This is a genomic window from Streptomyces sp. NPDC027663 (genome assembly GCF_055566415.1).
Map to the genome: position 1 here is coordinate 597,842 of NZ_JBVHSK010000002.1, position 113,309 is coordinate 711,150.

Below are 113,309 nucleotides of genomic sequence, written 5' to 3' on the forward strand. Positions count from 1 at the left end.
TCACCAGGCTGGAGGTCAGCCCCAGCGGCGCCGAGGTGCTGGAGCCGACCGCGATCGTCGCCGGCAAGGTGAACAAGGACCAGGCCACCGACCTCTATGTGATCGGCCAGGGCTACAAGAACGGCAAGATGACGCAGGCCGCCTGGTTCGTGCAGGGCGGCTCCACCGTCAAGCGCGGCAAGTACACGACGTACAACTCCTCGCAGCCGGACTTCTCCTCCACCGGGGTGATCGCCGACTTCGACAAGAACGGTTACGGGGACCTGGCCGTCAGCGACAAGCCGTACAACAAGGGCGCCGGGTCCGTGCTGGTGCTGCGCGGCGGTGCGAGCGGCCCGGCCACCTCCTACCGCATCTCCCAGTCCACCTCCGGCGTGGCAACCGCGGCCACCGCGAACGACTGGTTCGGCTACTCCCTCTCCGCCGGCGACACCAACCGCGACGGCTACCCGGACCTCGCGGTCGGCGTGCCCGAGGAGGAGTCCGGCTCGGTCCACAACGCGGGCGGCGTGCACGTCCTGCGGGGCGGCAGGAGCGGCCTGACCGGTACCGGCTCCCAGTGGTTCACCCGGGCCTCGGCGGGCGTGCCGGGCAGCGCCACGGAGGACGAGCGGGTCGGTCTGTTCGTCCGGCTGCGCGACTTCGACCGGGACGGCGACGCGGACCTGCTGACGTCCGGCGACCTCTACCGCGCCGGCCTGCTGCTGCGCGCGACCGCCTCCGGCATCACCACCAGCGGCGCGTCGCAGCCCGACCTGGACCCGAACTTCCCGCAGTAGACACTGCTGCCGGGTCCACCGCAGAGCCCCACCGGAGTCGCTCCGGTGGGGCTCCTCGCATCCGGGCACAAGGACTCTTAATCTGACGACATGTCAGACGAAGAGTCGTACGAACTGCTCGGCTTCGACAACGTGCTGCTCCCCGTCGGCGACCTCGGCGAGGCGGTCGCCTTCTACGAGCGGGCCGGGTTCACCGTGGCGTTCCGGTTCGACGAGGCCGGGATCGCACTGCTGAAGGTCGGCGGGGAGACGCCGGGCATCCTGCTGCGCACCGAGGAGGAGTTGCGGCACCGGCCGCCCGCCTGGCCGTCGCCGCGCATCTGGGTGGAGGTGCCGGACGCGCGGGCGGCGGCGCGGAAGCTGGCCGCCGCGGGCATCGAGCCCCTGGACGAGGTGTTCCAGGCCGCCACCGGCTGGACCGTGGAGGCCGCCGACCCCTGGGGCAACATCCTGGGCTTCACCGACTACACCAAGCGCCCGGAACTGGGCCGCAGGGACTGAGCCCCGAGCCGCCGGGACTGCGCCTGCTCCTCAGCCGGAGCCCGCCCCTCGGCTTTGAGTTGAACACGTTCAAATATAGGTCTACAGTCATCCCTGTCAGCGTTTTGAACGCGTTCAAGAAGGGGTGGGGCATGGACCGCACCGTCATCGCCTACGTCATCTACCTGGTCGTCAGCATCGCGCTGACCATCTGGGTGGCCCGTACGCTCAGCCGCAACGGCCGGATCTTCCTCGCCGACGTCCTGCACGGCAACGAGAAGCTCGCGGACGCCGTCAACCACCTCCTGGTGGTCGGGTTCTACCTCGTCAACCTCGGCTTCGTGGCCCTCTACCTGAGCGACGACAAGACGATCGAGGACACCCGCGGCATCTTCGAGGCCCTGTCGACCAAGCTGGGGGTGGTCCTGCTGGTGCTCGGCGTGATGCACCTGGGCAACGTGTACGTGCTCAACAAGATCCGCCGGCGCGGGGTGATGGAGCGGGAGCAGCGGCCCCCGGTCACCCCGCAGCAGTGGATCGCCCCGACGGCCGGCGCGTGACCGCGATGACCGCCGCGACCGGCACACAGGACCGGGACGCCGCGGGCGCCCCGGTCCGGGGGCTGACCGTCCTGTACGACGCCGAGTGCGCCCTGTGCACCCATCTGCGCGACTGGCTGTCCCGGCAGCCGCAGCTGGTGCCGCTGGAACTGGTTCCTGCGGGCTCCGCCGGGGCCCGCGCCCGCTTCCCGGGGCTCGACCACTCCGCCACCCTCGACGAGGTCACCGTCGTCGGCGACGCCGGGCAGGTCTACCGGGGTCCGCGCGCCTGGATCGTCGTCCTCTGGGCGCTGCGCGAGCACCGGCCGCTCGCCCACAAGCTCGCCACCCCGGCCGGCGCCAGGCTGGCCCGGGGGGCCGTGCTCGCCGCCGCCAAGTGGCGCGAGACGCGGTGGCGGGGCACGCAGTGGGGCGGCCAGGCGTACCGGCGGCCCGACGGCTGGTCCTACCACCCGGGCACCGGCTGGACGTTCGAGCCGCCGTCCTGTTCCGGGCCCGCCTGCACCACTGGTTAGGCTCTTCTACCGTGCCCGCGAAGAACGACGGCCCCGAGGCCGGCCCCCAGAGCAGCAAGTCCGAGCAGACCCGTGCGCTGATCCTGGAGACCGCGATGCGGTTGTTCCAGGAGCGGGGGTACGACAAGACGACCATGCGGGCCATCGCCAAGGAGGCCGGGGTCTCCGTCGGCAACGCCTACTACTACTTCGAGGGCAAGGAACACCTGATCCAGGGCTTCTACGACCGGATCGCCGCCGAGCACCAGGCGGCGGTCCGGACGGTCCTGGACCGGGAGACCGAGCTGGAGGCGCGGCTCGCGGGCGTACTGACCGCATGGCTGGACATCGCCCGGCCGTACCACGAGTTCGCGGTCCAGTTCTTCAAGAACGCCGCCGACCCCGACAGCCCGCTCAGCCCCTTCTCGCCGGAGAGCGAGCACGCGCGCGAGCAGGCGATCAGCGTCCACCGGGAGGTCCTGGCCGGCTCCAAGTCCAAGGTGGCCCCCGAACTGCGGGACATCCTGCCCGAGCTGATGTGGCTCTCCCAGATGGGCCTGGTCCTGTACTGGGTCTTCGACCGCACGGAGAACCGTGAGCGCAGCTACCGGCTGGCCAAGCGCGGAGCCCGGCTCACCGCCCGGGGCGTCTCCCTGGCCCGCTTCCGGGTCCTGCGCCCGCTGGTCATGGAGGTCCACGAACTGTTCACGGACTTCCTGCCGGGGATGACGAAGGCGCTGCCCGATCCGGGACGGGGGCGGGGCGAGTGATCAGATCCAGTTCAGCCGCCACAGCCGGAACACGCCCGTGCCGTCCGTCAGGTACTGGCCGCCGCCCACGTCCTCGGAGCTGACCACGTACTCCTTGCGCTGCCACAGCGGGAGCAGCGGGACGTCCCGGGCCACGGTGGTCTCGATGTCGCGGAAGTCGTTCGCGGCCCGGCTGCGGTCGGCGAACTGCCGGCTGTCCAGGATGAGGTGGTCGACCAGCTTGTTGCTGTACCCGGTGCTCATCGTGGAGCCGGTGCCGACGAGCGGGGCGCCGAAGGTGTCCGGGTCGGGATAGTCGGCCACCCAGCCGACCGCCCACGCGTCCATCTTCCCGGCGGCCCAGCGCTTTTGGAAGTCGGTCCACTCGTAGCCCTTGACGTCCACCTTGAACAGGCCGCTCGCCTCCAGCTGCCTCTTCAGCTCCGCAGCCTCCTCCGCGCCCGCGCCCCGGCCGATGCCGTAGCCGAAGGTGAAGCGCACCGGCAGGCTCACCCCGGCATCCGTGAGCAGCGCGCGCGCCTTCCCGGCGCTCGGCGCCGGGTAGGTGTCGAAGAACGACGTGGTGTGCCCGGTGATGCCGGTCGGGATCAGCGAGTAGAGCGGGTCGACGGTGCCCTCGTAGACCGTCGCGGCCAGCCGCTCGCGATCGACCAGCCAGGCCATCGCGCGGCGCACCCGTGCATCGTGCAGCGGGGAGCCGGAACGGGTGTCGAAGTACAGGTTGCGGGTCTCGGAGCTGTCGGACTCGGTGACCCGCTGCCCGGGATCGCTCGGGTTCAGCGCGGACAGCACCTTCGGCGGCAGCGTACGGGTGGCGACGTCGACCTGCCGGCCCTTCCAGGCGCGGTCCAGCTTCCCGGAGTCGGCGTAGTAGCGCAGCTCGACCGGGCGGCCGGTGCCGCTCAGACAGCCCTTGTAGTTCTCGTTCGGCGCGAGGTCGGCCTTCCGGTCCTTGGTGTACGCCGTCAGCGTGTACGGCCCGGTGCCGTCGACCGCGGCGTCCTCGCGCAGGCTGCGGGCCGGGTACTTGTCCTTGTCCACGATCGAGCCGGCGCCGGTGGCGACCTTCAGCGGGAAGGTGGCGTCCGAGGACGACAGATGGAAGGTGACGGTGTGCTCGTCGTCGGCGGACACCGCGGCGAGCGTGCCGAACAGGGACGCCGGGCCGACATCGGAGTCGATCTTCTTGACGCGCTCGTAGGAGTACTTCACGTCCTCGGCCGTCATCTCGCGCCCGCTCGGGAAGGTGATCCCGGAACGCAGCGTGCACCGGTACGTCTTCAGGCCGCTGCCCTCGAACGCGCAGCCCTGCGCCGCGTCCGGGACCGGCTCGGTGCCGCCCGGCTCGAACGTCAGCAGCGACTGGAACACGTTGCTGAACAGCGCCCAGGAACCGGCGTCGTAGGCGCCCGCCGGGTCGAGTGCGGTGACGGCGTCCGTCGTACCGACGGTGATGGTCTTGTCCCCGTTGCCCTGCGACGACAGCAGCTGCCGGCCGCCGATCCCCACAACGGCGAGCACGAGCAACGTCACGAGAATCCGCATGCGAACAGATCGCATGGTGATGCCCTCCCCAGGCCCGTCAAGGCCCTACCCCTGGCCCAGCACGAATCGGCCACTCCCCTAAAGTGACGCGGCTCACCCAATCACACCGCTTTCACCCGGGGGAAGGGCTTTCTGACCTGTTGGGGAAGAACTCACCGAGACGTTGCTTCCGGTCGGTTTTCACAGCTCCTTCACAGCCGTGGGACCGGTCCCGTCACGCGCGCGTGGCGGCCAGTTCGATCACCGTCACGTCCGACGGCGCGCCCACGCGCGTGGGCGGGCCCCAGGCTCCGGCGCCCCGGCTGACGTACAACTGCGTGTCGCCGTAGCGTTCCAGGCCGGCGACCGTCGGGTTGGCCGCGGCGGCGAGGAGGCTGCCGGGCCAGAGCTGGCCGCCGTGGGTGTGGCCGGAGAGCTGGAGGTCGACGCCGTGCCGGACGGCCTCGTGGATCTGCACCGGCTGGTGGGCGAGCAGTACGCACGCGCGTGCCGGGTCCCGGTCGCCGAGCGCCCTGCCGAAGTCCGGGCCCTGCCCCTCGCTCTCGCCCTGCAGGTCGTTCACGCCGGCCAGGTCGAAGGACGGCAGTTCGGTGCGGGCGTTCAGGAGCGGGTGCAGGCCGAGACCGCGGACTTCTTCGACCCACTGTTCGGCACCGGAGAAGTACTCGTGGTTGCCGGTGACGAAGTACGCGCCGTGCCGGGCCCGGAGGCCGGCGAGGGGTTCGGCGGCGGGGCCCAGGTCCTTGACGCTGCCGTCGACCAGGTCGCCGACGACCGCGATCAGGTCGGGCTGGGTGGCGTTGACCGTGTCGACGACCTGCTGGGCGAAGCCACGGCCCAGGATCGGGCCCAGATGGATGTCGCTGACGACCGCGATACGGAAGCCGTGTGCGGCGCGGGGGAGTTTGGCCAGCGGGACGGTGAGGCGTTTCACGCGGGGGCCACGGAGGACTGCGTGGGTGCCGTAGCCGACGGTGGCTGCGGCGGCGGTCACTGCGGCGCCGGCGGCGAGGCGGGCGACGAAGAGGCGGCGGGTGGGGTCCTGGGCGGCCGGTGCCGCCGCTGACGTACCAGGGGGCTCCGCCCCCTGGACCCCCGTCCCTCGCCCACCCACCACCCGACCCTGTCGGCCGAGAGGTGAACCCACGGGGTTCCCGCTCGGTGCGTGGAGAGGCGAACCCACGGGGTTTCCGCTCGATGGGGCGAGAGGGGAACTGGTGGGCTTCCCGCCCGATGGGGCGAGAGGCGAACCGGCGGGCTTCCCGCCCGATGGGGCGAGAGGCGAACCCACGGGGTTCCCGCTCGGTGTGTCGAGAGGTGAATCGGCGGGGGGCTCGCCCGGTCGGGCGGGAGGTGGGGTCGTGGGGTTCTCGCCCGGTGGGGCGAGGGGTGGGACGGCTGGGCTCCGCAGGGCCCGGTGCAGCACGGGGCGTAGCACCTCTGTCGCGAGGACCGCCAGGAGGAGGTACAGGGAGAGGGCCAGCCACAGGAAGCCGGGCCAGGCCAGGGCGCGCTGGAGCCAGAAGGGGGCGCCGGTGCGTTCCGCGACGAGGGCCCCGACGGCCAGGAGCGGGCCCGCTGCGAACACCGCGGTGCCGGCGCGGCGGGCCGGGCCCGGGCCGCGCGTGGTGTCGCGGACCAGGCGCCGCCACACGTACCAGTGCAGGCCCACCACTGCGGCCAGGACGGCCAGGGCGACGAGCGCGAAGACGATGACCACCCCGACCGGTCCCCGCTATGACGTCCGGCGCAGTGCACGCAGTCCGCGCAACCCGATGACCCCGATGACCGTCCCCAATACGAAGGAGACGACCGCCAGCAGCAGGTGCACCCAGAAGTACGCGGTCGGGTGACCGTCGTCGAAGGCGAGCCCGCTGCTGTCCTTGACGAGGTTCTTGACGAAAGTGACCCAGATGACCCAGCTCCACACCCCGAAGGCGAGCAGGAACCAGGAGACCGGGCGGCTGAGTTTCACAGCGACGGACCTTTCCGAACAGCACCGGGCACCCGCAGGCGGCCGGGGGTCCCGGGGTTGCCCCCCGGGCGGGCACGGCATGGCACCAGTATCGCCGTCCCGTCCTCCGTTCCGTGTCGGGGGTGGGGCGGTGAGCGGGAGTGCACGGGCCGCTGCAGGTACGTTCTCGACCGTGCCCGCACCGAAGAAGACCGGCCGGCGATCCTTGCTGGTGACCTCCGCCACTCTGCTCTCCCTGTCCGTCACCGCGCCCGCCGCCCTCGCCGAGCCGACCCCTTCGACGAGCCCGTCGGCCACTCCCCCGGCCCGGATGTCGACCGTGGGCGGTGCCCGGCTCGGGCAGCCGGGCACGCAGGTCAATCTCGCCCCCGGTGTCCCGGTGCTGCCCAAGGACCTCACCGCGCGTTCCTGGATCGTCTCCGACGCCGAGTCCGGCGAGGTGCTCGCCGCGCACAACGCGCACTGGCGGTTGCCCCCGGCGAGCACGCTGAAGATGCTGTTCGCCGACACCGTGCTGCCACGTTTCCCCAAGAGCACCACGCACAAGGTGGTGCCGTCCGACCTCGCGGGCATGGGCGCCGGCTCCAGCGTGGTCGGGACGAAGGAGGGCAGCACCTACTCCGTCCACGATCTGTGGCTGGGGGTCTTCCTGCGCTCGGGCAACGACGCCGTGCACGTGCTGGCCGCGATGAACGGCGGTGTCGAGCAGACCGTCGAGGACATGCAGGACCACGCCGAGGAGCTGCAGGCCCTGGACACGCACGTGGTCTCGCCCGACGGCTACGACGCGCCGGGGCAGGTGTCGTCGGCGTACGACCTGACACTGTTCGCCCGCTCCGGGCTGCAGAAGAAGGACTTCCGCGAGTACTGCTCGACCGTGCGGGCCAAGTTCGGGTCGGCGGAGATCCAGAACACCAACCGGCTGCTGAGCGGCGACCACGACGTCCCGGTCTACCAGGGCATCGCGGGCGTGAAGAACGGCAACACCACGCACGCGGGCGCCACCTTCACCGGGGTCGCCGAGCGGGGCGGCAAGGTGCTGCTGGTCACGGTGATGAATCCGGAGAAGCGCGAGCACAACGAGGTCTACAAGGAGACCGCCAAGCTGTTCGACTGGGGCTTCCAGGCGGTCGGCAAGGTCAACGCCGTGGGCGAGCTGGTGCCGCCGAAGAGTGCCGCGCCGGCCACCGGCCGGCCGGACCCCGGCGTGTCCGCCGAGCAGGCGGCCGGGACCGGGGCCGGTGCCAAGCCGGTGGCGGGCGCCACCGCCGAGTCCGGATCCAGCGGTGCGGGGATCGCCCTGGCCGTCGCGGGCGGACTGCTGGTGCTGCTCGGGGGCGGTGCGTTCCTGGTCAACCGCCGTTGGCCGCTACCGGATCTGATGCGCCGTCGGACGCGTCCGTGACCTCGGCCTCCTTGCTCGGCGTCGCCGTCCAGGAGGCGCAGAACAGGACCAGTTTGGCGGTGAAATTGATCCACAGCAGCAGCGCCACGGGGACACCGAACGCGCCGTACACGCTCTTCGCGGCGACGCCCTGGATGTAGCCGCTGAGCAGCAGCTTCAGCAGTTCGAAGCCGATCGCGCCGAGCAGCGCGGCCACCAGCAGGCGGCGGCGCTGCGGCTCGACGCCGGGCAGCAGGGTCAGGACGTAGAGCAGGACCAGGAAGTCGGCGAGGACGGCGACGGCGAACGCGGCGATCTGCAGCAGCAGGCTGCCCCAGCTCTGCTCGTCCAGGCCGATGTGCCGGGACAGCCAGCCGATGGCGGCCGAGGCGAGGGTGGACGCGGCGAGCGTGACCAGCAGGGCGCCGCCCAGGCCCAGCAGGATGCCGGCGTCCTTGGCCTTGTCGAGAACCGGGTTCTCCTCGTGGTCCGGCAGCTCCCACACCGCGCGCAGGCAGTCCCGCATCTGACCGACCCAGCCGATGCCCGTGAGCAGCAGCACGGCGCCCGCGATGACGCCGACGGTACCCGCGTTCTGCACCAGGGAGGTCAGGTCCAGCTGTTCGGAGAGGCCCGGGAACTGGTCGGCGATCCGGCGCTCGACGATCTTCTGGCGGGCGGGGCTGAGTGTGGCCGCGGTGATCGCGGCGGCCACGGTCAGCAGCGGGAACAGGGCCACGAAGCTGACGAACGTCATGGCGGCGGCCAGCCGGGTCCACTTCACCCGGTCCAGGCGCTCGTAACTCCGCCACGCGTGCGTGGCCGTCAACAAGGTGACGATCGGCCCGATGCCGGGAAGCCTCTTCAGCCAGTCCATGATCCGACTGTGCCCGCTGTGCGGGAGCGCCAACACCGCGTTTCTTCGCCAGAACGGTCATATGCGGGCGATACGGTCAGCTGTCATGAAGGATCCCACCGCACCGCCCACCGCACCGCCCCGGTCCCTGCTCGTCCTCGGCGGCACGTCCGAGATCGCGCTGGCCACCGCGCGCCGGCTGATCGCCCGCCGCGCCCGCACTGTGTGGCTGGCGGGCCGTCCCTCCCCCGCGCTGGAACAGGCCGCCGACGGCCTGCGCAGACTGGGCGCGGACGTGCGCACCGTCGCCTTCGACGCGCTCGCCCCCGAGTCCCACGAGACCGTACTCGGCAAGGTCTTCGCCGAGGGCACCATCGACCTGGTGCTGCTCGCCTTCGGCATCCTCGGCGACCAGGCCCACGACGAACGCGACCCGGTCCGCGCCGTGCAGGTCGCCCGGACCAACTACACCGGGGCCGTCTCGGCGGGCCTGGTCGCGGGCCGCGCGCTGCAGACCCAGGGCCACGGCTCCCTCGTCGTACTCTCCTCGACCGCGGCCGAACGCGCCCGCCGCACCGACTTCATCTACGGCTCCAGCAAGGCCGGCCTCGACACCTTCGCCCAGGGCCTCGGCGACGCCCTCCACGGCACCGGCGTCCATGTCATGGTCGTACGCCCCGGGTTCGTCCGGACGAGAAGGACGGCCGGTCGTGCCCGGCCACCGCTCGCCACGACCCCGGAGGCGGTGGCCACGGCGATCGAACTGGGCCTGCGCCGGCGCTCGGAGACTGTCTGGGTGCCGGGCGGACTACGGCTGCTCATGTCGGTACTGCGACACGCACCACGGCCACTGTTCAGGCGGCTTCCGCTGTAGTGCCCCGAAGGGGCGCGGGGAACGGCGCGAACAGCCACCACGGCGCCGCAGCCGAACCACGACCCGTTACGGCACGACCCGTTACGGCAAGACCCGTTACGGCACGACGCGTTACGGCACGACGCGTTACGGCACGACGCGCGGAGCGTACAGGTCCGCGGGGCCGGCCTGGGGCGGCACCACGGATCCCCCGAACGGGTACTCCCGCAGCTTGCGCCACACCCCGTCGGCACCCTGCTCGTACAGCGCGAAGCCGGTGCACGGCCACTCCGCGTCGAAGCCTGCCAGTTCCTCGAAGGCCCGGTCCATCGCCGCGTCGTCGATGCCGTGGGCGACGGTGACGTGCGGGTGGTACGGGAACTGCAGCTCGCGCGCCATCGGCCCGGAGGCGTCCCGGACCCGCTGCTGCAGCCAGGAGCAGGCCTCGGCGCCCTGGACCACGCGGACGTAGACCACCGGCGACAGGGGCCGGAACGTGCCGGTGCCGGAGAGCCGCATCGGGAACGGCCGGCCGGCCGCGGCGACCTCGCCGAGGTGCGCGTCGACGGCCGGCAGGTCGGCCTCGGCCACCTCGGTCGGCGGCAACAGCGTGACGTGCGTGGGAATACCGTGAGCCGCGGCGTCGCCGAAGCCCGCGCGCCGCTCCTGGAGCAGGCTGCCGTGAGGCTCCGGGACCGCGATCGACACGCCGATCGTTACGGTCCCCACGTCTTCTCCTGTCGTCACGTCTGTCGTCTTCTCGGCCGTCTCGTCCCGGCCGTCGGCTATCGACTGTACGGCCCCGGATGTCCTGTCGGCAGGCGCAGCGGAAGTGATGTGCAGCGCTCTGCCCGCCCGGGGCCGCGTGCGGTGGTGCGCCTCAGTGCTTGGCCGGCAGGAAACCCACGCGGTCGTACGCCTGGGAGAGCGTCTCCGCGGCGACGGCGCGCGCCTTCTCCGCGCCCTTGGCCAGGATCGAGTCGAGCGTCTCGGGGTCGTCCAGGTACTGCTGGGTGCGCTCGCGGAACGGGGTCACGAACTCGACCATCACCTCGGCGAGGTCCGTCTTGAGGGCGCCGTACATCTTGCCCTCGTAGTCCCGCTCCAGCTCGGCGACCGACGTGCCGGTGAGGGTGGAGTAGATGGTGAGGAGGTTCGAGACGCCCGGCTTGTTCTCGGCGTCGAAGCGGATCACGGTGTCGGTGTCGGTGACCGCGCTCTTGACCTTCTTGGCCGTGGCCTTCGGGTCGTCGAGCAGGTTGATGAGGCCCTTCGGTGTGGAGGCCGACTTGCTCATCTTGACCGTCGGGTCCTGGAGGTCGTAGATCTTCGCCGTCTCCTTGAGGATGTACGGCGCCGGGACGGTGAAGGTCTGGCCGAACCGGCCGTTGAAGCGCTCGGCGAGGTCGCGGGTCAGCTCGATGTGCTGGCGCTGGTCCTCACCGACGGGCACCTGGTTGGCCTGGTACAGCAGGATGTCGGCGACCTGGAGGACCGGGTACGTGAACAGGCCGACGGATGCGCGGTCGGCGCCCTGCTTGGCGGACTTGTCCTTGAACTGGGTCATGCGGCTGGCCTCGCCGAAGCCGGTGAGGCAGTTCATGACCCAGGCGAGCTGGGCGTGCTCGGGGACGTGGCTCTGCACGAAGAGGGTGCAGCGGTCCGGGTCCAGGCCGGCGGCCAGCAGCTGGGCGGCGGCCAGCCGGGTGTTGGCCCGCAGTTCCTCCGGGTCCTGCGGGACCGTGATCGCGTGCAGGTCGACGACCATGTAGAAGGCGTCGTGGGACTCCTGCAGGGCCACCCACTGGCGGACGGCGCCGAGGTAGTTGCCCAGGTGGAACGAGCCTGCCGTGGGCTGGATACCGGAGAGCACGCGAGGTCGGTCTGAAGCCATACCCCTCATTGTCGCAGAGTGACGGGTGGGTTCGGTGCGTGGGGAACGGCGGGCACGTTGTTGCCGAGCGCGCCCACGCGGCGGAGCCGCATCATCGGATACGGCCCCGCCGCCCCTGACGGGGTGCTTCAGCCCAGGTCGACTTCCGGGTACAGCGGGAAGCCCGCCACCAGGTCCGTGGCCCGCTGGGCGATCTCCTGCGCGACCTTCTCGTCCAGGACGTGGGCCGCCTTGGACGGTGCGCCGGACTTCGTGGTGCCCGGCTCGGTGGTGGTGAGGACGCGGTCGATCAGGCCCGCCACCTCGTCCATCTCGGCCGTTCCCAGGCCACGCGTGGTCAGGGCGGGGGTGCCGACGCGGATGCCGGAGGTGTACCAGGCGCCGTTCGGGTCGGCGGGAATGGCGTTGCGGTTGGTGACGATGCCGGAGTCCAGCAGGGCCGTCTCGGCCTGCCGGCCGGTGAGGCCGTAGGAGGTGGCGACGTCGATCAGGTTGAGGTGGTTGTCGGTGCCGCCGGTGACGAGGGTGGCGCCGCGGCGCATCAGGCCCTCGGCCAGCGCCCGGGAGTTGTCGACGATGCGCTGGGCGTAGTCCTGGAAGGCCGGCTGCCGGGCCTCGGCGAGGGCGACGGCCTTGGCGGCCATGACGTGCGGGAGCGGGCCGCCGAGGACCATGGGGCAGCCACGGTCGACCTGGTCCTTGAGGGAGTCGTCGCACAGGACCATGCCGCCGCGGGGGCCGCGCAGGGACTTGTGGGTGGTGGTGGTGACGATCTGGGCGTGCGGGACCGGGTCGAAGTCGCCGGTGAGGACCTTGCCCGCGACCAGGCCGGCGAAGTGCGCCATGTCGACCATGAGGGTCGCGCCGACCTCGTCGGCGATCTCGCGCATGATCCGGAAGTTCACCAGACGGGGGTACGCGGAGTAGCCGGCGACGATGATCAGCGGCTTGAACTCGCGGGCCTGGGCGCGCAGGGCCTCGTAGTCGATGAGGCCGGTGGCCGGGTCGGTGCCGTAGGAGCGCTGGTCGAACATCTTGCCGGAGATGTTCGGGCGGAAGCCGTGGGTGAGGTGGCCGCCGGCGTCCAGGGACATGCCGAGCATGCGCTGGTTGCCGAAGGCCTGGCGCAGCTCGGCCCAGTCGGCCTCGGACAGGTCGTTGACCTGGCGGGCGCCGGTCTTCTCCAGGAACGGGGCCTCGACGCGGTCGGCGAGCACGGCCCAGAAGGCGACGAGGTTGGCGTCGATGCCGGAGTGCGGCTGGACGTAGGCGTGCCGGGCGCCGAAGAGCGCCTTGGCGTGCTCGGCGGCCAGGGACTCCACCGTGTCGACGTTGCGGCAGCCGGCGTAGAAGCGGCGGCCGATGGTGCCCTCGGCGTACTTGTCGCTGAACCAGTTGCCCATGGCGAGCAGGGTGGCCGGGGAGGCGTAGTTCTCGGAGGCGATCAGCTTGAGCATCTCGCGCTGATCGGCGACCTCCTGGCCGATGGCGTCGGCGACGCCCGGCTCGACGGCACGGATGACGTCGAGGGCGGCGCGGAAGGCCGTGGACTCGGTGGAGAGGGGGGCGGAACTCTCGGGCATCGGGGACCTCCGGACGGTGTGCGTACAGCGTTCACGTTCGGCCCAGGCGCACGGCACTCTTTCCGGCTCGGGCCGCTCCCTGATGGTCCGTCCCATCCCTAGCGCGCCAGTCACGGCCCGCTCGTCAGCCTACCGGGCGCGCCGGACGGGGAAGATCCCGCGTCCACCATGCGAGCGAGGATAGGAAAGGGATCACCGTCGTGTCCGGGAGAGTCACCGTCGTATCCGGGAGAGGCCGTGACCACTGCTGAAGACCTCATCGCCATCGCCGACGCGCACTGCGCGCCCACCTACGATCCGCTGCCGGTCGTGATCGCCGCGGGTGAGGGGGCGTGGCTGACGGATGTGGACGGGCGGCGGTACCTGGATCTGCTGGCCGGCTACTCGGCGCTGAACTTCGGGCACACCCACCCCCGGCTGGTCGCGGCGGCCAGGGCCCAGCTGGAGCGGGTGACGCTGACCTCCCGCGCCTTCCACCACGACCGGTTCGCGGCCTTCTGCGCCGAGCTGGCGGACCTGTGCGGGATGGAGATGGTGCTGCCGATGAACACGGGCGCGGAGGCGGTGGAGAGCGCGGTCAAGACGGCCCGGAAGTGGGGGTACCGGGTGAAGGGCGTGCCCGGGGAGATGGCGAAGGTCGTGGTCGCGGGCGGCAACTTCCACGGCCGTACGACGACGGTGATCAGCTTCTCGACGGATCCCGAGGCGCGGGCGGACTTCGGGCCGTACACCCCGGGGTTCGAGATCGTGCCGTACGGCGACCTGACCGCGATGCGGGCGGCGCTGACGGAGAACACCGTGGCCGTGCTGCTGGAGCCGATCCAGGGCGAGTCCGGGGTGATCGTGCCGCCCGCCGGCTATCTGCCGGGGGTGCGGGAGCTGACGCGCGAGCGGAACGTGCTGTTCGTCGCCGACGAGGTGCAGTCGGGGCTCGGCCGGACCGGGCGGACCTTCGCGTGCGAGCACGAGGGGGTGGTGCCGGACATGTACGTGCTGGGGAAGGCGCTGGGCGGCGGGATCGTGCCGGTGTCGGCGGTGGTGTCGAGCGCGGCGGTGCTCGGGGTGTTCCGGCCGGGCGAGCACGGGTCGACGTTCGGCGGCAACCCGCTGGCCTGCGCGGTGGCGCTGGAGGTGATCGCGATGCTGCGGACCGGCGAGTACCAGGCGCGGGCTGCCGAGCTGGGCGAGCGGCTGCACCGGCTGCTGGGCGAGCTGCGCGGCACGGGCCGGGTGACGGCGGTGCGGGGGCGCGGGCTGTGGGCCGGCGTGGACGTGGCGCGGCCGGCCGGCACCGGGCGGGAGGTCTCCGAGAAGCTGCTGGCCCGTGGGGTCCTGGTCAAGGACACCCACGGGTCGACCATCCGGCTCGCACCCCCGCTGGTGATCGGCGAGGAGGAGCTGGAGTGGGGGGTGGAACAGCTGTGCGAGGTGCTGTCCGGGGCGTGATCAGCGCAGCGGGATGTCGGTGCCGTGCAGAGCGGCGGGCCGGGGGCCGAAGATGCGCCGGTCGGCTTCGCCGATGGGCACGTCGTTGATGCTCGCCTCGCGGCGGCGCATCAGGCCCTGCTCGTCGAACTCCCACAGTTCGTTGCCGTAGGAGCGCCACCACTGGCCGTCGGCGTCGTGGCACTCGTACTGGAAGCGGACGGCGATGCGGTTGCCGTGGAAGTCCCAGAGGCTCTTGCGCAGGGCGTAGTCCTGTTCGCGCTGCCATTTCTCGGTCAGGAAGGCGACGATCTCCTCCCGGCCGGTGACGAAGCGGTCGCGGTTGCGCCAGACGGAGTCCGGTGTGTAGGCGAGGGCCACCCGGTGGGGGTCGCGCGTGTTCCAGGCGTCCTCGGCCGCCTGGACTTTCTGACGGGCGGTTTCCTCGGTGAACGGCGGGCAGGGCGGGCGTCCTTCGGGCACGGCGGTCTCCTCAGGTCATCGAGAACGTACGTTCTCCATCAATGGGGCTAAGGTAGAGAACGCACGTTCTCAGCGTCAAGGAGACCCGCATGCCGGCCCCGATCACCGAGGAACGAAACCGCCTGGACCGCGAAGCGCTCCTGGACGCGGCGGAGGCGCTCTTCTACGCGCACGGCATCCAGGCGGTCGGGATGGACCGGGTCCGCGAGGCGTCGGGTCTGCCCCTGAAGCGGATCTACCGGCTCTTCGCGACCAAGGAGGACCTCGTGGTCGCCGTGCTCCGGCGCCGCGACCGGCGCTGGCGCGGCCACCTGGCCGACCGCGTGGAGAGCGTGCAGGACCCGCGTGAACGGGTGCTCGCGGTCTTCGACTGGCTCGGCGAGTGGTTCGCTCAGCCCGGCTTCCGCGGTTGCGCCTGGATCAACGCCCACGGCGAGCTGGGCTCGTCCTCCGAGCCGGTCCTGGCCGAGGTCCGGTCCCACAAGCAGGCCTTCCACGACCAGCTCGCGGCATGGGTACGGGCCACCGGGGCCCCGTTGGCCGAACCGGTGTTCCTGCTGGCCGAGGGAGCCATCGTCACCGCGGGCATCACCGGGGATCCGGCCGCTGCGGCGCAGGCACGGGTGGCGGTGGAAAGGCTGCTGGGCGGCTAGGGACTCTCACCACACGAGACCACCGTCCGGACGCGGCCGGTTGCGCACCCGGCCCTGGCGGAGCGGGCTCGGAACGTGCGCTGCGTGGAGCGCTGCACGGCGACGCGGGCCGCTCGAGAGCCCCGCGGGATGCTTCGGCCGGCCCCTCAGAGGATCACATGCGGCAGAAAGCGGGCGTACTCGTCCGTGATCAGGCCCGTGGACTCGCGGATCCCGAGGCCGGCGGACTCGTCGCGGACGACCCAGGCACCGAGGACGACGTGGTTGCCGTCGAAGGCGGGGAGCGGGGCCAGTTGCTGGTAGCAGCAGGGCTCGTCGCGCAGGACGGCCGGTGCGCCCGGCCGGTGCACGGTGACGCCCTCGCCCTCCCGGCCGAGCAGGGGCTTGGCGACGTAGCCGGTCGACCCGGCCAGTTCGCGGGGGCCGTCCAGGTAGGCCGGGAGGAGGTTGGGGTGGCCCGGGTACAGCTCCCAGAGGACGGGCAGCAGGGCCTTGTTGCTCAGCAGCATCTTCCACGCGGGCTCGATCCACAGGGTGCTGCCGGTGCCGCCGCCGTTGTCCAGGGTGTCCAGGACGTGCCCGCCGAAGGCGTCGGTGGTGAGCCACTCCCAGGGGTAGAGCTTGAAGATGCTGCGGATGAAACGCAGCTGGTTGTCGACGAAGCGGCCGGAGAGGCTGTCCCAGCCGATCTCCTCCATGGCGAGCCAGCCGGTGGTGAGGCCGGCCTGCTCGGCGGTCTCCTTCAGGTAGGCGACCGTCATCAGGTCCTCGCCGAGTTCGTCGGCCGCGGAGTGCGCGAAGTGCAGCGGGCTGCCCGGTGGCAGCAGGGCGGCCTGCGAGCGCCAGGCGTCGACCAGGCGCTCGTGCAGGGAGTTCCACTGGTCGGCGCCGGGGAAGCGCTCCTCCATCCAGAACCACTGCGGGGAGGCGGCCTCGACCAGGGAGGTGGGCGTGTCGGCGTTGTACTCCAGGAGCTTCGCCGGTCCCGTGCCGTCGTAGCGGAGGTCGAACCTGCCGTACAGGGACGGCAGTTCCGCCCGGCGGTGCCAGGCCTCGGTGACCGCCGCGGCCACCCGCGGGTCGGTGATGCCGAGGTCGGCGAGCCGGTCCTCGGCCACGATGTACCCGGCCGCCGCGAGACACATGGCGTGCAGTTCCTCGACGGTCTCCTCCAGCGCCTCGACCTCGTCCAGGGAGAAGACGTAGTAGGCGCTCTCGTCCCAGTAGGGGCGCAGCGACCCGTCGGGCTGGCGGGTGAGCGGGTAGATGAGCCCCTGCTCCTCGACGGTCTGCTGCCAGCCGGGGCGTGGGGTGATCGTACGGCGTTCCACGGTCGGGTTCCGTTCAGCCGCCGGAGCTGCCGTGACCGCCGCCGAAGCCGCCGCGGTGCACTCCGCCGCCGCTGTGGTGGTCGTCATCGTCGTCGTACGAGGAGCCGCTGCCCGAGCCGCCGCCGGACTTGGTGAAGGAACCGCCGTCGACCCAGCCGTCCCTCTCCTTGCCGTCGTAGTACCAGGCGGCGTCGACCCGCCGCTTGGCGCCCTTCTTGGCGGGCTTCTTCCTGCCGGTCGTGTCCGTGGCCGCGCCGCCGGTCTTGCAGCTCTTGTCGGAGACGACCTTGTAGCCCCGGTCCAGGTCGTAGCTGTCACGGTCGACGCAGCGCTTGTCCGGTTCGGACGAGCAGGCGGTGAGCGCGGCGGCCAGCAGGCCCATACCGCCGAGGACGACCGCGCCGGAGCGGAGCTGCCTTCGTGTCTGCGCCATGGTGGTGTCTCCCCCGTCAGATGTCGTGTCCGGCGGTCAGCCTAGAGACCGCTGCGAGCGGCCCTGCACCGGCCCCCGCGATCTCCCGCCCCCTAGAGTCACTTCGTGCTGTTTGGAATGGTGTGCGCTCTCGGCGCGGCGGTCTGCTTCGGTACGGCGACGGTGCTTCAGGCGGTGGCCGCACAGGCGGCGGGCGCCGAAGGGGGAGGCGGAGGGGACGCGGCACTGCTGCTGCGGGCGCTGCGCCAGTGGCGCTACCTCGCCGGTCTCGCCCTGGACGGGCTGGGTTTCCTGCTGCAGATCGCGGCCCTGCGGTCCGTGCCGATCTACGCGGTGGGCGCGGCGCTGGCGGCGAGCCTCGCGGTGACCGCGGTGGTGGCGGCGCGGCTGCTGCACGTCCGGCTGAGCGGTCTCGAGTGGTCCGCCGTCGGGGTGGTGTGCGCGGGGCTGGCCATGCTGGGGCTCGCCTCGGGCACGGAGGGCGAGCGGAGCGGGCCGGACTGGCTGAAGTACGCGATGGTGGCGGCGGCCGTCGGCGTGCTGCTGCTCGGCGCGGTCGGCGGGCGACTGTCCGGACGGCCCCGGGCGCTGCTGCTGGGGCTCGGCGCGGGGTTCGGGTTCGGGGTGGTGGAGGTGGCGGTACGGCTGATCGACTCGCTTCGCCCTGCCGGTCTGCTGGCCAATCCGGCGGCGTACGCCCTGCTGCTCGGCGGTGGTGCCGCGTTCCTGCTGCTCACCTCGGCCCTGCAGCGGGGCTCGGTGACCACGGCGACGGCCGGCCTGGTGATCGGCGAGACGATCGGCCCGGCCGTGGTGGGCGTGGTCTGGCTCGGCGACCGCACCCGGGAGGGGCTGGCCTGGCCGGCGGTGCTGGGGTTCGCGGTGGCGGTGGCGGGTGCGCTTGCGCTGGCGCGGTTCGGGGAGGCGCCGGTGGCGGAAGAAGCCTGAGGCCGCACCTGGCTGGGTCAGGGGTCGCTCCGTACATGGTCCCAGTTCCGGAGTGCACAGGTGTCCCACGAGAAGCGGCGTGATGGTGCCTGCCCGACGTGGAGGGCGGTGTCGGCGCGGTCACCGCACCGGCAAGCCCGCCCCCGCCGGGCGGCCGAACGGCTCGGAGACGCGATCAAGGGTGTCACCGCAGCACGTTCGGCCTCCGGCCTCCGTGCCATCAGTCCCAGGCCGGGTCGCCCGAGCCCGCCGCCAGCATCCGGACGCACTCCTCCAGCGCCGCGTGCAACGGCCGTACGAAGGCGGCGAGTTCGACGTCCGACGCCTCACCCGCCTCCAGTACGGCCCCGATGACCGCCACCAGGACGGCGGCGGTCTCCAGGGCGCGCGCGTCGGCCAGCGCCTCCAGGAGACCGCCGGGGCGTACGACCGCGAACGCCTCCTTGCCGGTGGCAGGGTCCACACCGAGGCTGCGGGGACGGCCGCTCATACGGCGGCCTCCCAGGGGGCGTAGTAGTGCCGCTCCCGTTCGTCCCGCTCGCGTTCCCAGGCGACGACGTAGGGCCGGACCAGCGGCATGCCGTCGGCACAGATGACGTCCACCGAATACGACGCCCGGATCCGACGGGCGGGGGCGGGCCGGGGTACGGAAGCCGACGGGCAGGCGATGAGTGGGGGTGGCGGGTGCGCTTCGCAAGAACGCCGGAAGAGGCTCAGGATCGCGGCCAGTAGGCTGCGCATAGGTCGACTCCTGTTCAGTCGGCTGAGGCCCCGATGAGGAAGTTGCCGCTTCCCGTCGGGGCCGTTCAGTGCACTGAATCAACATAGCGCAGATAACCGTGGATAACCACGGATGCGTAGAAAGCCATGGTCACCCACGCTGAGCCTCATGGAGCTTGACCGCACGCGCCCGCTCTGGCGTCAGATCGCGGCGGAGATCATCCGGCGCATCCAGGACGGCACGTACCCGCCGGGAAGCCGTGTGCCGTCCACGCTCGAAATCGCCCAGGAATTCGACGTGGTGAACGCGACGGCCGCGAAGGCCATGCGTCATGTACGGGAAGAGGGCTGGACGCGGGGCGAAGTCGGACTGGGGACCTTCGTGGTCGACACGCTGCCGCCCTCCCCCGCCTGACCGGAGCCGCTCTCACGGCAGCACCCGGCACAGTGCCTCCAGCGCTCCCGCCCATGCGCTGTCCGGCGGTGTGCCGTAGCCGACGACCAGGGCGTCCAGTGGCTCGGCGACGGCCTGCGGGTGCCGGTGGAAGGCCAGGCCGTGCAGGGCCAGGCCCTGCCAGGACGCGGCCTGGATCACCGACTGCTCGGTGCCTGGCGGCAGTCGCAGCATCGCATGCAGCCCGGCGGCGATCCCGGTGACCCGGACGCCGGGCGCGCGTTCGGCGACGGCGGCGGCGAGGGCGTCACGGCGGCGCCGGTAGCGCAGCCGGGCGGAGCGCACGTGGCGGTCGTAGGCGCCGGAGGTGAGGAACTCGGCCAGGGTCAGCTGGTCCAGCACCCCGCAGGTGTCGCTGCTGCCCTTCGCCGCGGCCGCCTCCTCCACCAGGAACGGCGGCAGCACCATCCAGCCCAGCCGCAGTCCGGGGGCCAGGGACTTGCTGGCGGTGCCGAGGTAGATCACGCGGTCGGGGTCCAGGCCCTGCAGGGCGCCGATCGGCTGGCGGTCGTAGCGGAACTCGCCGTCGTAGTCGTCCTCCAGGACCAGCCCGCCGGTGCGCCGCGCCCACTCCACGACGGCGGCGCGCCGGTCGCGGTGCAGGGGTGTGCCCATCGGGAACTGGTGGGCGGGCGTGAGCAGGACCGCGCCCTCGTTCCGCAACACCCCCGGGTCGGTGCCCAGTTCGTCGTACGGCAGCGCGGGTGTCGTGAGCCCGGCGTCACGCAGCAGCCGCCAGTGGACGTCCAGCCCGTACGACTCCACCGCCACCGTCCGCGCCCCGCGGGCCCGCAGCACCGGGCCGAGGACGCGCAGGGCGTGCGAGAAGCCCGCGGTGATCAGGATCGTGCCGGGGTCGGTGCGGACGCCGCGGGCGCGGGCGAGGTAGCCGGCGAGGGCGGCGCGGAGTTCGGGGCGGCCGCGCGGGTCGCCGTAGCCGAGGGCGTCGAAGGGGGCGGTGGCCAGGGCGCGGCGGGCGGCCTTGAGCCATTCGGTGCGCGGGAACGCGGCGAGGTCGGGGGTGCCGGGGATCAGGTCGTAGGCGGGACGGCCGGATTCGCGGCGCCGGGGTGCCGTGCTCCCGGGCGGGGTGACGGCCCGGTCGGCGACCCGGGTGCCGGAACCCTGGCGGGCGGTGAGCCAGCCCTCGGCGACCAGGTCGGCGTAGGCCTCGGCGACGGTGTTGCGGGCGATGCCGAGGTCGGCGGCGAGGGAGCGGGAGGAGGGCAGCCGGGTGCCGGGGGCGAGCCGGCCGGTGCGCACCGCGTCCCGCAGCGCGTCGGTCAGACCGCGGCGCAGGCCGCCCGCGCCGGCCGGTTCGAGGTGCAGGTCGACGCCCAAAGTGGCCCAGGATTCTGCCATGGAAATGGACCATACTCCTGGGCTGCCCCGCTCCTAGGGTCGAGTGCATGAGTACTGCACAGGACACCGCACAGGAAACCGTCGAGTACGCCCCCGAGCAGCCGTCGCGACTGCGCTGGGCCGAGCACGCGCCCGAGGTCTACAAGGCGATGATCCGTCTGGACGCCGCCGCCAGGCGGGGGCTGGACCCCAAGCTGTACGAGCTGGTGAAGATCCGCGCCTCGCAGATCAACCACTGCGCGTTCTGCCTCGACATGCACACCAAGGACGCCCTCGCGGCCGGCGAGAGCGTGGAGCGGATCGTGCAGCTCAGCGCGTGGGAGGAGTCGCGGCACTTCTACACCGCGAAGGAGCTGGCGGCGTTCGAGCTGACCGAGGCGATCACCGTGCTCACCGAGGGCTTCGTGCCGGACGAGGTGTACGAGAAGGCGGCCAAGCTGTTCGATGAGGCCGAACTGACCCATCTGATCGCCGCGATCACGGTGATCAACGCGTGGAACCGGTTCGGCGTGACCGCACGGATGACCCCGGGCCACTACCGGCCGGGGCAGCACAAGTGAGCGGCACACGACTGCCGTACCGAAACGGCTGGAACCTCCTGATGGCCGGCCGTCGCGTCCCACCAGGAGGTCTGCGGCCATGAGCAAGGTGGACGAGTTCCGCGCGCTGCACCGGGGACGCGTCCAGGGCGACCCGCTGGTCCTGCCCGGCCCCTGGGACGCGGCCGGTGCGCGGGCGTTCGTGGCGGCCGGATTCCCGGCGCTCGCCACACCGAGTGCGGGGGTGGCCGCCTCGCTCGGGTACGAGGACGGGGCCACCCCGGCCGACGAGATGTTCGCGGCGGTCGCCCGGATCACGCGGGCGGTGGACGTGCCGGTGTCGGCGGACGTCGAGGGCGGCTACGGGCTCGCGCCCGGGGAACTGGTCGAGCGGCTGCTGGAGGCGGGCGCCGTCGGCTGCAACCTGGAGGACTCCGAGGGCGGTGTCCTCAAGGACCCGCACGCGCAGGCCGAGTTCCTCGCCGAGGTACGGGCGGCTGCCGCCGACGGGCTGTTCGTCAACGCCCGCGTCGATGTCTTCGTCCACGGCGACGGAGATCCCGAACGGGTCATCGAGCGGGCCGCGTTGTACCGGGCGGCCGGAGCCGACTGCGTGTACCCGATCCTCGCCCCCACGGCCGTGCTGCCGCTGCTGCGGGCCGGGATCGAGGGCCCGCTGAACGCCCTGGCGCTGCTGGACGGGGACGGCCCCTCGCCCGCCGCGCTCGGCGAACTCGGGGCCACCCGGGTCACGTTCGGGCCGGGGCTCCAGCGGCGGGCCACGGCCGCGCTGCGGGAGTTCGCAGCCGGCCTGCTGCCGTGAGGCCGGTCAGGACAGCCACTTCTTCCACACGTCGGGGTGGCTGTCCGCCCACTTCTTCGCCGCTTCCTGCGGGCTCAGCTTCTGCTCGGCGATCATCAGGGAGACCTCGTTCTGGTCCTCCGTCGTCCACCTGAACTTCTTCAGGAAGGCCGCCGCCTTGCCGCCGGACTTCGCGAAGTCGGCGTTGAGGTACTTCTGCAGCGGGGTGTGCGGGTAGGCGCAGGCGACCTTCGCCGTGTCCGCGTCACAGCCGTCCTTGTACGGCGGCAGCTTCACCTCGGTCATGGGGACCTTCTTGAACAGCCACTGCGGCGAGTACCAGTACGTCAGGAACGGCTTCTTCTCCTTGGCGAACTGCTTGATCTGGGTGATCTGCGCCGCCTCGGAACCGGCGAAGACGACCTGGTAGTCCAGCTTCAGGTTCTTCACCAGGGCCTTGTCGTTGGTGACGTAGGACGGGGAGCCGTCCATCAGCTGGCCCTTGCCGCCGCTCTCCGGGGTGCGGAAGAGCGAGGCGTACTTGTTCAGGTTCTTCCAGTCCGTGATGTCCGGGTGCTGCTTGACCAGGTACGTCGGCACGAACCAGCCGATGTGGCCGGTCACCCCGAGGTCGCCGGCGCGGGCGATCGTCTTCTTGTCGTCGACGTACCGCTTCTCCTGGTCCGGGTGGCCCCAGTCCTCCAGGAGGGCGTCGACCCGGCCCTGGCTGAGCGCGTCCCAGGCGGGCACCTCGTCGACCTGGACGGTGTCGACGCGGTAGCCGAGCTTGTGCTCCAGGATGTACTGGGCGACGGCCACGTTGGACTGCGCGCCCACCCAGGACTGCACGGACAGGGTGACCGTCCTCGAGCCCTGGGCGTTCGCGAACGGGCTGGCCTGCTTGGTCATGTCGGCGGCGCCGCAGCCGGTCAGCAGGGCGAGCGCGGATGCACCGGCGGCCACCGTGAGGGTCGTCGTACGGATGCGCATGTCACGCTCCCTTCTTCGCGTGGCGTTCGGCCGGCTGGGTCACCCGGTCCAGCATCAGGCCCAGGCAGACGATCGCGGCACCGGCGACCAGGCCGGTCGCCAGGTCGCCCTGGGCCAGGCCGAAGGCGACGTCGTAGCCGAGGGCACCGCCGCCGACCAGGCCGCCGATGATGACGACGGCCAGGACGAGGACCACGCCCTGGTTGAGGGCGAGCAGCAGTGAGCGCCGGGCCAGCGGGAGCTGGACCTGCCACAGCTGCTGGCGGCCGGTCGCGCCGAGCGAGCGCGCGGACTCCAGCGCGGCCTGGTCGACCTGGCGCAGGCCCTGCGTGGTGATCCGGACCACGGCCGGGAGGGCGTAGACGACGGCCGCGGCGACCGCGGGGGCACGGCCGACGCCGAACAGGGCGACGACCGGGATCAGGTACACGAACTGCGGCATGGTCTGGAAGACGTCCAGGACCGGGCGCAGCGCGCGTTCGACACGGTCGCTGCGGGCCGCGGCGATGCCGGTGGCGAAGCCCAGCACGAGGGTGACGGCGACGGCCGCGAGCACCTGGGAGAGGGTGTCGAGCGCCGGCTCCCAGACGCCGAGCACGCCGATCGCTGCCATGGCGAGCACGGCGGTGAGCGCGGTCCGCCAGGTGCCGATCAGCCAGGCCAGCGCGGCGACGGTGAACAGCACCGACCACCAGGGCAGCCACTGCAGGCCGTCGCGTACGGGGTCAAGGACCCAGGTGGTGAAGTGGCCCGCCCAGTCGGCGGTGCCGCCGACGACGGGAACGCCGGAGTACAGGTGGGCCGTCATCCAGTCGACGGCGCGGTTGACCGGCTCGGCGATGTGCAGCGTCCAGCCGGAGGGCCAGTCGAGCGCGCCGAGGAGACGGGTGGCGAGCGCGACGGCCACGGTCACGGCCAGGGCGTACGGCCAGCCGATGGTGCGCGCGTGCGTGGTTCCGTCGCCGGCGGCTGCGGTGACCCGGTCCAGGACCACCGCGAGCAGCACGATCGGGATGCCGGCCGCGAGGGCCGCGCCGACGTCGACCGAGGCGAGGGCCTGGTAGACGCGGTCACCGAGGCCGCCGGCGCCGATGAGCGACGCGATGACGGCCATGGACAGCGCCATCATGATCGTCTGGTTGAGGCCGAGCAGCAGTTCCTTACGGGCCAGCGGGATACGGGCGGTCAGCAGCCGCTGCCGCGAGGTGGCGCCGAGGGACTCCACGGCCTCCAGGACTTCGGGGTCGGCACCGCGCAGGCCGAGGGCGGTGAGGCGGGCCATCGGCGGGGCGGCGTAGACGACGGTGGCGAGGACGGCCGCGGGGACGCCGATGCCGAAGACCAGGACGACGGGGAGGAGGTAGGAGAAGGCCGGGAGTACCTGCATGGTGTCCAGGACCGGGCGCAGGGCGCGGTCGAGCCGGTCGGAGAGGCCGGCGGCGAGACCGAGGAGCGCGCCGACGGCCACGGAGGCGAGTACGGCGACCACCATCAGGGCGAGGGTCTGCATGGTCGGGACCCACATGCCGAGGGCTCCGCAGGTCAGGAACGCGACGGCCGTACCGGCGGCCAGGCGGGGGCCGGCCACGCGCCAGGCGAGCAGGGCGCCGAGGGCCGTGACGCCCGTCCAGCCCGCGGCGAGCAGGGTGAGGTAGACGGCTCGCACGGAGATGACGACGGCGTTGCTGATGTAGCCGAAGAAGTACAGGAACAGCGGGTGGCTGTCCCGGTTGTCGATCACCCAGTCACTGGCCGACGCGAGGGGCTTGTCCAGGCTGACGGTCAGGTCGTGGGGCCAGGCTCCGTTGCCCCAGCGGGTGAGGAACGGGGCCAGTACGGCGGCGAAGAGCGCGAGCAGGAGGAGTTTGGCCGCGGCCCGGCTCCTGAGGACGCGGGGTTTTTCCGTGCGGGAGGTGGGGACGGTGAGCGTTGCCATCAGACGGCCTCCGGGCTGGTGCGGGGGCCCTCCGGGCTGGTGCGCGGAGCGGGTGGGGTCGTTCGCCGGCGCTTGCCGGTCGCGGCCTGCTTCGAGGCCGCCACCGCCTCGGCGGCACGGTCACCCGCAGCCGCGGTGGGGGCGGCGTCCGCGGCGTCGTCGGCCAGGCCGGCCGCGGATGCGTGGGCAGTGGCGGCCGCGGGTGCGTGGGCAGCGCCGGCCGCGGGCGCCTGGGCAGTGGCGGCCGCGGGCGCCTGGGCAGTGGCGGCCGCGGGTGCGTGGGCAGTGGCGGCCGCGGGTGTGTCGGTGCCTGTGCCCGCGATCACGTTCAGCAGGCGCTCGTGGTCGATCACGCCGAGGCAACGGCCGTCCTCCACCACGCAGGCAGGGGCGCCGAGACCGGCCACCGTCTTGACCGCCTCGGCCACCACGGCGTCCGGGGCCAGCGCGCCGGGATGCTCCTGACCGCCGCAGTCGCCCGGCTTCATCGCCGTGCGTACCGTCATCACCTGCTCGCGCGGGACCTCGCGCACGAACTCGCGCACGTAGTCGTCGGCGGGGGCGCCGACGATCTCCTCGGGGGTGCCCAGCTGGACCACGCGGCCGTCGCGCATCAGGGCGATGCGGTCGCCGAGCTTGAGCGCCTCGCTCAGGTCGTGCGTGATGAAGACCATCGTGCGGCCCTCCTCGCGGTGCAGGCGGACCACCTCGTCCTGCATGTCGCGGCGGATGAGGGGGTCAAGGGCGCTGAACGGTTCGTCGAAGAGGAGGACCTCGGGGTCCACGGCCAGGGCACGGGCCAGGCCGACCCGCTGGCGCTGGCCGCCGGAGAGCTGTTCGGGCCGGCGCTTCTCCATGCCTTCCAGGCCGACCTTGGCGACGAACTCGGCGGCGCGTTCGCGGCGTTCGGACTTGCCGACGCCCTGGATCTCCAGGCCGTAGGCGACGTTGTCGAGGACCGTGCGGTGCGGGAGCAGACCGAAGTGCTGGAAGACCATCGCGGCGCGGTGCCGGCGCAGTTCGCGCAGGCGGGAACCGTCCATCGCGCGGACGTCCTCGCCGTCGATGGAGATCGTGCCCGCCGTCGGCTCGATCAGCCGGGTCAGGCAGCGGACGAGGGTGGACTTGCCGGAGCCGGACAGGCCCATCACGACGAAGACCTCGCCCTTGCGGACGTCGAAGGAGACGTCCCGGACGGCGGCCGTGCAGCCGGTGCGGGCGCGCAGCCCGGCCGGGTCGAGCGCGCTGAGTTCCGGGTCGGCCGGGATGCGCTCGGGCTTGGGGCCGAAGACCTTCCACAGGCCGGACACCGAGAAGACGGACTCGGTCGTGGTGGGGGGCTTGCGGGTGGGGACGGGGAGAGTCATCGAAGGTCACCTCCGATAAGGTCGACGGCCTTCTCCCCGACCATGAGGACCCCGATCATCGGGTTCACGGCGGTCATGGTCGGGAAGACGGACGCGTCGGCGATGCGGATGCCGTCGAGACCGCGGATCTTCAGCTCCGGGTCGACCACGGCGAGTTCGTCGTCGGCGGCGCCCATCTTGCAGGTGCCGGCCGGGTGGTAGACGGTGTGCGCGACCTTGCGGGCGTACTCGCTCAGCTCGGCGTCACCGAGTACCTCGGGTCCGGGGCACACCTCGCGCTTGAGCCAGCCGGCCAGCGGCTCGGACTTCGCGATCTCGCGGGCGATGCGGATGCCGTCGACCAGGGTCCGGGCGTCGTAGTCGTCCTCGTCGGTGAAGTACCGGAAGTCCAGCGCGGGCTTCACGGACGGGTCGGCGCTGGTGAGGTAGAGGCGGCCGCGCGACTTCGGCTTGGGGATGTTGGGGGTCATCGAGACGCCGTACTGCGGGCGTTCGTAGCCGAGCCGCTCCGGGTTGTCCGTGAACGGGATCTGGTAGAAGTGGAACATCAGGTCCGGGCCCGCGTGGCCGGGGTCGCGGCGCACGAACAGGCCGGCGTCGGAGTCCATGGCGGAGTTCTCCGGGATCGGGCCGTTCGTCTCCCAGACGATGACCGACTCGGGGTGGTCGAGCAGGTTCTCGCCGACGCCCGGCAGGTCGTGGACGACGGGGATGCCGAGTTCCTCGAGGTCCTCGCGGGGGCCGATGCCCGAGTGCAGCAGCAGCCGCGGGGAGTCGACGGCGCCGGCGCACAGGACGACCTCGTTGCGGGCCCGTATCAGCAGTTCCTCGCCGCCCTTGGTGCGCACGTGGACGCCCTCGGCGCGGGTGCCGTCCAGCTCCAGCCGGTACGCCCAGGTCTCCAGCAGGATGTGGAGGTTGGGGCGCTCGTCCATGACCGGGTGCAGGTAGGCCACGGAGGCGGAGGAGCGCTTGTTGTTCTCGGGGTGGTAGGCGAGGTCGAAGAAGCCGACGCCTTCGGTGAACGGCTTGCGGTTGAAGCCCTCGACCCGGGGTACCCCGAGTGCCGACTGGGCGGCGTCGACGAAGTCGCGGGCGATGGCGTTCCGGTCCTTCTCGTCGACGGAGACGATGTTGTTCTTCAGACGGGCGAAGTAGGCCTCCATGGGGACGGCGCCCCAGCCCTTGGCGCCGGCCTCCTCCCACTCGTCCCAGTCGGAGGGCAGGGGCTTGAAGGAGATGAGGGTGTTGTGGGAGGAGCAGCCGCCGAGGACGCGGGCGCGGCTGTGCCGGATGTGGGAGTTGCCGCGGGGCTGCTCCACCGTGGGGTAGTCGTAGTCGAGTTCGCCGCCGAGGAGGCCCATCCAGCGGCGCAGGGTGAGGACGTCGTCGCGGTCGACGTCGCTCGGGCCGCCCTCGATGACGGCGACGGTGACGTCGGGGTTCTCGGTGAGGCGGGAGGCGATGACGGAGCCGGCCGTGCCTCCGCCGATCACGACGTAGTCGTAGAGGTGGGGGGTGGTCTCGGACATGGGGGTACTACTCCAGGGGTGTGGGAAGACGCGGGGCTCAGCCGGCGAACCAGCGGACCGGGCGCGGCGCGAGGTTCTGGTAGACGTGCTTGGTCTCGCGGTACTCGGCGAGCCCGGCGGGGCCCAGCTCGCGGCCGGTGCCGCTGCGGCCGAAGCCGCCCCACTCCGCCTGCGGGAGGTAGGGGTGGAAGTCGTTGATCCAGACGGTGCCGTGGCGCAGGCGGGCCGCGACCCTGCGGGCCCGTGCGGTGTCCGCGCTCCAGACGGCGCCCGCGAGCCCGTACTCGGTGTCGTTGGCGAGGAACACCGCCTCGTCCTCGGTGCGGAAGGTCTCGACGGTGAGGACCGGTCCGAAGACCTCCTCTCGGACGACCTTCATCTCGCGGTGGCAGGCGTCGAGGACGGTCGGCTCGTAGAAGTAACCCGTCTCCGGTCGGGCCGGCGACGGTGCGGGGCGCTTGCCGCCGCAGCGCAGCACCGCGCCCTCCTCCAGCGCGGAGGCGACGTACGCCTCGACCTTGGCGCGCTGCTGCTCGGAGACGAGCGGGCCGCACTCGACACCGTCCTCGGTGCCGCGGCCGAGGCGGATCAGGCTTGCGCGGCGGGCGAGTTCGGCGACGAAGCGCTCGCTGACGGACTCCTCCACGATGAGCCGGCCGCCCGCGGAGCAGACCTGGCCACTGTGGATGAAGGCCGCGTTGAGGGCCTGGTCGACGGCGGTGTCGAAGCCCTCCTCGGTGGCGCAGGCGTCGGCGAAGACGACGTTGGGGTTCTTGCCGCCGAGTTCGAGGGCGACCTTCTTCACGGTGGGTGCGGCGGCCTGGGCGACCTTGGTGCCGCTGGCCAGGCCGCCGGTGAAGGAGACCAGGTCGACGTCGGAGTGCTCGGCGAGCCGGGCGCCGACGGTGTGGCCGGGCCCGGTGACGAGGTTGGCGACACCGGCGGGCAGTCCGGCCTCCGCCAGCAGCTCGAGCAGCGCGACGGTGGTCATCGGGGTGATCTCGCTGGGCTTGATCACGAAGGTGTTGCCGGCGGCGAGCGCGGGGGCGATCTTCCAGCTGGCCTGGAGCAGCGGGTAGTTCCAGGGGGTGATCAGCGCGCAGACGCCGACCGGCTCGTGCACGACCACGCTGTGGATGTCGGGCGAGCCCGCGTCGACCACCCGGCCCGGGGCCTCGGCGGCGACCAGGTCGGCGAAGTAGCGGAAGGCGTCGGCGACGCAGTCGATGTCGACGCGGCCCTCCTCGGCGGTCTTGCCCGCGTCCCGGCTCTCCAGCAGGCCGAGCGTCTCACGGTCGCGTACGAGGAGGTCGGCGACGCGGCGCAGCAGGGCGGCGCGGCCGGCGGCCGGGGTGCGCGGCCAGGGGCCGTGGTCGAAGGCGTGCCGGGCGGCGGCCACCGCACGGTCGGCGTCCCTCTCGTCACCCTCCGCGACCACGGCGAAGGGGCGGGCGTCCGCGGGGTCGAGGATCTCCCGGGTCGCACCGGAGACCGATTCCAGCCACTCGCCGCCGGCGTGGATGGTCGCCCGCGTATGTCGTTCCGTTCTGTCCGCCATGATCGGTGTTGCCTTCCGTTCCTGTTCCATGCCCCTGTGTCACAAGCAGGTCACGCTCGGGGACCGCGGACGCCTGCCCCGAGCCCCTGCGTCGCATGCGCAATCGATGGCCGAAAGTGCGCCGCGTCACTGAAAATGCGGCCGAAAACGGACAAAACTACGCTGTAAGGGGGTGCTTGGGGCGATCACGGAGGTGCGGGACGGCCGGAAGGTCGCTGATCTGTACGGCGGCGAGCGCGGCGCTGCTGCTCTCGTCGGCCCTGTCCACGGCGGCCACGCGGACGACGGCGATGATCCGGACGCCCAGGCACTCGCCCGTGAGGCCCAGCAGAATGCTCAGGACGCCGACTCGCTCCGCCTGGGCTGACGGACCGGACCACGGTCGACGACGTGGCCGTGATCCCGGTACGGGGTGAGGTGGACGGCGTCGCCACCACCGTGTACATCACGGCGGACGCCCCGCACCTGGCGGTCGAGTCCGTCGAGAAGGGCGACGGAACGGACCAGACGTCGCACTCTCGGACTACGACGAGCCCGTACCGTCCGCCACCCCCGGCCCCGACGAGTCGGTGGACATCTCGGATCTGGACCGGGAACAGCAGAACCGGTGATCCGGCCTAGCCGCCGGCCGGCCCCTGGAGCATCAGTTCCCGCACGCAGTCGCGCAGCCAGGCGTGGGCCGGGTCGGCGTCGTGTCGCGGATGCCAGGCGAACCCCACCCGCACCGCGGGGAGCCGGAGCGGGATCTCGAAGGCGACCAGGCCGAGCGTCTCGGCCAGCGCCCGGCTCCACTGGCTGATCAGTCCGACCAGGTCGGTCTCGCGCAGCACGAAGAGCGAGGCGGGATAGGTTCCGACGCTGCCCACCACCCGGCGTTCCAGACCGAGTGCGGCGAGGGCGTCGTCGATCGGCCCCCGCAGCCTGCCGCGCCGCGAGACGATGAGGTGACCCGCCTCCCCGGCGAACCGCTCGGCCGTCAACTCCCCTGCGAGAAGCGGATGTCCGGCCCGGACGACGCCCAGCATGCGGTCCTCGTACACCGTCTCCAGGTGCACCTCGGGCGAGGTCGTGTCGATCACACCGACCTCCAGATCGGCGGTGCCCTGGCGCAGGAACGGGGCGTCCACATGGCTCTCGGACAGGAAGCGCAGCCGGATGCCGGGCGCCTCGCAGGCGGCGCGGGCGAAGAGCGCCGCGGCGTGTGTGGCGGCCATCGCGTCGTGGCCGAGGACCGTGAAGGTGCGGGTGACCGTGCGCAGGTCGGTGTCCCGGCCCGGCGCGAACAGGGCGCGGGCCCGCTCCACCACCGCACCGACCTCGGCGCGCACGGCCAGGGCGTGCGGGGTCGGCACCATCCGGCGCCCGGCCCGCACCAGCACCGGATCGCCGAGCGCCTTGCGGATGCGGCCGAGGGTGCGGCTCATGGCCGGCTCGGACAGATGCAGCCGCTGGGCGGCGCCCTGCACGCTCTGCTCCTCCAGCAGCACGTCCAGGGCGACCAGGAGATTGAGATCCAGGCCGCTGGATTGCGTCATGTGCAGGTATCCCTTGCAAAGGTTGCACTGGAGTCAAGGTACCGGTCGAGCCTACGGTGAGAACGCATCCCACACCACCACCAGCTCCCGGGAGGAGCCGTGCCCGCGCACGCCCTGAAACGCCCGACCCTGCTGACCCTGTGCGCCTGCGTCCTGGTCGCGCAGAGCATGGTCGCCGCCATCAACCTGCTGATCCCCCAGCTGAGTTCGTCCACTCTGCACCCCTCGCACACGCAGCTGCTGTGGACGGTCGACGCGTACGTCATCGTCTTCGCGGGCCTGCTGATCCCGGCCGGGGCGCTCGGCGACCGGCTCGGCCGCAAGGGCGCGTTGCTCGCCGGACTGGCGCTGTTCGCCGCGGGCGCCGCGACCAGCGCGCTGGCCTCCGGCCCGGCCCCGCTGATCGCGGGCCGCGGCCTGTCCGGCGCCGGGGCGGCGCTGATCACCCCGGCGACGATGTCGATCCTCGTACACCTGGCCGGCCCCGAGCGGCGCGCCCAGGCACTGGCGTCCTGGACGCTGGCCATCGGACTGGGCGGCCTGGCGGGCAACCTCGGTGGCGGTCTGGCCGCGCAGTTCCTGTCCTGGCGGGCGCTGTTCGCCGTGATGGTGCCGCTGGCGGCCGTACTCGCCGCCGCGGTGGCCGTGACCACCCCGCGCACGGACCGCTCCGCGCCGGCCAGCCCGGACCCGGTCGGCACGCTGCTGCTCACGGCGGGATTGGTCGCCGTGCTGTTCGGCATCATCGAGGGGCCCGGCCACGGCTGGACCTCCATGCGCATCCTGAGCGCGTTCGGGGCGGGCGCTCTGCTGATGGCCGCCTTCACGGCACACGCCCTGCGTTCCCGCGCCCCGCTGTTCGATCCGCGCCTCTTCCGCGCCGCCTCACTGCGCGCGACGACGCTGGGACTCGCGACAGCGTTCTTCGGCCTGTTCGCGCTGTTCTTCGTCAACTCGCAGTACCTGCAGGAGGTGAAGGGCTTCGAGCCGGCGGTCACGGGCGTCGCGATCGTGCCGCTGATCGTCGGCATGGCCCTGGTCCCGAAGTTCGCGGCCCGCTGGTCGGCACGTCCGCGCCCGGTCGTCGGCACCGGGCTCGCCCTGATCGGCGTGGGCCTGCTGGCCGCGTCCACGGCGGACGCGCACACGCCGTACCCGCTGTACGCCTGCTGGCTGCTGGTCATCTCGACGGGCGCCGGCCTGTCCATGCCGGCGCTCACCCTGGGCGTGGTCCTGTCCCTGCCCCCGCAGCAGGCGGGGCTGGGCTCGGGACTGGGCACCTCGGCCCGGGAGATCGGCGCGGCCCTCGGGGTCGCCGTCGCCGGCACGGCCCTGGCCGGGCACAGCGACTTCGCCGGCGGGATGGGGCCGGCGCTGCGGGTGGTCGGGGTGACGGTGCTGGTGGCGACGGCCGTGGTCGTCTTGGGCTACGGGGGCTCCGGCCGCTCGTCCCGGGCGACTTCGGGTACGGCGACGGCGGCCGAGGAGCGGGCGGCGGCCGAGGAGCCGGTGGCCTGAAGGCTCGGACAAGACCCCTGATACGACGAGGTCCCCTCCCGCACACTGCGGGAGAGGACCTCGTTCATGGAGCGCCGGGCAGGCCTTGCACCTGCATTTCCCCGCAGGAAGCGGGGCGTCTTTCCTTGGACCACCAACGCATCACCTGGTGCCGGGGTTTCCCGGCGGCCGGTGCGTGATCAACTATAGCGCACCGGCGCCGGGTCACACCACGTCAGATCAGATGAGGCCGAGGCCGCGCACCGCCTCGCGCTCCTCCTCGAGCTCCTTGACGGAGGCGTCGATGCGGGCGCGCGAGAACTCGTTGATGTCCAGGCCCTGGACGATCTCGTACTTGCCGTCCTTGCAGGTGACCGGGAAGGAGGAGATCAGGCCCTCCGGGACGCCGTAGGAGCCGTCCGACGGGATGCCCATGGACGCCCAGTCACCCTCGGCGGTGCCGTTGACCCAGGTGTGGACGTGGTCGATGGCGGCGTTGGCGGCGGAGGCGGCCGACGAGGCGCCACGGGCCTCGATGATCGCGGCACCGCGCTTGGCGACGGTCGGGATGAAGTCCTCGGCCAGCCACTTCTCGTCGCCCACGGCCTCGGCGGCGTTCTTGCCGGCGACCGTGGCGTGGAAGATGTCCGGGTACTGGGTGGCGGAGTGGTTGCCCCAGATGGTCAGGCGCTTGATGTCGGCGACCGTGGAGCCGGTCTTCTTCGCGAGCTGGGTCAGCGCGCGGTTGTGGTCCAGGCGGGTCATCGCGGTGAAGCGCTCGGCCGGGACGTCCGGCGCGGCGGCCTGCGCGATGAGCGCGTTGGTGTTGGCCGGGTTGCCGACGACGAGGACCTTGATGTCGTCCGCGGCGTGGTCGTTGATGGCCTTGCCCTGCGGCTTGAAGATGCCGCCGTTGGCCTCCAGCAGGTCACCGCGCTCCATGCCCTTGGTGCGCGGGCGGGCACCGACGAGGAGGGCCACGTTGGCACCGTCGAAGGCGACGTTCGGGTCGTCGCTGATGTCGATGCCCTGGAGCAGCGGGAAGGCGCAGTCGTCCAGCTCCATGGCCGTGCCCTCGGCGGCCTTGAGCGCCGGGGTGATCTCCAGCAGGCGCAGCTTGACCGGCACGTCCGCGCCGAGCAGCTGGCCGGAGGCGATGCGGAAGAGCAGGGCGTAACCGATCTGGCCGGCCGCGCCGGTGACGGTGACGTTCACGGGAGTGCGGGTCATGGCGTTCTCCGTATGACAGCTGGCGGTGGGGCGTCCCTGCCCCGGGCGGATGATCGATCTCTTGGCGTCAAGAGAGATCCAGCGGTCAGGCTATCGCGCATCCGGCATGCGAGACGTGCGGGGCCCTGTGGCTCACCCCACAAGGGGGATCAACCGGGCGCGCCGGGGACGACCGACGGACGAACGCACCAGGAAGGCCGGTGGATGAACCCGCCAGGGGCGGCAGGGGCGGCAAGGGCGGCAAGGACGAACGCGCCCGGGAGCGGCCGGCGGACGAACCCGCCGGTGGCTGCTCGCGGACGAACGCGCCGGGAGCGGCGGCGGACGAACGCGCCAGGGGCGGTCGGCGGACGAAAAGGCGGCCGTCCGTCCGGGAGAGGATGGACGGGGACGGCCGCCGGTGGGGGGACCGGCGTACCGGACTCCCGTGGGGGTACGGTGCGCCTGCCCAGGATCCGGCGGGCCATGCGTCCCCGGCCGGAATTTCCCCTTCCTGTCTCCGCGCTAGCTCGTGCACCCCGTCCGCCCCGAGGCGAGCGTGGCGCAGGCCCTGGCAGCGGCCGGGTTCTTCACGGCGACCATCGGGGTGTAGCCGATGGTGTCCCCGGCCATGGTGATGTCGCCGGACCGGCGAACCCTGCCCGCGGTGAGCTGCACGGTGTCCCCGGGAGCGCCACCGGTGATCCGGCCCCAGACCGTGCCGCAGGTTCTGCTGTAGCGGACCTCCAGGACGGTGGTGCCGAGGGTGACGGACTTGGCGGTGGTCACCAGGTCGCCGCTGCATCCCATGGCCTCGGCGTCCTTGCCGGTGCAGGCGGAGCCCGCGCACTTGACGCCCGGGGGCAGGCTCGCCCGGCTGCGGGCCGACGGGGAGGGCGACTTGGCGGCGCCCTCGCTGTGGCGGCCGTCGCCGTTGCGGTGGGTGAAGAAGAAGACGCCGGCGATGAGGACGAGCACGCCGAACAGGCCCGCGAAGAACATGGTCACCTGCTGCCGGCGTGCGGACCACTGGGCCGCCGGAGCCTGCTGCGGGGCCGCGGGGTGCGCGCCGTGGGGGCTCGGGGTGTGGGGCCCGGACGGGGTGCCGGATCCGGACCCGTACGGAGTACCTGGGCCGGACGGGGTGTCGGCGCGCCCGGAAGGGGTGTCGACGTGGCCGGACGGGGTGTCGACGTGGCCGGACGGGGCGCCTGGGCCGGACGGGGTGCCCGCAGGCCCGGTCGTGGCGCCCGCAGGCCCCGTGGGGGTGACGGCGGGATTGGCCATGGTGCTTCCGGGGCCGGCCACGGTACTGCCGGGATCGGCCACCGCGCGGCCGCGATCGGCCATCGCACCGCCAGAGTTGACCACCGCCCCGCCAGGGTTGACCACCGCCCCGCCGGGGCCGGGCACGGGGCCTGCGGGGCCGCCCGGGCGGGCCGGGGTGCGGGTGCCCGGGCGGGCGCTCGCCTTGGACGGGCCCCGGTACCCGGCGAGCCCCCAGGAGTTCTTTACCGCCGCGGCGTCCTCGCCGTCCCCCGGATCGCCGGCGGCGTCCTCGCGTGCAGCGTCCTCGCGGGCCTCGGCGTCCTGCGGTGCCGGCTGCGCGGGGATCGTCGGCGAGACACCGGCGGGACCGGCGATCCCCGGCACCGCGGCGCCACCCGTCCCCCTCCCGGCACCCTTCCCGGCATCCCTGCGGCCGGACGCACCGCCTGCCGACCCGGCGGACCGTCCCCCGGCCCCTCCACCGGCCGACCCGGCGGACCGTCCCCCGGCCCCCGACCGTCCCCCGGCCCCTCCACCGGCCGTTCCCGCGGACCTTGCCCCGGCCGGCCCTCCGGAGGCGCCGCCGGACGCACCCGCGGCCGCTCCCCCAGCGGGTTCCGTCGTCGTTCCGAGGTCTCCGAGCGCCGCGCGTGCCTCGGCGATGCGGATCGCCTCCATGGTGCTGTCGTGCCGCATCTCCGCCCGGCTCCAGGCGCGTTCGGCCAACTCCCACAAGGTGACCAGGTGGACGGAGTGGTTGCCGGTGGCCTCGGCGAGCGCGATGACCGCTCCCTTGGGCGCGAGCAGCCGGCCGTCGAGGTAACGGTCCCAGGACGTCTTGCTGTAGCCGGTACGGTCGGCCAGGGCCGCGACACTCAGGCCGCTGCGGTCCACCAGCCGCCGCAGCCGGCCGGTGAACTCCTTGATCTGCGGGTCCAGATCCTCCGGCAAGGCTTTCCAACGAGGCATGCCTTCCCCCACTTCCCACCGGTCGTGCTGTCGATCTCGCGCTCGGCCCCCCGGTCCGGCGTTCCGGTACCCGTCCTGGCCACCCTCAGGGATGCGCTGACCAAGGATCCCAGTTCCCGGAGTGGAACGCACGCGAGCATCCACGCCGCACCGGCGCCGGGGCGGTCAGCCGCCCCGGGGCACCAGTCCGTCCCGTACGCCGGCACGACCGCCTGGGCGAGGTGGGCGAGGGCCACGAAAGCGTGGCCGCGGGGGGGCGAGTTCCGGCAGCCCCGGGAGCGCGACCGCGGCCCGGGCCGGACTCGACCCGGGAAGCGGAGGCGGTGCGTGACCGGCGGCCATGGCGTCGGTGCCCCCGGGCGGGGGGACGGCGTTGGTCCGCGTCCCCGGGCGGGGTATGGCGTTGGCCCGCATCCCCGTGGGGGGGACGGCGTTGGCCCGCATCCTCGTGGTGGGGACGGCGTTGGCCCGCATCCCCGTCAGGGGGTACAGCGTTGGCCCGCATCCCCGGGGAGGCGCGGGCCACCTGCCCCGATCGGTGCGCTACTTGGCGAGCGTGAAGTGCAGGAAGTCCTTCAGGAACGGGATCCGCAGCCACGGATCGGGCTGGACCATCATCGCCAGCAGGGCGATCGCCAGTCCGAGGATGCCGTAGGTGGCGATGTCCGTGAAGCGGGAGCGGACCGCGAGCATGCCGACGCTCGGCAGTGCCCAGCGTATGACCGCGCCGGCCAGCAGGGCGGCGCCGACCAGCAGCGTGCCGATGCGGAACGCGTCCAGCGCGGTCAGCAGCAGGCCGAGCGCGACGGTCGACAGCACGACGAGCAGGGGCCACTGGCGGGCGGGTGCCGGGGCGTCGCCGGGCGCGGCCCGGCCGCCGCCCTCGGGGCGCGCGGTGTCCTTGGTGAACAGCGGGAAGCGGCGGGTGACGCGGCGCGGGCGCCCCTGCTCGTCGGGCGCGCTGATCGCGTCGCGCACGCTGGGTTCCGCCTGCCCTCGGGTGTGGTCAGCCGGCACTGCGCTCCGCCGCCTCGACCACGTTGACCAGCAGCTGGGCCCGGGTCATCGGGCCGACACCGCCGGGGTTCGGGGAGATCCAGCCGGCCACCTCGGTCACGTCCGGGTGGACGTCACCGACGATCTTGCCTTCCGCGTTGCGGGAGACACCGACGTCCAGCACGGCCGCGCCCGGCTTGATGTCCTCGGCGCTGATCAGGTGCGGGGAACCGGCCGCGGCGATGACGATGTCGGCCCGCTTCAGGTGCGCGGAGAGGTCGCGGGTGCCGGTGTGGCACTGGGTGACGGTGGCGTTCTCGCTGCGCCGGGTGAGCAGCAGAGGCATCGGGCGGCCGATGGTGACACCGCGGCCGACGACCACGACCTCGGCGCCCTTGATCTCCACACCGTGGGCGCGCAGCAGGCTGATGATGCCGTTGGGGGTGCAGGGCAGCGGGGCCGGCTCGTTCAGCACCAGGCGGCCGAGGTTCATCGGGTGCAGGCCGTCGGCGTCCTTGGCCGGGTCCATCAGCTCCAGGATGCGGTTCTCGTCGATGCCCTTGGGCAGCGGCAGCTGGACGATGTAGCCGGTGCAGGCCGGGTCCTCGTTCAGCTCGCGGACGACCGCCTCGATCTCCTCCTGGGTGGCCGTGGCCGGCAGCTCACGCTGGATGGAGGCGATGCCCACCTGGGCGCAGTCGCGGTGCTTGCCGGCGACGTACTTCTGGCTGCCGGGGTCCTCCCCGACCAGGATCGTGCCGAGGCCGGGCGTGACGCCCTTCTCCTTCAGCGCCGCCACGCGGGCGGTCAGATCGGACTTGATCGCGGCTGCGGTGGCCTTGCCATCGAGAATCTGGGCGGTCATGGGTCCATCCTCGCGGATGACCGGGCCCCGGTTCCAATCCGGGTGTCACCGCATGATCATCGATGTTGCACTTGCACAACACCTTGGGATTCCGGCTGGACAAGTAACAGCGTGTTAAAGAACGATGAGCACTACAGTGCCGCGGGCAGTGCCGGGGGGACGGACCGCATCTGTAGAACTCTCCTCCGAACCGTGCCGCGCGTCGTCCCCGCACTTGAGCAAACGACGGAGGAAGACCGCCATGAGCTTTGGCGACCCGAACAACCCCTACGGCGCACCGCCGCAGCAGCCGCCCGCCGCGCCGCAGTACGGCTACCCGCAGCAGACCCCTCCCGGCGTCCCGCCGCAGGCTCCGGGCTACCCCCAGCAGCCGGCGTACCCCGGTTACCCGAGCGCCAACATGCTGCCTCAGTCGATGCCCGGTCTGGTGACCACCTCGCGGGTCCTGCTCTACATCGTCGCGGGCGCCCAGGTCCTCATCGGCATTTTCGCCATGCTCGGCGCCGCGACGCTCAACGACGCGTCCAACGCGAGCGAGGACACATTCGGCAGCAACGGCTTCGCCGACATCGGGCATGACGGCGCAGGCATCGTCTTCGTCATCGCGCTGCTCTTCCTCGGCCTCGCCGCTTTGTCGATCACCCTGGGCGTGAAGTTCTCCAAGGGCGGCCAGGGCATCCGCATCACCACGATGATCTACGGCCTCCTGGGCGCCCTCTTCGGCGTCCTGATCCTCATCGGCGCAGCCGACGCCGGCTCCAGCGCCGCGCTGGTGTGGGCCCTGCTGTGGATCGGCTTCGGCGGCGTGATGGCGGCAGCCATGATCGCGCCGTCCGGCGCGGCATGGTTCAACCGGCCGCGCTACTGAAAACGGCAGCGAGCGCACTACCGGGCTGTGCCCCTCTCATGGCAGAGGGGCACAGCCCGGTTCGCTTTTTCGTCGCCGACGCGTCACTCGTATCAGCGGTGCTGAGCCCTTCCTCCGGGCGTGTCGGATCCTCTGCGGCCTGCTCCGCGCCGTCCGAGCGCTGAACAGCGGCACCCAGAACCGGACCGGAGCACCCGGGCAGTCCGTCTCGGCGGGCGCACCCCCCGCTCACTGGCCCAGATAGGCCAGCACCGCCAGCACGCGGCGGTTGTCGCCGTCTGTCGGGAGGAGGCCGAGCTTGGTGAAGATGTTGCCGATGTGCTTGGCCACGGCCTTCTCGGTGACGAACAGGGCCTGGGCGATGCCCGCGTTGGAGCGGCCCTGGGCGACGAGTTCGAGGACCTCGCGTTCCCGTGCGGAGAGGCTGCCGACGGAGGCGTCGCGCTCCTTGCGGGTGAGCAGCTGGGAGACGACCTCGGGGTCCATGGCGGTGCCGCCCGCGGCCACCCGTTGGATGGAGTCCAGGAACTGGGCGCCGTTGGTGACGCGGTCCTTGAGCATGTAGCCGACGCCCCGCCCACCGCTGGTGAGCAACTCGCGGGCGTAGAGGGGTTCGACGTACTGGGAGAGCAGGAGCACCGGCAGGTCCGGGTTCCGCCGGCGCGCGGCCAGGACGGCGCGCAGGCCCTCGTCGGTGAAGTCCGGCGGCAGCCGGACGTCGACGACGGCGACGTCCGGCTGTTCGCGGCCCAGCGCTTCGAGCAGTTCGGCGCCGTTGTCCACGGCGGCCACCACCTCGTGGCCGTAGGCCTGGAGCAGCCGGATCAGCCCGTCCCTCAACAGGAAGTGGTCTTCGGCGAGGACAACACGCACGGGATCTCCATCGTCACCATCGTCGGTCCGCCCACCGGGCTGCTCACCGCCAGCACGCCGTCGAAGGTGGCGAGCCGCCGCTCGATGCCCCGCAGACCGGTGCCGCGGGAGGCGTCGGCGCCGCCGTCACCGTCGTCGGTCACGCTGATCCGGAGGGTCCCGTGATCGTAACGAAGGTCGATCCAGGCCCGGTCGGCCCCCGCGTGCTTGGCGACGTTGGTGAGGATCTCCGACACGGCGAAGTAGGCGGCGGACTCGACGGGCATCTCGGGCCGGCCGGGCAGCTCGGTCCTGACCTCGGTGGGTACCGGGCTGACCAGGGCCAACGCCCGTACGGCGTCGCTGAGTCCGCGGTCGGCGAGGACGGGCGGGTGGATGCCGCGGACCAGGTCGCGCAGTTCCTCCAGCGCCGCCGAGGACGACTGCCGGGCCTCGGCCAGCAGGCCGCGCACGGCCTCGGGGTCGGTCTCCAGCAGGCGTTCGGCCGCGTCCAGGGTCATGCCCATGGCCACGAGCCGGGCCTGGGCGCCGTCGTGCAGATCGCGTTCGATCCGGCGGATCTCCGCCATCTGAGTGTCCACGGCCGCGGAGCGGGTGGCGGCCAGATGCCGGATCCGGCCGGTCATCAGCTCGCTCTCGCTCGGCGCCAGCATCGCCCTGGTGTACAGGGCGTGCCGGCGGACCGTGCGCGGGGCCGCCCACAGGGCCAGCGGCAGCTGGAGCAGGCCCAGGACGCCGGCGAGCACCGCGGTGGCCCGGCCCTCGACCGGGATGAAGCCGTACCACAGGCCGTCCCACTCGGCGGACAGGGGGACGCCGAAGAAGGCGAGGAAAACACCCCAGAGACCGCTGAGGATCAGCGCGAGCGGGAGGAAGGCCAGCAGTCCGCCCACGACCGGGTCGGTGAGCACCCAGAGGTACTCGCGCCGGGTCTGCGGGTCGCTCATGATCCAGCGGTAGCGGGCGACGGTACCGGAGGCACCCGCGGGCGCGGGCGGCAGCGGCCCGGGCGGGTCCGGGATCTCCACCCCCGCCCAGCGCCGGGCGAGTTCGCGCTGCCGCGCGGCCAGCCCGCGCACCCCGCGCATGGCCCGCGGCACCAGGCCGAGGCCCGGGCCCATCAGGCTGATCGCGCCGCACACGGCGAGCGATCGGCCGAAGGCCGCCATCGACATCCCGTGCAGCGTCACCGTCCGGCGCAGGCCCGTCAGTCCGGCGGACACCGAGAACCCACTGATCGTGTCCGGCGGTGTGTCCGTCGCCGGACGCCCCGATGGTCCCCACCGGTCGGCCCCGGACGACGGCGGCCCGCCGAATTGCGTCACACGGTCGTCCATACGACTCGCTCCCCCTTGTTCGTGCTCCGGCTTGTTCGTGCTCCGGCTCGGTCCCTCATTGTGGTGGCGCAGGGCCGGCGAAGTCGGTGGGAGAAACTCCCCTCTTGGCCGGGGTGCCGGTGAACTGCCGTACACAAAGGCCGTGCACAACGGCCGTACACAAAGGCGTGGTCCCGCCCGTCGGCCGACGGGCGGGACCACGCGCAGGCGGCGGGGCCGCTCAGTGGAAGAAGTGGCGCGTACCCGTGAAGTACATGGTCACGCCCGCCTTCGTGGCGGCCTCCACGACCAGCTCGTCCCGGATCGAACCGCCCGGCTGGACGATCGCCCGGACACCGGCGGCGATGAGGATCTCGGGGCCGTCAGGGAAGGGGAAGAACGCGTCCGAGGCCGCGTAGGAGCCACGCGCCCGCTCCTCGCCGGCCCGCTCGACGGCCAGCTTGCAGGAGTCGACGCGGTTGACCTGGCCCATGCCGACGCCGACCGAGGCGCCGTCCTTGGCGAGCAGGATCGCGTTGGACTTCACCGCACGGCACGCCTTCCAGGCGAAGGCCAGCTCCCGCAGCTCCTCGGCGGAGAGCGCCTCACCGCTGGCGAGGGTCCAGTTGGCGGGGTCGTCACCCTCGGCCTGCAGCCGGTCGGCGACCTGGAGCAGCGCGCCGCCGTCGATCGGCTTGACCTCGACCGTGTTCGCCGGGCCGTCGGGGCAGCGCAGCACGCGGATGTTCTTCTTCTTCGTGAGGGCCTCCAGCGCGCCCTCCTCGTAGTCCGGGGCCACGATGACCTCGGTGAAGATCTCGGCGACCTGCTCCGCCATCTCCTTGCTGACCGGCCGGTTCACGGCGATCACACCGCCGTACGCGGACACCGGGTCGCAGGCGTGCGCCTTGCGGTGCGCCTCGGCGACGTCCGCGCCGGTCGCGATGCCGCACGGGTTGGCGTGCTTGATGATCGCGACACAGGGCTCGTCGTGGTCGTACGCGGCACGGCGGGCGGCGTCCGTGTCCGTGTAGTTGTTGTACGACATCTCCTTGCCGTGCAGCTGTTCCGCCTCGGCGAGGCCACCGGTGCCGTCGACGTAGAGGGCGGCGTCCTGGTGCGGGTTCTCGCCGTAGCGCAGGGTGTTCTTGCGCTCGTACGCGGCGGCCGTGAAGTCGGGGAAGCGGGACTCGTCGACGGGCGCGTAGGAAGAGGCGAACCAGGAGGAGACGGCGATGTCGTACTCCGCGGTGTGCCGGAAGGCCTCGGCCGCCAGCCGCTTGCGGGCGGCGAGGTCGAAGCCGCCGTCCTTCACCGCGGCGAGGACGTCGGCGTACCGCTCGGGGCTGGTGACCACGGCCACGGACGGGTGGTTCTTGGCGGCGGCGCGGACCATCGAGGGGCCGCCGATGTCGATCTGCTCCACGCACTCGTCGGGCGAGGCACCGGAGGCGACGGTCTCCCGGAACGGGTAGAGGTTGACGACGACCAGGTCGAACGGCTCCACACCCAGCTCGGCGAGCTGCTCGCGGTGGCTGTCCAGGCGCAGGTCGGCGAGGATGCCTGCGTGCACCCTCGGGTGCAGGGTCTTGACCCGGCCGTCCAGGCACTCGGGGAAGCCGGTCAGCTCCTCGACCTTGGTCACGGGGACACCGGCGGCGGCGATCCGGCCGGCCGTGGACCCGGTGGAGACCAGCTCCACACCGGCCTCGTGCAGCCCCCGGGCCAGCTCCTCCAGACCGGTCTTGTCGTAGACGCTGACGAGCGCGCGACGGATGGCCCGCTTGTTGCTCTCGGCGGTCACTGGATAACTACCTTTCGTCCCTCAATGCGATAGCCGTTGCGGGCGAGCCGCCCCACGACCTCGACGAGCAGCCTTCGCTCGACTTCCTTGATGCGCTCGTGCAGCGCGCTCTCGTCGTCCTCGTCCCGGACCTCGACCACGCCCTGAGCGATGATCGGCCCGGTGTCGACGCCGTCGTCGACGAAGTGGACGGTGCAGCCGGTGACCTTGACGCCGTACGCGAGCGCGTCCCGTGCGCCGTGGGCCCCCGGAAAACTGGGCAGCAGGGCCGGGTGGGTGTTCACGAACCGCCCGCCGAACCGCGCGAGGAACTCCTTGCCCACGATCTTCATGAAGCCGGCGGAGACGACGAGGTCGGGCTCGTACCCGGACACAGCCTCGGCGAGGGCGGCGTCCCACTCCTCGCGGGTGCCGAAGTCCTTCACCTTGCACACGAAGGTCGGCAGCCCGGCCCGCTCGGCACGGGCGAGCCCCTCGATGCCGGTGCGGTCGGCCCCGACGGCGACGATGCGAGCGCCGTACGACTCGGCTCCGGTGCGCTCGATCTCGTCCAGGAGCGCCTGCAGGTTGGTGCCGGATCCGGAGACCAGCACGACGAGGCGCTTGACCGCTGGGCCAGTGGTGGTGGCGGCCACGGTGGGGCCCTTTCTCGGGTGGCGATCTCTGTACGGTCGGTTTGTACAGTCGTACGAATGCTTCGCACCCCCGGATACGGGGAAGTCTACGAAACGGCCGACCGCCAGCAACGATACCGGCACTCGGGAAGGGCCCCTCGGGACGGGTCGCGGGGCGGACGGTAGCGTTCGCAAGGAGTCACGAAGGAGCAGCCTCGGGAACGCGGTGGTCGTGCGGTGCGTTCAGAGGGTGGAAGCTCACGTCGGACTGCCGTAGATCACCTAGGGGAAGACGCTCTTTTCATGCCCGATCGCAGCCTGCGACTCCTCACGTTCCCGCAGCACCCGGTACAGGGAGGCGAGCGTGGCTCCGCACTGCTGCGGGAACGTCCGACCCCGCCTCCGGCACAGACTCCGCAGGACGGCCCGGGCGGCTCGGGCGACTCGGGGACGGGTGGCACTGGGCAGGGGGGATCCGGGTACGGCGGCTCTGGGCAGGGTGGTTCCGGGCACGGCGGTGCCGGGCACGGGGGGCCGGAGCACGGCGGTGCCGGGCACGGTGGGCCGGGACAGGACGGCTCCGGGCAGGGTGGCGAGCGGCAGGACGACAATCCGTTCGCCCCGCCGCCGGAGGGCACTCCTGACCGGCCGTGGCAGCCGCGTCATCCCGGCGGCGCGACCGGTCCCGGGCACGGCGCGGGTCCGGGGCATGGTCAGGGTCAGGGTCAGGGCACCGGCCAGGGTTACGGACCTGGTTGGGGACCGGGGCAGGGGCCCCAGGGACCGGGCGCGGGGCACGGTCCGGGGCCGGGGCACGGTCCGGGTCAAGGACAGGGCACCGGCCAGGGTTACGGACCTGGTTGGGGACCGGGGCAGGGCCCTCAGGGACCGGGCGCGGGACACGGTCCCGGGCCGGGGCACGGTCCGGGTCAGGGCGGCGGCTCTTCCTGGGGTGATCAGTGGAGCGACCGGCAGCCCGGGCGCTCCCCCGGCGGCTTCGGCGAGCGGCCCGGTGGCGGACCCCAGGGTCCCGGCGGCCCGGCCGGCCCCGGCATGCGCTGGGACCCGGCGGACCCGGCCCAGCGCCACGCGCGGTACGCCCTGCTCTCCGGCATGTGGGCGGTCTTCTTCGTCCTCTTCAGCTGGCCCTACGTGGCCCTGATGCTGGGCGCGCTGGCCCTGTACTGGGGCGTGAGCGCGCTGCGCGCCAAGCCGCGCCATCCGTCGCCGGACGCCCCGGTGGCCCCCACCGGCCGGCCCCAGACGACGGCGGCCGTCGGCGGCCTGATCACGGCCTCCCTGGCTCTGGTCCTGGTGGCCTCGACCTTCACCGTCCAGCTGGTCTACCGCGACTACTACACCTGTGTCGGCGACGCCCTGACCCACGAGGCCAAGCAGTCCTGCGAGACCTTGCTCCCGAAGGAGCTGCGGGGCGTACTGGGCGCACAGAACAGCTGAGGCCGGGGCGGCGCCGGTTTCCCGCAGAACGCCTTCGCCTGCCGCCGGCGCCGTGTCCTACTCGGGGGTGTCCGGGCGGGGGCGCGGGGGAAGCTCTCGCGTGGTCTCCGGCCGCAGGCTCTGCTGTGGCTCCCGGTGCTCCACGGGACGAGGCGCGGCGGGCGGCCACGGGGCGGGGCCCGCGTCGGCGTCGCCGCCGGTCTCCGCGTCGGCCGTGTTCCGGGCCGCGGCGGCCTTCTTCAGGGCCGCCCAGCGGGAGGCGCGGGCGACGTCGTTGTGCCAGTCCGTGGGGTAGGGCTCGGTGAACGGGGTCGGGAAGGGGTCTTCGGCCGGGACGAAGTCGTACAGGTCTGCCTCGGCCGCTTCGGTCGTACCGGGCGTGACCCGCGCCCGCTCGGACGCCTTCGCCCGGTGCGTCCCCTTCCCCTTGCTCTCCTTGCTCTCCTTGCCTCCGCCCTTGGCCCTGCCCCAGAACCCCGCCCTGCCCGCGCCCTCGCCGGCCGGGTCGTCCGCCTTGCCCACGGCCCCGGCGGTCATGGCGGGCGCCCCCACGGTCCTGGCCACACCGTCGGCCTTCCGCACGGCGCGGGCCTCGGCCGCCCCGCCGGCCTTCACCACCCCGTCGGTTTTCGCCACTCCGTCGATTCTCGCCACCCCGTCGCTCCTCGCCGCCCCGTCGGCCTTAGCCACCCCTTCGGTATTTGCCTCACCCTCCTTCTTCGCCACCCCGCCGGCCCCAGCCACCCCGTCGGCCCTAGCCACACCCTCCCTCTTCGCCACCCCGTCGGTCCTCGTCGCCGAGTCGGCGCCGACCGCTTCGGGAGCCGAGACCGCCTCCCCGGCCCTCACCGTCTCCCCGGCCCCCGCCGCACCAGCCACCGCACCGGCCACCGTCCCCGCACCCGACGACTGCCCGGCATCCGTGCCGCCTGTCACCGCACTACCCAACGACTGCCCGGCCCGCGCATCTCCCGGCACGACACCCGACGGCTGCCCGGTCTCCCTGACGCCCGGTACCGCACCCGCCGGCTGCCCGGCCCCCGGGCCGCCTTTCGCGGCCGTAGCTCCCGCATCCGTGCCCTGCACGGGAACACTCCCGCCGCGCGTACGCCGGACGCGCAGTCGCCACGCCCGCGCGGTCAGCGCCACCGGCAGCGCGAACAGCAGCGTCCAGACCCCGGCCGCCGTCCCGGTCTGCCACCACACCGGGCCGAAGCGGGCCAGTGCGGCAACGCCCATGGGGCCACCCGACACTTCGGCGAGCAGGGCGAGGGCCGCCGCGCACACCAGCGCCGTCAGCAGGACCACCCCGGCGGTCCGGGCGGCCGACCAGTCGGCCGGTGCCGGTTCCCCGGCCGCCGGACGCCTCGCGGCCGACCGCGCGACGAACCAGCCCGCCGTCATCCCGGCCACCGCCGGGACCACCCCCGCCGCCCAGTTCTGCGGCGTCCCGGCGCCCGGATCCGGCACCGCGGCCAGCAGCGGGAAGGGAGGCAGCAGCGGGGCGGGGTCGGAGAGCAGGGGGTGGACCAGGTGGCCGGTGCCGAGCACGAAGCCGGGGCCGGCCGCGTAGGACGCGGCCCACACCGCCGCGTTGGGGATCAGCGCGATGCCGAGCAGCAGCACCGCGAACCGGCCCGTCCAGCCCTCCGTCAGCTGCAGGAAGGAAGCTCGGGCCGCCTCGCCGTGCCAGACCAGCGAGACTCCGGCCAGGAGCGCCCCGCCCCCGAAGAACACCGCCGTCGCGGCGCCGGCGGCGCGGGCGGCCGCACTCAGCCGTGCCCGCGCATCCGTGCCGAACACCGTCCGCCGCACCGGCCCCGGGAACACCACCAGCACGCTCCGCACCGGCCCGCGCGGGCGGCCGTACGCCGACCAGACCCCGGCACCCGCCGCGCCCGTCGCGACGAGCGGCAGACACACCGTCACCCAGGTCCATTCGGGGCGCAGTTCGCCGCCGGAGCAGTACAACGCCGCGGCGGCGCCGACGCCCAGGTAACCGAGGACCACCCCGGTCCACGCGGTGTGCGCCGGAACCGGCGGCGGGCCGTCCGGCTCGGCGGACGCGTCGGCGGCCGCTCGCGCCGCCTGGTACAGCCGCCACACCGGCAGCGCGAGCAGCAGCAACGGAGTGACGCCGAGGGGCAGGGGTGCGCCGGAGAGCGTGTCCGTACGGACCAGTTCCACACCGTGTGCCAGCAGCCACAGAGCGGCGGCGACGTGCAGCGCACCGCCCGGCCCGCTGTCGGGGTAGGGCGAGCTGACCCACAACACCATCACGAGCACGGCGAAGGCGCCGAGTCCGAGTCCGGCCGCGACAGCGCCGCCCAGCAGGCTCGCGGCCAGGCCGGGCGAGCGGTCGCGCATCCGGGAGAGCAGGGGCGACAACGACGAGCGGCTAGCGGTCATCCGAATCACGCACGCCATGCTCCCAACGACACGCGCTTTCCCGTCGTAACAGGCGAACCCCCGATGTGTCGCTCAATATATGTTTATGTTCTTTTTCGCACGAAAGGGCGCACGGTGACGACGCAGAGCCCCGCCAGCCCGCTGCCACCGCCGAACGAACGCCGACGCCTGCGCCGCTCCAGGTCGCTGACGCCGGGTCAGCCGGCTGCGGCACGGGAGGCTTCCGGAAAAGTGACCCAGCAGAAGAACGACGCACCGCCCCTCACGCCCGAACCCCAGCCGCTGACGCCCGCTCAGACTTTCGACGCGCTCTACGCCTTCTGCTCCCCCGCCCTCGTACGCCAGACCTATCTGCTCACCGGCCGCCGGGAACTGGCCCGCGAGGCCGTGGAGCGCGCCTTCCAGCTGGCCTGGCAGCGCTGGCCCGAGGTGGCCCGGGACCGGGACCCGGCCGGCTGGGTGCGTGCGGTGGCGTACGACTGCGCGCTCTCCCCGTGGCACCGTTTCCGCCCCCGCTACCGGCACCCGGAACCTCCGCCGGCCGACCCCGCCGACCGCGAGCTGCTGCACGCCCTGCTCCGGCTGCCGCCGACGTACCGGCGCACACTCGTCCTCTACGACGGTGTCGGCCTCGATCTGCCGGAGACGGCGGCGGAGACGGAGGCGAGCACACCGGCCGCGGCCAGCAGGCTGACCCACGCGCGCGAGGCGCTGGTCGCCCACTTGCCCGAACTGGCCGATCCCGCCCGGCTCCATCGCCGGCTGCTCGAACTTGCCTCGACGGAGCATGTGCGCGCGGGCAAGCCGACGGTGGTCCGCACCGTCGGCGAACGCCGGAACGTCTTCTGGACCCGGGCGGCCATCGCCTTCACCGTGACGATCATCGGCGCGACGGCGCTCACGCTGCGGACGGCGCCGAGGCGCTACGAGGCCCCCGTGGCCCCGGCCCAGGCGGTACAGGGAGTCCCCCCACCGGCGGCCATGGGCCCCCTGTCCCACGAGGAACAAGCCCTGCGGGCGAAGCTTCGGCGCTCCGCGTCCAGCGGCCCGGAGCGGCTGTCACCGGAAACGAGGTGAGCGCAGCGGCACCCACCGGCGTGAGCAGCAGAAACAGCGGTAGGCCCGCCCCGGGAAATGGGACGGGCCTACCGCTGTACAGCCAGAAGGTCAGGCGCTCAGGATCTCGCGCGCCAGCTTCGCCGTCTCGGTCGGGGTCTTGCCGACCTTGACGCCGGCGGCCTCCAGGGCCTCCTTCTTGGCCTGGGCGGTGCCGGAGGAACCGGAGACGATGGCACCCGCGTGGCCCATGGTCTTGCCCTCGGGCGCGGTGAAGCCCGCGACGTAGCCGACGACCGGCTTGGTCACGTTCTCCTTGATGAACGCCGCGGCACGCTCCTCCGCGTCGCCACCGATCTCACCGATCATCACGATCAGTTCGGTGTCCGGGTCGTCCTGGAACGCGGCCAGCGCGTCGATGTGCGTGGTGCCGATGATCGGGTCACCACCGATGCCGACGGCGGTCGAGAAGCCGATGTCCCGCAGCTCGTACATCATCTGGTAGGTCAGCGTGCCGGACTTCGAGACCAGGCCGATGCGGCCCGGCTTCGTGATGTCGCCCGGGATGATGCCGACGTTCGACTGGCCCGGGGTGATGATGCCGGGGCAGTTCGGGCCGATGATGCGGGTCTTGTTGCCCTTCTTGCCGGCGTACGCCCAGAAGGCGGCCGTGTCGTGCACGGCGATGCCCTCGGTGATCACGACGGCCAGCGGGATCTCGGCGTCGATGGCCTCGACGACCGCGTCCTTGGTGAACTTCTCCGGCACGAAGATGACGGAGACGTTGGCGCCGGTCTTCTCGATGGCCTCCTTGACGGTGCCGAAGACGGGTACCTCGGTGCCGTCGAAGTCCACGGTCTGACCCGCCTTGCGCGGGTTCACGCCGCCCACGACGTTGGTGCCGTCACCGAGCATGAGCTTGGTGTGCTTCATGCCGGTGGCACCGGTCATGCCCTGGACGATGACCTTGCTGTCCTTGTTGAGCCAGATAGTCATGCTGTTTGGTGTCCTCGTCCTGAGTGCTTACTTGGCGGCGTGGGCCAGCTCGGCGGCCTTGTCGGCCGCGCCGTCCATGGTGTCGACGCGCTGCACCAGCGGGTGGTTGGCGTCGGTGAGGATCTGCCGGCCCAGCTCGGCGTTGTTGCCGTCGAGGCGGACGACGAGCGGCTTGGTGACGTTCTCGCCACGGTCCTCGAGGAGCTTCAGGGCCTGCACGATGCCGTTGGCGACCTCGTCACAGGCGGTGATGCCACCGAAGACGTTCACGAAGACGGACTTGACGTCCGGGTCGCCCAGGATGATCTCCAGGCCGTTCGCCATGACCTGGGCGGAGGCGCCACCGCCGATGTCCAGGAAGTTGGCGGGCTTGACGCCACCGTGGTTCTCACCGGCGTACGCGACGACGTCCAGGGTGCTCATGACGAGACCGGCGCCGTTGCCGATGATGCCGACCTCGCCGTCGAGCTTGACGTAGTTGAGGTTCTTCTCCTTGGCGGCGGCCTCGAGCGGGTTGGCCGCGGCCTTGTCGTGGAGCTCCTCGTACTCGGGGTGGCGGAACTCGGCGTTCTCGTCGAGCGACACCTTGCCGTCGAGAGCGATGACCTCACCGGAGGCGACCTTCGCGAGCGGGTTGACCTCGACGAGGAGGGCGTCCGACTTGATGAAGGTGTCCCACAGCTTGATCAGGACGTTGACGACCTTGTCCGCGACCTCGGCCGGGAACTTGGCGGCCTCGACGATCTCGCGGGCCTTGGCCTCGTCCACGCCGTCGATGGCGTCGATCGCGATCTTGGCAACGGCCTCCGGACGGGTGGCCGCCACCTCCTCGATCTCCATGCCGCCCTCGACGGAGGCGATGGAGAGGAAGGTGCGGTTGGCACGGTCGAGGAGGAAGGAGACGTAGTACTCCTCGATGATCTCCGGAGCGGTCTCGGCGATCATCACCTTGTGGACCGTGTGGCCCTTGATGTCCATGCCGAGGATGTCCGTCGCACGGGCGACGGCCTCGTCCGCGGAGGCGGCCAGCTTGACGCCGCCGGCCTTGCCACGACCACCGACCTTCACCTGGGCCTTGACGACGGACTTGCCGCCCAGCCGCTCGGTGATCTCGCGCGCCGCCTCAGGCGTGTCGATGACTTCACCGGCCAGCACCGGTACATCGTGCTTGGCGAAGAGGTCCCTCGCCTGGTACTCGAACAGGTCCACGCGCTTCCGTCCCTATCAGTGATCTCGCGGTTCGTTGGATGCGTGGGCGTGCCGCGAAGGGCAACGTGACGTCCGCTTGTCACTAGGGGGGCGCACACGGTGTCCGAGCGCGCGGCATGTCCGTCTCGCAGGTTATCGCTGCTTCCGGGAGGCCTCTAAATCGCGGGTCACACCCGAGCGGTGATACCTGTCACATGATGCCGTTTTTCTTGGCACGCCGTGCCGCCACAGGGTGCGGAACGGGTGGTCTGCCGGCCCTCGCCGCGAGGCCTCACCGGGCTGGGGTTGACCCGGTGAGGCCCCCGAGCGGCCCCGGGCGACCGGGGCCGGAGCGCTTGATCCCCACCCCAATGGGGACCACCCGCCCCCTCCGCGAGGCCCCGCCCGGACGGGCCGACGGCATTCGGCCGCCCGGGTGCGGTCACCTCCCGGAGCTGTCGGGAGCTGTCCAGGACACCCACCCCGCGCACCGGGTGCCCCGCGACACGCCGGGTACGCCGCGGGCACCGTGACGCCGCGGGCGGCACCGCGAACCACGGCGGCGCTGCGGTGCGTGCCCGGGCGCCGGGTGCAGGGCCGTGCCTGCCGGGCCCTGCGTGCCGGGCGTCGGGTGCCGCGTACCGGGCACCAGGTGCCGGGCACCGGGTACCGAGTGCCGGATTCTGCCGGGCTCCCTGGTACGCCGCCGGTGTCGCACGAGCGGTACGGGCGGTACGGCCGCTGCGCGCCCGGCAGCCCCTCAGCTCGAAGGAACAGGGCGCTGATCCTCGCCGCCCGCCCGAGGCTGCGCAAGCCCCGTGTTACCGATTGGTAGGCATGTCCTCTTCCTGGCCGTTTCCGGTCCGGCGTCACACCGTGTCCGGTATCGGCAGCGGCCGCTTCTCCAGGGCGGCGGCCATCACCTCGGGAAACAGATCGGGCGTGCAGGCGAAGGCCGGCGCGCCGAGCGCGGCGAGCGCCGCCGCGTGCTCGCGGTCGTACGCCGGCGCTCCCTCGTCCGACAGCGCGAGCAGCGCCACGAACTGCACCCCGGACGCCTTCATCGCGGCGACCCGCTTGAGCATCTCGTCGCGGATGCCGCCCTCGTAGAGATCGCTGATCAGCACGACCACGGTCTCGGCCGGCCGGGTGATCTGCGACTGGCAGTAGGCGAGCGCCCGGTTGATGTCCGTACCGCCGCCGAGCTGGGTGCCGAAGAGCACGTCGACCGGGTCGTCCAGCTGGTCGGTGAGGTCGACGACCGCCGTGTCGAACACGACCAGCCGGGTGCTGACCGACCGCATGGAGGCGAGGACCGCCCCGAACACGGACGCGTAGACCACGGACGCCGCCATCGACCCTGACTGGTCGATGCAGAGCACGACCTCCTTCTTCACCGACCGTGCCGCACGCCCGTAGCCGACGAGCCGTTCCGGTACGACCGTGCGGTGCTCGGGCAGGTAGTGCTTGAGGTTGGCCGCGATGGTCCGGTTCCAGTCGATGTCGTGGTGGCGCGGGCGGTGGACGCGCGCGCTGCGGTCCAGCGCGCCGGTGAGGGTGGCGCGAGTACGGTTCGCGAGCCGCTTCTCCAGGTCCTCGACCACCTTGCGCACGACCGCGCGGGCCGTCTCCCGGGTCGTCTCCGGCATCGCCTTGTTCAGCGAGAGCAGCGTGCCGACCAGGTGCACGTCGGCCTCCACCGCCTCCAGCATCTCGGGCTCCAGCAGCAGCGAGGCGAGACCGAGCCGGTCGATGGCGTCGCGCTGCATGACCTGGACGACGGAGGACGGGAAGTAGGTCCGGATGTCCCCGAGCCAGCGGGCCACGGACGGCGCCGACGCGCCGAGCCCCGCCGAGCGGTCCCGGCCGGTCTGCGGCTTGTCACCCCTGCCGTAGAGCGCGGCCAGTGTGCCGTCCACCGCCGCGTCCCGGCCGGACAGTGTGCATCCGGTGCCGTCGGCCGGGTCCCCGCCGAGCACCAGCCGCCAGCGCCGCAGCCGCTCCCGCGCCGGGTCGCGCACCTCGGCCGGTGCCGGTCCGGTCGTCCGGTTCGTCATGCCCCCACCCCCGCAGGCCTGTTGTCGTGCGTCGTGTCGCGGTCCGCGTCCAGGCCGAGCAGCAGCCGCAGCACCGGCAGCACGGCGTCGGCCCGGCCGGTGTCCGGTTCGGTGGCGAAACCGGGGATCGCGGCTCCCTGTGCGGCGGTCCCGCCGGGACGGTCACCCGGACCGCGCCGGACCAGTTCGCCGAGCGTTCTGCGTACACCCGGCTCGTACGCCGCGAAGGTGCGCCGCAGCAGCGGCAGCACATCCGTGAAGGCCTCATCGGGCACCCCGGTCAGCCAGGTGTCCAGCAGGCCGAGCAGCCGCTCGTCGTGCACCAACAGCAGCCCGCCCCCACCGCCGGCGAACCCCTCGACCCAGGCGGCGGCGACGGCAGGGGGCGTGCCCGGCGACAACACGAGCCCCATCCACCGGGCCGCTTCCCCGGCCGGCAGCACGCCGTCGTCCAGCAACAGCCGCACGGCCCGCCCCCGGACGACACCGGGCGCGGTGTCCCGCAGAGACAACGCCCGCAACACGGCCCGCCAGCGATCACGCAACCGGCGGTGCCCCACGGGCTCGCCTCCGGGGAAGGTGTGCCGGCTGTGGGCGGCCGGGTCCTCCTCGTCCCCGAGGCCCGGGCGATGCCCGAGTCCGCCCGGGTCCCCTTCGCCCCCGAGGCCCGCGCGACCCTCTGGACCGGCCGGGTCCCCCTCCTCACCGACGCCGGCATGACCCTCTGGGCCGGCTGCGTCGCCCTGGTCTCCGAGGCCCGCGTGATTCCCGAGGGGGGCCGGGCACACCTCGGGACCGACGCTGGCCTGCCCCCCGAAGCCGGCCTGCCCTCCGAGGCCGGCCGCTTCCGCCTCGTCGCGGCGGTCGCCGAAGTCGCAGCGGCCGCCGTCGGCCGCGTTGTCCCCGGCGTCCGCGTTGCCCGTGTCATCCCCGACGCCCGCGCCGTCCCCGTCGCCCCCTTCGGCCCCTTCGCCCCCTTCGTCAAGGCTCTCCGCCAGCAGCCCCACGGCCGTGTGCACGGCGTCCACGTGTCCCCGCATCTCCTCCGCCGCGTCCGCGTCGAGCGCGGCGCACGCCGGTGGCAGGCCGACGAAGATGCGCTCGGCGAGGCCCGCGGCCACCCCGGCCAGCGCGCCGGTGTCGGTGCCGCGTACGTCGCCGTAGCGCAGCGAGCGGACCAGGGCGGGCAGGGCCTGGGCCAGGTGGCCGACGTCGGCGTCGAGGGCCGCTCGGTCGGCGAGCACCCGCATGACCACGGGCAGCGCCTCCGACAGCCCGGCCAGCAGGCACTGCTCGGCGAGCGCGGTGACCTCGGCGAGGCTTCGCGCGGCGGTCGCGTCCGACTCGGCCTTGGCCTGTGCGGCGGCGAGTACGGTCGTCCCCCACACGCCCGCCTCGGCGACCCGCACCGACAGCTCGGGCTCCCAGCGCAGCCGCCAGGTCTCCCGGAAGGTGCCCGTACTCCCCCGCGACCGGGCCGGCTCGCCCCAGTCGACACCGAGCAGCCGCAGCCGGTGCAGCAGCCTGCTGCGGCCGGCGTCGGTGTCCCCGCGCAGGTCCAGCTCCAGCTCGCGCTCGAGCGCCTCCGGCTTGAGCCGTAGGGAGCGCTGCTGCCGGGCCAGGTCGCGCTGCAGCGGCACCGCGGGGGCCGTGTCGGGGACCTCGCCCAGGACGTCCCCGACGACCAGCCGGTCGTGCACCAGGGCCAGCGGCACGTCCGAGCCGTCGCACATGACCGCGCGGACCGCATCGGTGGTCTCGCCCAGGCCGGGCAGCGGGCGGCCCCGCATCGCCGCCAGGGTCTCCGCGAGGCGCACGGCCTCGATGACGTGCGCCGAGGAGACGATCCGGTCCTCCTCGCGCAGCAGGCCCGCCACCTTGGTCAGCCATCGCTCGACCGGCCGGTCGGGCGCGTGGAACAGATGCCCGTACCAGCCGGGCGAGTCGATGCCCGCGCCGTATCCGCCGGTCCGGGCCAGCCTGCGGTGCGTCCACGGCACCCAGGTCAGGTCCGTCTTGACCTTCGGCAGGCCCTTCAGCAGCGCCCGGTCGGCGGTGACTGTGCTCTTCTCACGCAGCGCGGGCACGTGCCAGGCCCCGCACACCACGGCCACGGCGTCGCCGAACTCCTTGCGCGCCTCGCGCAGCCGCAGCCGCATGTACGCCTCGCGGACGAGGTCCCGGGACCGCCCGCCGGCGCCGTACCGCTCACGCAGCGCGCCCATGGCCTCCGCCACCGCGGCGAACGGCGCGAAGGGGTCCCGCTCGCCCGGTCCCCGGTGCTCCACGACGTCCTCCCACCAGCGCTCGGGGTCGTCGTATCCGGCGGCCTCGGCGAGCACGGCGAGCGGGTCGACGCGGACCTGTTCGTCGGCAGCGGCGACGGCCGGATCACCATCGGACCGGAACCCGGACCCGTCATCGCGCCCGGCGCCGGCCCCGGCCGCCCCGGCTTCGGGGCCGGCACCGGCACCGGACCCGGAATCGGCCTTGGTATTCGCCTTGGCCTTGGCCTTGGCAGCGGACTCTGGCTCGCGTTCGGCGCCGGACCCGGCGGACCCGGGCTCGGCCCCGGGACCCGGCTCAGGCACCGTCCCGGCAGAGCCCTCCTCCCAAGCGAGGGTGTGTGTCGCCGGCACATCGATGAAGCAGGCCGGGACGCCGTGTTCCACGGCCCATCGGATGGCCACCCATTCGGGGCTGAACTCGGCGAACGGCCAGAACGCCGAGCGTCCGGGCTCGTCGACGGCGTGGGCGAGCAGGGCGACCGGGGGCCGCAGCCCGGGGTCGGCGGCCAGCGGGATCAGCGCGTCGGCCTCGGGCGGGCCCTCGATCAGGACGGCACCGGGCCGGGCGGCGTCCAGGGCAGCGCGTACCGCACGCGCGGAACCCGGCCCGTGGTGCCGTACGCCGAGCAGCAGCGGCCCGGAGTCGTACGTCTCGCGCCGGCTGGTGCCGGTCATGCGCTCACCTCCCGGCAGGCGCGGTAGAAGTCCGTCCAGCCCTCACGCTCACGGACGACCGTCTCCAGGTACTCCTGCCAGACGACCCGGTCGGCGGCCGGGTCGCGGACGACGGCACCCAGGATGCCGGCGGCCACGTCACCCGGGCGCAGCACGCCGTCGCCGAAGTGGGCGGCGAGCGCGAGGCCGTTGGTGACGACGGAGATCGCCTCCGCGGTGGACAGTGTGCCGCTCGGCGACTTCACCTTCGTGCGGCCGTCGGCGGTGATGCCGTCGCGCAGCTCGCGGAAGACGGTGACGACCCGGCGGATCTCCTCGATGCCGTCGGGTGCGGCCGGCAGGTCGAGGGAGCGGCCGAGCTGCTCGACCCGGCGGGTGACGATGTCGACCTCGGCGTCGGCGCTCTCCGGCAGCGGCAGCACCACGGTGTTGAAGCGGCGGCGCAGCGCGCTGGAGAGGTCGTTGACCCCGCGGTCGCGGTCGTTGGCGGTGGCGATGAGGTTGAAGCCGCGGACCGCCTGGACCTCCCCGCCCAGCTCGGGGATGGGGAGGGTCTTCTCGGACAGGATGGTGATCAGCGTGTCCTGCACGTCGGCCGGGATTCGCGTCAGCTCCTCCACGCGGGCCGTCATGCCCTCGGCCATGGCGCGCATGACGGGGCTGGGCACGAGGGCGTCCCGGCTCGGGCCGTGCGCGAGGAGCTGTGCGTAGTTCCAGCCGTACCGGATCGCCTCTTCCGGAGTGCCGGCCGTGCCCTGCACCAGCAGTGTCGAATCGCCGCTCACGGCGGCGGCCAGGTGCTCCGACACCCAGGTCTTGGCGGTGCCGGGCACACCGAGCAGGAGCAGGGCGCGGTCGGTGGCGAGCGTGGTGACGGCGACCTCGACGATGCGGCGCGGGCCCACGTACTTGGGTGTGATCACCGTGCCGTCCCGCAGGGTGCCGCCGAGCAGATACGTCGCCACCGCCCACGGCGACAGCTTCCAGCGGGCCGGGCGCGGGCGGTCGTCCTGCGCGGCGAGCGCGGCGAGTTCGGCCGCGAAGGCGTGCTCGGCGTGCGGGCGCAGCACCTGCGCGGACTCGTCGCGGTCGGGTGCGGCGGTCGTCGGTTCCACGGACACAGACATGGCTGAGGCCCCCTCCAGCTCGGCCGGTTCGGATCTGTCACCAACCGTGCACCACACCACTGACAATCGCCCTGACCTGCACAAACGTGCTTGCCGGGCCGATTGTCAGTGGCGGGACCTACCGTCGGTGGCATGACTGAGCAGGGGGTGCGCTGGACCGCGGAACACGTGCTGGCACTGGCGCCTGACGCCGCGTCACGCAAGGCGGGAAGCAGGCTCGGTGCGGCCGGGCCGTGGTCCGGGGCGGGGTGTGCAGAGGGGACGGTGTGGGGGCAGTGCAAGGGCAGCGGCAGCAAGCCGTACCAGACGGTGGTGGACCTGGCCGACGCGGCCGGGCCGGCGTACAAGTGCAGTTGTCCGAGCCGTAAGTTCCCGTGCAAGCACGCGCTCGGGCTGCTGCTTCTCTGGGTGGGTGACGAGGACGCGGTGCCGGTGTCCGCTCAGCCGCCGGACTGGGCGGAGCAGTGGCTGGCGGCACGGCGCAGCCGGGCCGGGACCAGAAGGACACAGGCCGAGGGGAGTTCGGCGGCCGGACCCGCCGATCCGGAGGCTGCCCGGCGGCGGGCCGAGCGCCGGGCCGAGCGGGTCACGGCGGGCGCGACGGAGCTGGAGCAGCGTCTGGCGGACCTGCTGCGCGGCGGCTTGGCCGCGGCCGAGCAGGCGGGGTACGGCCTGTGGGACGAGACGGCGGCCCGCATGGTCGACGCGCAGGCACCCGGACTGGCCGCCCGCGTGCGGGAATTGGGGGCGATACCGGCATCGGGTGCAGGCTGGCCGGCACGGCTGCTGGAGGAGTGCGCGCTGCTGCATCTGCTCGACCAGGGCTGGCTGCGCCGCGACCGGCTGCCGGACGCTCTCGCGGCGACGGTCCGTTCCCGCCTGGGCCTGCCCGCCACGCCGGACGGTCCGCCGGTGCGCGACCGCTGGCTGGTCCTCGCCCAGTACGACACGGCGGACGCCAAACTGACGACGCGCCGGATCTGGCTGCACGGTGCCGAGTCGGGTGAGACCCGGCTGCTGCTGTCCTACGGCGCCGCGGGCCGGGCACCGGAGCTGTCGCTGCCGGTCGGGCTGGCCGTGGAGGCCGAGCTGTCCGCCTACCCGGGCGCCGGCCGGTGCCGGGCCGCCCTCGGCGACCGGTTCGCCCCGCCCGCGCCGGCCGCGTTCCGCCCGCCGGGCGTGAGCACGGCCGAGGCGGCGGTCCGGTACGGCGAGGCGCTGCGCGAGGACCCCTGGCTGGAGTCGGTCCCGGTGACCCTGGACCGGGTGATACCGGTACCGGACGACGACCGCTGGCAGCTGGCCGACGCCGGTGCGGACGCGGCCCTGCCACTGACCCGGGCCGCCCGCTCCCGGCCCGGACTGTGGCGGCTGGTGGCCCTGTCCGGCGGCGCCCCCGTCACGGTCTTCGGCGAGTGCGGCCACCGCGGCTTCACCCCGCTCACCGCCTGGCCGGAGGGGGCGGGCGAGGCGGTGGCGCTGTGCTGACAGGGCGTACAGGACGCAGGGACACCCCGGCAGGCGAAGGGAAGGGAACGTGATGCACGGGACGCCGACCGGCGGGGACACCGCCACCCCGGCCAGCTCCTGGGAGGACCTGGTCACCACCGCGCTCCTCGGCACCGACCGGCGGGCACCGGCACACGGCACGCCCGGCCGCCCGGCACCGCTCGCGCTGCTCGACGCGGCGGCCGTGGCGACCGTACGGCGGCGGGCCGGACTGCGGCCCGCACCGGCGGCGCGTCGCCCGGACCGGACACCCGCGGACCCGCGCCCGGCACTGCCCGCGGCGGCGGCCCGCAGACTCGCCACCCTGCTGGCCGACCGGTCCGGCGGCACGTCCGGCGGCCGGCGGGGCAGCACCCCGGACCTCATGGAGCTGCTCCCCCAGTGGCTGGCGGCTGCCAACGCGCAGGGGTACGCGGCGCCACCGCAGGCCCTGCCCGCGCTGCTGGACGCGGCCCGGGGCCGTACGGACCTGCGCCCTGCGGCGCTGGCGTTCGCCGGCCCGCGTGCACTGTGGCTGGCCCGGCTGAACCCGGACTGGCGCTTCGCCCTGCGAGCGGCCCCCGGCGGCGGCGCGGCGCTGCCCGGCCCCGAGGACGCCGAGGCGGTGCACCGGCTGTGGCAGGAGGGGCTGTTCGCCGAGCGGGCGGCGCTGCTGGGGACGCTGCGCGCCCGTACGCCCGCGTCGGCGCGCGAGCTGCTGGCATCGACGTGGGCGACGGAGCGGGCGGAGGACCGGCTGATGTTCCTCGACTCGCTGCGCACCGGTCTGTCGGAGGCGGACGAGCCGTTCCTGGAGCAGGCGTTGGGCGACCGCAGCCGCAATGTCCGGGCGACGGCGGCAGAGCTGCTGTCCGCACTGCCGGGTTCGGCACTCGCAGCGCGCATGGCGGTGCGGGCCGCGGCCTGTGTGGCCCCGGACCGTACGGGGGACGCGCCGGCGATCGCGGTGGAAGCGCCGCACGAGTGCGACTCCGGGATGGAGCGGGACGGTGTGGTGGCCGCACCGCCCGCGGGAAGAGGGGAACGCTCATGGTGGCTGGCGCAGTTGGTGGAGGCCGCGCCGCTCGGCACCTGGACGGAGCGGTTCGGCGGGCGGACGGCCCAGGAGATCGTGGCGCTGCCGGTGGCGGACGGGTGGCAGGGCGAGCTGCACGCGGCCTGGTGCCGAGCAGCGGTGCGGCAGCGGGACACGGAATGGTCGCGGGCGCTGCTCGGCTCGCCGTCCGCGCCGGAGGCCGGCGGTCCGGGCGCGGTGTCCCTGGCGGAGCGGGCGAAGCTGCTGGCCGCGCTGGAACCGGCGGAACGGGCCGAGTGGGTGGCCGGGTTCATCGCGACACATGGCCTGTCGGAGGCGTTCCAGCTGCTCGGAGTGTGCGCGGTCCCATGGGCTCCACCGCTGGGCCGGGCGGTCGTGGACGCCCTCAACATCGCGCGGGACGCCGGCAGTTACCCGTGGAGCTTCAGCGGGGTGATGGGGCTGGCGGAGCGCTGTCTGGACCCGGCGGAGACCGTAAGGCTGGAGGCGCTGCTGGCGGTGCCCGACGAACGGGAGGACGCCGCGCCGGGGGCCGGCGGCTACTGGGCGGAGGCGTTCCAGCGACTGGTCACCACGCTGCGGCTGCGTGCGGCGATGACGCAGGAACTGGCACCGACGGGGCCGAGCGGCCCGTCCGGCGACTGAGGGGGCCGCTCAGGCCGCTCCACAACGCCGGCGCGCGGCCCCAGGGCGCCGGCTCAAACGCCGGCGGCGGCCACTCGACGGCCGCAGGCCCCCGCTCCCGCTGTGCCGGGCACACGCGCTCATCAGCGAGCGCCCGCCCAACCACTGAAAGGCGCCCGCTCAACCACCGGAAGGTTGCCGCTCAACCACCACAAGGCGCCCGCTCAACCACCGGAGGGTGGCTGCTCAACCACCGGATGCAGCCCCTCAGCCCCCGGACGCCGCCGGCTGGCGCACGTTCTCGCGGACCCACTCCACGATCGACGTGGTCGTCGCGCCCGGCGTGAAGATCGCGGCGACGCCCTTGTCCTTCAGCGGCGGGATGTCCTCTTCCGGGATGATGCCGCCGCCGAAGACGAGGATGTCCTCGGCGTCCCGCTCCTTGAGCAGGTCGATGACCGCGGCGAACAGCGTGTTGTGGGCGCCGGAGAGGATGGACAGGCCGATCGCGTCGGCGTCCTCCTGGATGGCGGTGCCGACGATCTGTTCCGGCGTCTGGTGGAGGCCGGTGTAGATGACCTCCATACCGGCGTCGCGCAGGGCGCGCGCGATCACCTTGGCCCCGCGATCGTGGCCGTCGAGCCCCGGCTTGGCGACCACCACGCGGATCGGACCGGCTGCCACACCCATCACTGCCTCCATCAAGCGACCACGGAAGCGATCGCTTCCGTCCGTACCGACAAGTACCGCACTTTTGGCGCGTTCCGCCACCCGTCGCGAAGTGAACGAACGTTATCTCCAGCATCCCGCAACCGGCAGTTTTACGGTGCGCAGCGAGGGGGAAATCACATGGTGGGACATGAGGGCACACGGGGGACCTAGCCGTCCTCCGGCGTGCCGACAGGAGGTCGGCCATGAAGGTCACCGGGGTACTGCCACTCTTCCTCCCGCTCTGCCGCCGCCTGTGGCCCGGCAGACTGGCCGGACTGTCCATCGTGCTGCTGAAGGCGACCGCCCTGGAGGCAGCCATCCTCGCCGGCCATCTTCTGCTGTATCCGACCGGCCTCTTCCAGGAACGCCGCTACGCGGCCCTGCCCGCGGCGGGCGGTGCCGCCCGGCTGCCGGTGCGTCCGGGTATGCCGGTCGTCCTGCTGCACGGCTTCATCGACAACCGCTCGGTGTTCGTCCTGCTGCGCCGCGCCCTCGCCCAGGACGGCAGGCTGCGGGTGGAGTCCCTCAACTACTCTCCGCTGACCTGCGACATACGTACCGCAGCCGAACTGCTCGGCCGGCACATCGAGGAAATCTGCGAGCGCACCGGCAGCGCCCGGGTCGATATCGTCGGGCACAGCCTCGGCGGCCTGATAGCCCGCTACTACGTACAGTGCCTCGGCGGCGACCTGCGGGTGCGCACGCTCGTCACGCTCGGTACGCCCCACTCCGGGACCCGGGTGGCACCCCTGGCCGACGCGCATCCGATCGTGCGGCAGATGCGGCCCGGGTCAGCAGTGATCGAGGAGCTGGCCCGGCCCGCGCCCGGCTGCCGTACCCGGTTCGCGAGCTTCTGGAGCGATCTGGACTCGTTGATGGATCCACTGGAGACGGCGTGCCTGGAACACCCCGATCTGGACGCGCAGAACATCCGGGTGACCGGCATCGGCCACCTCGCGCTGCCCGTGCACCCCGCCGTGGCTGCGGGGATACGGGAGGTGCTCGACGCGCCCCGCACCGGGGACCGGACGACCGACGACCTCACGGTGGCCTGAGCCACCCCCTCGCGGGCGGGACACAGGCCGCGCACACCTGACACACGGTCACTCGAGATCGAACATTCTTCGAACACAAGGCCAACAACGGGTCCGTCGTCCCCCGAAACACGGCCGAATGCCCGTTTACGGCCCACTCGAAACAAGCCGAAGATTGTCGCGCCCAGGTACTGCCGGGTACAGTCGCCGCACTGCTCTGGCAGCCCCTGTTGTCGAGGCGAAAGAGAAGTTGGTGAACGACCGTCACCCGTCGGGGAGCATGACCACCCCGGCCCCGGCTTCCGACGCCTCCACCGCGCACTACGCGCCGTACGGGGCACAGGAAGCTCCTTACGGCGACCTCACCACGTACGGCAGCTATGACGCCACCGGTTTTACGGGTGATTCCGGAGCCACCACGGCCTTCGACACCGATCCGCTCTTCGGCAGCCTCCCGGGCAGCGAGCAGTCCACCGGCACGTACGACACCACCCAGTGGCAGACGGGTACCGGCCAGAACCTGGCCTACGACCCGTACGCGGCTCAGCACCATGCCGCCTACGACTCCGGCGTCTACGACAGCACCGCCTGGACAGTCCCCGCTCAGGCCACCAGGAACGATGTCAGCGGTCAGTGGGACGCGGGCGCCTGGCTGCAGCCCGACCGGACCGGCGGCGCCGAGCCCACCCAGCAGTGGGAGTGGGGCACCCAGACCTTCGACACGGGCGCGTACGACGCCACGCAGTGGAACGCCGCCGGTGAGGCCGTGATGGCGGAGCCCGAGCAGGGTGCCGAACCGTTCGATCAGCAGGGCACCGCGACGTTCGAGGCGGTCGGCGACCCGCAGACTTCGTTCGAGCAGGCCGGTGACCCGCAGGCGACCGCGGCCTTCGAGCAGGTGTCGTACGAGGACGCCGGCTATGACGGCCGGCCCTCGGGCGAGGGCGAGCCGGACTCCACCGGCGAACTGCCCGACGTGACCGGCTTGCTGGACGAGCAGGAAGAGATCACCCCGGCAACGGCGACCCGCGCGGGCTCGCGCACCGCGGCGCGCTCCCGGCGCCGTACGCCCGCCAAGCGCTCCGCACTGCTGACCGTCGCCGTCCCCTCGGCCTGTGTGATGGGGGTGGCCGGGATCGCCGCCGCCTCGGTCGGCGCACTCGCCGACGACTCCAAGGACACCACCGCCGCCGCCCCGGACGCTCAGGTGGTCAAGCCGTCGGTCGCCAACAGCAAGCTGGACACCCAGCTCAAGACCCTCTCGGCCGGCGCCACCGACTTCGCCGACCGGGCGAGCCGTACACAGGAACGGATCGACCTCAAGGCGCAGCAGGAGCTGGAGAAGAAGAAGGCCGCGGCGGAGGCCGCGCTCAAGGAGCGGCTGCGCCCCAAGTTCGCGGTGCCGGTCGCGCAGCGCGGGCTGAGCGCCTACTACGGCCAGGCGGGCGTCAACTGGATGTCGGTGCACACGGGCATCGACTTCCCGGTCTCCTACGGCACCACGGTCATGGCCGCCACCGACGGCGTCGTCTCCACCAAGTGGAACAGCGCCTACGGCAACATGATGATCGTGACGGCGAAGGACGGCACGGAGACCTGGTACTGCCACCTCTCCAGCTACCGTGTCGTCTCCGGTGCGGCGGTGAAGGCCGGCCAGCCGATCGCCTACTCCGGCAACTCCGGGAACTCCACCGGTCCGCACCTGCATTTCGAGGTGCGACCGGCGGGCGGGTCGGCCATAGACCCGCTGCCGTGGCTGCGCAGCCACGGTCTCGACCCCACGTAGGACCGCACCCCGAGCCCACGTAGGACCGCAACCCGAGCCCACGTAGGACCGGAACCCGACCCCGCAGGGAAGCGGGCTCGACCCCGCGCAGGAGTGGGGGCTTTCGCCCCCGGACTCCAGCGGCTACAGCTTCTCCACCGGTGCGTACCGCAGCAGCAGCCGCTTCGGCTTGGTGTCCCCGAAGTCGACCGTCGCCTCCGCGTTCGCGCCCGTGCCCTTCACCGCGACGACCGTGCCGAGCCCGAACTGGTCGTGGGTGACCCGGTCGCCGACGGCCAGCGCGACCACCGGCTTCTCCGCCGTACGCCGCGTGGCGAACCCGGATGCGCCCGATGCCGAGGAGCGCGAACGCGTCGAGGACAGCGAGGCCGTGATCCCGGACGCCGGGCCGGAGGACACGGGCGCCGCCGCTCCCGTCCGCTTCCACTCCATGTGGGTGGGCGGAATCTCCTCCAGGAAGCGGGAGGGCGGGTTGTACGAGGGCTGGCCCCAGGCGCTGCGCATCGCCGACCGCGTCAGGTACAGCCGCTCCCGCGCGCGCGTGATGCCGACGTAGGCCAGGCGCCGCTCCTCCTCCAGCTCCTTGGTCTGGCCGAGGGCGCGCATGTGCGGGAAGACGCCGTCCTCCATGCCGGTCAGGAACACCACCGGGAACTCCAGGCCCTTGGCGGTGTGGAGGGTCATCAGCGTGATGACGCCGTCGCCGTCCTCCTCGTCCGGGATCTGGTCGGAGTCGGCGACCAGGGCGACCTGCTCCAGGAAGTCGGCAAGCGTGCCGCCCGGGGCGGCAGCCCCCGGTGTCCCGGCTCCCTCACCGCGCTCCTGCTCGAACTCCAGAGCCACGGCGGCGAGTTCCTGGAGGTTCTCGATGCGGGTCTCGTCCTGCGGGTCGGTGGAGGCCTGCAGCTCGGCCAGATAGCCCGTGCGCTCGAGGATCGCCTCCAGGACGGTCGCGGGGCCGGCGCCGGACTCCACGATCGTGCGCAGGTCCTCCATCAGCGTGTTGAACCGCTTGACCGCGTTGGTGGAGCGCGCGGCCATGCCGTACGCCTCGTCCACGCGCTTCAGAGCCTGCGGGAAGCTGATCTTCTCGCGCTGGGCGAGGGCATCGATCATCGCCTCCGCGCGCTCGCCGATGCCCCGCTTGGGCACGTTGAGGATGCGGCGCAGCGGCACCGAGTCCTCGGGGTTGGCGAGGACGCGCAGATAGGCCAGGACGTCCCGGACCTCTTTGCGCTCGTAGAAGCGGACGCCGCCGACGACCTTGTAGGGCAGGCCGACGCGGATGAAGACCTCTTCGAAGACACGGGACTGGGCGTTGGTGCGGTAGAAGACGGCGACGTCCCCGGCCTTCGCCTCGCGCGCGTCCGTGAGGCGGTCTATCTCGTCGGCGACGAACTGGGCCTCGTCGTGCTCGGTGTCGGCGACGTAACCGGTGATCCGTGCGCCCTGCCCGGCGTTGGTCCACAGGTTCTTCGGGCGGCGGGACTCGTTGCGCTCGATGACCGCGTTGGCGGCGGACAGGATGGTCTGCGTGGAGCGGTAGTTCTGCTCCAGCAGGATCGTCGTCGCGTTCGGGTAGTCCTCCTCGAACTGGAGGATGTTGCGGATCGTCGCGCCCCGGAAGGCGTAGATCGACTGGTCCGCGTCACCGACCACGCACAGTTCGGCGGGCGGGACGTCGTACTCGCCGGGCGGGGTGTCGGCCTCGCCGGCGCGCTCGCCCGTCCCGACCAGCTCGCGGACGAGGGCGTACTGGGCGTGGTTGGTGTCCTGGTACTCGTCGACCAGGACGTGCCGGAAGCGGCGCCGGTAGTGCTCGGCGACGTCCGGGAAGGCGCGCAGCAGGTTGACCGTCGTCATGATCAGGTCGTCGAAGTCCAGCGCGTTCGCCTCGCGCAACCGCGACTGGTACAGGGCGTAGGCCTGCGCCAGCGTCTTCTCGAAGCCGTCGGTGGCCTGCGCGGCGAAGTCCTCCTCGTCGATCAGCTCGTTCTTGAGGTTGCTGATCTTGGCGCTGAAGGACTTGGGCGGGAAGCGCTTGGGATCCAGGTCCAGGTCGCGGCAGACGAGGGCCATCAGGCGCTTGCTGTCGGCGGCGTCGTAGATCGAGAACGACGACGTGAAGCCCAGCTTCTTCGACTCGCGGCGCAGGATCCGCACGCACGCGCTGTGGAAGGTCATCACCCACATCGCGTTCGCGCGCGGGCCGACGAGCTGCTCCACGCGCTCCTTCATCTCGCCCGCGGCCTTGTTGGTGAAGGTGATCGCGAGGATCTGGCCCGGGTGCACGTTCCGCTCGGCGAGTAGGTGGGCGATGCGGTGGGTGAGCACACGGGTCTTGCCGGAGCCGGCGCCGGCGACGATGAGCAGCGGCGAACCGGCGTGCACGACCGCGGCGCGCTGGTTGTCGTTCAGTCCCTCCAGGAGCGCCGCCGCGTCGATCACGGGGCGCGGGGCGCCGTCGCGGTAGTACGCGTCACGGTCCGGCGGCACATCGAACTTCCCGCCGAACAGATCGTCCGGAAGCGGCTCCGGAGCGTGATCGTCCTCGGGTGGCGGCTGCTCCTCCTCGTGCCCGCGAGGGGGCTGGAGGTCCGCCAGGAAGCTGTCGTCAAAGAGGCTGCTCATCGCTCTACGAGTCTAGGCCGCCCCACCGACAACCGGTTGCCGTCCCCGGAACATGGCCCGCGTGGTGAGCGGTCGCTCTTCGCGTCGAAAGCGTCCGCCGACCGCTCACACAACGGAAGCGCCTGGTCACGCGGGCGTGAACCAGCCATCAGGTCACGGAAATGTATCGGACAAACCGCACACCAACCTTCACAGAAGACACACCAGTTGGCTAGGTTGCCGTCAGGCCGCACGACCCCTCTCCGGCGAACGTCGCCGGGCCGCGCGGCCTCCGCCGAGTCCGGTGCGCCCTCTGCGTGGTGCCCGGAGCCGGGGACCCACCGATCCTGGGGTGAATCGGCCGACTCCCGCCCGGGACGACGCCGTAGGGCAACCCTTCCGTCCGCCCGAACCCGACAGCTAACCCGGTAGGCGGCAGCAAGGAAGGAGTCGCCTCCCTTGGCGTCGCACCGCAAGCCGCGCCCCGGCGGAACCCCGGGGACGGGCATTCGCACCCCCGCTCTCGCCACCGCCGCCCTCACCTCCGTGGCCGTCCTCTCCCAGTCCGCGCAGGCCGCTCCCGAAACCGGTCACGGCAGGCCGAGCCCGGAGGAGATCGAGCGGAAGATCGACGATCTGTACCGCCGGGCGGAATCGGCGACCGAGACGTCCGGCACGACCAGGGAGCGTTTCGCCGGCACCGCCAGGGAGCGTTCCGCCGCCGCAAGCAGGGAGCGGTCCGCCGCCGGGGCCGAGGAGCGTCCCGCGGACGCACCCCGGCGACACGGCGACAGTCTTCAGCGGCTCCGGGACGAGGTGGCCCGCCGCGCCGCGGCCCAGCCCCGCGCCGTTCCGGCCCAGCGCGGCCCCGAGGGGGCCCGGGACACAGCCGCGGCGACGCCCGCCCGGGGCACGAGCGTCGCACCCCCGAGACGGAGTGTGGATGCCGTACCGCCCGCACGAGGCAGGGACGCCGTAACGCCCGCACAGGGCAGGGGCGCCGTAACGCCCGCACGAGGCATGGAGGCGGTACCGTCCGCGCGGAAGGCGGCCGTCGCCGCGTCCGTCCGGAACGCGTCCCTCCTGCCGTCCGCCCAGGAGAGGGCCGTCGTCCCGCCCGCGGACAGCGTGCCGGAGGCCGCCGCGAGGGACCCGAAGACCGCCAAGGCGGCGGTGCAGAAAAAGCTCGCCCACGCGCGCGTGCTGCTGTCGCAGCGGACCGCGCAGAGCGCCGCGCAGTCCGTCACGCCTGCCGCACCTAGCGCGTCTGTCGCACCTGTCGCACCTGTCGCACCTGACATGTATGGCGCCTCAGTCACATCCACCGCACCGGTGACGTCCGTCGCGTCGGTCACATCCCCGTCGATCACGTCCGCTCCGGTCACATCCGCGTCGATCGCGTCCGTTGCGACGGTCACATCCGGCACGGACACGACGACCAAGGCCCGGAAAGCCGTCGCCTTCGCCCGGGAGCAGCTCGGCAAGCCGTGCGTGTGGGGCGCCGCCGGCCCCGGTTCCTACGACTGCTCGGGGCTGACCCAGGCCGCCTGGAAGTCGGCCGGTGTCACCCTTCCGCGCAGCGCCCGCGATCAGGCCGAAGCAGGAACCACGGTCCCGCCTGCCGAGGCGCGCCCCGGCGACCTCGTGTTCTTCCACGACGACGCAGACCATGTAGGGCTGTGCACGGGCGACGGCATGATGATCCACGCTCCCAGGCCGGGCGCGTACGTGCGTGAGGAACCGGTCTCCCGCACCGACGGGTCGGCCGTGCGCTGCGTGGTGCGGCCGGGCTGATCCCGCCGCCCCGAGATCGCCCGCCCGGGAGATCAGGTTCGACCGGAGATCAGGTCCGGCCGGAGATCAGGTCCAGAGGACGGCGATGAAGATGTTCGCCGTGGTCAGCAGGCCGACGAGCCCGAAGAGGCCCTTGTCGATCCGCTCCTCGTCGCGCTTCACGTAGACCAGCGCGAGGATCACGATCAGCAGAGCCAGCTTCACGCCGATCTTGATGTTGTTGACGTGGTGGTCGTCGGCCTGATTGAGGCCGACGAGCGCCACGCCGGTGACCAGCATGGTCAGCGCGCCGTGCAGCATCCCGGGCACGAACCGGGCCGTGCCCTGGCCCATCGCCTTCATCTGGGTGAGGAAGCCGCCGAGCAGCGCGGCGATACCGACGATGTGCAGGCCGACGAAGAGATGGATGAGTACGTCCATGGGGCCGGAGCCTAGCCAGGGGGCGCCACGGCTCCCCGCACCGGGCCCGCCCTCAGGGGCGGCGGCGGCGCGAAAACGCTCGGCAGACCTTGCATATATGCGCTCCATAGCACCCGATCACCCCCGCCTGGTCCGCTTTCCGCGGCTCGATCATCACGCTGCGTGAAGAAGACGACTCGGGCCCTACGGAGGGATCACTTACGGTCACACCATGACCTGTCGTAACCAATTTCGGACAGCGCGTTACCAACCCGTCACCGTCCGGCCTAGCGTCCTCCCCCAGGTGACCGGCTCCCCACCGCCGCCCGGCCCTCGGGCGGCCGCCGGCCACCACCGCCGAGAAAGCCCGGCGGCGGCCCACTCCCCCTGTGCGGGCCGCCGCGGGGCGTACTGACCCTCGGTCGTACGAGTCCTACGGAAGGACGTGACGGTCCAGGTGGCAGCGCACCGCAAGCCCCCGCATCGCTCGCTCAGCGGCCATACGGCCCGGACGGCCGCCACACTCGCCCTGGCGGGCGCGGCCACGGCGACGGGCTTCGACGGCACGGGACACGCTGAACCCCAGCTGACACAGGCGCAGGTGAAAGCCAAGGTGGACAGCTTGTACCGGGAGGCCGAGGCCGCCACCGAGAAGTACAACGGGGCGAAGGAGGAAGCGGGCGCGGCCCAGCGGCGACTGACCGGGCTGCAGGACGAGACCGCCCGCAAGCAGGAGAAGCTCAACTCCGCCCGGGACGCCCTGGGTTCGATCGCCGCGGCCCAGTACCGGGACGGAGGCATCGACCCGGCGTGGCAACTGGCCCTCTCCAGCGACCCCGACCGGTACCTGGACGGCGCCGCGTTCGCGGAGCGGGCCGGTGACCGGCAGGCCGCCGCCGTATCACGGGTTCGCGAACAACTGCGCGAGATCGAGCGGTTGCGCGGGGCCGCACGCATCGAGCTGAAGTCGCTGCGGGCACGGCAGGCGGAGCTGGGACGGCAGAAGAAGACGGTCACCGGCAAGCTGGACGAGGCCCGCCGACTGCTGGCACAGCTGCCTCCGCGCCGGCGCACCGTGGCGACCGCGTCCGGCAGCACGGTCGGACATTCCTCTCGCTCGGCCGCCGCCCCGCGGGAACCGTTGCCGCAGCCCGGGTCCGCCCCGGCCCCCACTGCCCGCGCCGCCGCGGCCGTCTCCTACGCCTACGCCAAGCTCGGCAGCCCGTACGTGTGGGGCGCGACCGGGCCGAACGCCTTCGACTGCTCGGGCCTGGCCCAGGCCGCCTACCGCTCCGCCGGCATCTCCCTGCCCCGCACCACCTACGCCCAGATCAACGCGGGCCGCCGGGTCTCCCGCTCCGAACTCCAGCCCGGCGACCTGGTGTTCTTCTACTCCGGGATCAGCCACGTCGGCATCTACGTGGGCAACGGCCAGATGATCCACGCCCCCAGCCCGTCGGCCCCGGTCCGGATTGCTCCGATCGACCAGATGCCGTTCGCGGGGGCGACGAGGGTGGCCTGAGGTCAGGGTGCGGCCGGTCCGGGGGCCGGATGCGACCGGGGCCGGATGCGACGGGGGCCGGATGAGGGTCGGCCTGAAGGCAGGGGTGGGGTCGGGTGGAGGCTGGGTCAGGGCCGACGTGAGGCCCGGCTGCCGGTCTGCTGAGGCAGAGCCCGGTCTGCCAGGGCAGGGCCAGGTCTGCCGATGCAGGGCCAGGCCTGCCGGGCAGGACTGGCCGGATCTGCCGCGACAGGAGACGACGCGACGACGCGAGCGGCGGTTGCGAGCAGATCAGACCAGCCGTCGGGCGGTCGCCCAGCGGGTCAGTTCGTGACGGTTGGACAGCTGGAGCTTGCGCAGGACCGCCGAGACATGGGACTCGACCGTCTTCACCGAGATGAACAGCTGCTTGGCAATCTCCTTGTAGGCGTAGCCACGGGCGATCAGCCGGAGCACCTCGCGTTCGCGCTGGGTGAGGCGGTCCAGGTCCTCGTCCACCGGCGGGGCGTCGGTGGAGGCGAAGGCGTCCAGCACGAACCCGGCCAGCCGTGGCGAGAAGACCGCGTCGCCCTCCTGGACACGGAAGATCGAGTCGACCAGGTCGGCGCCGGTGATGGTCTTGGTGACATAGCCGCGGGCGCCACCGCGGATCACCCCGATCACGTCCTCCGCCGCGTCCGACACGGACAGCGCGAGGAAACGGACAGGGCGCTCGGCGTCCGCCATCAACGGCGCGCAGCGGCGCAGCACTTCGACACCACCGCCGCCCGGCAGATGGACGTCGAGGAGAACCACCTCGGGCCGGGTCGCGGTGATGACCGTGACCGCCTGGTCGACGTCCGCGGCCTCGCCGACCACCTCGACGCCGGTCTCGGCGGTCCGGCCGATCTCGGCCTGCACGCCGGTGCGGAACATCCGGTGGTCGTCCACGAGCACCACCCGTACGTGCCGTCCGCCGGCGCCGGCGCCGCCGTCGTCGGCCCGGCCGGCCCCGGCCGCCTCCGCCGTCCCCGCCGTGCCGTTCGCCTCGGTCGCGTCGCTCATGACGTCTTCTCCGCCCTCTCCATCTCCAGCTCGACCTCGGTGCCGCCGCCCGGCACCGCCCGCAGCCGGGCCGTGCCGCCGTTGCGCTCCATGCGGCCGATGATCGATTCTCTAACGCCCATGCGGTCGGGGGGTATCGAGTCGAGATCGAAGCCTGGGCCGCGGTCGCGGACGGACACGAAGACCGTTTTTCCCTCGACTTCGGCGTAGACCTGTACGGCACCACCCTCGCCACCGTACTTGGCCGCGTTCACCATCGCCTCGCGCGCGGCCTGCATCTGCGCACCGGTCCTATCGTCCAGCGGGCAGTCGCCGACGACGACGACGTCGATGGGCACTCCGTGCTTGTCCTCCACCTCGGCGGCACTGCGCCGCACCGCCTCGGCGACCGTGTCCGGCTCGTCCTCCTCGTCCTTGCCGGTGCCCTCCGGCTTGTACAGCCAGGTGCGCAGGTCGCGCTCCTGGGCGCGGGCGAGACGGCGCACCTCGCCCGCGTTGTCGGCGTTGCGCTGGATCAGGGTGAGGGTGTGCAGCACGGAGTCGTGGACGTGAGCGGCGACCTCGGCACGCTCCTGGGCGCGGATGCGCATCAGGCGTTCCTCGGAGAGGTCCTGGGTCATGCGGACCAGGTAGGGACCGGCGAGCAGGGTGATGCCGACGAGGACCGCGAGCGCGGCCTGCAGGACCGCGCCGAGGTGGGCGGTCGAGCCCTGCAGGACGAAGACGGCGGAGACACCGGCCGTGACGAGCAGGACGCCGCCGGCCGCGCGCAGCAGGCTGAGGGTGCGGCGCCGGCGGCCGACCTCGACCCAGCGGGCCCGGCGGGCGTTGTCCGCCTGGCGCCAGACGAGGGCGACACCGGCCGCGACGAGCACGGCGGGCAGCAGATACGCCTTGGCGGCACTGCCCAGGTTGACGCTGCCCACGAAGACCATGGACACGATGACCATGAGGAGCAGTGCGACGATCTGTCCCCGGTCCGGCTTGCGGGCCACGAGTTTGCGGCGGCCGTCCGGCGAGGTTTCCGTGCCCACCAGCGACGGCTTCTGGTCGCCGACGCCGCCGACGCCGAGCGGGACGAAGAACCAGAATGCCGCGTACAGCAGTGCGCCGAGTCCGTCGGCCATGAGCAGGCCGACGAATGCGAGCCGCACCCAGATGACGGGCAGCCCGAGATGTCCCGCGAGGCCCCGCGCCACTCCGCCGAGCCAGCGTCCGTCGCTGCTGCGGTAGAGCTTGCGCGGTGGCCGCGGGTCGTCGAGTGGCAGGCTTGCGGCTTCCGGCATGGCAACGATGGTCACACGGCGGGCGAGGCAGAGCATCAGGGTCGGCCCCCGAGACGCCCCTGATCTTCCCAGGGACGGGTCCGGGTGGGCGGACCATCCGGCGATCCGTGCCGGTCGAACGCTTCCCCGCCCCGTCTCAGGGCCGATTTCAGGGTTGGCCCAGGGTCGTCCCGACTGCCGCCGCGGCGGCCGGGCCGTCACCATGGACGCATGACGGATCACGAGCACGCCGCGACGGGTCCGGGACCCGGCCCCGGCCCGCGCCCGGCACCGGGCACCGGGCCGACGGATGCCGCGCCCGCCGCGACGGGAAGGGCAGAAGCGGCCGGCCCCGGCACCCACCATCACACCCGCACCGACCCCTCTGCCGGCTCCGGCCCCGAGCCGGACGCACAGGAGCAGCGCCAGGACGCCACCGCTGCCCCCGACCGGTTCCGCCGCGACCGCCGGTACAAGATGATCGCGGGCGTGTGCGCGGGTCTCGGACGGCAGACGGACATGGACCCGGTGATCTTCCGGATCACGCTGGCCGTGCTGTCCGCGACCGGCGGCCTCGGGCTCATCTTCTACGGCTTCGCCTGGCTCCTGGTGCCGTACGAGGACGAGGAGGAGAACGAACTCCGCAAGCTGTTCACGGGCCGGGTCGACGGCCAGGCGCTGGCCGCCGTGCTGTTCGCGCTGGTCGGCTGCGGGATCTTCCTGACGATGCTGCGGAACGGCGGAGTGCTGGCGTTCGCCGTGGTGCTGTCGCTGCTGCTCGCCGGCGCCGGATACTGGTCGCGGCGCCGTGGCGCCCCCGACCCCGACCCCCTGGCCGCACAGGCCGCCGCCGACGCCCCGCCGGAGGCCCAGGCGCCGCCGGTCGTCACCACCTACTACCCCTCCTGGTGGCGGGACCCGATCGTCAAGGACGGCACCCATGTCGGCGGCACGGGCTACCTGTGGGGACCCGGCGACGCCCAGGACCGCGACCTCACCTCGGTCGTGGACGTCGGCGTCGCCAACCCTTGGACGCACCCCGGGTCCGAACCGCCCCCGCACACCGCGCCCCCGAGACCGCGCGGCCCGCGCTGGATCGGCGGCTGGGTGTTCCTGCTCGCCCTGCTGGCAGGCGGCCTGGGCACCGGGCTCAGCTGGGACACCCAGCCGCTGGGCACCAGTCTGCAGACCGGTCTGGCGTGCGCGCTGGCGGTGTTCGGCCTGGGCATCACGCTCAGCGCGTTCCTCGGCCGGACGGGGGCGGGGACGGTGTTCCTGGCGCTCGTCACGGCGGGCCTCCTGGCGGGTGCGGCGGCCCTCCCGAGAGACATCACCAGTCACTGGCGGAAAATGTCCTGGAAGCCGGCCGCGACGACCCAGCTGCGGTCCGGGTACGACCTGGGCACGGGGCGGGGCACGCTGGACCTGACCCAGGTGCACCCGGCCAAAGGGCAGAAGGCCGCCACGGACGCCCGGGTGGGTGCGGGACAGCTGAAGGTGATCGTGCCGGCGGACGTGACCGTGCGGATGAGCATCGATGTGGGGGTGGGCGACATCCGGTTGCCCGGTGACACCGGAAAGGACGTGGACGTGGAGCCCGGCAGGCACAAGGACGTGACGCTGGCACCGGTCAAGGGCGCCAGGGACTCGGGGACGCTGGATCTCACGCTCGGCGTGGGAGTGGGACAGGTGGAGGTCAGCCGTGCTGCGTCATGAGTTCCAGCCGGGGAAGCTGGTCGCCGGGCTCTTCCTCACCGCCACCGGTGCCCTCTACGCGGGGGACGCGGGCGGTCTGTGGGACACGCCGTGGTTCGCGGTCGTCCCGTTGGTCGTGGGCGGGCTCTGCCTGGCCGGTGTCACGGCGGCCCTCACTCGGGGGATACGCAGACGGGGCGGCGCCGAGGGCGGCTAGTGGTAGCCGTCGTCCGGCTGCCGCCGCGCCCGCCAGGCCGCGTCGAGGGAGAGATAGGGGGCGCCGGCGAGGACGAGGGGGAGCCAGGCCATGAGGTAGGCGAGGTCGTTGCCGTAGTAGTAGGGGGCGGTCGCCCAGCTCATCGTCAGCCAGAGGCTGAGCGAGATCAGGGCGCCGCCGAGCGCGGCCAGCCGGCCCAGCAGACCGAGCAGGGTACCGATGCCGACGGCCAGCTCACCGAGGGCGACGGCATAGCCGAAGCCGACCGGATTCTTCAGGGCCAGGTCGACCAGGGCGGGGATGGCGGCGGAGTCGCGGGCCGCGCGCATGGTGTCGCCGATCGATCCGGCGCCGCCGGACTGCATGAACGCGCTGTCGGTGAGCTTGTCCAGGCCGGCGTAGATGAAGGTGACGCCGAGGAAGACGCGCAGCGGGAGCAGGGCGTAGTGGGTCGCGGCATCCCGCCAGGTGCGGGGGCCGTCCAGCCGAGGGGTGTGCACATCCGTCCGCATGCCATGAGTCATCGCTGCCAGCCACCTCTCGCCCGCCGTGCCGCCCTCGCTTGACGATACGTATGACGTAGCGGGCCAGTTCAATCCTCTCCTGGCCGATTTTCCGGATTTCGGGTCGCAGTACGAACGAAGGGGGTGAGTGCGATGAAGTCCAGGATCTGCGGTCAGGGGTCCCGTGGAGAGGCGCCGGTGGCGGTGGCAGTGGCAGTGGCAGTGGCAGACGGTAGCGGTGGCATCAGCGGACGGTGGCGGTGGCGGCGGCGCAATCGGAACGGTGCCCGGCTGCGGCGCCCGGCTCCGGTCCGCCTATCCGCCGCTCTCCGTCCCACGGCTCCGGGTCCGTCTCACCCGCTCTCCGTCTCCCGGCTCCGCGTCCCGCCTCACCGCCCCTCCGTCCCCCGGCCCCAACCTGCCTGCCTGCCTGCCCCGAACCCTGCCCCGGACTCGGTCTGCCCCGGACTCGGTGCCGTTGCCCCTGCCCTGCCAGTGGGTTTCACTCCGTCACCTGGACCGTGTACCGGTTGGTCGCCACCCCGGCCGCGGTCACCACCTGGACCTCCACCGCGCCGGGCTCGACGTCGGCGGGTACGGGGACGGTCAGGGTGGTGTCCGTGGGGTTGCGGAAGCCGCCGGTGACGGGGACCAGGGGGACGTGCACGTCGACCGTGCCGATACGGACGACCATGCGGGAGAGGTGGTCGGCGGTCTGGGCGCCGGGCGGGACGAAGGCGGTGCCGCGGATCTCGATGTCGTCGCCGGTGCGGATGGGGCCGTCCAGGTCGCCGGGTTCACGGGCGCGGACCACGGAAAGGATCACCGGCCGGCCGCCCTCGGCGTACTTGCCGGCCAGGTAGGTCGCGGCGGAGATCAGCGTGACCACGGCCAGACCCCAGGGCAGATCGGGGAGTTGGTCGGGGCGGCGGGCCAGCCGTACGGCGGCGAACAGCAGGGCGACGGCGGTGACGGCGACGTACTGGATGTCGGCGAAGGCGCCCCGGCCGGAGTCGTCGGTGAGCAGGTCGGCGGCGCGCGGCCGGTGGGCCGGCACCTTCTGCAGCCGCTGGGCGAGGACGCGCAGGCCCACCACCCGGCGGACCAGGACGGCGATGCCGCACACCACGGCAAGGACGGTCACCACGCCCGCGCCGCGCGCGAGGTCGAGGCCCGAGATCAGGACGTCGCGTTCGGCGGGGTCGGAGGCGGCGGCCAGGCGGCCGGCCAGCAGCAGGACGGCATAACCGACGAAGAGCACCCAGCAGGCGGCCACGGTACGGGAGGTGGACATGCGATTGTCCTCGCCGATCACCGGCGCGAGCGCTCCACCGCGCGTCCGGTGGAAGAAGCACGCGGCGGTCAGGACGGCGGCGACGGCGAACGCGGCGAGCAGGGCCGCGGTGCGGGCACCGGTCCAGCCCGCGCCGATCGCGGTGAGCGCCTCGGCGAGCAGCAGCGCGACGACCACGGCCCACACCGCGCACACCGTCCGCAGCCACAGCCGGGTGAGCCAGGCCGCACCCTCGGCCCGGCCGCGCTCGGCGACGGTCTCGGCCCGCTGGGTCAGTTCCTCGGAGACCCACTGGCGGGACGCCGAGGCCGAATGTGCCACGGCCGTCGGAAGCCCCTGTCCGGCCGCGAACTCGTCGCGCCGGCGCAGGAACGCGGCCACGGCCCGCCGGTGCCCTTCCCGGGCGCCGTGCGGGCAGTCCCCGCAGGTGCAGCCGCCCTCGTGGACACCCGCGGCACCCGCGTGCCCTCTCGCCTCCTGCACCGCCACGCCCGCCGCCCGCCTTCCGCACGCCTGCCGATCGGACCGCCGGCGTCCGCAGCGCGCACGACGGCCAGACAACTCCCCGGTGATGACAGCGAATTGTGCCCTACATCAGGGACCAGGGGGCGGCAGGGCCGGGGCTGTTCGGGTGAAGCGAGGTCCGCCGTGTTGACCCGGCTGCGAGAATTCCCGTATGGCCGAGATCATCCAGCGGGACGGGACCTGGGCCTTCGACGGCAGCACGATCCGGATCACCCCTGGACTGCACCGCTCCGTGCCGCTGTTCCGTCAGACGTACGGGGAGATCGCCGTACCGCTGGAGGCGGTCTCGGGTGTCGTCCACGAGCCGGAGCGCAAGCGGGGCCGGCTGCGGTTGCGGCTGCGCGAGGGCGCCGACCCGTTGTTGCAGGCCACCGGAGGCCGGCTGCCGGACGCGGCCGACCCGTACCGGCTGGCGGTGGACGCGGACCGTTCGGGGGTCGCGGAGTACGTCGCCGAGGAGATCCGGCATGCGCTGCTCCTGGACCAGGTGCCCAAGGAGCCGACGGCCGGGTATCTGCTGCCGGGGCCGCCGGTGCCGGTGTCAGTGCGGTCCTCGGACGGCACGGTGTCCTTCGACGGCAGCCAGGTGCGGATCGACTGGGCCGACACCTCCGACCGGGTCAAGCGCTCGACCGGCCCACGGATCATGGCGCTCGGGGACCTGGTGCAGGTGGAGTGGCTGCCCAACTCGGGGTTCGAGGACGGCTTTCTGCGGTTCGTGACCCGGGAGACGGTGTTCTCCAAGCTGCCGCCCGAGCGGGACCCCTACACCCTGGACCTGTGGGGCAGTGTGCGGCGCGATCTGCTGACCGCGCTGGTCGCGGCGGCCGTCACCGCCCGGCTGCCGCATCCCTCCACCCGCGGGGGAGGCACGTACTACGGCCGGGACCGGGCCGCGCCCCTCGTGCCGGCGCAGGCCCACCGTCACGACGTACTGCTGCGCCGGCTGCGGGAACTGGGAGAGCTGTACCGGGACGGTGTGCTCACGGACGAGGAGTTCGCGGTGACGAAGGCGGTGGTGCTCAGGGAGTTCAGCTGAGGAGGTCCGGTTCGCTGCGGCTGATGTCCTGCCAGAGCGGCTGGTAGTTGATCCAGGCCACCAGGTCGCCGCCGAGCTGTTCGCGGGTGGCGACGGCCTGCTTGTGGTCGATGAGCACCGGCCGGCCCGCTGCCTTGGCCAGCAGCTGCACCTGGCAGGAGCGTTCCAGGGAGAGGAACCACCAGGCCGCGGCGTCCACCGAGTCGCCGACGGTGAGCAGACCGTGGTTGCGCAGCACGAGTGCCTTGCGGGAGCCCAGGGCGGTGGCGATCCGGCGACCCTCCGTCGCGTCGACGGTGACGCCGGTGTAGGCGTCGTACAGAGCCAGGTCCTCGTAGAAGGCGCAGCTCTCCTGGGTGATCGGGTCGATGAGGTCGCCTAGGGCGGCGAGGGCGCGGCCGTGCACGGAGTGGCAGTGGGCGACGGCGACGACGTCGGGGCGGGCGGCGTGGACCTGGGCGTGCACGGTGAACGCGGCCTGGTTGACGTGGTAGCGGCCCTCGACGACCTGTCCGTCCTGGTTGGCGAGGACGAGGTCGCCGACGGTGACGTGCCTGAACGGCATCCCGAACGGGTTGACCCAGAAGCAGTCGGTGAACTCCGGGTCCCGGGCCGTGATGTGCCCGGACACGCCGTCCTCGAACCCGGCCCGGCCGAACACCCGCAGTGCGCCCGCGAGCCGCTCCTTGCGGTGCCGGCGTTCGTCCTCGACCGAGTCGTGCATCGGCGGCATGGCGAACTGCAGCTGGTCGGTCGACAGCGGCAGGGGCGGGGTGGGCCCGTGCATAGGTCCTCCAGCGTGGGGATGGTGGTACGGGGCGGAAGTTACCGCCGGTCAGCGCAAAAAGGCAGAGCTGTTCCGTAAAGATGACGTTCGCTGCGAATACCCGACAGAAGCTGTCGGGATTCCCGGTGAGACTGGCTGGTATGAACTGGGCAGCCTTCACCTCCGCCGCACCCGAACTGGCACAGATCACCGAGGAGCGCTTCGGCGCGTTCCGTCACCACGTCCTCGCCACCCTGCGCAGGGACGGCTCCCCGCGCACCTCCGGCCTCGAGGTCCGCTTCCTGGGCGGCGAGCTGTGGCTCGGCATGATGCCGGGTTCCCTCAAGGCCCTGGATCTGCGCCGCGACCCGCGCTTCACACTGCAGGCGAACCCCGGCGAGGGCACGGCGATGTCCGGCGGGGACGTGCGGATCGCCGGGCGGGCGTACGAGGTCGAGGGCGGGGCGGCGAGGGCCGCGTACGTGAAAGAGGTGGAACCGCCGCAGCCGTTCCACCTCTTCCGCACCGAGCTGACGGAGGTCGTACGGACCTGCGTCGAGGACGACAGGTACCTCGTCGTCCAGGTCTGGAAGCCCGGAGAGCCGGTGCGCACTCTCAGGCGGACCTAGGGGGTGTCGTTCGGATCAGCCCGGGTCCGACCTGATCCGAACGACACCCCCTGGGGACTACTCCCACTCGATCGTGCCCGGCGGCTTCGAGGTCACGTCGAGGACGACGCGGTTGACGTCGCGGACCTCGTTGGTGATCCGGGTGGAGATGCGGGCGAGGACGTCGTACGGCAGCCGGGACCAGTCGGCGGTCATGGCGTCCTCGGAGGACACCGGGCGCAGGACGACCGGGTGGCCGTAGGTGCGGCCGTCGCCCTGGACGCCCACGCTGCGGACGTCGGCGAGCAGGACCACCGGGCACTGCCAGATGTCGCGGTCGAGGCCGGCCGCGGTCAGCTCCTCGCGGGCGATGGCGTCGGCCTCGCGCAGCAGGTCCAGGCGCTCCTTGGTGACCTCGCCGACGATGCGGATGCCGAGGCCCGGGCCCGGGAAGGGCTGGCGCTGGACGATCTCGTCCGGCAGGCCCAGCTCCTGGCCGACCATGCGGACCTCGTCCTTGAACAGCTTGCGCAGCGGCTCGATCAGCTTGAACTCGAGGTCCTCGGGCAGGCCGCCGACGTTGTGGTGCGACTTGATGTTGGCGGTGCCGGTGCCGCCGCCGGACTCGACGACGTCCGGGTACAGGGTGCCCTGGACCAGGAACTCCACGGCCGGACCCGCGTCGGCGATGATCTCGGCCTGTGCCTGCTCGAAGACGCGGATGAACTCGCGGCCGATGATCTTCCGCTTCTCCTCGGGGTCCGAGACACCCTTGAGGGCGTTCAGGAAGCGCTCCTCGGCGTCGACGACCTTCAGCTGGACGCCGGTGGCCGCGACGAAGTCCTTCTCGACCTGCTCGGTCTCGCCCTTGCGCATCAGGCCGTGGTCGACGTACACGCAGGTCAGCTGGGAGCCGATGGCCTTCTGGACGAGGGCGGCGGCCACGGCGGAGTCCACGCCACCGGACAGGCCGCAGATCGCGCGCTTGTCGCCGACCAGCTCGCGGATGGCCTCGACCTGCTCCTCGATCACGTTGCCGGTGGTCCAGCTCGGCTCGAGACCCGCACCGCGGTACAGGAAGTGCTCCAGCACCTGCTGGCCGTGCGTGGAGTGCATGACCTCGGGGTGGTACTGGACGCCGTAGAGCTTCTTCTCGTCGTTCTCGAACGCGGCGACCGGGACGACGTCCGTGGACGCGGTGACCGTGAAGCCCTCGGGGGCGGCGGAGCAGGCGTCACCGTGCGACATCCACACGTGCTGCTCGTCCGGGGTGCCCTCGAAGAGGGTGGAGGAGCTCCGGGAAACGTGCAGGTCGGTACGGCCGTACTCGCGGGAGCCGGTGTTGTCGACGGTGCCGCCGAGGGACTGCGCCATCAGCTGGAAGCCGTAGCACATGCCGAAGACCGGGACGCCGGCCTCGAAGATCTCGCGGTCGAGGGTGGGGGCACCCGTCTCGTACACCGACGAGGGGCCGCCGGAGAGGATGATCGCCGCGGGGTTCTTGGCGAGCATCTCCTGGACCGGCATGGTGCTCGGCACGATCTCGCTGTAGACCCGCGCCTCGCGGACGCGACGGGCGATGAGCTGGGCGTACTGCGCGCCGAAGTCGACGACCAGGACGGTGTCCGGGGTGGCGGCAGTGGAAGTCGCTGATGACACGGGGTGCCTTCTGGTGGTCGGGCGGGGGTCTGTGCTACCGAGTCTAACGGTGCGGGCGGGAGGGCTTCCTCTGAAGTTCGCCGTGGCATACTGGCGCCATGCTCACGCACTCGACCTTCGTCTTTACCTATGGCACCCGGCCCGCCGGCTGCCATGGTCGTGCTGCTTGAGCGAACGCCAAGCGACTTCCCAGGCGCCCCGGGCCGACAAGGCCCGGGGCGCCTGTCGTTTTCCGGGTTCTGTCGTTCCAGGGCATCCACCGTCCCGTCCGAGGAGCCCACATGAGCACCACCGCACCGGAGCAGACCGCAGCGGCACGCGAGCAGGCCACCGCACCGGAACAGGCCACCGCCACCCACGAGCAGGCCACCGCACCGGCACAGAGCCCTGCCGCAGAACAGAGCACTGCCCCGCAACAGAGCACTGATCCGCAACACGGCGCTGCCCCGGAGCAGACGGCCTCCCCGGAACGGACCATCGCCGGCGCCCGGGAGCGCATCGACGCGCTGGACGACCGGATCATCGGTCTCATCCAGGAGCGGATGGCCGTCTCCGCCGTCGTCCAGCAGACGCGTCTCGCCTCCGGGGGACGGCGGGTGCACCTGTCCCGCGAGATGGAGATCCTCGGCCGCTACCGGGACGCCCTCGGCAAGCCCGGCACCGGCCTCGCCATGACCCTGCTGGAGCTGTGCCGAGGTCGCATCTGAGTTCGGACCCGCTCTCACCCGTACGGCGCGTGACCGGCCCGCGCACCGCTTCGTTGAGGGGGATGTCCGTGCCAGCCAGGGGCGGGCCCGACAGAACCACGCGTGGCTCGCTGGGGCGATGAGACGTACGGGTCGTGCCGTACGTCGTGGGACCTCGCTCCAGGAAAGTGACCGGACGGCAGGGGACAGCAGCCCGGTCACCCAAGAGAACGGCCGGCTCCGGGGACGCCCGGGGCCGGCCGGCGGAAACCGCACCAGGTCGAGACCATCCAGCACAGGGCACACGAACAAGCGGCGCAACCCCCGGCGCCGCTCCCTGGCACCGGCGCCGCCCTGACGCCGGTGCTGACCGAACGAAGGGCCCCGCGGTATCTCCGTCCCGCGGGGCCCTTCGTCATGCCCGCGACCAGCGGCACCCACACCGACGTGACTCACGTCATATCAAAAACCCCGGGCAACCGGAGCAACCCTTCGCGCTTTTCGCTGATCAAACCTGCCGGATCAAGTAAGCGGTGCGAGGGACCTGCCTTCGGAGGGGGATGCAGGTCCCTCTGCGCCGTCCCGCCGGGGTGCCGTCACTTCCGCGCGCTCACACGGGGACGCCACTTCCACGCGCCCACTTCGCGCCGTCACCCTCGTGCGTCACCCCCATGCCGTCACCCGCGTGCCGTTCCGGTCACTTCTTCGGCGGTACCGCCGGCATCCCCAGGAACGGCAGCCGCAGCGCGCCGAACGCCTCGGCCGGGACCACCGGCGCCTTCGGTTCCACCGGCTTCAGCCGCTCGTACGCCGCTCCCGGCGCCGGCCGCGGGTCCTCCTCGCCCTTGTTCGGCCAGAACGACATGGCCCGCTCGGCCTGCGCGGTGATCGTCAGCGACGGGTTCACGCCCAGGTTCGCCGAGACCGCGGCGCCGTCCACGACCGAGATGCCGGGGTGGCCGTACAGGCGGTGGTACGGGTCGATCACGCCCGTCTCCGGGGAGTCGCCGATGGGGCATCCGCCGAGGAAGTGCGCGGTGAGCGGGGTGCCCATCAGCTCGCCGACGTTGCTGCCGGCGAAGCCGTTGATCTCGGCGGCCAGCGCGGAGGCCGCCTCGGTCGCGGCCCTGATCTGCTTGGGGTTCGGCGAACCGTGTCCCTGCCGGGCGGTCAGCAGGCCCTTGCCGACGCCGCCGGCCTTCAGATACGTGGTCAGCGAGTTGTCCAGCGACTGCATGACCAGACCGATGATGGTCCGCTCCGACCAGCGCCGGTTGGACAGGGAGCGGGCGACCAGCACCGGGTGCCGGGCCGCGTTCGCCAGCCAGGCGAGCACCCGGGAGGAGCCCTCGGCGTAGGGCACCTGGAGGATCGACAGGCCGCCCATCGAGTTGGAGCCCTTGCCGTAGCGGACCGGCTCGATGTGGGTGTTCTCGTCGGGGTGGATGGAGGACGTGATGGCGACACCGCGGGTGAAGTCCGCCTTGGGCGAGCCGGTCGCCCTGCGGTAGCGGCGGTCGTCGGTCTGCGCGCCCACCAGCGCCTCGGAGTTGGTGCGGGTCAGATCGCCGAGCCGGGCGGACAGGTACGGGAGCCGGCCGTCGGCCTTCATGCGGTGCAGCAGCGTCTGGGTGCCGTAGGTGCCGGCCGCGACGACGACCCTGCGGGCGGTGAAGATCCGGCCCTTGTCCTTCTTCTTCCGGTCCGTCGGCAGGGTCGCGACCGCGTAGCCGCCCCGCGAGTCGTCCGTGACGGACACGACCGTCGTCATGGGATGGACGACCGCGCCCGCCTTCTCGGCGAGGTACAGGTAGTTCTCGTTGAGGGTGTTCTTCGCGCCGTGCCGGCAGCCGGTCATGCACTCGCCGCACTCGGTGCAGGCCTTCCGGTCGGGGCCGGCACCGCCGAAGTACGGGTCGTTCACCTGCTCGCCGGGCCCGGCCTTCGCCTTCCCGTCGGCGTCCTTGCCGTCGCCGAAGAACACGCCCACCGGTGCGAGGTGGAAGGTGTCGCCGACGCCCATCCGCTGGGCCGCGGCCTTCAGGTGCACGTCGGAGGGGGTCATGGTGGGGTTGAGCCGGACGCCGAGCATGCGCTGGGCCTGGTCGTAGTACGGCTTCAACTCCTCCTGCCAGTCGGTGATGGCCCGCCACTGGGGGTCGTCGAAGAAGGCCTTCGGCGGTACGTAGAGGGTGTTGGCGTAGTTGAGCGAGCCGCCGCCGACACCCGCACCGGCCAGCACCATGACGTTGCCGAGCAGGTGGATGCGCTGGATGCCGTACATGCCCAGCCTGGGAGCCCACAGGTAGTTCTTCAGGTCCCAGGAGTTGCGCGGCAGGGTCGCGCGGGTGAAGCGGCGGCCGGCCTCCAGGACACCGACCTTGTATCCCTTCTCGGTGAGACGCAAGGCGGACACGGAGCCGCCGAAGCCGGAGCCGACGATCAGGACGTCGTAGTCGTAGGCGTCTTGCGGCACGTGTACTCCTCTTTGAGTTTCGGCTGCGGGCCGTCTGTGTCGGTCACGCTCGAGCGGCGGGGCCGCAGGCCCGTGCGGCCCCGCGCCCTCGGGTCGGTCACCTGAACCGGAATGCCTTCATGACCCGGAGACTGGTGCTCATGAAGGCCGCGTACTTCTCGTCGGTCATCCCCAGCGAGGGCGCCATCGGCAGCAGCCGTTGCTGGGCCACCGTCTGGGCCTCCGTGTACTTGAGGATGCCCTCGGAGCCGTGCCGGCGGCCCAGGCCGGAGTCCTTCATGCCGCCCATCGGGGACTGGACGCTGCCGTAGGCGGGCGCGTAGCCCTCGTTGACGTTGACCGTGCCGGTGCGCAGGCGCGAGGCGATCTCGGCGCCGCGGCGGGCACTGCGGGTCCAGACGGAGGCGTTGAGGCCGTACGGCGTGGAGTTGGCGCGTTCGACCGCCTCGTCGTCGGACGTGAAGCGGTAGACCGAGACGACCGGGCCGAAGGTCTCCTCCTCGCACACGGACATGGAGTTCTCGACGCCGTCGAGGATGGTGGGCTCGAAGAAGTACGGGCCTACCTCAGGACGGGCCACACCGCCCGCGATCACCTTCGCCCCCTTGGCGACGGCCTCCTCCACATGCCGTTCCACGGTCTTCAGCTGGCGCTCGCCGACCAGCGAGCCCATGTCGGCGCCGTAGGCGAGGGAGTTGCCGAGCCGCATGGCCCTGGTGCGGGCGGCGAAACGCTCCAGGAACACGTCGGCGACCGACTCGTGGACGAACAGCCGCTCGATGGAGATGCACAGCTGGCCGGCGGAGGAGAAGCAGGCGCGGACGGCTCCGGCGGCGGCCTTCTCGATGTCGGCGTCGTCCAGCACCAGCATGGCGTTCTTGCCGCCGAGTTCGAGGGAGACGCCGACCAGGCGGGAGGCGGCGCCGACGGCGACCTCGCGGCCGGTGCGGGTGGAGCCGGTGAAGGAGACGTAGTCGGCGTGCTTGACCAGCTCCGGGCCGATGACCGGGCCCTCGCCGAGTACGACCTGGAAGACCCCGTCGGGCAGCCCGGCCTCGATGAGCAGGTCCCGCGCCCACAGGGCGGTCAGGCAGGTCTCGGTGTCCGGCTTCATGACCACGGCGTTGCCGGCGGCGAAGGCGGGCAGGGCGTCGCCGACGGACAGTTCCAGCGGGTAGTTCCAGGGGGCGATCTGGCCCACGACCCCGCGGGGGTGCCGGAGTTCGGTGACCTTCGTCAGGGTCGGCATGGCACCCGCGTGCCGCTTGGGGCGCAGGTAGGCGGCGGCCCGGCGGCCGTAGTGGCGGGCCGCGACGGCGACGGCCTGCACCTCCTCGTGCGCGTGCAGGCGGGCCTTGCCGGTCTCCAGCTGGATGAGGTCGAGGACCTCGGCCTGCCGCTCCAGCACCAGGTCGTGGAAGCGGAGCAGGACGGCGGCCCGCTGCCGTACCGGGGTCTTCGCCCACACGGCCTGGGCGGCACGGGCCGCCTCGAAGGCCTTGAGGACGTCCTCCGGCGTGGACTCGGGCAGGTCGGCCAGCTTCTCGCCGGTGAACGGGGTGTGGTTGACGGTCCGGCCGGAGCCGACGACGCCCTTGGTGAGCTGGGCCACCAACTCGGGGGTGACCACGTCGGCGGCGGTGCGTGCGCCTTCGGGCGCGGGCGCGAGCGGGTTGGTACCGGCGGTGTCCGGGGCCTGCGTGTCGGTCATGACGCGCAGGGTATGCCGCAGCGGAGCCTTTGTGTACCCGTCGGTAACGCGGATTCACGGCATGCTCACACACTGCCAGTGATCACTGGCAGCGAATGCGCTGATCAGGGCGTTGACGGGGTGACGATCAGTCCGTCTCGGGTTTTCTCGCGAGGAGCAGGCCCAGGGCGGCCAGGGGGGTGCGACGGGGCGCGGGCGCCGGGGCAGACGCGGGACCGGCGGTCGGGGGGCGGGGTGCCGGAGGCGGCTCGGGCAGGGGCTCCGGCGCCGGCTCAGGTACGGGGGTGAGCCCCAGGTGGTCGCGGAGTACGGCGGCGACCTCCTCGGCGTGCGGCCGCGCCGCCGGCTCGTCGGCCTGCAGCCGGTCCAGCAGGGCGCCCAGCGGGCCCTGCGAGGCGGCCTCGGTGTTCCCCACGGCGGCACGGAGCAGTGCGCCCAGCGACCACAGGTCGGAGGCCGGGCCGGCGCCGGGCCCTGCCGCCCGCTCGGGGGCGACGAATCCGGCGGGCGACTCGTCCGCGTGTCCGTCGCCGATGCCGAAGTCGGTCAGGACGACCCGTCCGGTGCCGGACTCCAGCAGCACATTGGCCGGTTTCACGTCCCGGTGCACGATGCCGACGGCGTGGGCGGCACGCAGCGCGCCGAGCACCGCGAGCCCGATGCGGGCGGCCTCGGCGGGCGGCAGCGGTCCACGCCGCAGGACCTCGCCCAGGGACTCGCCCTCCACCAGTTCCATGACGATCCAGGGGATTCCGTCCTCGGTGACGACGTCGTACACCGTCACGGCGGAAGGGTGCCGGACCCGGGTGGCGGCCCGGGCCTCGTGGTGGAGCCGGCGGGCGATGCGCCGGCTCGCCTCGTCGGCGGCGGGATCGCCGGGCAGCAGCGGCTCCTTGACGGCGACCAGGCCCTCTCCGCGCGCCAGGCGTTCTCCGCGTGCCAGGCGTTCTCCGTGCTCCCCCTGCTCCCGGTGCTCGCTCTGTTGCCCGGGCTTCCCCTGTTCCGCCTGTTGCCCAGGCTTCCCCTGCTCCCCGGGCTTCCCCTGTTCCGGGCGCACTTCGGGCTCCGGGCGCTCCCCGCGCTCCGGACCCGCTGCCCGTTCGTCCCAGCCGCGCCACACGGTTCCGGTCGGCCCGGAGCCGATGCGTCCGGTCAGCCGGTAGCGGCCGCCGATCAGACGTCCGCCGGGCGGGAGTTCGCCGTCATGCGTCATGTCACATGAGTACCGTGCGCACCGCGCCGTTGTCGAAGCGGGCAGTCCGTATCAGGGCTTCGTGATGTCCAGGTTGGCGATCGCCTCCTTCGCCACCTCCCTGCCACGGGCGGTGAAGTCGCCCTTGGAGGGGTAGGCCACGGCCAGTTCGTACATGTCGCCGGACTTGGTGCGGTAGTAGAAGATCCGGAGTTCGCGGGGGCGGTCGTCCACGCCGTCGGACGGACAGGTGACAGTGTTCTCGGCGGCCTGCCGCCCACGGTAGGTGGCGTCCGTGTCCGGGACCGTCCTGGTGGCCTTGCCCATCCGGAGTTCGTAGTCGCCGTTGCTCTTGAACTTCTCGTTGTCGTCGTACATCTGGGCCCGGGCGCTGGACTTGATCCGGCCCAGGGAGTCCTCCGATCCGCGCACGAGGTGCAGGCGGATCCAGAGGCTGCCGGACCAGTCCCAGTACGTCACCCAGTTCTTGTCGCTGTCGTCCTTCTCCGGCCGGGTGGCCTGGTAGCCCGCGGGGACGGCGAGGGTGACACCGAGCCTGGCCTCGGGCCGCTTCACCCAGCCGTCGGGCAGCGGGCCCGCGAAGGGCTCGGCGAGCACGAAGTACGCCGTGACGGCCGCCGCGACCGCCGCCGCACCGGCACCGAGCCAGGCGACGCGGCTCCGGCGACGCGAACGGGGTACGGGCGGGACGACGTGCGGCGCCGAGGGGACGGGGGGCGGCGGTGCCGGGGGCGCCGGGGGGTTCGCAGCCTCCTGGAGCAGGGCGCGGACCCGGTCCGCCGTCGGCCGGTGCGCGGGATCCTTGTGGAGGAGCCCGTTGATGACCTCGGCCAGCGGGCCCGCGGCCGATGCGGGCGGTGCGGGCGTGGCGTTGAGAACGGACTGGAGGGTGGCGGGCGTATTGCTGCGGCGGAACGGCGACACGCCCTCCGTGGCCGTGTACAGCACCACGCCCAGGGACCACAGGTCGCTCGCCGGCCCTGGCAACTGCCCGAGCACCCGTTCCGGTGCGATGTACTCGGGCGAGCCGACGAAGCCGCCGGTGTCCGTCAGCCTCGTGTCGCCCTCGATCCAGGCGATCCCGAAGTCCGTCAGGACCACGCGGTCGTGCCGGCCCAGCAGGATGTTGTCCGGCTTGACGTCCCGGTGCAGGACGCCGGCCGCGTGCGCCGCCTCCAGCGCGCCGAGCACCTGCAGGCCGATCCGGGCAGCCTCCCGCGCATCCAGCGTGCCGTCGCGCAGCACGCTGCCGAGGGTGTGGCCGTGCACCAGCTCCATCACGATCCACGGCCGGCCGCCGACGACGGCGACGTCATGGACGTTCACCACCGCGGGGTGGTCCAGCCTGGCAGCCGCGCGGGCCTCGCGGCGCATCCGCTCGAAGGCGTTGGTCCGTTCCCGCTCGGGAAGGTGGTCCGGTATGCGGGGTTCCTTGACGGCGACCTCGCGGTCCACCGTCTCGTCCTTGGCCCGCCATACGGTGCCCATGCCGCCGTGCCCCAGTTTGCCGAGCAGCCGGTAACGGCCGGCGACGAGCCGGCCGGCCTCCGGGCCCGGGTGGGGCGCGCCGTCCGGCACCGGGTGGGGCAGGCCGTCCGTCGCCGAGTGGGCCGCCGTGTCCGGCACCGGCCCTGCAACGCCGTCCGTCGCCGAGTGGACCGCGGTGTCCGGCACCGGCCCTGCAACGCCGTCCGTCGCCGAGTGGACCGCGGTGTCCGGCGCCGGCCGCGGTCTCGGCGGTTGCAGCACAAAACTCGTCGTGTCGTCGGCCCGGTGGCCGGCTCCCCCGTCACTGCTCATGCGTCATCTCTACCGTGCCCCGCTGCCCGCAGCCACAGGGAGGCCGAACCGGTCACACACCCGTGACGGAGAACGTGTCGACCGCGACGTCGAAGTACTCCCGGGCCTCGCGCACCTTCCCCACCGGCGCCGACACCCACACGTCGTACAGCAGGCCGCCCTCCTCCCAGCACAGGTCGAAGGTGTGGCGCGGGCCCTCCGCCGCGTTGAAACCGTCCCAGGTGAACTCCCAGAGCGCGGCGGGGCGTCCGGCGTGGGTGGTCCGCACGACCCGGCCGTCGTGGTAACCCGGGTTCGTGGTGGCGCCGTTGGCGGCCGACCGGTGCATCACCGCTTCGGGGCCGCCCGGTTGGGGCACGCCGACCTTGATGCCGAGGCGGAAGGTCTCCCCCGGCGAGAGGAAGAAGACGCGCTCGCCCTGCGGAGTGCGGGTGAAGTCCTCCGGCACCGCGAGCGAGAAGCCGGCCGGCTCCCGGACCGTGCGGTAGCCGGAGGGCGCGGTGTGCGAGCCGGTGACGGTCGCGCGCGGCGCACCGGACGTGGACGTCGGCGACGGCGTCGGTGCCGGCCGGGTCCCGGTCGCCGTAGGGGCCGGACCGGTACCCCCGGTGCTGTCCTTGCCGCCGGTGCCCGTGCGGGTCGCCGGGCTCGTCGCCGTGCCGCCCGGGGTGCCGCCCCCGCCCCCGTCCCGGTGCGCCAGCAGGGCCGCGGCCGACACGCCCGCACCCGCCAGCGCGGCGACGAGCAGCGCCGCGATCAGTACCCCGCGCGGGGAGGAGCGGGCCCGGGACGGCTCCGCCGGGCCGGCCGGCAGCAGTCCGCCGTGCGGGACGTCCCGCTGGGTCGGCGTGTAGGGCGCCGCGCTTCCCGGCGCCGAAGCCTTCGGTGCCCGGTTCCCGCCGATCCGGTGGATGCGCCCGCTGCCGTGCCCGCCGGCCGTAGCGCCCGGGGCGCCCGGCGCGGCAGGTGTCCGGCCGGTCTCCAGGTACGTCTGCAGCATCTGCTCGGCGTCGGCCGTGCCCAGCCGTCGGTCGGGGTCGCGCTCCAGCAGCCCGCGGACGACGGGCAGCAGCGGTTCGGCCTCGGCCGGCGGACGGATCTCGTCGGCGACGACGGCGTGCAGGATGCCGCCGAGCGAGTCGCGCCGGAACGGCGACTCGCCGCTGAGCGCCGTGCACAGCAGCGCGCCCAGCGACCACAGGTCGGACTCCGGCCCGGTGCGCAGCCCGGACATGCGCTCCGGCGCGGTGTACTCGGGCGAGCCGACGAAGGAGCCGGTTTCGGTGAGCGTGGTGGCGCCCGCGACCTGCGCGATACCGAAGTCGGTGAGCACGACCCGGTCGGTACCGGACTCGATCAGGACGTTCGCGGGCTTGATGTCCCGGTGCAGCACTCCCGCTTCGTGCGCGGTGCGCAGCGCGCTCAGCAGGGCGATGCCGATCCGGGCGACCTCGGCGGCGTCGACCGGGCCCCGCCGGGCGATCCGGTCGGCGAGCGAACCGCCGTCGATCAACTCCATGACCAGGTACGGCCGTTCGTCCTGCTCCACCACATCGTGCACGACGATGATGTGCGGGTGCCGCAACTGGCAGACCGCGCGGGCCTCGCGGAAGCTCCGGTCACGGCGACGGCGCGCGTCGTCGTCCGAGAGCGAATCGTCCGGAAGGAGTTCCTTGACCGCCACCTGACGGCCCAACACCTGGTCGCTCGCCCGCCACACGACGCCCATGCCGCCGCGCCCGATGCGTTCCTCCAGGCGATAACGGCCCGCGATCAGCCGAACGCCGGCTCCCTCGGTCCCCATGCGCCCCATCATGCCCCAGCGGGCGTCCGCGTCCTCGAAATCCGGTCGTCACCCTGCTACTGCGGCTGCTGCCACCCCCGCAGGACCGCAGTGAACTGCTTGCTCGTCCGCGCCCAGTCCGCGGCGGGCGACGAGATGTAGATCGCGTACTCGGTGCCGTCCCGGGACACGTACGTCTCCTCCATGGCGCGCCGCGGGCCCGGGAACGGCGTGTCCTTCGCCTGTGCCGTCCAGGTGTACTCCCAGACGGAGCCGTCGAGGTCGCGGTAGAGGTTCTTCTCCAGCCGGACCCGGTGGTAGTCGACCAGGCGCCGGCGGAGCTGGTCGTCCAGGTCGAGCTGGTGCGCGTTGGCGTCCGGGAAGTCCGGTGCGGAGTCGAGGGCGATGCGGACGAAGTGCTCACCGCCGTCGGGCGTGTAGTCGACCTGCTTGATCTCGCCGGGCACGCCGACGACCTTCCGCGACCAGCCCTCGGGCAGGTAGATGCTGAAGCCCCATTCGTCGTCGTACCGCTTCCACGAAGCGGGGACCGCTCCGGCGGCGTTCGGTGACGCGCTGCCGCTCTCGGAGGGTGACGTCGTGGCCGGGTTGGCGCTGCCGCCGGACCCGGTGCTCCGCACCATGTCGTCCCACTTCTGGACGGCCACCGCGGCACCGCCGCCCAGCACCGCCGCCACGGCGACGACGAGGGCGAGGGTGCGGAGCCGGCGCCGGGGCCGTGCCGGGGTCCCGCCGCCCGCCGGGCCCGGGGGCGCGGGTGCCACGGCCGTCGGTCCGGTCCCGGAACGGCCCGCACTCGCCGGCACTCCGGGGACGGTCCCACCGGACGGGTGATTGCCCGTTCCGTGTGCGGAGTTGCTCGTCCCGTTCGTGAGTACGGCGGAACTCCGGGTCGCCACGAAGGCCTGAGCCGCGCTGGGCCGACGGCCCTCCGCCGCCTCGGCGAGCATCTGCTCCGCCTCCGCCGCGTCCGGCCGCTGAGCGGGGTCCTTGCGCAGCAGCGCGGAGATGACCGGTCCCAGGGGCCCGGCGTGGCGCGGCTCGTCGGCGTCCTCCTCGACGACCGCCTGCATGGTGCTCAGCGGCGAGGTGCGCCGGAACGGCGAGCGGCCTTCGACGGCCGTGTACAGCGTGGCGCCGAGCGCCCACAGGTCGGAGGAGGGTCCCGGGTCGTGGCCGCGGACCCGCTCGGGGGCCAGGTAGTCGACCGAGCCGACGACCTCTCCGGTCCGGGTGATGGTGGTGTCGCCCTCGATCTGGGCGATGCCGAAGTCGGTGAGCAGCACCCTCCCGTCCGCGCCGAGGAGGACGTTGCCGGGCTTGACGTCCCGGTGCAGCACACCCGCGGAGTGCGCGGCGCGCAGCGCCCGCAGCACCCACAGTCCGATCCGCGCGGCCTCGGCCGGCTCGATGCGCCCGTGTTCCTTGACCGCGTCGGCGAGCGAGCTGCCCTCGACCAGCTCCATCACGATCCACGGACGTCCGTCGTGTTCGAGCACGTCGTGCACGGTGACGACGGCGGAGTGGTTGATGCGGGCGGCGGCCCGCGCCTCGGCCCTGGTGCGGGCGAGGAGGATGGCCTGATCGCTGTCGGAGACGTAGAGCGCCGCGGTCAACTCCTTGATGGCGACCTTCCGGTGCAGCACCTCGTCGTGGGCGCGCCACACCCGGCCCATGCCGCCGCTGCCGATGGAATCGGCAAGCCGGTAGCGGCCCGCTATCAGCAGGCCCTGCATCTGATTCACGTTGCCCCGCAATGCTCTTGACAGGGTCAGCGTAAGGACCGGCCCTCCAACTGGGAACACGCGGGGTGCCAAGGAAACCGCACTGTGACGATGGTCATTTCCGCGCGAGAACGGGAACCGGGCCTGCTCGGTCCGCCGCGGTGTACACCGTGCTCAACCGGTGTAGCGGTACGTCGCAGCAGCCTGCTCGTACAGCCGCGTGACCTGGTCCCGCTCGGTCTCCGGGCCACGTACCTGGATGACGTGGTAGCGACCGTTCAGCAGCAGCGCCATGTTCCGCACGAACAGGTCCCGCCCCTGCCCGTCGGTCCAGGTGAACTGCCCCTCGGCCATGGTCCGTCCGCCCACCTCGATGGTCCGCAGGCCGGTGGCCGTGGCCCAGCTGGAGTTCCGGTACGGCTGGAGCTCGCGCTCCTTGTCCCGCTGGTAAGCCATCGGATCGCTGCCGTACCCGGACGCGCCGTCCCGGCCCGGTACGACGATCAGCTCGAAGTTCCCGTGACCGTAGACCACCTGGCCGCTGCCGTTCTTCGGGGTGCGCTCCCAGCCCTCGGCGACGGCGACCCGGAAGCCGTCCGGATCCTTGCGGAGGACGAACCCGTCGGCGACGGAGGGATCCCCGCCGGTCTGCGTCTCGGTCGCGGGCCCGGTGGCGGAGGCGCCGCCACCCGGCGCGCTCTGCGCGGCGGAGGGCTGCCGGGTGTGCGAGGGCGCGGGGCTCGCCTGCCCTGTGGTGCCGGTACGGCCGCTGCCCGCCGCACCGCTCTCGCCCTGCTTCGGCATGAACAGCATCGCGTACGCGATCGCGCCGGCCAGCAGGAGCAGGATCAGCAGGAGCAGGGTCCGGCCGAGGCTGCGCGGTGAACCGGCGGCCTCCCGGGCCCGCTTGTGCCGGCCGTGCGGATGGGCCGCGGGCAGCAGGGCACGCCGCCGGCGCACCAGCTCGCCGCGGCGCCGGACGATCGGCAGCCGGCTCGGGGCGGCGGGCGGCACGGGGATGACATGGGTCCCTGCGTCCGGCTCGGGCGCGGAACGCACCAGCGAGCGCAGCCAGCCGCCCAACTCCTCGAAGTCCAGCCGGTCGGTGGGGTCCTGACGCAGCAGTGACTCGACCACCGGGCGCAGCGGACCGCACTCCTCGGCGAAGGCGGGTGGCTCGGCGCACACCAGCTGCACCAGCTCGGCCGTCGACTCCTCCGGGTAGGGCGCATGGCCCTGTACGGCCCGGAACAGCAGCGCGCCGAGCGCCCACAGGTCGGTGGCCGGACCGATCGGCGCCGCCAGCTGCCAGTTCTCGTGCACGGACCCGGCCTGCTCCGGTGCCCATCGCTCGGTCACCGGTCCCACGACGGTCATCCGCACCTGCCGCGCCCGCTCGGCGGCCAGCGCGGTACCCGGCCCCCGCCGTACGGGACCCTGCTCGTCCCAGCGGGTCGCCGGCTGCGCCGGGACGCGTTCGCCAGGGGCAGGGCCGGCGCCCTGGAGGCCGGAAGCCGGGGCCGGCCGGGCCTCGTGGCCGTACCCGCCGCCCGGTGTCCGCTCCGGTCCGTACCCCTGCCCCGGCACGGACACCTGCCCGCCACGCGCCTCCCCCGAGGGCAGCCCGGGCCGCTGCCCGGCCCCGCCCAGTGCCTGGGGCGTGCCGCCGGGTCCGGAGCGCGGTGCGGCGCCGTGCCACGGGGTGCCGCGCACCCCGTACGGGTCGGCTATCCGACCGGGCGGCTGCGCGCTGCCCGCTTCTGCGGCGTGCTCCGAGGAGTACGCCGACGCTGCCGTGCCCTCGGCCGGGCCGGCACCGGTGTCGGCCTCGGCGGGCGGCCGGGCCCCGGGCAGGGCGGCGCGCCCGTTCTGCTGGGCCTCGTGCACCCGGGCGGCGGCCCGGGCGCCCGCGCGGTACGCGGCGATGGCCCCGGCCCGTGCGGCACGGACGTCCGCCCCGCTCTCCAGGGCCCGGGGTCCCGTCCGGCCGGACGCTGCGGACATTCCGTCGGCCGTCGGCGCCGGCAGCCCGCCGGCCGCCCGCGCCTGGATCGCCGCCCGGCGCGCCACCTCGGGATCGACGCCCGCGGCCGGCCCGCCGGCCCCACCACCCGCGCGGTCACCGGAACCGGCGGCGGCCCCGGCGGCTCCCGGACCCGCCGGCCCGCCGGGAAAACCGGGCTCGGCGCCCGGTGCCTCGCCCTCCGCGGCCGGCACCGGGTCGTACCCGCACAGCGCCTCCTCCGCCGCGCCGACCGCGAGACCGGTCAGCATCACCCGGCCGTCGTCGCAGACGAGGACCGTGCGGGCGGTGATGTTGCGGTGCACCCAGCCGTGGGCGTGCAGCACCCGCAGCGCCATGAGCACGTCGGAGGCGACCTCGGCCGCCCGGTACGGCGTCAGCGGCTGCTCGGCGAGCAGGGCGGCCAGCGGACGGGCGGCCACCAGCTCGCTGACGATCCACAGCGACCCGCCCTCGGCGAACACGTCGAACACCTGGTCCAGGCGCGGATGGTCGGGGATACGGGCCGCCGCCTGCGCGGCCTCGACGGCGCGCCGCACCGCCGGATCGGCGGGCTTCCGGGTGGCCGTCCTGGCGTCCGGTGCCCGGCGGGACCCGCGCTCCCGCGCGGTGAACCCCTCGGGCAGCCCCTCCGCGTCGAGCACCTCGGCCTCGACGACCTCCGGCAACGGCACCTGGCGGACGAGGACTTCCTGACCGCTGTAGGTGTCGAAGGCGCGGGACTCGGTGAGTTCGTACTCGTCGGACGGCGGCAGTGGCAGGCGGTAGCGGTCGGCGAGCACCCGACCCGCGTAGTCGTCCACTTTGCCTCCCCCGGCCGCCCGGTTGGTCACATCCGTTCGCCTCACGACCCGTTTCGCACACACATGCGGCTGCGTACGATCCGCAACCATTCACGATACGTGCCGCAGGCAACCCGCAATGAGAGGATGACGGATTCTCACGCAGCAAACCGGCATGCGCCGCCTATGACTTGGGTTCGAAGGCCTTCGTCAGCGTCTTCCAGGTGTCCTTGCGCAGCTCGCCGCTCCAGTCGGCGGCCTTCGCGGTGTACATCAGGGCGTAACCCTGGTGGTCGTTCACCACGAAGCCACGGTCGATCGTGCGGTACCCGGTGCCGCCCTCGACGTAGGTGAACTCCCAGTCGGCGGTGTTCCAGCCGCGGTAGTCCACCTTCTCGATGCGTATCTTCCGGTACCCGGAGCGCACCATGTAGTGCTCCTGGTTCTTCCAGTCCGCCACCGGGTCGCTCTTGGGCGTGCTGGTCCAGGCGACGAGCAGCTTCTGGCCGGCGGGGCCGGTGTAACGGTCCCCGGTCGCCCCGCCGGACCGGTACTTCCACCCCTTCGGCAGCCCGATCGAGTAGCCCTGGCTCCCCTGGCGGGTCGAGACCACGGGCGCGCTCCCGTCGTCCTTCGCATCCGACGAGCCGGACGAGCCGGACGTCTCGGAGTCGTCCGTGGACTCGCCGTCGCCGGCGTCCCCCGCGGAGCCCGCACCCTGGCCGGAACCGGCGGCGGCCGAACTCCCGGCGTCCGTCCGCTTCCCGGTCTCCTTGCCGGCGCCGGCCGGCTTGTCCTGCTTGGTGGACGCACCGGCACTGGACGCGGACTTGGCCCCGCCGCTCTTGCCGCCCTTGTCGTCGCCGCTCAGGGCGAAGGCCAGTACGGTCCCGAGCACCGCGAGCACCACCACCACGGCGATGATCACCAGGGTGCGCTTGGGCACCACGTCCGTCAGCGGCGCCCTCGGCACCGGCCGCGGCGGCAGGTCCAGGTCCGGCGGCGGCACCACGGGCCAGCCCGAACTCGTCCTGCCACCGGCGTTCGCCCCGCCCGTCGCTCCCGGCGCGGGAATCCCGGGCCGCGGCACCGATCCGGCGCCCGGCCCCCCGGGCGAGCCGGCCCGCGCCCCGCCCGCGACCGCGCCACCGGCACCGGCACCGGCACCGGCACCCGTGACCCCGTCCGTACCCGGTTTGGCCGTCTCGCCGCCGCTCTTCGTCCGCACCGTCGCCGCGGTCGTCGCAGCCCCGGCCGCCTTGCGCACCGAACGCAGCGCCCCGCGCAGCTTCTCGCCGGCCTCCTCGCCCCGCTTGCCGCCGGACGCACCCGGCTGCACCGGCAGCGGCACCACCCGTGTGGCGTCCATCGGCTCCGGCTCGGGCGCGTGGATCACCTGGCGGAACATCGCCCGGGCCCCGGCGTCGTCGAGCCGCTTGACCGGATCCTTGGTCAGCAGGCCGTAGATGACGTCCCTCAGCGGTCCGGCGTTCTTCGGCTCCTCCAGCGGCTCGGTCATCACCGCGGTGAGCGTGGCGATCGCCGAACCCTTGTCGTAGGGCGGCACCCCCTCGACGGCCGCGTACAGCAGACCGCCGAGCGACCACAGGTCGGCCGCAGGTCCCGGCTTGTGCCCGCGGGCGCGCTCCGGGGAGATGTAGGACGGGGCGCCGACGAGCATGCCGGTGGAGGTGATGGACGGGTCGCCCTCGACCTGCGCGATGCCGAAGTCGGTGAGCACCACCCGGCCGTCCTCGGCGATGAGCACGTTGGACGGCTTCACGTCCCGGTGCAGGATGCCCTCCCGGTGCGCGGAACGCAGCACGTCGAGGATGGCGAGCCCGACCTCGGCGGCGCGCCTCGGCTCCAGCACGCCGTCCTCACGGATGACCTCGGCCAGGGACTTGCCCTCGACCAACTCCATGACGATCCAGGGCCGGTCGTCCTCCTCGACCACGTCGAAGACCGTCACCGCGCTGTTGTTGCGGATCCGGGCGATCGCCTTGGCCTCACGCAGGGTGCGCGTGATCAGGCGCCGCTTCTCCTCCTCGTCGATGTTCGACGGGAACCGCAGCTCCTTGACGGCGACCGTCCGGCCCAGAGTCTCGTCCTCGGCGCGCCAGACCGTGCCCATACCGCCGCGGCCCAGCACGTCTCCCAGCCGGTACCGCCCGGCGAGGAGACGCCGCTCGTTCTTGTCCCGACGAGTGTCCTGACGAGATGTACCCGCCCGCTCCGCCTCCGACATGCGTCCCCTCATACAACCCGCCCTGACAGAGCCTCCATTGTCTCTCACCCGACAAGTGGCCGACGCCCAGGGTGCCCGTGGCCGCAGCCCGCCCTCCACGGCACGGACGCCCCCCTGAAGCGGGCGTTCCGCTTACCGGGATGATGGGTCGTAAGAAGGGAGGAACGGGATGCCGACGCTTCGGACACTCCTGTCCATACCGGTGTCCCTGGCGCTGCTGCTCACCCCGGCCGCATCCCAGGACGCCTCCCGCGTCCTGCTCGGCCTGGTCGTCCGCCAGGTCACCGGTCGCTCCTGCGGGGCGGAGGCCGAGCGCCGCATCATCGCTCCGCTGGGTCTGACGGGCACCTCCTTTCCCGGGTCCCGCAGGTCACTGCCCGCGCCGCACGGCCGCGCCTACGCCGCCGACGGCTCCGACGTCACCCGGCTCGACCCGCGCGTGGCCGGCGCGGCGGGTGAGCTGGTGAGCTGGTGAGCACGCTGGCCGACCTCGACCGCTTCTACGCGGCACTGCTCGGCGGCCGGCTGCTGCCCCCGCGCTGGCTGCGCGAGATGCTCGACACCCGTGCCGCACACGGCTCGTACGGCATGGGGCTGTTTCCGGTGAAGCTGCCGTGCGGCACCACGGTGTGGGGGCACAACGGCCGGATATCCGGGAGCTACGTGCGCAGCGCAGCCACCGCCGACGGCCGCCGTGTCCTCAGCTTCCGGGTGAACACGGACGCGATCGCAGACGCCCGCTTCGAACCGGCCCTGCTCTCCGCCGAGTTCTGCCCTCGCACCCGGTAGAACGGCCGGGCCTCGGGCAAAGATCCCGGCCGAGGCCACTCCTTCGGGTGAAGTCCGGCGTGGCGCCGGAACAGCGCACCGGACCAGCGCCGGGCCAGTGCTACCGCGGCACGATGTCCGGTGCCCCCAGCCGCGCCGCGTCCGCCGTCTGGTCGTCCGGCTGCAGCTGGGACTCGCGCTCGGCCTCCACCCGCTTCTCGTAGTGCTCGACCTCGCGCTCGATCTGGTCCTTGTCCCAGCCGAGCACCGGCGCCATCAGCTCGGCCGCCTCACGGGCGCTGCGGGTGCCCCGGTCGAAGGTCTCGATGGAGATGCGGGTACGCCGGGTGAGGACGTCGTCCAGATGACGGGCGCCCTCGTGCGAGGCGGCGTACACCACCTCGGCGCGCAGGTAGTCGTCGGCGGCGTGCAGCGGCTCACCGAGCGCGGGGTCGGCGGCGATGAGGTCCAGGATCTCCTCGGCCATCGAACCGTACCGATTCAGCAGGTGTTCCACCCGGGCCACATGGATTCCGGTACGGGCGGCGATCCGTGCCCGCGCGTTCCACATCGCCCGGTACCCCTCCGCGCCCAGCAGCGGGGTCTCCTCCGTGACGCAGTCGGCGACGCGCATGTCGAGACCGTGCACGGCCTCGTCGACGGCGTCCTTGGCCATCACCCGGTAGGTGGTGTACTTGCCGCCCGCCACGACCACCAGCCCCGGCGCCGGGTGGGCGACCGTGTGCTCGCGGGACAGTTTGCTGGTGGCGTCGGACTCGCCGGCCAGCAGCGGGCGCAGCCCGGCGTACACGCCCTGCACGTCGTCCCGGCCGAGCGGCACGGCCAGCACCGAGTTGACGTGTTCCAGCAGGTAGTCGATGTCGGCGCTGGAGGCCGCGGGGTGGGCCTTGTCGAGGTCCCAGTCGGTGTCGGTGGTGCCGACGATCCAGTGCCGGCCCCAGGGGATGACGAACAGGACGGACTTCTCGGTGCGCAGGATCAGACCGGTGGTGGAGTGAATGCGGTCCTTGGGCACGACCAGGTGGATGCCCTTGGAGGCGCGGACGTGGAACTGGCCGCGCTCGCCCACCATGGCCTGCGTGTCGTCGGTCCACACGCCGGTGGCGTTGACGATCTGCTTGGCCCGGATCTCGTACTCCCCGCCGGCCTCCACGTCCTGCACCCGGGCGCCGACGACCCGCTCGCCCTCGCGCAGGAACCCGGTCACGCGCGCGCGGTTGGCCACCTTCGCGCCGTAGGACGCCGCCGTGCGCACCAGGGTGGCCACGAAGCGTGCGTCGTCCATCTGGGCGTCGTAGTACTGCAGGGCGCCGACGAGGGCGTCCTTGCGCAGGCAGGGGGCCACGCGCAGGGCGTTGCGGCGGGACAGGTGGCGGTGCAGGGGCAGGCCCCGGCCGTGGCCGCGGGCCATCGACATCGCGTCGTACAGCGCGACGCCCGAGCCCGCGTACAACCGCTCCCAGCCCTTGTGCTGCAACGGGTAGAGGAACGGCACCGGTTTGACCAGGTGCGGGGCGAGGCGCTCCAGCAGCAGGCCGCGCTCCTTGAGGGCCTCTCGGACGAGGGCGAAGTCGAGCATCTCCAGATAGCGCAGGCCACCGTGGATCAGCTTGCTGGACCGGCTCGAGGTACCGGACGCCCAGTCCCGGGCCTCGACCAGGCCGGTGGACAGGCCGCGGGTGACCGCGTCCAGCGCGGTGCCCGCACCGACCACTCCGGCACCGACCACCAGCACGTCCAGCTCGCGCTCCGCCATCGCCGCCAGTGCCTCGGCGCGCTGCGCCGGCCCAAGAGTCGCTGTCCTCACCGCTGCCTCCCGCTGTCGCTGTCTGGCTCGCGTCGGCCGCACCCGGTGGGCGAAGCCCGGTTCATCCCCTCCTCATGCCCAAATTCTGACCGGCTTGCCCGACTCCAGCCACTACGGGCCGCGAACCTGTGGACAACTTGCGCACAACCGCTGGAAGACACACGAACACAATCACACCTAACGGTCATATAGGTACCTAGTCTGACAGTGCACTCGCTCATCCTGTCCACAGCGGTTGCATACTGTGCCGCTTCGGCCACTGGGAAGGACGGCCCACGCCATGCCCGCAGACCTCGCAGTCATCGGACTCGGCCCCTACGGCTTGCCGCTCGCCCAGGCCGCCGTCGCCGCCGGCATCCCCACCGTCGGCTACGCCACCGGCCCCGAGGCGGGCTCGCTCAGCCCCGCCGAGCTGCGCCGGATGCACGCGGCCGGCTTCCGGCCCGGCACCGACCCGGCCCAGCTCGGCCGCGTCCGTACGGCGGTGATCTGCGCGCCCACCCCGCGCGGTGCCGACGGCGGACTCGACCTCGGCCAGGTGGAGGCCGCCGCCCGCACCCTCGCCGAGCGCCTCCGGCCGCACACCACGGTCATCCTGGAGTCACCGGTGCTGCCCGGGACGACGGAGAAGTTCCTGCGCCCGCTGCTGGAGAAGGGCTCGGGGCTGCGGGCCGGCCGCGACTTCCACCTGGCCTACTCCCCCAGCCGGGTCGACCCCGGCAACCGCGACCACACGCCCGCCAGCACCCCGAAGGTCATCGGCGGCCTCACCTCGGCCTGCACCGAATCGGCCGCCGCGTTCTACGGCCGGCTGACCGACAAGGTGGTACGCGCGCGTGGGCTGCGCGAGGCGGAGGCCGTCCAGCTGCTGGAGACCAACTACCGGCACGTCAACATCGCGCTGGTCAACGAGATGGCCGTCCTCTGCCACGAGCTGGGCGTGGACCTGTGGGACGTCATCCGCTGCGCGGAGACCAAGCCCTTCGGCTTCCATGCGTTCCGGCCGGGGCCGGGTGTCGGCGGGCACGGGGTCCCGCAGGACCTGACCGGGCACGCGACCCGCACCCTGCGCCTGGTCGAGCTGGCCCAGCAGGTCAACAGCCGGATGCCCCGGTACGTCGTGCAGCGCGCCGCCACGCTCCTCAACGAACACGGCAAGTCCGCGCGCGGGGCCCGCGTTCTGCTGCTCGGCGTCACCTACAAGCCCGACCTCGCCGACCAGCAGGGCACCCCGGCCCAGGAGATCGCCGTACGGCTGATGGAGCTGGGCGCGGCCGTGAGCTACCACGACCCCTACGTGCCGGCCTGGAGCGTCCTGGACCGCCCGGTCCCGCGCGCGGACTCCCTGTACGAGGCGGCGGCCGAGGCCGACCTCACGATCCTGCTCCAGCAGCACCGGACGTACGACCTGCAGGGGCTTTCGGTGAAGGCGCAGCTGCTGCTGGACACCCGCGGGGCCACGCCGACGGGGGCGGCGCACCGGCTCTGAGGGCGTCACGCGCGGGGAACGATCACGAACGGGAAACGGTCGCACGGTAAAAGCGGTCACGGACGGAAAACAGCCGGGGCGTTGTCGTTCCCGGCTGTTACTGTCCCCCGGACTCACCGCACAGGCGTGCCGGCGGGTCACCCGTTCCTGTCATCGGTCGATGCTCCACACTCGGGGGGATTTCTGTCATGAGCCAGTCAACGCCACCGCCTCAGCCGCCGCAGCCCGGTCCGGCGGACGGCAACCCGTACGCCCAGCAGGCCCCGGCCCCCGCCCCCGGTGCGCCGTACCCGCCGCAGCCGGGCGCCTTCGCCGCACCGGCGGCACCGGCGGCGCCGGTCAGGAACAACCTGGTGCTCGGCCTGGTGGCCGCGGTCGCCGCCGCCGTCGTCGTCGGCGCCCTCTACGGCGTCATCATCGGCGCCACCGAGCACGAGATCGGCTGGGCGGCCGTCGGTGTCGGCTTCGTCGTCGGCCTCGTGGCCGGCAAGGCCGGCGGCCGCAACCCCGCCCTCCCGGTCATCGGCGCCGTCCTGGCGCTCGGCTCGGTCTACCTCGGACAGCTGGTCGGTGAGGCGATGCTGATCGCCGACTACTCCCACCTGGGCTTCAGCGAGGTCTTCTTCGAGCACCTCGACTCGGTCCAGAAGATCTGGAAGGAAGACGCCGACCCGCTGACCTTCGTCTTCTTCGGCATCGCGGCGTTCGCCGCGTTCTCCGGCGCCAAGAAGGCGGCCGCGTAAGGCTCGCCCGCACGCGAAGGGGCCCGGTCACCGTGCGGTGGCCGGGCCCCTTCGCGTCGGACGGGTCAGCGGCGGTGCTGGCTGTCCGCCACCGTCACCTCGACCCGCTGGAACTCCTTCAGCTCGCTGTAGCCGGTGGTGGCCATGGCGCGGCGCAGGGCGCCGAAGAAGTTCATCGAGCCGTCCGGGGTGTGGGACGGGCCGGTGAGGACCTCCTCGATCGTGCCGACCGTGCCGAGGTCGACCTTCTGGCCGCGGGGCAGCTCCTCGTTGACCGCCTCCATGCCCCAGTGGTGGCCCTTGCCGGGCACGTCCGTGGCGCGGGCCAGCGGGGATCCCATCATCACCGCGTCGGCGCCGCAGGCGATCGCCTTGGGCAGGTCGCCGGACCAGCCCACGCCGCCGTCCGCGATCACGTGCACGTACCGGCCGCCGGACTCGTCCATGTAGTCGCGGCGGGCCGCCGCCACGTCGGCGACGGCCGTGGCCATCGGGACCTGGATGCCGAGAACGTTGCGCGTGGTGTGCGCGGCGCCGCCGCCGAAGCCGACCAGGACGCCGGCCGCGCCGCTGCGCATCAGGTGCAGCGCGGCGGTGTAGGTGGCGCAGCCGCCGACGATCACCGGGACGTCCAGCTCGTAGATGAACTGCTTCAGGTTCAGCGGCTCGTGCGAGGACGACACGTGCTCCGCCGAGACCGTCGTACCGCGGATGACGAAGATGTCCACGCCCGCGTCCACGACCGCCTTGGAGAACTGGGCGGTGCGCTGCGGGGAGAGCGCGGCGGCGGTGACGACGCCGGAGTCGCGCACCTCCTTGATGCGGGCGCCGATCAGCTCCTCCTTGATCGGCGCCGCGTAGATCTCCTGGAGGCGGCGGGTCGCCTGCTCGGCCGGCAGCTCCGCGATCTCGTCCAGCAGCGGCTGCGGGTCCTCGTACCGCGTCCAGAGGCCCTCGAGGTTGAGCACGCCGAGGCCGCCCAGCTCGCCGATGCGGATCGCGGTGGCCGGGGAGACCACGGAGTCCATCGGGGCGGCCAGGAAGGGCAGCTCGAAGCGGTAGGCGTCGATCTGCCAGGCGATCGAGACCTCCTTCGGGTCCCGCGTACGGCGGCTGGGGACGACGGCGATGTCGTCGAAGGCGTACGCCCGGCGGCCGCGCTTGCCGCGCCCGATCTCGATCTCAGTCACGTTGGTGGCCTTTCCCTATGCGTTGCAGCGCCTTCCAGTATCGCCGACGGGTGGGACGCAAGCTCTCCACAGGTACGACAAGGGCGGCCCCGGATGCCCCGGGGCCGCCCTTGCACTGCCGTCACGCGTGCGCGTACGTCACTTCCTGCTGTAGTTCGGCGCCTCGACCGTCATCTGGATGTCGTGCGGGTGGCTCTCCTTCAGACCCGCCGAGGTGATCCGCACGAAGCGGCCCTTGGACTCCATCTCCTCGATGGTGGCGGCGCCGACATAGCCCATGGTCTGGCGCAGGCCGCCGACGAGCTGGTGCAGCACGTTGGAGAGCGGACCGCGGTAGGGCACCTGGCCCTCGACGCCCTCGGGCACGAGCTTGTCGTCGGACGCCACCTCGGCCTGGAAGTAGCGGTCCTTCGAGTACGACCTGCCCTGGCCGCGGGACTGCATGGCGCCCAGCGAGCCCATGCCGCGGTACGACTTGAACTGCTTGCCGTTGATGAACAGCAGCTCGCCCGGGGACTCCTCGCAGCCGGCGAGGAGGCTGCCCAGCATCACCGTGTCGGCGCCGGCGGCCAGCGCCTTGCCGATGTCGCCGGAGTACTGGAGGCCACCGTCACCGATCAGCGGAATACCGGCGGGGCGGGCCGCGAGGGACGCCTCGTAGATGGCGGTGACCTGGGGGACACCGATGCCGGCGACCACGCGGGTGGTGCAGATGGAACCCGGGCCGACGCCCACCTTGATGCCGTCCACACCGGCGTCGATCAGCGCCTGGGCGCCGTCGCGCGTGGCGACGTTGCCGCCGATCACGTCGACGTCCACGCTGGACTTGATCTTCGACATCCAGCTGAGCGCGTTGCTGTTGTGGCCGTGCGAGGTGTCCACGACCAGGAAGTCCACACCGGCCTCGGAGAGCGCCTGGGCGCGCTCCAGCGCCTCGGGGCTGGCGCCGACGGCGGCACCGACGAGCAGGCGGCCCTCGGCGTCCTTGGCGGCGTTCGGGTACTTCTCGGCCTTGACGAAGTCCTTGACCGTGATCAGGCCCTTGAGGACGCCCTCGTCGTCGACCAGCGGAAGCTTCTCGATCTTGTGCTTGCGCAGCAGCTCCATGGCCTCGGGCCCGGAGATGCCGACCTTGCCGGTGACCAGCGGCATCGGGGTCATGACCTCGCGCACCTGGCGCGTGCGGTCGCTCTCGAAGGCCATGTCGCGGTTGGTCACGATGCCCAGCAGCTTGCCGGCCGGGTCGGTGACCGGGACACCGCTGATGCGGAACTTGGCGCACAGGGCGTCCGCCTCGGCGAGCGTGGCCTCCGGGTGCACCGTGATCGGGTCGGTGACCATGCCGGACTCGGACCGCTTCACCAGGTCGACCTGGTTGACCTGGTCCTCGACGGAGAGGTTGCGGTGCAGCACGCCGACGCCGCCCAGGCGGGCCATCGCGATCGCCATGCGGGACTCGGTCACCTTGTCCATCGCCGCCGACAGCAGCGGGATGTTGACCCGGACATTGCGGGAGATGCGGGACGAGGTGTCGACCGCGTTGGGGAGCACCTCGGATGCACCCGGCAGCAGCAGCACGTCGTCGTAGGTCAGCCCGAGTGTCGCGAATTTTCCGGGCACTCCGTCGACGTTGGCAGTCATGACACCTTCCCCAAATGGCCTTGATCGGTGCGGATGTCCATGCTAACGGGAAGCGTCGCTAGCAAATTCCACGGTACGGGGTCGCTTCAGGCTTCGTATGTTCGTACGGAAACGGCGCCGCACCTGTTCAGCGCAGGCGCTACGGCGGCTCCCTCACAGGGGATCACTGCTCGGCGAGCGCCCGCAGACGGCTCAGCGCCCGGTGCTGGGCCACACGGACCGCCCCGGGTGACATTCCCAACATCTGCCCCGTCTCCTCCGCGGTCAAGCCCACGGCGATACGCAGCAGGAGCAGCTCGCGCTGGTTCTCGGGGAGGTTGGCCAGCAGCTTCTTGGCCCACGCGGCGTCGCTGCTGAGCAGGGCGCGCTCCTCGGGGCCGAGGGAGTCGTCGGGCCGCTCGGGCATCTCGTCGGACGGCACGGCGGTCGAACCCGGGTGCCGCATGGCCGCGCGCTGCAGGTCGGCGACCTTGTGGGACGCGATGGCGAAGACGAAGGCCTCGAAGGGCCGGCCGGTGTCGCGGTAGCGGGGCAGGGCGAGCAGGACCGCCACGCAGACCTCCTGGGCGAGGTCTTCCACGAAGTGGCGCGCGTCGCCGGGCAGCCGGGACAGCCGGGTACGGCAGTAGCGCAGCGCCAGCGGGTGGACATGGGCGAGCAGATCGTGCGTGGCCTGCTCGTCCCCGTCGACGGCACGATGCACGAGGGCACCGATCGCCCCGTGGGCCGTGCCCGCCTCGTCGTCGCGCATCGGTCCATGGTGCCTTGCGGCTGTCCGGTCCGTCGCACTGTGGTCGTGGTTGTGCACCGAAGCGTTATGAGCAGGTGCGCCGGCACTCATCCCCTGCGCCCTCCCCTTCCGCTCGACCGACTCGTCCCCGAGAGACTCCACATCTCAAGGATGCGGCATCCGCGCCGAAACGAGCAGCGCCCGTCCGGCGGGCCGCCTTGCGCATGCCCCTCCGGGGGTCCGGCGGGATGGTGCACCGGGCTGCGAATGCCCTGCCGGCGCAGGGGGCGGAGGGGTCCGCCGGGGCGGTCATCTGCCGGCCCGCACGGCCGGGGCGCGGACTCGTCCGCCCGGGTGTACGGCCAGGTGGCACGTCCGGAACGGTCGCCTGCCCGTGCGTCCGGCGGAGTCGCACGGCGGGCACGCGGCCGTCCGCCGGCAGGTACGACGACGGCGCCTGCAGGGACGGCCGACGGCCGGCGCCTACGACATGGGTCACACACCCGGGACCGCGGCCTGCGGTGCGTCCAACAGTGTGGCGCGCTCGGAAAAGCGGTCGCCGGCCGCCGACGGTCACAAGGACACCGCTCCGAACGGCCGCGGGCCGACGACGGCCACGAGGACACCGCCCGGAGCGGCCGCGGGCCGACGCGGACGGCGAAGACGCCACTCGGCACGACCGCCGGCCGACGACGGCCACGAGGACACCGCCCGGGGCGGCCGCGGGCCGACGCGGACCACCAGGACGCCACTCGGGACGACCGCCGGCCCGCCGGAACAGCCATGGCCGGGGGTGGACCCGAGTCGTGCCGGCCGGCCGGCGCGCGCCCGCTTCCCGGCGAGCGGCCGCCAGGACACCTCGGTGCGCGAGCCCACCGCGGACATCCCGGTGCCGAGACGAGCACGCAGCGCCCACACCGTCACCGGCACCGTCACCGGCGCCCCACAGGCCCCGACCGCCCCCGGGCAACCTCCGTGCCATCGAGCCGGCCGGTCTGCCGCAAAGGGGCCGGGGGGTGGAGCGGAGCCGGATGGCCCCGTGCCGTTCGGCCCGGCAGGGCCCGCGGCCGTTAGCGGACCAGTCCCCAGCGGAAGCCGAGGGCCACCGCGTGGGCCCGGTCCGAGGCCCCGAGTTTCTTGAACAGGCGCCGGGCGTGGGTCTTCACGGTGTCCTCGGAGAGGAACAGCTCGCGGCCGATCTCGGCGTTGGAGCGGCCGTGGCTCATGCCCTCCAGAACCTGGATCTCGCGCGCCGTGAGGGTCGGTGCGGCACCCATCTCGGCCGAGCGCAGACGGCGCGGGGCCAGGCGCCAGGTCGGGTCGGCGAGGGCCTGCGTGACGGTGGCCCGCAGTTCCGCGCGGGACGCGTCCTTGTGCAGGTATCCCCGCGCGCCCGCGGCCACCGCGAGGGCCACACCGTCGAGGTCCTCGGCGACGGTGAGCATGATGATGCGCGCGCCCGGGTCGGCCGACAGCAGCCGGCGCACGGTCTCGACGCCGCCCAGACCGGGCATGCGCACGTCCATCAGAATGAGGTCGGAGCGGTCGGCGCCCCAGCGGCGGAGGACTTCCTCGCCGTTGGCCGCCGTCGTCACGCGCTCGACACCGGGCACGGTCGCGACCGCGCGGCGGAGCGCTTCTCGGGCAAGCGGGGAGTCGTCGCAGACGAGGACGGATGTCATGACCGCCCTCCGCAGCTGATGCGCGTCACCTTGAGCCTCCAGGCTGGTACGGAATCGTCACCTGTGCGGTCGACCGTCTCGGACGCCTGCCCGAGCGCTTGTGTTTTCAACCGCCTCCGCACTCTCAACGACGGTCACTCGAAAGAGTTACGGGGCTGCCTGCCGTCTTCGGCACTCTACGTGAGGGGGCCGACACGGTGCAGACATGCCCAACGGACCCTCAACTTTTCATCACAACCTATGCCCCATTCAGCCCATTTTCTTCCCGTTTTGTAGTGTCCGGGGCTAGATTCGCAATGAGTCATATTTTCATCTCCTTAGACCGGAGATGTACGGTCGTTGGCACCGTATCCGCCCAGAACGGCTACAAGGGGTCACGTAATGGCAGATTTCTCCCGCCTTCCCGGACCGAACGCGGACCTGTGGGACTGGCAGCTGCTGGCTGCCTGCCGCGGCGTGGACAGCTCGCTCTTCTTCCACCCGGAGGGCGAGCGCGGGGCGGCTCGGAGCGCTCGCGAGAACTCGGCCAAGGAGGTCTGCATGAGGTGCCCGGTCCGTGCGGAGTGCGCGGCACACGCGCTGGCGGTGCGCGAACCGTACGGCGTCTGGGGTGGCCTGACCGAGGACGAGCGTGAGGAGTTGATGGGGCGGGCGCGCAACCGCCTGGTGGCGACCTCGACCACCAGCGGGGACACCGCCTCCAACCAATGAAGGAACGTTTCTGCACCCACGGACGACCGGGTGTGCACATGTATTTCCCTCTTGGGCACGCGCCCGCGTGCCCATGACTCTGCCGTACCCCGCTAGCCGCGCCCGGCCGCCCGGGCCAGTTGCTCCAGCGTCGCCGCCACTGCCGGCACCTGTGCCAGGTCGGGCAGGGTGAGGGCGACGATCTCCCGCCGTACCGCCGGTTCCAGCCGTACCGTCCGCGCGCCCCTCGGCCGTACCGACTCCACCGCCAGCTGGGGCAGGACCGCGACGCCGAGGCCCGCCCCGACCAGGCCGACCACCGCCGGATAGTCGTCCGTGGCGAAGTCGATCCGGGGGGCGAAGCCGGCCCCCTCGCAGACCTCGACCAGCTGACCGCGGCAGCGCGGGCAGCCCGCGATCCAGGGCTCCTGGGCCAGTTCTCCGATGGCGACGGTCTCCGCGCGCGCGAGCCGGTGCCGCTCGGGCACCAGGGCGACCAGACGGTCCGTCAGCAGCGGGCGCACCACGAGATCGTCCCAGTCCTCGGCGACCGCGGCCCCCTCGTAGCGGAAGGCCAGGGCCAGGTCGCAGTCGCCTTCGCGCAGCAGTTCGACCGACCTCGGGGGTTCGGCCTCCACCAGGGAGACGCGGGTGCCGGGGTGGGCGGCGCGCAGGGCGGCGAGGGCGGTGGGGACGAGGGTGGAGCTGCCGCTGGGGAAGGAGACCAGCCGGACCCGGCCCGCACGCAGTCCGGCGATGGCGGCGACCTCCTCCTCGGCCGCGGTGAGCCCGGCGAGGATGCCGGAGGCGTGCCGGACGAGGGCCTCGCCGGCCTGGGTGAGGCGCATCTCGCGCCCGGTGCGGACCAGCAGCGGGGTGCCTACCGAGGCCTCCAGAGCCTTCATCTGCTGGCTGACGGCGGGCTGGGTGCAGCCCAGCTGGCGCCCCGCCGCCGAGAAGGATCCGGTGGTGGCGACGGCGCGCAGGACGCGGAGATGACGGGCCTCGATCACCCTCTGAGCATAAGGGCAGCTTGGGTATGGTGCAGAATATTGGCTCGACGCTTTGAGGGCGGTCCCGTACCGTGCCGGCCATGAAGCTTCTCTCGGTCAATCTGGGTCGTTCGCTGCCGGTGCCGTACACGGACCAGCCGCAGGGCGTGACGGGTATCGACAAGCGGCCTGCCGACGGGACGGTGCGGGTGGCGGCCCCCGGGCCCGCGGGGACCGCCGGCAGCGGGCTGGCCGGTGACGCGGTGTGCGATCTGCGCCATCACGGCGGTGACGACCAGGCGGTGTACGCCTACGCGCGCGAGGACCTCGACGTCTGGGAGCGCGAGCTGGGCCGATCGTTGGCCAACGGTTGCTTCGGAGAGAACCTCACGACGAACGGGCTGGACGTGTCGGGCGCACTGATCGGCGAGCGCTGGCGGATCGGTTCGGAGGTGGTCCTGGAGGTGACCTCGGGGCGCATTCCGTGCCGTACTTTCCAGGGCCATCTGGGCGAGCGCGGCTGGGTCAAGAGGTTCACACAGAAGGGCGCAACCGGTGCCTACCTCCGGGTGATCGAGCCGGGCGGGATACGGGCGGGCGACCCGGTCGAGATCGTGCACCGGCCGGACCACGGCGTGACGGCGGCCATGGAGTTCCGCGCGACCACCACCGAACGGGAACTGCTGCCCCGGCTGCTCGTGGCGGGCGACGCGCTGCACGCCCGGACGCTGGCGGCGGCACACAAGTACGCCGCCGAACACGGGGGCTGAGTGCTTGTCAGACTGATGGCCGGTCAGGTCGCCACGGGCAGCGGAGGCCGGCGGTCCGGGTCACTACCCTTGGGCCATGACAACGGCTCTGATTACGGGATCGACCGCGGGAATCGGCGCCGCGTTCGCGCGGCGGCTGGCGGCTGACGGGCACGACCTCGTGCTGGTGGCACGGGACACCAAGAGGCTGCGCGAGCAGGCCACGGAACTCCACGACCGGCACGGCATCGAGGTGGAGGTGCTGACCGCCGACCTCTCCGGGGACAAGGGCATCGAGGCGGTGGCAGACCGGCTCGGCGACCGCAGGAATCCGGTCGACCTGCTCGTCAACAACGCCGGCTTCGGCAACAAGGGCCGCTATCTGGACGTAGCGATGGCGGACGAACTGAAGATGCTCAAGGTGCACTGCGAGGCGGTGCTCCGGCTGACCTCGGCGGCGGCCGAGGCGATGCGCGAGCGCGGCCGGGGCGGCGTGGTGAACGTCGCCTCGGTGGCCGCCTTCGTCCCGCGCGGCACGTACGGCGCGTCCAAGGCGTGGGTCGTGCAGTTCACCCAGGGTGCGGCCAGGGACCTGGCGGGCAGCGGGGTGCGGCTGATGGCGCTGTGCCCGGGCTTCGTGCGCACCGAGTTCCACCAGCGGGCCGGGATGGGCACGGACAACATCCCCGGCTGGATGTGGCTCGACGCCGACAAGCTGGTCGCGGCGGCCCTGGCCGACCTCGCGCGCGGCAAGTCGCTGTCCATCCCGGATCCCCGCTACAAGGCGCTGATGGGCCTGGTGAAGGTGACGCCGCGCGGGCTGCTGGGCGGGATCAGCACCCGGACGGGCCGCAAGTACGGGCCTCGGTAGCGCGGCGGGTGCCGCTGCCGTCCCGGTGGGAAAATGGGCGGGACGGTAACCGGGCCAAGGGGGGCGCCGGAGGCGGTGTCATGACCTTCGTACAGCTCATCGAGTGCAGGACCAGCCGGCTGGACGAGATGAACCGGCTCATCGACGACTGGGTGCGGCAGACCAAGGGGAAGCGGACGGCGACGCACGCGGTGGTCGGCAAGGACCGCTCGGACGCTTCGCACATCGTCGAGCTGGTGGAGTTCCCGTCCTACGAGGAGGCGGTGCGGAACTCGAATCTCCCGGAGACCGACCGGATCTTCCGGGACATGGTCGCGCTGTGCGACGAGATGCCGACGTTCACCGATCTGGACGTCGTACGGGACGAGCGGCTGGCCGAAGAAACCGTGCGCAGGTTCTTCGCCGCGCTCGCGACCCCGGGCGAACTGCCGCCGCTGAACGATCTGCTCGACGAGGACATCCACAGCCGTGATCCGGTGAACCCGCAGGACACCATCGGGCTGGACAACGCGCGCGCCGAGTTCCGGATGTGGCGCCGCGCCTTCGACTTCACGTTCACGATCGAGGACGTGCTCTGCCAGGGCGAGCGGGCCTGCGCGCGGTGGAGCTGGAACGCCACGCACAAAGGCGACTTCCTGGGGATCGGGTCCACGGGCAGGCGGGTCACGATGACCGGGATGACGCTGTTCCGTTTCGCCGGCAGCGGCAAGATCGCCGAGCTGTGGTGGCAGCACGACCAGCTGGGTCTTATGCAGCAGCTGGGCGCCCTGGACGAGCTGGAGCAGTAGACAGGGCGAAGGCCCGGCCCCCGAAGGGTGCCGGGCCTTCACTCGAAGGCGGTCGCCTCAGTGGGCGTGGCCGTGGCCGTGGCCGTGGCCCGCGGCCTCCGGCTCCTCTTCCTTCTTCTCGACGACCAGGGTCTCGGTCGTGAGCAGCAGGGAGGCGATGGAGGCGGCGTTCTCCAGGGCGGAGCGGGTGACCTTGACCGGGTCGATGACGCCGGCCTTGATCAGGTCGCCGTACTCGCCGGTGGCGGCGTTGTAGCCCTGCCCCTTGTCCAGGTCCTTGACCTTGGACACGATGACGTAGCCCTCCTGGCCGGCGTTCTCGCCGATCCAGCGCAGCGGCTCGACCGCGGCGTTGCGGACCACGGAGACACCGGTGGCCTCGTCGCCGGCCTTGTCGAGGTTGCCCTCGAGGATCTTGGAGGCGTGGACCAGGGCGGAGCCACCACCGGAGACGATGCCCTCCTCGACCGCGGCGCGGGTCGCGGAGATGGCGTCCTCCAGACGGTGCTTCTTCTCCTTCAGCTCCACCTCGGTGGCGGCGCCGACCTTGATCACGCACACGCCGCCGGCCAGCTTCGCGAGGCGCTCCTGGAGCTTCTCGCGGTCCCAGTCGGAGTCGGTGTTCTCGATCTCGGCCTTGATCTGCGCGATGCGGCCGTGGACGTCCTCGGACTTGCCGGCGCCGTCGACGATCGTGGTGTCGTCCTTGGTGACGGTGATGCGGCGGGCGGAGCCGAGCACGTCGATGCCGACCTGGTCGAGCTTGAGGCCGACCTCCTCGGAGATGACGGTGGCGCCGGTGAGGACGGCCATGTCCTGCAGCATCGCCTTGCGGCGGTCGCCGAAGCCCGGGGCCTTCACCGCGACGGCGTTGAAGGTGCCGCGGATCTTGTTGACGACCAGGGTCGACAGGGCCTCGCCGTCGACGTCCTCGGCGATGATCAGCAGCGGCTTGGAGGCGCCGGCCTGGATGACCTTCTCCAGCAGCGGCAGCAGGTCCGTGATGGCGGAGATCTTGCCCTGGTTGATGAGGATGTACGGGTCCTCGAGGACGGCCTCCATGCGCTCCTGGTCCGTCACGAAGTACGGCGACAGGTAGCCCTTGTCGAAGGCCATGCCCTCGGTGAAGTCCAGCTCCAGACCGAAGGTGTTGGACTCCTCGACGGTGATGACACCGTCCTTGCCGACCTTGTCCATCGCCTCGGCGATCAGCTCGCCGACCTGCTGGTCCTGGGCGGACAGCGCGGCGACGGCGGCGATGTCGGACTTCTCGTCGATCGGGCGGGCCGAGGCCAGCAGCTCGTCGGAGACGGCCTTGACCGCGGCGTCGATGCCCTTCTTCAGGGCGGCCGGGGAGGCGCCGGCGGCGACGTTCTTCAGACCCTCGCGGACGAGCGCCTGAGCCAGGACCGTGGCGGTGGTGGTGCCGTCACCAGCGATGTCGTTGGTCTTGGTCGCCACCTCCTTCACCAGCTGGGCGCCGAGGTTCTCGTACGGGTCCTCGATCTCGACCTCGCGGGCGATCGTGACACCGTCGTTGGTGATGGTGGGGGCGCCGAACTTCTTGTCGATGACGACGTTGCGGCCCCGGGGGCCGATCGTCACCTTCACCGTGTCGGCCAGCTTGTTGACGCCGCGCTCGAGGGCGCGACGGGCGTCCTCGTCGAACTTCAGGATCTTCGCCATGACAGCGGGAGCCCTCTCGAAATCTGTGGGTGAAAAAGAACTGCGCCCCGGGCGCCCGGCTTCTCAGGTGATCGCGGGGGCCAGGGGCGCAGCTGGAAGCAACTGGGTTGCTGGAGGTGACTACTTCTCGATGATCGCGAGGACGTCGCGAGCCGAGAGGACGAGGAACTCCTCGCCGTTGTACTTCACCTCGGTGCCGCCGTACTTGCTGTACAGCACGACGTCGCCGACCTTGACGTCGAGCGGCAGACGCTCGCCGTTCTCGAAGCGGCCCGGGCCCACGGCGAGGACGGCGCCCTCCTGGGGCTTCTCCTTCGCGGTGTCCGGGATGACCAGGCCAGAAGCGGTGGTCTGCTCGGCGTCGAGCGGCTGGACCACAATGCGGTCCTCGAGCGGCTTGATGGCAACCTTGGAGCTGGTGGTCGTCACGATCCGACCTCCCCCTTCGGAGATCTCACGGGGTTAACTGTCTGAGGTGGCGACCAGGTCGATCCGTCGTCGCGGGTGCCGGACCTGCCCGTCGCGTTTGTCTGGCACTCTCCAGGGGGGAGTGCCAGTGCCGAGACTATGACCGCGATTAGCACTCGGTCAAGCGGAGTGC

91 protein-coding genes, 3 pseudogenes and 2 riboswitches (1 of these 96 cut by a window edge) are annotated in these 113,309 nt (G+C 72.4%); of the genes and pseudogenes, 36 read left to right on the top strand and 58 right to left on the bottom strand.

Going from position 1 to position 113,309, the window contains the following annotated elements:
- The 5 genes from ACZ4SF_RS07565 to ACZ4SF_RS07585 all read left to right on the top strand — a co-directional run.
- Window positions 1-779 carry the 3' portion of an FG-GAP and VCBS repeat-containing protein gene (locus tag ACZ4SF_RS07565; RefSeq protein ID WP_468379586.1) on the top strand. Its footprint begins 589 nt before the window's first position, so 779 of the gene's 1,368 nt are visible here — the last part of the coding sequence; its start codon lies off the left edge, out of view; it ends in the stop codon at window positions 777-779.
- Window positions 780-869: 90 nt separating this feature from the next.
- Window positions 870-1,280: a VOC family protein gene (locus ACZ4SF_RS07570; protein WP_468379589.1), complete on the top strand. Its 411-nt coding sequence runs from the start codon at window positions 870-872 to the stop codon at window positions 1,278-1,280.
- Between the two features lie 131 nt (window positions 1,281-1,411).
- A complete protein-coding gene (locus ACZ4SF_RS07575) occupies window positions 1,412-1,819 on the top strand; it encodes a hypothetical protein (protein ID WP_468379592.1) in 408 nt (135 codons plus the stop codon).
- 5 nt (window positions 1,820-1,824) lie between these two features.
- Window positions 1,825-2,334, top strand: a complete 510-nt coding sequence (locus ACZ4SF_RS07580) for a thiol-disulfide oxidoreductase DCC family protein (protein ID WP_468380429.1) — start codon at window positions 1,825-1,827, stop codon at window positions 2,332-2,334.
- A gap of 11 nt (window positions 2,335-2,345) precedes the next feature.
- The gene (locus tag ACZ4SF_RS07585; protein WP_468379595.1) at window positions 2,346-3,083 is read left to right on the top strand and encodes a TetR/AcrR family transcriptional regulator; all 738 of its coding nucleotides are present in this window, start codon (window positions 2,346-2,348) and stop codon (window positions 3,081-3,083) included.
- Here ACZ4SF_RS07585 and ACZ4SF_RS07590 read toward each other — a convergent pair whose 3' ends face one another.
- The 3 genes from ACZ4SF_RS07590 to ACZ4SF_RS07600 all read right to left on the bottom strand — a co-directional run bounded on the left by ACZ4SF_RS07590 (window position 3,084) and on the right by ACZ4SF_RS07600 (window position 6,603).
- Window positions 3,084-4,643, bottom strand: a complete 1,560-nt coding sequence (locus ACZ4SF_RS07590) for an ABC transporter substrate-binding protein (RefSeq protein ID WP_468379598.1) — start codon at window positions 4,641-4,643, stop codon at window positions 3,084-3,086.
- Window positions 4,644-4,842: 199 nt separating this feature from the next.
- On the bottom strand, window positions 4,843-6,348 hold the full coding sequence (locus ACZ4SF_RS07595) for a metallophosphoesterase (protein ID WP_468379600.1): 1,506 nt from the start codon (window positions 6,346-6,348) through the stop codon (window positions 4,843-4,845).
- Window positions 6,349-6,363: 15 nt separating this feature from the next.
- Window positions 6,364-6,603, bottom strand: a complete 240-nt coding sequence (locus tag ACZ4SF_RS07600) for an SCO4848 family membrane protein (RefSeq protein WP_356818531.1) — start codon at window positions 6,601-6,603, stop codon at window positions 6,364-6,366.
- A 172-nt stretch (window positions 6,604-6,775) separates the two neighbouring features.
- Between ACZ4SF_RS07600 and ACZ4SF_RS07605 the strand changes: the two genes are divergently transcribed.
- Entirely contained in the window at window positions 6,776-8,008 is a 1,233-nt protein-coding gene (locus ACZ4SF_RS07605; protein WP_468379605.1) for a D-alanyl-D-alanine carboxypeptidase family protein, read from the top strand.
- Here the strand turns inward: ACZ4SF_RS07605 and ACZ4SF_RS07610 are convergent.
- Window positions 7,956-8,864 (bottom strand): YihY/virulence factor BrkB family protein, encoded by a 909-nt coding sequence (locus ACZ4SF_RS07610; protein ID WP_468379608.1) that lies wholly within the window; start codon window positions 8,862-8,864, stop codon window positions 7,956-7,958. The genes ACZ4SF_RS07605 and ACZ4SF_RS07610 overlap by 53 nt on opposite strands.
- A gap of 85 nt (window positions 8,865-8,949) precedes the next feature.
- On the opposite strand from ACZ4SF_RS07610, the gene ACZ4SF_RS07615 reads away from it, so the two are divergent.
- Complete coding sequence (locus tag ACZ4SF_RS07615) at window positions 8,950-9,717, top strand: decaprenylphospho-beta-D-erythro-pentofuranosid-2-ulose 2-reductase (protein ID WP_468379611.1); 768 nt, start codon at window positions 8,950-8,952, stop codon at window positions 9,715-9,717.
- A gap of 126 nt (window positions 9,718-9,843) precedes the next feature.
- On the opposite strand, the gene ACZ4SF_RS07620 is transcribed toward ACZ4SF_RS07615, so the two are convergent.
- From ACZ4SF_RS07620 to ACZ4SF_RS07630, 3 genes are all read right to left on the bottom strand, one after another.
- Window positions 9,844-10,425 (bottom strand): 2'-5' RNA ligase family protein, encoded by a 582-nt coding sequence (locus ACZ4SF_RS07620; protein ID WP_468379613.1) that lies wholly within the window; start codon window positions 10,423-10,425, stop codon window positions 9,844-9,846.
- Between the two features lie 151 nt (window positions 10,426-10,576).
- Window positions 10,577-11,590 (bottom strand): tryptophan--tRNA ligase, encoded by a 1,014-nt coding sequence (gene trpS / locus ACZ4SF_RS07625; protein ID WP_468379616.1) that lies wholly within the window; start codon window positions 11,588-11,590, stop codon window positions 10,577-10,579.
- Between the two features lie 128 nt (window positions 11,591-11,718).
- Window positions 11,719-13,173, bottom strand: coding sequence for a glycine hydroxymethyltransferase (locus ACZ4SF_RS07630; RefSeq protein WP_468379618.1), 1,455 nt, complete (start codon window positions 13,171-13,173; stop codon window positions 11,719-11,721).
- A 33-nt stretch (window positions 13,174-13,206) separates the two neighbouring features.
- Window positions 13,207-13,297: riboswitch (ZMP/ZTP riboswitch) on the bottom strand.
- A gap of 113 nt (window positions 13,298-13,410) precedes the next feature.
- Between ACZ4SF_RS07630 and rocD the strand changes: the two genes are divergently transcribed.
- Window positions 13,411-14,619, top strand: coding sequence for an ornithine--oxo-acid transaminase (gene rocD, locus ACZ4SF_RS07635; RefSeq protein WP_468379621.1), 1,209 nt, complete (start codon window positions 13,411-13,413; stop codon window positions 14,617-14,619).
- On the opposite strand, the gene ACZ4SF_RS07640 is transcribed toward rocD, so the two are convergent.
- On the bottom strand, window positions 14,620-15,081 hold the full coding sequence (locus ACZ4SF_RS07640; protein WP_468379624.1) for a nuclear transport factor 2 family protein: 462 nt from the start codon (window positions 15,079-15,081) through the stop codon (window positions 14,620-14,622).
- 89 nt (window positions 15,082-15,170) lie between these two features.
- On the opposite strand from ACZ4SF_RS07640, the gene ACZ4SF_RS07645 reads away from it, so the two are divergent.
- Window positions 15,171-15,734, top strand: a complete 564-nt coding sequence (locus ACZ4SF_RS07645) for a TetR/AcrR family transcriptional regulator (RefSeq protein ID WP_468379626.1) — start codon at window positions 15,171-15,173, stop codon at window positions 15,732-15,734.
- A gap of 146 nt (window positions 15,735-15,880) precedes the next feature.
- Here the strand turns inward: ACZ4SF_RS07645 and ACZ4SF_RS07650 are convergent, their stop codons facing one another.
- A complete protein-coding gene (locus ACZ4SF_RS07650) occupies window positions 15,881-17,065 on the bottom strand; it encodes a glutathionylspermidine synthase family protein (protein ID WP_468379629.1) in 1,185 nt (394 codons plus the stop codon).
- A 13-nt stretch (window positions 17,066-17,078) separates the two neighbouring features.
- Window positions 17,079-17,498, bottom strand: coding sequence for a hypothetical protein (locus ACZ4SF_RS07655; RefSeq protein WP_468379632.1), 420 nt, complete (start codon window positions 17,496-17,498; stop codon window positions 17,079-17,081).
- Window positions 17,499-17,615: 117 nt separating this feature from the next.
- Between ACZ4SF_RS07655 and ACZ4SF_RS07660 the strand changes: the two genes are divergently transcribed.
- Window positions 17,616-18,446: a DMT family transporter gene (locus ACZ4SF_RS07660; RefSeq protein ID WP_468380430.1), complete on the top strand. Its 831-nt coding sequence runs from the start codon at window positions 17,616-17,618 to the stop codon at window positions 18,444-18,446.
- Between the two features lie 220 nt (window positions 18,447-18,666).
- Here ACZ4SF_RS07660 and ACZ4SF_RS07665 read toward each other — a convergent pair whose 3' ends face one another.
- Window positions 18,667-18,936 (bottom strand): hypothetical protein, encoded by a 270-nt coding sequence (locus ACZ4SF_RS07665; RefSeq protein ID WP_468379635.1) that lies wholly within the window; start codon window positions 18,934-18,936, stop codon window positions 18,667-18,669.
- On the bottom strand, window positions 18,933-19,187 hold the full coding sequence (locus ACZ4SF_RS07670; RefSeq protein WP_468379638.1) for a hypothetical protein: 255 nt from the start codon (window positions 19,185-19,187) through the stop codon (window positions 18,933-18,935). The genes ACZ4SF_RS07665 and ACZ4SF_RS07670 overlap by 4 nt, the downstream gene beginning before the upstream one ends.
- Before the next feature lie 148 nt (window positions 19,188-19,335).
- Between ACZ4SF_RS07670 and ACZ4SF_RS07675 the strand changes: the two genes are divergently transcribed.
- Window positions 19,336-19,581, top strand: coding sequence for a GntR family transcriptional regulator (locus tag ACZ4SF_RS07675; protein WP_468379641.1), 246 nt, complete (start codon window positions 19,336-19,338; stop codon window positions 19,579-19,581).
- Window positions 19,582-19,593: 12 nt separating this feature from the next.
- Here the strand turns inward: ACZ4SF_RS07675 and pdxR are convergent, their stop codons facing one another.
- A complete protein-coding gene (pdxR, locus tag ACZ4SF_RS07680; protein ID WP_468379644.1) occupies window positions 19,594-20,982 on the bottom strand; it encodes a MocR-like pyridoxine biosynthesis transcription factor PdxR in 1,389 nt (462 codons plus the stop codon).
- Between the two features lie 47 nt (window positions 20,983-21,029).
- Here pdxR and ACZ4SF_RS07685 point away from each other — a divergent pair, with 47 nt between their 5' ends.
- Both ACZ4SF_RS07685 and ACZ4SF_RS07690 read left to right on the top strand, forming a co-directional pair.
- Window positions 21,030-21,542: a carboxymuconolactone decarboxylase family protein gene (locus ACZ4SF_RS07685; protein WP_468379647.1), complete on the top strand. Its 513-nt coding sequence runs from the start codon at window positions 21,030-21,032 to the stop codon at window positions 21,540-21,542.
- Between the two features lie 79 nt (window positions 21,543-21,621).
- Entirely contained in the window at window positions 21,622-22,344 is a 723-nt protein-coding gene (locus ACZ4SF_RS07690; RefSeq protein ID WP_468379650.1) for an isocitrate lyase/PEP mutase family protein, read from the top strand.
- 6 nt (window positions 22,345-22,350) lie between these two features.
- On the opposite strand, the gene ACZ4SF_RS07695 is transcribed toward ACZ4SF_RS07690, so the two are convergent.
- The 5 genes and pseudogenes from ACZ4SF_RS07695 to ACZ4SF_RS07715 form a co-directional block, all read right to left on the bottom strand.
- Window positions 22,351-23,313 carry an ABC transporter substrate-binding protein gene (locus ACZ4SF_RS07695; RefSeq protein WP_468379653.1) on the bottom strand — a complete coding sequence of 321 codons (963 nt, stop codon included), beginning with the start codon at window positions 23,311-23,313 and terminating at the stop codon, window positions 22,351-22,353.
- 1 nt (window position 23,314) lies between these two features.
- Window positions 23,315-25,249, bottom strand: a complete 1,935-nt coding sequence (locus ACZ4SF_RS07700; RefSeq protein WP_468379655.1) for an ABC transporter permease — start codon at window positions 25,247-25,249, stop codon at window positions 23,315-23,317.
- A gap of 286 nt (window positions 25,250-25,535) precedes the next feature.
- Window positions 25,536-26,616: pseudogene (locus ACZ4SF_RS07705) on the bottom strand (quaternary amine ABC transporter ATP-binding protein); the annotation flags it as partial.
- The gene (locus ACZ4SF_RS07710) at window positions 26,613-28,148 is read right to left on the bottom strand and encodes a GMC family oxidoreductase (protein ID WP_468380433.1); all 1,536 of its coding nucleotides are present in this window, start codon (window positions 28,146-28,148) and stop codon (window positions 26,613-26,615) included. The pseudogene ACZ4SF_RS07705 and the gene ACZ4SF_RS07710, both read right to left, overlap by 4 nt.
- Before the next feature lie 37 nt (window positions 28,149-28,185).
- Entirely contained in the window at window positions 28,186-29,706 is a 1,521-nt protein-coding gene (locus tag ACZ4SF_RS07715; protein WP_468379657.1) for an aldehyde dehydrogenase family protein, read from the bottom strand.
- A gap of 172 nt (window positions 29,707-29,878) precedes the next feature.
- Between ACZ4SF_RS07715 and ACZ4SF_RS07720 the strand changes: the two genes are divergently transcribed.
- A complete protein-coding gene (locus ACZ4SF_RS07720; RefSeq protein WP_468379660.1) occupies window positions 29,879-30,073 on the top strand; it encodes a hypothetical protein in 195 nt (64 codons plus the stop codon).
- A 250-nt stretch (window positions 30,074-30,323) separates the two neighbouring features.
- Here ACZ4SF_RS07720 and ACZ4SF_RS07725 read toward each other — a convergent pair whose 3' ends face one another.
- Complete coding sequence (locus ACZ4SF_RS07725; protein WP_468379663.1) at window positions 30,324-31,241, bottom strand: LysR family transcriptional regulator; 918 nt, start codon at window positions 31,239-31,241, stop codon at window positions 30,324-30,326.
- A 99-nt stretch (window positions 31,242-31,340) separates the two neighbouring features.
- Here ACZ4SF_RS07725 and ACZ4SF_RS07730 point away from each other — a divergent pair, with 99 nt between their 5' ends.
- Window positions 31,341-32,759, top strand: coding sequence for an MFS transporter (locus ACZ4SF_RS07730; protein WP_468379666.1), 1,419 nt, complete (start codon window positions 31,341-31,343; stop codon window positions 32,757-32,759).
- Window positions 32,760-32,978: 219 nt separating this feature from the next.
- On the opposite strand, the gene ACZ4SF_RS07735 is transcribed toward ACZ4SF_RS07730, so the two are convergent.
- The 4 genes from ACZ4SF_RS07735 to ACZ4SF_RS07750 all read right to left on the bottom strand — a co-directional run bounded on the left by ACZ4SF_RS07735 (window position 32,979) and on the right by ACZ4SF_RS07750 (window position 38,046).
- The gene (locus ACZ4SF_RS07735; RefSeq protein WP_468379669.1) at window positions 32,979-33,968 is read right to left on the bottom strand and encodes a malate dehydrogenase; all 990 of its coding nucleotides are present in this window, start codon (window positions 33,966-33,968) and stop codon (window positions 32,979-32,981) included.
- A 504-nt stretch (window positions 33,969-34,472) separates the two neighbouring features.
- On the bottom strand, window positions 34,473-36,185 hold the full coding sequence (locus tag ACZ4SF_RS07740) for a helix-turn-helix domain-containing protein (RefSeq protein ID WP_468379672.1): 1,713 nt from the start codon (window positions 36,183-36,185) through the stop codon (window positions 34,473-34,475).
- A 543-nt stretch (window positions 36,186-36,728) separates the two neighbouring features.
- Window positions 36,729-37,202, bottom strand: coding sequence for a DUF3017 domain-containing protein (locus tag ACZ4SF_RS07745; protein ID WP_468379675.1), 474 nt, complete (start codon window positions 37,200-37,202; stop codon window positions 36,729-36,731).
- The gene (locus ACZ4SF_RS07750; protein ID WP_468379677.1) at window positions 37,192-38,046 is read right to left on the bottom strand and encodes a bifunctional methylenetetrahydrofolate dehydrogenase/methenyltetrahydrofolate cyclohydrolase; all 855 of its coding nucleotides are present in this window, start codon (window positions 38,044-38,046) and stop codon (window positions 37,192-37,194) included. Before ACZ4SF_RS07750 ends, ACZ4SF_RS07745 begins: the two co-directional genes overlap by 11 nt.
- A 241-nt stretch (window positions 38,047-38,287) precedes the next feature.
- On the opposite strand from ACZ4SF_RS07750, the gene ACZ4SF_RS07755 reads away from it, so the two are divergent.
- A complete protein-coding gene (locus ACZ4SF_RS07755; RefSeq protein ID WP_468379680.1) occupies window positions 38,288-38,914 on the top strand; it encodes a hypothetical protein in 627 nt (208 codons plus the stop codon).
- Between the two features lie 228 nt (window positions 38,915-39,142).
- On the opposite strand, the gene ACZ4SF_RS07760 is transcribed toward ACZ4SF_RS07755, so the two are convergent.
- The 4 genes from ACZ4SF_RS07760 to purN all read right to left on the bottom strand — a co-directional run bounded on the left by ACZ4SF_RS07760 (window position 39,143) and on the right by purN (window position 43,542).
- A complete protein-coding gene (locus tag ACZ4SF_RS07760; RefSeq protein ID WP_468379683.1) occupies window positions 39,143-39,787 on the bottom strand; it encodes a LuxR C-terminal-related transcriptional regulator in 645 nt (214 codons plus the stop codon).
- Complete coding sequence (locus ACZ4SF_RS07765) at window positions 39,751-41,124, bottom strand: sensor histidine kinase (protein WP_468379686.1); 1,374 nt, start codon at window positions 41,122-41,124, stop codon at window positions 39,751-39,753. The genes ACZ4SF_RS07760 and ACZ4SF_RS07765 overlap by 37 nt, the downstream gene beginning before the upstream one ends.
- A gap of 220 nt (window positions 41,125-41,344) precedes the next feature.
- A complete protein-coding gene (gene purH / locus ACZ4SF_RS07770; protein WP_468379688.1) occupies window positions 41,345-42,907 on the bottom strand; it encodes a bifunctional phosphoribosylaminoimidazolecarboxamide formyltransferase/IMP cyclohydrolase in 1,563 nt (520 codons plus the stop codon).
- On the bottom strand, window positions 42,904-43,542 hold the full coding sequence (gene purN / locus ACZ4SF_RS07775; protein ID WP_468379691.1) for a phosphoribosylglycinamide formyltransferase: 639 nt from the start codon (window positions 43,540-43,542) through the stop codon (window positions 42,904-42,906). Before purN ends, purH begins: the two co-directional genes overlap by 4 nt.
- A 282-nt stretch (window positions 43,543-43,824) precedes the next feature.
- Between purN and ACZ4SF_RS07780 the strand changes: the two genes are divergently transcribed.
- Window positions 43,825-44,979, top strand: a complete 1,155-nt coding sequence (locus ACZ4SF_RS07780; RefSeq protein WP_468379693.1) for a hypothetical protein — start codon at window positions 43,825-43,827, stop codon at window positions 44,977-44,979.
- Window positions 44,980-46,074: 1,095 nt separating this feature from the next.
- On the opposite strand, the pseudogene ACZ4SF_RS07785 reads toward ACZ4SF_RS07780, so the two are convergent.
- Window positions 46,075-47,406 (bottom strand): annotated as a pseudogene (locus ACZ4SF_RS07785) (cell division protein PerM); the annotation flags it as partial.
- 45 nt (window positions 47,407-47,451) lie between these two features.
- Here ACZ4SF_RS07785 and ACZ4SF_RS07790 point away from each other — a divergent pair.
- Window positions 47,452-48,465 (top strand): RNA polymerase sigma factor, encoded by a 1,014-nt coding sequence (locus ACZ4SF_RS07790; RefSeq protein ID WP_468379696.1) that lies wholly within the window; start codon window positions 47,452-47,454, stop codon window positions 48,463-48,465.
- A gap of 90 nt (window positions 48,466-48,555) precedes the next feature.
- Here ACZ4SF_RS07790 and sucD read toward each other — a convergent pair whose 3' ends face one another.
- From sucD to ACZ4SF_RS07815, 5 genes are all read right to left on the bottom strand, one after another.
- Window positions 48,556-49,440, bottom strand: a complete 885-nt coding sequence (gene sucD / locus ACZ4SF_RS07795) for a succinate--CoA ligase subunit alpha (protein WP_468379699.1) — start codon at window positions 49,438-49,440, stop codon at window positions 48,556-48,558.
- A gap of 27 nt (window positions 49,441-49,467) precedes the next feature.
- Window positions 49,468-50,649 (bottom strand): ADP-forming succinate--CoA ligase subunit beta, encoded by a 1,182-nt coding sequence (gene sucC / locus ACZ4SF_RS07800; protein ID WP_468379702.1) that lies wholly within the window; start codon window positions 50,647-50,649, stop codon window positions 49,468-49,470.
- Between the two features lie 848 nt (window positions 50,650-51,497).
- Window positions 51,498-52,685 carry a VWA domain-containing protein gene (locus tag ACZ4SF_RS07805; RefSeq protein WP_468379705.1) on the bottom strand — a complete coding sequence of 396 codons (1,188 nt, stop codon included), beginning with the start codon at window positions 52,683-52,685 and terminating at the stop codon, window positions 51,498-51,500.
- Entirely contained in the window at window positions 52,682-55,648 is a 2,967-nt protein-coding gene (locus ACZ4SF_RS07810; protein WP_468379708.1) for a DUF5682 family protein, read from the bottom strand. The genes ACZ4SF_RS07805 and ACZ4SF_RS07810 overlap by 4 nt, the downstream gene beginning before the upstream one ends.
- Window positions 55,645-56,775 carry an ATP-binding protein gene (locus ACZ4SF_RS07815; protein WP_468379711.1) on the bottom strand — a complete coding sequence of 377 codons (1,131 nt, stop codon included), beginning with the start codon at window positions 56,773-56,775 and terminating at the stop codon, window positions 55,645-55,647. The genes ACZ4SF_RS07810 and ACZ4SF_RS07815 overlap by 4 nt, the downstream gene beginning before the upstream one ends.
- A gap of 132 nt (window positions 56,776-56,907) precedes the next feature.
- Between ACZ4SF_RS07815 and ACZ4SF_RS07820 the strand changes: the two genes are divergently transcribed.
- Together ACZ4SF_RS07820 and ACZ4SF_RS07825 are read left to right on the top strand one after the other, a co-directional pair.
- Window positions 56,908-58,263 (top strand): SWIM zinc finger family protein, encoded by a 1,356-nt coding sequence (locus ACZ4SF_RS07820; protein ID WP_468379714.1) that lies wholly within the window; start codon window positions 56,908-56,910, stop codon window positions 58,261-58,263.
- 52 nt (window positions 58,264-58,315) lie between these two features.
- Window positions 58,316-59,965, top strand: coding sequence for a DUF5691 domain-containing protein (locus ACZ4SF_RS07825; protein WP_468379717.1), 1,650 nt, complete (start codon window positions 58,316-58,318; stop codon window positions 59,963-59,965).
- Window positions 59,966-60,211: 246 nt separating this feature from the next.
- Here ACZ4SF_RS07825 and ACZ4SF_RS07830 read toward each other — a convergent pair whose 3' ends face one another.
- Window positions 60,212-60,634 carry a cobalamin B12-binding domain-containing protein gene (locus tag ACZ4SF_RS07830; RefSeq protein WP_468379718.1) on the bottom strand — a complete coding sequence of 141 codons (423 nt, stop codon included), beginning with the start codon at window positions 60,632-60,634 and terminating at the stop codon, window positions 60,212-60,214.
- A gap of 224 nt (window positions 60,635-60,858) precedes the next feature.
- On the opposite strand from ACZ4SF_RS07830, the gene ACZ4SF_RS07835 reads away from it, so the two are divergent.
- Both ACZ4SF_RS07835 and ACZ4SF_RS07840 read left to right on the top strand, forming a co-directional pair.
- Window positions 60,859-61,710, top strand: coding sequence for an esterase/lipase family protein (locus ACZ4SF_RS07835; protein ID WP_468379721.1), 852 nt, complete (start codon window positions 60,859-60,861; stop codon window positions 61,708-61,710).
- Window positions 61,711-61,942: 232 nt separating this feature from the next.
- On the top strand, window positions 61,943-63,475 hold the full coding sequence (locus tag ACZ4SF_RS07840) for a M23 family metallopeptidase (protein ID WP_468379724.1): 1,533 nt from the start codon (window positions 61,943-61,945) through the stop codon (window positions 63,473-63,475).
- Between the two features lie 123 nt (window positions 63,476-63,598).
- Here the strand turns inward: ACZ4SF_RS07840 and pcrA are convergent, their stop codons facing one another.
- Window positions 63,599-66,106 carry a DNA helicase PcrA gene (gene pcrA, locus ACZ4SF_RS07845; protein WP_468379727.1) on the bottom strand — a complete coding sequence of 836 codons (2,508 nt, stop codon included), beginning with the start codon at window positions 66,104-66,106 and terminating at the stop codon, window positions 63,599-63,601.
- A 276-nt stretch (window positions 66,107-66,382) separates the two neighbouring features.
- Window positions 66,383-66,536, top strand: a riboswitch (cyclic di-AMP (ydaO/yuaA leader).
- A gap of 8 nt (window positions 66,537-66,544) precedes the next feature.
- On the opposite strand from pcrA, the gene ACZ4SF_RS07850 reads away from it, so the two are divergent.
- Entirely contained in the window at window positions 66,545-67,879 is a 1,335-nt protein-coding gene (locus tag ACZ4SF_RS07850) for a C40 family peptidase (RefSeq protein WP_468379730.1), read from the top strand.
- 66 nt (window positions 67,880-67,945) lie between these two features.
- Here ACZ4SF_RS07850 and ACZ4SF_RS07855 read toward each other — a convergent pair whose 3' ends face one another.
- Window positions 67,946-68,299, bottom strand: a complete 354-nt coding sequence (locus tag ACZ4SF_RS07855; protein ID WP_468379733.1) for a hypothetical protein — start codon at window positions 68,297-68,299, stop codon at window positions 67,946-67,948.
- 436 nt (window positions 68,300-68,735) lie between these two features.
- Here ACZ4SF_RS07855 and ACZ4SF_RS07860 point away from each other — a divergent pair, with 436 nt between their 5' ends.
- Window positions 68,736-69,800 (top strand): C40 family peptidase, encoded by a 1,065-nt coding sequence (locus tag ACZ4SF_RS07860; RefSeq protein WP_468380435.1) that lies wholly within the window; start codon window positions 68,736-68,738, stop codon window positions 69,798-69,800.
- A gap of 270 nt (window positions 69,801-70,070) precedes the next feature.
- On the opposite strand, the gene ACZ4SF_RS07865 is transcribed toward ACZ4SF_RS07860, so the two are convergent.
- A complete protein-coding gene (locus tag ACZ4SF_RS07865) occupies window positions 70,071-70,823 on the bottom strand; it encodes a LuxR C-terminal-related transcriptional regulator (protein WP_468379735.1) in 753 nt (250 codons plus the stop codon).
- Window positions 70,820-72,109 (bottom strand): ATP-binding protein, encoded by a 1,290-nt coding sequence (locus ACZ4SF_RS07870; protein WP_468379738.1) that lies wholly within the window; start codon window positions 72,107-72,109, stop codon window positions 70,820-70,822. The genes ACZ4SF_RS07865 and ACZ4SF_RS07870 overlap by 4 nt, the downstream gene beginning before the upstream one ends.
- Window positions 72,110-72,319: 210 nt before the next feature.
- Here ACZ4SF_RS07870 and ACZ4SF_RS07875 point away from each other — a divergent pair, with 210 nt between their 5' ends.
- Complete coding sequence (locus tag ACZ4SF_RS07875) at window positions 72,320-73,804, top strand: PspC domain-containing protein (RefSeq protein WP_468379741.1); 1,485 nt, start codon at window positions 72,320-72,322, stop codon at window positions 73,802-73,804.
- Window positions 73,791-74,000: a hypothetical protein gene (locus ACZ4SF_RS07880; protein ID WP_468379743.1), complete on the top strand. Its 210-nt coding sequence runs from the start codon at window positions 73,791-73,793 to the stop codon at window positions 73,998-74,000. Before ACZ4SF_RS07875 ends, ACZ4SF_RS07880 begins: the two co-directional genes overlap by 14 nt.
- On the opposite strand, the gene ACZ4SF_RS07885 is transcribed toward ACZ4SF_RS07880, so the two are convergent.
- The gene (locus tag ACZ4SF_RS07885; protein WP_468379746.1) at window positions 73,997-74,524 is read right to left on the bottom strand and encodes a DoxX family membrane protein; all 528 of its coding nucleotides are present in this window, start codon (window positions 74,522-74,524) and stop codon (window positions 73,997-73,999) included. The two genes, ACZ4SF_RS07880 and ACZ4SF_RS07885, sit on opposite strands and share 4 nt — an antisense overlap.
- Before the next feature lie 481 nt (window positions 74,525-75,005).
- Complete coding sequence (locus tag ACZ4SF_RS07890) at window positions 75,006-76,286, bottom strand: hypothetical protein (RefSeq protein ID WP_468379749.1); 1,281 nt, start codon at window positions 76,284-76,286, stop codon at window positions 75,006-75,008.
- A 187-nt stretch (window positions 76,287-76,473) separates the two neighbouring features.
- On the opposite strand from ACZ4SF_RS07890, the gene ACZ4SF_RS07895 reads away from it, so the two are divergent.
- Window positions 76,474-77,361 carry a DUF4429 domain-containing protein gene (locus ACZ4SF_RS07895; RefSeq protein ID WP_468379751.1) on the top strand — a complete coding sequence of 296 codons (888 nt, stop codon included), beginning with the start codon at window positions 76,474-76,476 and terminating at the stop codon, window positions 77,359-77,361.
- Here ACZ4SF_RS07895 and ACZ4SF_RS07900 read toward each other — a convergent pair.
- A complete protein-coding gene (locus ACZ4SF_RS07900; RefSeq protein WP_468379754.1) occupies window positions 77,354-78,148 on the bottom strand; it encodes a class II aldolase/adducin family protein in 795 nt (264 codons plus the stop codon). The two genes, ACZ4SF_RS07895 and ACZ4SF_RS07900, sit on opposite strands and share 8 nt — an antisense overlap.
- Before the next feature lie 140 nt (window positions 78,149-78,288).
- Between ACZ4SF_RS07900 and ACZ4SF_RS07905 the strand changes: the two genes are divergently transcribed.
- Complete coding sequence (locus ACZ4SF_RS07905) at window positions 78,289-78,756, top strand: pyridoxamine 5'-phosphate oxidase family protein (protein WP_468379757.1); 468 nt, start codon at window positions 78,289-78,291, stop codon at window positions 78,754-78,756.
- A 57-nt stretch (window positions 78,757-78,813) separates the two neighbouring features.
- On the opposite strand, the gene guaA is transcribed toward ACZ4SF_RS07905, so the two are convergent.
- Window positions 78,814-80,394 carry a glutamine-hydrolyzing GMP synthase gene (guaA, locus tag ACZ4SF_RS07910; RefSeq protein ID WP_468379760.1) on the bottom strand — a complete coding sequence of 527 codons (1,581 nt, stop codon included), beginning with the start codon at window positions 80,392-80,394 and terminating at the stop codon, window positions 78,814-78,816.
- A gap of 281 nt (window positions 80,395-80,675) precedes the next feature.
- On the opposite strand from guaA, the gene ACZ4SF_RS07915 reads away from it, so the two are divergent.
- Window positions 80,676-81,101 (top strand): chorismate mutase, encoded by a 426-nt coding sequence (locus tag ACZ4SF_RS07915; protein WP_468379762.1) that lies wholly within the window; start codon window positions 80,676-80,678, stop codon window positions 81,099-81,101.
- Between the two features lie 676 nt (window positions 81,102-81,777).
- Here the strand turns inward: ACZ4SF_RS07915 and ACZ4SF_RS07920 are convergent.
- From ACZ4SF_RS07920 to ACZ4SF_RS07955, 8 genes are all read right to left on the bottom strand, one after another.
- Entirely contained in the window at window positions 81,778-83,556 is a 1,779-nt protein-coding gene (locus tag ACZ4SF_RS07920; protein ID WP_468379765.1) for a GMC family oxidoreductase N-terminal domain-containing protein, read from the bottom strand.
- A gap of 97 nt (window positions 83,557-83,653) precedes the next feature.
- A complete protein-coding gene (locus tag ACZ4SF_RS07925) occupies window positions 83,654-85,267 on the bottom strand; it encodes a succinic semialdehyde dehydrogenase (RefSeq protein WP_468379768.1) in 1,614 nt (537 codons plus the stop codon).
- 127 nt (window positions 85,268-85,394) lie between these two features.
- Window positions 85,395-86,480: a serine/threonine-protein kinase gene (locus ACZ4SF_RS07930; RefSeq protein ID WP_468379771.1), complete on the bottom strand. Its 1,086-nt coding sequence runs from the start codon at window positions 86,478-86,480 to the stop codon at window positions 85,395-85,397.
- Window positions 86,481-86,531: 51 nt separating this feature from the next.
- The gene (locus ACZ4SF_RS07935; protein WP_468379774.1) at window positions 86,532-88,280 is read right to left on the bottom strand and encodes a serine/threonine-protein kinase; all 1,749 of its coding nucleotides are present in this window, start codon (window positions 88,278-88,280) and stop codon (window positions 86,532-86,534) included.
- A gap of 52 nt (window positions 88,281-88,332) precedes the next feature.
- Complete coding sequence (locus tag ACZ4SF_RS07940; RefSeq protein WP_468379777.1) at window positions 88,333-90,084, bottom strand: serine/threonine-protein kinase; 1,752 nt, start codon at window positions 90,082-90,084, stop codon at window positions 88,333-88,335.
- A 56-nt stretch (window positions 90,085-90,140) separates the two neighbouring features.
- On the bottom strand, window positions 90,141-91,820 hold the full coding sequence (locus ACZ4SF_RS07945) for a serine/threonine-protein kinase (RefSeq protein WP_468380437.1): 1,680 nt from the start codon (window positions 91,818-91,820) through the stop codon (window positions 90,141-90,143).
- A 162-nt stretch (window positions 91,821-91,982) separates the two neighbouring features.
- Window positions 91,983-94,634, bottom strand: coding sequence for a protein kinase (locus ACZ4SF_RS07950; protein ID WP_468379780.1), 2,652 nt, complete (start codon window positions 94,632-94,634; stop codon window positions 91,983-91,985).
- Between the two features lie 163 nt (window positions 94,635-94,797).
- Window positions 94,798-96,861 (bottom strand): serine/threonine-protein kinase, encoded by a 2,064-nt coding sequence (locus ACZ4SF_RS07955; protein ID WP_468379783.1) that lies wholly within the window; start codon window positions 96,859-96,861, stop codon window positions 94,798-94,800.
- A 250-nt stretch (window positions 96,862-97,111) separates the two neighbouring features.
- Between ACZ4SF_RS07955 and ACZ4SF_RS07960 the strand changes: the two are divergent.
- Window positions 97,112-97,650 (top strand): annotated as a pseudogene (locus ACZ4SF_RS07960) (serine hydrolase domain-containing protein); the annotation flags it as partial.
- Between the two features lie 100 nt (window positions 97,651-97,750).
- On the opposite strand, the gene ACZ4SF_RS07965 reads toward ACZ4SF_RS07960, so the two are convergent.
- Complete coding sequence (locus tag ACZ4SF_RS07965) at window positions 97,751-99,457, bottom strand: glycerol-3-phosphate dehydrogenase/oxidase (protein WP_468379786.1); 1,707 nt, start codon at window positions 99,455-99,457, stop codon at window positions 97,751-97,753.
- Window positions 99,458-99,737: 280 nt separating this feature from the next.
- Here ACZ4SF_RS07965 and ACZ4SF_RS07970 point away from each other — a divergent pair, with 280 nt between their 5' ends.
- On the top strand, window positions 99,738-100,946 hold the full coding sequence (locus ACZ4SF_RS07970) for a nucleotide sugar dehydrogenase (protein WP_468379788.1): 1,209 nt from the start codon (window positions 99,738-99,740) through the stop codon (window positions 100,944-100,946).
- Window positions 100,947-101,134: 188 nt separating this feature from the next.
- Window positions 101,135-101,689: a hypothetical protein gene (locus ACZ4SF_RS07975; RefSeq protein WP_468379789.1), complete on the top strand. Its 555-nt coding sequence runs from the start codon at window positions 101,135-101,137 to the stop codon at window positions 101,687-101,689.
- Window positions 101,690-101,754: 65 nt separating this feature from the next.
- On the opposite strand, the gene ACZ4SF_RS07980 is transcribed toward ACZ4SF_RS07975, so the two are convergent.
- From ACZ4SF_RS07980 to ACZ4SF_RS07995, 4 genes are all read right to left on the bottom strand, one after another.
- Window positions 101,755-102,879 carry a GuaB3 family IMP dehydrogenase-related protein gene (locus ACZ4SF_RS07980; RefSeq protein ID WP_468379791.1) on the bottom strand — a complete coding sequence of 375 codons (1,125 nt, stop codon included), beginning with the start codon at window positions 102,877-102,879 and terminating at the stop codon, window positions 101,755-101,757.
- 138 nt (window positions 102,880-103,017) lie between these two features.
- On the bottom strand, window positions 103,018-104,520 hold the full coding sequence (gene guaB / locus ACZ4SF_RS07985; RefSeq protein WP_468379793.1) for an IMP dehydrogenase: 1,503 nt from the start codon (window positions 104,518-104,520) through the stop codon (window positions 103,018-103,020).
- Window positions 104,521-104,683: 163 nt separating this feature from the next.
- Window positions 104,684-105,271 carry a sigma-70 family RNA polymerase sigma factor gene (locus ACZ4SF_RS07990; protein ID WP_359070216.1) on the bottom strand — a complete coding sequence of 196 codons (588 nt, stop codon included), beginning with the start codon at window positions 105,269-105,271 and terminating at the stop codon, window positions 104,684-104,686.
- Between the two features lie 1,049 nt (window positions 105,272-106,320).
- Complete coding sequence (locus ACZ4SF_RS07995; protein ID WP_003948568.1) at window positions 106,321-106,932, bottom strand: response regulator transcription factor; 612 nt, start codon at window positions 106,930-106,932, stop codon at window positions 106,321-106,323.
- A gap of 381 nt (window positions 106,933-107,313) precedes the next feature.
- Here ACZ4SF_RS07995 and ACZ4SF_RS08000 point away from each other — a divergent pair, with 381 nt between their 5' ends.
- Window positions 107,314-107,643: a WhiB family transcriptional regulator gene (locus ACZ4SF_RS08000; RefSeq protein ID WP_468379795.1), complete on the top strand. Its 330-nt coding sequence runs from the start codon at window positions 107,314-107,316 to the stop codon at window positions 107,641-107,643.
- Window positions 107,644-107,735: 92 nt separating this feature from the next.
- Here ACZ4SF_RS08000 and ACZ4SF_RS08005 read toward each other — a convergent pair whose 3' ends face one another.
- Window positions 107,736-108,635, bottom strand: coding sequence for a LysR family transcriptional regulator (locus ACZ4SF_RS08005; RefSeq protein ID WP_468379798.1), 900 nt, complete (start codon window positions 108,633-108,635; stop codon window positions 107,736-107,738).
- A gap of 80 nt (window positions 108,636-108,715) precedes the next feature.
- On the opposite strand from ACZ4SF_RS08005, the gene ACZ4SF_RS08010 reads away from it, so the two are divergent.
- The 3 genes from ACZ4SF_RS08010 to ACZ4SF_RS08020 all read left to right on the top strand — a co-directional run bounded on the left by ACZ4SF_RS08010 (window position 108,716) and on the right by ACZ4SF_RS08020 (window position 111,022).
- Complete coding sequence (locus tag ACZ4SF_RS08010; RefSeq protein ID WP_468379801.1) at window positions 108,716-109,384, top strand: MOSC domain-containing protein; 669 nt, start codon at window positions 108,716-108,718, stop codon at window positions 109,382-109,384.
- 76 nt (window positions 109,385-109,460) lie between these two features.
- Entirely contained in the window at window positions 109,461-110,234 is a 774-nt protein-coding gene (locus ACZ4SF_RS08015; protein WP_468379803.1) for an SDR family NAD(P)-dependent oxidoreductase, read from the top strand.
- A gap of 80 nt (window positions 110,235-110,314) precedes the next feature.
- On the top strand, window positions 110,315-111,022 hold the full coding sequence (locus ACZ4SF_RS08020; RefSeq protein WP_468379806.1) for an ester cyclase: 708 nt from the start codon (window positions 110,315-110,317) through the stop codon (window positions 111,020-111,022).
- Window positions 111,023-111,079: 57 nt separating this feature from the next.
- On the opposite strand, the gene groL is transcribed toward ACZ4SF_RS08020, so the two are convergent.
- Window positions 111,080-112,708 (bottom strand): chaperonin GroEL, encoded by a 1,629-nt coding sequence (gene groL / locus ACZ4SF_RS08025; protein ID WP_468379809.1) that lies wholly within the window; start codon window positions 112,706-112,708, stop codon window positions 111,080-111,082.
- A gap of 120 nt (window positions 112,709-112,828) precedes the next feature.
- On the bottom strand, window positions 112,829-113,137 hold the full coding sequence (gene groES, locus ACZ4SF_RS08030; RefSeq protein WP_057584642.1) for a co-chaperone GroES: 309 nt from the start codon (window positions 113,135-113,137) through the stop codon (window positions 112,829-112,831).
- Window positions 113,138-113,309: the final 172 nt, after the last annotated feature.

What these genes read in the sequence shown, in the direction of transcription:
- sucD (WP_468379699.1), bottom strand. Translation starts at nt 49,440, where the DNA reads ATGACTATCTGGCTCAACAAGGACAGCAAGGTCATCGTCCAGGGCATG.
- ACZ4SF_RS07780 (WP_468379693.1), top strand. Translation starts at nt 43,825, where the DNA reads ATGCCCGATCGCAGCCTGCGACTCCTCACGTTCCCGCAGCACCCGGTA.
- ACZ4SF_RS07915 (WP_468379762.1), top strand. Translation starts at nt 80,676, where the DNA reads ATGAGCACCACCGCACCGGAGCAGACCGCAGCGGCACGCGAGCAGGCC.
- ACZ4SF_RS08010 (WP_468379801.1), top strand. Translation starts at nt 108,716, where the DNA reads ATGAAGCTTCTCTCGGTCAATCTGGGTCGTTCGCTGCCGGTGCCGTAC.
- ACZ4SF_RS07695 (WP_468379653.1), bottom strand. Translation starts at nt 23,313, where the DNA reads ATGCGCATCCGTACGACGACCCTCACGGTGGCCGCCGGTGCATCCGCG.
- ACZ4SF_RS07935 (WP_468379774.1), bottom strand. Translation starts at nt 88,280, where the DNA reads ATGAGCAGTGACGGGGGAGCCGGCCACCGGGCCGACGACACGACGAGT.
- ACZ4SF_RS07750 (WP_468379677.1), bottom strand. Translation starts at nt 38,046, where the DNA reads ATGACCGCCCAGATTCTCGATGGCAAGGCCACCGCAGCCGCGATCAAG.
- ACZ4SF_RS07995 (WP_003948568.1), bottom strand. Translation starts at nt 106,932, where the DNA reads ATGACATCCGTCCTCGTCTGCGACGACTCCCCGCTTGCCCGAGAAGCG.
- ACZ4SF_RS07685 (WP_468379647.1), top strand. Translation starts at nt 21,030, where the DNA reads ATGAGTACTGCACAGGACACCGCACAGGAAACCGTCGAGTACGCCCCC.
- ACZ4SF_RS07825 (WP_468379717.1), top strand. Translation starts at nt 58,316, where the DNA reads ATGCACGGGACGCCGACCGGCGGGGACACCGCCACCCCGGCCAGCTCC.
- pcrA (WP_468379727.1), bottom strand. Translation starts at nt 66,106, where the DNA reads ATGAGCAGCCTCTTTGACGACAGCTTCCTGGCGGACCTCCAGCCCCCT.
- ACZ4SF_RS07990 (WP_359070216.1), bottom strand. Translation starts at nt 105,271, where the DNA reads ATGCGCGACGACGAGGCGGGCACGGCCCACGGGGCGATCGGTGCCCTC.
- ACZ4SF_RS07690 (WP_468379650.1), top strand. Translation starts at nt 21,622, where the DNA reads ATGAGCAAGGTGGACGAGTTCCGCGCGCTGCACCGGGGACGCGTCCAG.
- ACZ4SF_RS07660 (WP_468380430.1), top strand. Translation starts at nt 17,616, where the DNA reads ATGGTGTGCGCTCTCGGCGCGGCGGTCTGCTTCGGTACGGCGACGGTG.
- ACZ4SF_RS07710 (WP_468380433.1), bottom strand. Translation starts at nt 28,148, where the DNA reads ATGTCCGAGACCACCCCCCACCTCTACGACTACGTCGTGATCGGCGGA.
- ACZ4SF_RS07930 (WP_468379771.1), bottom strand. Translation starts at nt 86,480, where the DNA reads ATGACGCATGACGGCGAACTCCCGCCCGGCGGACGTCTGATCGGCGGC.
- ACZ4SF_RS07830 (WP_468379718.1), bottom strand. Translation starts at nt 60,634, where the DNA reads ATGGGTGTGGCAGCCGGTCCGATCCGCGTGGTGGTCGCCAAGCCGGGG.
- ACZ4SF_RS07875 (WP_468379741.1), top strand. Translation starts at nt 72,320, where the DNA reads ATGACGGATCACGAGCACGCCGCGACGGGTCCGGGACCCGGCCCCGGC.
- ACZ4SF_RS07805 (WP_468379705.1), bottom strand. Translation starts at nt 52,685, where the DNA reads ATGACGAACCGGACGACCGGACCGGCACCGGCCGAGGTGCGCGACCCG.
- ACZ4SF_RS07725 (WP_468379663.1), bottom strand. Translation starts at nt 31,241, where the DNA reads ATGACGCAATCCAGCGGCCTGGATCTCAATCTCCTGGTCGCCCTGGAC.
- trpS (WP_468379616.1), bottom strand. Translation starts at nt 11,590, where the DNA reads ATGGCTTCAGACCGACCTCGCGTGCTCTCCGGTATCCAGCCCACGGCA.
- ACZ4SF_RS07975 (WP_468379789.1), top strand. Translation starts at nt 101,135, where the DNA reads ATGAGCCAGTCAACGCCACCGCCTCAGCCGCCGCAGCCCGGTCCGGCG.
- ACZ4SF_RS07865 (WP_468379735.1), bottom strand. Translation starts at nt 70,823, where the DNA reads ATGAGCGACGCGACCGAGGCGAACGGCACGGCGGGGACGGCGGAGGCG.
- ACZ4SF_RS08020 (WP_468379806.1), top strand. Translation starts at nt 110,315, where the DNA reads ATGACCTTCGTACAGCTCATCGAGTGCAGGACCAGCCGGCTGGACGAG.
- ACZ4SF_RS07815 (WP_468379711.1), bottom strand. Translation starts at nt 56,775, where the DNA reads ATGTCTGTGTCCGTGGAACCGACGACCGCCGCACCCGACCGCGACGAG.
- ACZ4SF_RS07645 (WP_468379626.1), top strand. Translation starts at nt 15,171, where the DNA reads ATGCCGGCCCCGATCACCGAGGAACGAAACCGCCTGGACCGCGAAGCG.
- ACZ4SF_RS07735 (WP_468379669.1), bottom strand. Translation starts at nt 33,968, where the DNA reads ATGACCCGCACTCCCGTGAACGTCACCGTCACCGGCGCGGCCGGCCAG.
- ACZ4SF_RS07610 (WP_468379608.1), bottom strand. Translation starts at nt 8,864, where the DNA reads ATGGACTGGCTGAAGAGGCTTCCCGGCATCGGGCCGATCGTCACCTTG.
- ACZ4SF_RS07870 (WP_468379738.1), bottom strand. Translation starts at nt 72,109, where the DNA reads ATGCCGGAAGCCGCAAGCCTGCCACTCGACGACCCGCGGCCACCGCGC.
- ACZ4SF_RS08000 (WP_468379795.1), top strand. Translation starts at nt 107,314, where the DNA reads ATGGCAGATTTCTCCCGCCTTCCCGGACCGAACGCGGACCTGTGGGAC.
- ACZ4SF_RS07765 (WP_468379686.1), bottom strand. Translation starts at nt 41,124, where the DNA reads ATGGACGACCGTGTGACGCAATTCGGCGGGCCGCCGTCGTCCGGGGCC.
- groL (WP_468379809.1), bottom strand. Translation starts at nt 112,708, where the DNA reads ATGGCGAAGATCCTGAAGTTCGACGAGGACGCCCGTCGCGCCCTCGAG.
- ACZ4SF_RS07790 (WP_468379696.1), top strand. Translation starts at nt 47,452, where the DNA reads ATGTGTCGCTCAATATATGTTTATGTTCTTTTTCGCACGAAAGGGCGC.
- ACZ4SF_RS07955 (WP_468379783.1), bottom strand. Translation starts at nt 96,861, where the DNA reads ATGTCGGAGGCGGAGCGGGCGGGTACATCTCGTCAGGACACTCGTCGG.
- ACZ4SF_RS07885 (WP_468379746.1), bottom strand. Translation starts at nt 74,524, where the DNA reads ATGACTCATGGCATGCGGACGGATGTGCACACCCCTCGGCTGGACGGC.
- ACZ4SF_RS07615 (WP_468379611.1), top strand. Translation starts at nt 8,950, where the DNA reads ATGAAGGATCCCACCGCACCGCCCACCGCACCGCCCCGGTCCCTGCTC.
- ACZ4SF_RS07700 (WP_468379655.1), bottom strand. Translation starts at nt 25,249, where the DNA reads ATGGCAACGCTCACCGTCCCCACCTCCCGCACGGAAAAACCCCGCGTC.
- ACZ4SF_RS07835 (WP_468379721.1), top strand. Translation starts at nt 60,859, where the DNA reads ATGAAGGTCACCGGGGTACTGCCACTCTTCCTCCCGCTCTGCCGCCGC.
- ACZ4SF_RS07810 (WP_468379708.1), bottom strand. Translation starts at nt 55,648, where the DNA reads ATGACCGGCACCAGCCGGCGCGAGACGTACGACTCCGGGCCGCTGCTG.
- guaB (WP_468379793.1), bottom strand. Translation starts at nt 104,520, where the DNA reads ATGACTGCCAACGTCGACGGAGTGCCCGGAAAATTCGCGACACTCGGG.
- ACZ4SF_RS07675 (WP_468379641.1), top strand. Translation starts at nt 19,336, where the DNA reads ATGGAGCTTGACCGCACGCGCCCGCTCTGGCGTCAGATCGCGGCGGAG.
- ACZ4SF_RS07715 (WP_468379657.1), bottom strand. Translation starts at nt 29,706, where the DNA reads ATGGCGGACAGAACGGAACGACATACGCGGGCGACCATCCACGCCGGC.
- ACZ4SF_RS07855 (WP_468379733.1), bottom strand. Translation starts at nt 68,299, where the DNA reads ATGGACGTACTCATCCATCTCTTCGTCGGCCTGCACATCGTCGGTATC.
- ACZ4SF_RS07630 (WP_468379618.1), bottom strand. Translation starts at nt 13,173, where the DNA reads ATGCCCGAGAGTTCCGCCCCCCTCTCCACCGAGTCCACGGCCTTCCGC.
- ACZ4SF_RS07820 (WP_468379714.1), top strand. Translation starts at nt 56,908, where the DNA reads ATGACTGAGCAGGGGGTGCGCTGGACCGCGGAACACGTGCTGGCACTG.
- ACZ4SF_RS07655 (WP_468379632.1), bottom strand. Translation starts at nt 17,498, where the DNA reads ATGGCGCAGACACGAAGGCAGCTCCGCTCCGGCGCGGTCGTCCTCGGC.
- ACZ4SF_RS07940 (WP_468379777.1), bottom strand. Translation starts at nt 90,084, where the DNA reads ATGGGGACCGAGGGAGCCGGCGTTCGGCTGATCGCGGGCCGTTATCGC.
- pdxR (WP_468379644.1), bottom strand. Translation starts at nt 20,982, where the DNA reads ATGGCAGAATCCTGGGCCACTTTGGGCGTCGACCTGCACCTCGAACCG.
- ACZ4SF_RS07900 (WP_468379754.1), bottom strand. Translation starts at nt 78,148, where the DNA reads ATGCACGGGCCCACCCCGCCCCTGCCGCTGTCGACCGACCAGCTGCAG.
- ACZ4SF_RS07945 (WP_468380437.1), bottom strand. Translation starts at nt 91,820, where the DNA reads ATGCAGGGCCTGCTGATAGCGGGCCGCTACCGGCTTGCCGATTCCATC.
- ACZ4SF_RS07905 (WP_468379757.1), top strand. Translation starts at nt 78,289, where the DNA reads ATGAACTGGGCAGCCTTCACCTCCGCCGCACCCGAACTGGCACAGATC.
- ACZ4SF_RS07590 (WP_468379598.1), bottom strand. Translation starts at nt 4,643, where the DNA reads ATGCGATCTGTTCGCATGCGGATTCTCGTGACGTTGCTCGTGCTCGCC.
- ACZ4SF_RS08015 (WP_468379803.1), top strand. Translation starts at nt 109,461, where the DNA reads ATGACAACGGCTCTGATTACGGGATCGACCGCGGGAATCGGCGCCGCG.
- ACZ4SF_RS07895 (WP_468379751.1), top strand. Translation starts at nt 76,474, where the DNA reads ATGGCCGAGATCATCCAGCGGGACGGGACCTGGGCCTTCGACGGCAGC.
- ACZ4SF_RS07665 (WP_468379635.1), bottom strand. Translation starts at nt 18,936, where the DNA reads ATGAGCGGCCGTCCCCGCAGCCTCGGTGTGGACCCTGCCACCGGCAAG.
- ACZ4SF_RS07570 (WP_468379589.1), top strand. Translation starts at nt 870, where the DNA reads ATGTCAGACGAAGAGTCGTACGAACTGCTCGGCTTCGACAACGTGCTG.
- ACZ4SF_RS07755 (WP_468379680.1), top strand. Translation starts at nt 38,288, where the DNA reads ATGAGCTTTGGCGACCCGAACAACCCCTACGGCGCACCGCCGCAGCAG.
- ACZ4SF_RS07970 (WP_468379788.1), top strand. Translation starts at nt 99,738, where the DNA reads ATGCCCGCAGACCTCGCAGTCATCGGACTCGGCCCCTACGGCTTGCCG.
- ACZ4SF_RS07580 (WP_468380429.1), top strand. Translation starts at nt 1,825, where the DNA reads ATGACCGCCGCGACCGGCACACAGGACCGGGACGCCGCGGGCGCCCCG.
- ACZ4SF_RS07925 (WP_468379768.1), bottom strand. Translation starts at nt 85,267, where the DNA reads ATGACCGACACGCAGGCCCCGGACACCGCCGGTACCAACCCGCTCGCG.
- ACZ4SF_RS07575 (WP_468379592.1), top strand. Translation starts at nt 1,412, where the DNA reads ATGGACCGCACCGTCATCGCCTACGTCATCTACCTGGTCGTCAGCATC.
- ACZ4SF_RS07740 (WP_468379672.1), bottom strand. Translation starts at nt 36,185, where the DNA reads ATGCCTCGTTGGAAAGCCTTGCCGGAGGATCTGGACCCGCAGATCAAG.
- ACZ4SF_RS07670 (WP_468379638.1), bottom strand. Translation starts at nt 19,187, where the DNA reads ATGCGCAGCCTACTGGCCGCGATCCTGAGCCTCTTCCGGCGTTCTTGC.